110 protein-coding genes and 1 tRNA gene (2 of these 111 only partly in view) are annotated in these 114,410 nt (G+C 56.1%); 39 read left to right on the top strand and 72 right to left on the bottom strand.

Translation table 11 applies throughout. From position 1 onward, the window contains the following. The 7 genes from ACQY4Z_RS24185 to ACQY4Z_RS24155 all read right to left on the bottom strand — a co-directional run. Positions 1-389: the start of a glycosyltransferase family 4 protein gene (locus ACQY4Z_RS24185; RefSeq protein ID WP_428525518.1), read on the bottom strand. The gene continues 649 nt to the left of window position 1, outside the view; 389 of the gene's 1,038 nt are visible here — the first part of the coding sequence; its start codon is at positions 387-389; its stop codon lies off the left edge, out of view. After that, a complete protein-coding gene (locus tag ACQY4Z_RS24180; protein ID WP_428529670.1) occupies positions 386-1,189 on the bottom strand; it encodes a UDP-2,3-diacylglucosamine diphosphatase in 804 nt (267 codons plus the stop codon). The genes ACQY4Z_RS24185 and ACQY4Z_RS24180 overlap by 4 nt, the downstream gene beginning before the upstream one ends. A 208-nt stretch (positions 1,190-1,397) precedes the next feature. Further along, positions 1,398-2,051, bottom strand: a complete 654-nt coding sequence (locus tag ACQY4Z_RS24175) for a DUF2848 domain-containing protein (protein ID WP_428525517.1) — start codon at positions 2,049-2,051, stop codon at positions 1,398-1,400. An 8-nt stretch (positions 2,052-2,059) separates the two neighbouring features. Then, positions 2,060-3,340: a TRAP transporter large permease gene (locus tag ACQY4Z_RS24170; protein ID WP_306148763.1), complete on the bottom strand. Its 1,281-nt coding sequence runs from the start codon at positions 3,338-3,340 to the stop codon at positions 2,060-2,062. Continuing rightward, complete coding sequence (locus tag ACQY4Z_RS24165) at positions 3,337-3,870, bottom strand: TRAP transporter small permease subunit (protein WP_306148762.1); 534 nt, start codon at positions 3,868-3,870, stop codon at positions 3,337-3,339. The genes ACQY4Z_RS24170 and ACQY4Z_RS24165 overlap by 4 nt, the downstream gene beginning before the upstream one ends. Positions 3,871-3,880: 10 nt before the next feature. Continuing rightward, positions 3,881-4,927, bottom strand: coding sequence for a TRAP transporter substrate-binding protein (locus ACQY4Z_RS24160; RefSeq protein WP_428525515.1), 1,047 nt, complete (start codon positions 4,925-4,927; stop codon positions 3,881-3,883). Between the two features lie 28 nt (positions 4,928-4,955). Further along, on the bottom strand, positions 4,956-5,783 hold the full coding sequence (locus ACQY4Z_RS24155; protein WP_428525513.1) for a putative hydro-lyase: 828 nt from the start codon (positions 5,781-5,783) through the stop codon (positions 4,956-4,958). A 119-nt stretch (positions 5,784-5,902) separates the two neighbouring features. Here ACQY4Z_RS24155 and ACQY4Z_RS24150 point away from each other — a divergent pair, with 119 nt between their 5' ends. Next, complete coding sequence (locus tag ACQY4Z_RS24150; protein ID WP_428525511.1) at positions 5,903-6,784, top strand: LysR family transcriptional regulator; 882 nt, start codon at positions 5,903-5,905, stop codon at positions 6,782-6,784. Positions 6,785-6,849: 65 nt separating this feature from the next. Here the strand turns inward: ACQY4Z_RS24150 and ACQY4Z_RS24145 are convergent, their stop codons facing one another. From ACQY4Z_RS24145 to ACQY4Z_RS24130, 4 genes are all read right to left on the bottom strand, one after another. Further along, positions 6,850-7,611 (bottom strand): alpha/beta hydrolase family protein, encoded by a 762-nt coding sequence (locus ACQY4Z_RS24145; RefSeq protein ID WP_428525509.1) that lies wholly within the window; start codon positions 7,609-7,611, stop codon positions 6,850-6,852. A 93-nt stretch (positions 7,612-7,704) separates the two neighbouring features. Beyond that, entirely contained in the window at positions 7,705-8,574 is an 870-nt protein-coding gene (locus ACQY4Z_RS24140) for an alpha/beta fold hydrolase (RefSeq protein WP_428525507.1), read from the bottom strand. Between the two features lies 1 nt (position 8,575). After that, a complete protein-coding gene (locus ACQY4Z_RS24135; RefSeq protein WP_428525505.1) occupies positions 8,576-9,745 on the bottom strand; it encodes an MFS transporter in 1,170 nt (389 codons plus the stop codon). A 112-nt stretch (positions 9,746-9,857) separates the two neighbouring features. Then, positions 9,858-11,051 carry an acetyl-CoA C-acyltransferase gene (locus tag ACQY4Z_RS24130; RefSeq protein WP_428525503.1) on the bottom strand — a complete coding sequence of 398 codons (1,194 nt, stop codon included), beginning with the start codon at positions 11,049-11,051 and terminating at the stop codon, positions 9,858-9,860. 105 nt (positions 11,052-11,156) lie between these two features. Between ACQY4Z_RS24130 and ACQY4Z_RS24125 the strand changes: the two genes are divergently transcribed. Then, the gene (locus ACQY4Z_RS24125; RefSeq protein WP_428525502.1) at positions 11,157-11,717 is read left to right on the top strand and encodes a TetR/AcrR family transcriptional regulator; all 561 of its coding nucleotides are present in this window, start codon (positions 11,157-11,159) and stop codon (positions 11,715-11,717) included. 10 nt (positions 11,718-11,727) lie between these two features. On the opposite strand, the gene arfB is transcribed toward ACQY4Z_RS24125, so the two are convergent. Beyond that, entirely contained in the window at positions 11,728-12,189 is a 462-nt protein-coding gene (gene arfB, locus ACQY4Z_RS24120) for an alternative ribosome rescue aminoacyl-tRNA hydrolase ArfB (protein WP_428525500.1), read from the bottom strand. After that, positions 12,186-12,866, bottom strand: a complete 681-nt coding sequence (locus tag ACQY4Z_RS24115; protein WP_428525498.1) for a TetR family transcriptional regulator C-terminal domain-containing protein — start codon at positions 12,864-12,866, stop codon at positions 12,186-12,188. Before ACQY4Z_RS24115 ends, arfB begins: the two co-directional genes overlap by 4 nt. Before the next feature lie 493 nt (positions 12,867-13,359). On the opposite strand from ACQY4Z_RS24115, the gene ACQY4Z_RS24110 reads away from it, so the two are divergent. The 12 genes from ACQY4Z_RS24110 to ACQY4Z_RS24055 all read left to right on the top strand — a co-directional run bounded on the left by ACQY4Z_RS24110 (position 13,360) and on the right by ACQY4Z_RS24055 (position 24,771). Continuing rightward, entirely contained in the window at positions 13,360-14,703 is a 1,344-nt protein-coding gene (locus ACQY4Z_RS24110; RefSeq protein ID WP_428525496.1) for an aspartate aminotransferase family protein, read from the top strand. 13 nt (positions 14,704-14,716) lie between these two features. After that, complete coding sequence (locus ACQY4Z_RS24105) at positions 14,717-15,004, top strand: cupin domain-containing protein (RefSeq protein WP_409687624.1); 288 nt, start codon at positions 14,717-14,719, stop codon at positions 15,002-15,004. A gap of 13 nt (positions 15,005-15,017) precedes the next feature. After that, the gene (locus tag ACQY4Z_RS24100) at positions 15,018-16,274 is read left to right on the top strand and encodes a Zn-dependent hydrolase (RefSeq protein WP_428525494.1); all 1,257 of its coding nucleotides are present in this window, start codon (positions 15,018-15,020) and stop codon (positions 16,272-16,274) included. Next, positions 16,271-16,612 carry a hypothetical protein gene (locus tag ACQY4Z_RS24095; RefSeq protein WP_428525492.1) on the top strand — a complete coding sequence of 114 codons (342 nt, stop codon included), beginning with the start codon at positions 16,271-16,273 and terminating at the stop codon, positions 16,610-16,612. Before ACQY4Z_RS24100 ends, ACQY4Z_RS24095 begins: the two co-directional genes overlap by 4 nt. Before the next feature lie 151 nt (positions 16,613-16,763). After that, entirely contained in the window at positions 16,764-17,597 is an 834-nt protein-coding gene (locus tag ACQY4Z_RS24090) for an endo alpha-1,4 polygalactosaminidase (protein ID WP_428525490.1), read from the top strand. Positions 17,598-17,663: 66 nt separating this feature from the next. Next, on the top strand, positions 17,664-19,121 hold the full coding sequence (hydA, locus tag ACQY4Z_RS24085) for a dihydropyrimidinase (RefSeq protein ID WP_428525488.1): 1,458 nt from the start codon (positions 17,664-17,666) through the stop codon (positions 19,119-19,121). A 135-nt stretch (positions 19,122-19,256) separates the two neighbouring features. After that, positions 19,257-20,048, top strand: a complete 792-nt coding sequence (locus ACQY4Z_RS24080) for an ABC transporter ATP-binding protein (protein WP_428529668.1) — start codon at positions 19,257-19,259, stop codon at positions 20,046-20,048. A gap of 11 nt (positions 20,049-20,059) precedes the next feature. Further along, on the top strand, positions 20,060-20,983 hold the full coding sequence (locus ACQY4Z_RS24075; protein ID WP_428525486.1) for an ABC transporter permease: 924 nt from the start codon (positions 20,060-20,062) through the stop codon (positions 20,981-20,983). Next, entirely contained in the window at positions 20,980-22,125 is a 1,146-nt protein-coding gene (locus ACQY4Z_RS24070; protein ID WP_428525484.1) for an ABC transporter permease, read from the top strand. The genes ACQY4Z_RS24075 and ACQY4Z_RS24070 overlap by 4 nt, the downstream gene beginning before the upstream one ends. A 112-nt stretch (positions 22,126-22,237) precedes the next feature. After that, on the top strand, positions 22,238-23,017 hold the full coding sequence (locus tag ACQY4Z_RS24065) for an Fpg/Nei family DNA glycosylase (RefSeq protein ID WP_428525482.1): 780 nt from the start codon (positions 22,238-22,240) through the stop codon (positions 23,015-23,017). 65 nt (positions 23,018-23,082) lie between these two features. Then, entirely contained in the window at positions 23,083-23,919 is an 837-nt protein-coding gene (mazG, locus tag ACQY4Z_RS24060) for a nucleoside triphosphate pyrophosphohydrolase (protein ID WP_428525480.1), read from the top strand. A 108-nt stretch (positions 23,920-24,027) separates the two neighbouring features. After that, positions 24,028-24,771 carry a substrate-binding periplasmic protein gene (locus ACQY4Z_RS24055; RefSeq protein WP_428525478.1) on the top strand — a complete coding sequence of 248 codons (744 nt, stop codon included), beginning with the start codon at positions 24,028-24,030 and terminating at the stop codon, positions 24,769-24,771. 71 nt (positions 24,772-24,842) lie between these two features. Here ACQY4Z_RS24055 and ACQY4Z_RS24050 read toward each other — a convergent pair whose 3' ends face one another. The 10 genes from ACQY4Z_RS24050 to dusB all read right to left on the bottom strand — a co-directional run bounded on the left by ACQY4Z_RS24050 (position 24,843) and on the right by dusB (position 38,271). Further along, positions 24,843-26,282, bottom strand: a complete 1,440-nt coding sequence (locus ACQY4Z_RS24050; protein WP_428525476.1) for a ferric reductase-like transmembrane domain-containing protein — start codon at positions 26,280-26,282, stop codon at positions 24,843-24,845. A gap of 330 nt (positions 26,283-26,612) precedes the next feature. Further along, the gene (hflX, locus tag ACQY4Z_RS24045; RefSeq protein WP_428525474.1) at positions 26,613-27,938 is read right to left on the bottom strand and encodes a GTPase HflX; all 1,326 of its coding nucleotides are present in this window, start codon (positions 27,936-27,938) and stop codon (positions 26,613-26,615) included. A gap of 120 nt (positions 27,939-28,058) precedes the next feature. Then, positions 28,059-28,313, bottom strand: a complete 255-nt coding sequence (gene hfq / locus ACQY4Z_RS24040; protein WP_006934516.1) for an RNA chaperone Hfq — start codon at positions 28,311-28,313, stop codon at positions 28,059-28,061. 189 nt (positions 28,314-28,502) lie between these two features. Then, positions 28,503-29,366, bottom strand: a complete 864-nt coding sequence (locus tag ACQY4Z_RS24035) for a D-amino-acid transaminase (protein ID WP_409687653.1) — start codon at positions 29,364-29,366, stop codon at positions 28,503-28,505. 103 nt (positions 29,367-29,469) lie between these two features. After that, positions 29,470-30,846 (bottom strand): Trk system potassium transporter TrkA, encoded by a 1,377-nt coding sequence (gene trkA, locus ACQY4Z_RS24030; RefSeq protein ID WP_133947349.1) that lies wholly within the window; start codon positions 30,844-30,846, stop codon positions 29,470-29,472. A 52-nt stretch (positions 30,847-30,898) separates the two neighbouring features. Continuing rightward, the gene (locus ACQY4Z_RS24025) at positions 30,899-32,266 is read right to left on the bottom strand and encodes a sigma-54-dependent transcriptional regulator (RefSeq protein ID WP_209175564.1); all 1,368 of its coding nucleotides are present in this window, start codon (positions 32,264-32,266) and stop codon (positions 30,899-30,901) included. Continuing rightward, the gene (locus tag ACQY4Z_RS24020) at positions 32,256-34,523 is read right to left on the bottom strand and encodes a sensor histidine kinase NtrY-like (RefSeq protein ID WP_409687659.1); all 2,268 of its coding nucleotides are present in this window, start codon (positions 34,521-34,523) and stop codon (positions 32,256-32,258) included. The genes ACQY4Z_RS24025 and ACQY4Z_RS24020 overlap by 11 nt, the downstream gene beginning before the upstream one ends. Positions 34,524-34,677: 154 nt before the next feature. Continuing rightward, positions 34,678-36,117 carry a nitrogen regulation protein NR(I) gene (gene ntrC / locus ACQY4Z_RS24015; protein ID WP_209175558.1) on the bottom strand — a complete coding sequence of 480 codons (1,440 nt, stop codon included), beginning with the start codon at positions 36,115-36,117 and terminating at the stop codon, positions 34,678-34,680. A 13-nt stretch (positions 36,118-36,130) separates the two neighbouring features. Further along, a complete protein-coding gene (locus ACQY4Z_RS24010; protein ID WP_133947341.1) occupies positions 36,131-37,270 on the bottom strand; it encodes a two-component system sensor histidine kinase NtrB in 1,140 nt (379 codons plus the stop codon). After that, positions 37,267-38,271, bottom strand: coding sequence for a tRNA dihydrouridine synthase DusB (dusB, locus tag ACQY4Z_RS24005; protein ID WP_428529666.1), 1,005 nt, complete (start codon positions 38,269-38,271; stop codon positions 37,267-37,269). The genes ACQY4Z_RS24010 and dusB overlap by 4 nt, the downstream gene beginning before the upstream one ends. A gap of 167 nt (positions 38,272-38,438) precedes the next feature. On the opposite strand from dusB, the gene ACQY4Z_RS24000 reads away from it, so the two are divergent. From ACQY4Z_RS24000 to ACQY4Z_RS23980, 5 genes are all read left to right on the top strand, one after another. Beyond that, on the top strand, positions 38,439-39,689 hold the full coding sequence (locus tag ACQY4Z_RS24000; protein ID WP_428525469.1) for a bifunctional 2-C-methyl-D-erythritol 4-phosphate cytidylyltransferase/2-C-methyl-D-erythritol 2,4-cyclodiphosphate synthase: 1,251 nt from the start codon (positions 38,439-38,441) through the stop codon (positions 39,687-39,689). Between the two features lie 7 nt (positions 39,690-39,696). Beyond that, positions 39,697-40,206, top strand: a complete 510-nt coding sequence (locus ACQY4Z_RS23995) for a CinA family protein (protein WP_428525467.1) — start codon at positions 39,697-39,699, stop codon at positions 40,204-40,206. Positions 40,207-40,437: 231 nt separating this feature from the next. Next, positions 40,438-40,908 (top strand): hypothetical protein, encoded by a 471-nt coding sequence (locus ACQY4Z_RS23990; RefSeq protein ID WP_428525465.1) that lies wholly within the window; start codon positions 40,438-40,440, stop codon positions 40,906-40,908. Between the two features lie 157 nt (positions 40,909-41,065). Then, positions 41,066-41,539 carry a hypothetical protein gene (locus tag ACQY4Z_RS23985; RefSeq protein WP_428525463.1) on the top strand — a complete coding sequence of 158 codons (474 nt, stop codon included), beginning with the start codon at positions 41,066-41,068 and terminating at the stop codon, positions 41,537-41,539. Between the two features lie 96 nt (positions 41,540-41,635). Continuing rightward, positions 41,636-42,070, top strand: coding sequence for a hypothetical protein (locus tag ACQY4Z_RS23980; RefSeq protein WP_133947335.1), 435 nt, complete (start codon positions 41,636-41,638; stop codon positions 42,068-42,070). 26 nt (positions 42,071-42,096) lie between these two features. On the opposite strand, the gene ACQY4Z_RS23975 is transcribed toward ACQY4Z_RS23980, so the two are convergent. From ACQY4Z_RS23975 to ACQY4Z_RS23925, 11 genes are all read right to left on the bottom strand, one after another. After that, positions 42,097-42,549 (bottom strand): type II toxin-antitoxin system RatA family toxin, encoded by a 453-nt coding sequence (locus tag ACQY4Z_RS23975; protein ID WP_428525461.1) that lies wholly within the window; start codon positions 42,547-42,549, stop codon positions 42,097-42,099. Positions 42,550-42,595: 46 nt separating this feature from the next. After that, positions 42,596-43,570 (bottom strand): lipoyl synthase, encoded by a 975-nt coding sequence (lipA, locus tag ACQY4Z_RS23970; protein WP_428525459.1) that lies wholly within the window; start codon positions 43,568-43,570, stop codon positions 42,596-42,598. A gap of 56 nt (positions 43,571-43,626) precedes the next feature. Further along, positions 43,627-44,061: an acyl-CoA thioesterase gene (locus ACQY4Z_RS23965; RefSeq protein ID WP_428525457.1), complete on the bottom strand. Its 435-nt coding sequence runs from the start codon at positions 44,059-44,061 to the stop codon at positions 43,627-43,629. Beyond that, positions 44,058-44,411 carry a gamma-glutamylcyclotransferase family protein gene (locus ACQY4Z_RS23960; RefSeq protein WP_428525455.1) on the bottom strand — a complete coding sequence of 118 codons (354 nt, stop codon included), beginning with the start codon at positions 44,409-44,411 and terminating at the stop codon, positions 44,058-44,060. Before ACQY4Z_RS23960 ends, ACQY4Z_RS23965 begins: the two co-directional genes overlap by 4 nt. A 3-nt stretch (positions 44,412-44,414) precedes the next feature. Then, positions 44,415-44,654 (bottom strand): GlsB/YeaQ/YmgE family stress response membrane protein, encoded by a 240-nt coding sequence (locus ACQY4Z_RS23955; RefSeq protein WP_428525453.1) that lies wholly within the window; start codon positions 44,652-44,654, stop codon positions 44,415-44,417. A gap of 24 nt (positions 44,655-44,678) precedes the next feature. Beyond that, positions 44,679-44,927 (bottom strand): GlsB/YeaQ/YmgE family stress response membrane protein, encoded by a 249-nt coding sequence (locus ACQY4Z_RS23950; protein ID WP_428525451.1) that lies wholly within the window; start codon positions 44,925-44,927, stop codon positions 44,679-44,681. 399 nt (positions 44,928-45,326) lie between these two features. Beyond that, complete coding sequence (gene lpdA / locus ACQY4Z_RS23945) at positions 45,327-46,775, bottom strand: dihydrolipoyl dehydrogenase (protein ID WP_428525449.1); 1,449 nt, start codon at positions 46,773-46,775, stop codon at positions 45,327-45,329. 73 nt (positions 46,776-46,848) lie between these two features. Then, entirely contained in the window at positions 46,849-48,183 is a 1,335-nt protein-coding gene (locus ACQY4Z_RS23940; protein ID WP_428525447.1) for a pyruvate dehydrogenase complex dihydrolipoamide acetyltransferase, read from the bottom strand. A 16-nt stretch (positions 48,184-48,199) separates the two neighbouring features. Beyond that, positions 48,200-49,585: a pyruvate dehydrogenase complex E1 component subunit beta gene (locus ACQY4Z_RS23935; protein WP_428525445.1), complete on the bottom strand. Its 1,386-nt coding sequence runs from the start codon at positions 49,583-49,585 to the stop codon at positions 48,200-48,202. Positions 49,586-49,599: 14 nt separating this feature from the next. Continuing rightward, a complete protein-coding gene (gene pdhA / locus ACQY4Z_RS23930; protein ID WP_209175528.1) occupies positions 49,600-50,637 on the bottom strand; it encodes a pyruvate dehydrogenase (acetyl-transferring) E1 component subunit alpha in 1,038 nt (345 codons plus the stop codon). A 179-nt stretch (positions 50,638-50,816) separates the two neighbouring features. Then, the gene (locus ACQY4Z_RS23925; RefSeq protein WP_353621070.1) at positions 50,817-51,152 is read right to left on the bottom strand and encodes an FtsB family cell division protein; all 336 of its coding nucleotides are present in this window, start codon (positions 51,150-51,152) and stop codon (positions 50,817-50,819) included. A gap of 125 nt (positions 51,153-51,277) precedes the next feature. Between ACQY4Z_RS23925 and ACQY4Z_RS23920 the strand changes: the two genes are divergently transcribed. Continuing rightward, positions 51,278-51,934 carry a protein-L-isoaspartate(D-aspartate) O-methyltransferase gene (locus ACQY4Z_RS23920; protein ID WP_428525442.1) on the top strand — a complete coding sequence of 219 codons (657 nt, stop codon included), beginning with the start codon at positions 51,278-51,280 and terminating at the stop codon, positions 51,932-51,934. A gap of 25 nt (positions 51,935-51,959) precedes the next feature. Here ACQY4Z_RS23920 and ACQY4Z_RS23915 read toward each other — a convergent pair whose 3' ends face one another. From ACQY4Z_RS23915 to ACQY4Z_RS23905, 3 genes are all read right to left on the bottom strand, one after another. After that, a complete protein-coding gene (locus ACQY4Z_RS23915; RefSeq protein WP_428525440.1) occupies positions 51,960-52,490 on the bottom strand; it encodes a DUF2867 domain-containing protein in 531 nt (176 codons plus the stop codon). Positions 52,491-52,580: 90 nt separating this feature from the next. Further along, positions 52,581-56,066: a transcription-repair coupling factor gene (gene mfd / locus ACQY4Z_RS23910; protein ID WP_428525438.1), complete on the bottom strand. Its 3,486-nt coding sequence runs from the start codon at positions 56,064-56,066 to the stop codon at positions 52,581-52,583. Positions 56,067-56,085: 19 nt separating this feature from the next. Then, positions 56,086-56,403, bottom strand: coding sequence for a succinate dehydrogenase assembly factor 2 (locus ACQY4Z_RS23905; RefSeq protein ID WP_133947307.1), 318 nt, complete (start codon positions 56,401-56,403; stop codon positions 56,086-56,088). Positions 56,404-56,618: 215 nt separating this feature from the next. Here ACQY4Z_RS23905 and recG point away from each other — a divergent pair, with 215 nt between their 5' ends. Continuing rightward, a complete protein-coding gene (gene recG, locus ACQY4Z_RS23900; protein ID WP_428529664.1) occupies positions 56,619-58,721 on the top strand; it encodes an ATP-dependent DNA helicase RecG in 2,103 nt (700 codons plus the stop codon). On the opposite strand, the gene ACQY4Z_RS23895 is transcribed toward recG, so the two are convergent. Both ACQY4Z_RS23895 and ACQY4Z_RS23890 read right to left on the bottom strand, forming a co-directional pair. Then, positions 58,718-60,031 (bottom strand): MmgE/PrpD family protein, encoded by a 1,314-nt coding sequence (locus ACQY4Z_RS23895; RefSeq protein ID WP_428525436.1) that lies wholly within the window; start codon positions 60,029-60,031, stop codon positions 58,718-58,720. The two genes, recG and ACQY4Z_RS23895, sit on opposite strands and share 4 nt — an antisense overlap. A 119-nt stretch (positions 60,032-60,150) precedes the next feature. Continuing rightward, positions 60,151-60,888, bottom strand: a complete 738-nt coding sequence (locus ACQY4Z_RS23890; RefSeq protein WP_428525434.1) for a DUF502 domain-containing protein — start codon at positions 60,886-60,888, stop codon at positions 60,151-60,153. Positions 60,889-61,030: 142 nt separating this feature from the next. Here ACQY4Z_RS23890 and ACQY4Z_RS23885 point away from each other — a divergent pair, with 142 nt between their 5' ends. Then, entirely contained in the window at positions 61,031-61,423 is a 393-nt protein-coding gene (locus ACQY4Z_RS23885; protein ID WP_428525432.1) for a YbaN family protein, read from the top strand. Positions 61,424-61,449: 26 nt separating this feature from the next. Here ACQY4Z_RS23885 and ACQY4Z_RS23880 read toward each other — a convergent pair whose 3' ends face one another. From ACQY4Z_RS23880 to glmU, 3 genes are all read right to left on the bottom strand, one after another. Continuing rightward, positions 61,450-61,893 carry a GNAT family acetyltransferase gene (locus tag ACQY4Z_RS23880; RefSeq protein WP_428525430.1) on the bottom strand — a complete coding sequence of 148 codons (444 nt, stop codon included), beginning with the start codon at positions 61,891-61,893 and terminating at the stop codon, positions 61,450-61,452. After that, the gene (glmS, locus tag ACQY4Z_RS23875; RefSeq protein WP_428525428.1) at positions 61,890-63,716 is read right to left on the bottom strand and encodes a glutamine--fructose-6-phosphate transaminase (isomerizing); all 1,827 of its coding nucleotides are present in this window, start codon (positions 63,714-63,716) and stop codon (positions 61,890-61,892) included. The genes ACQY4Z_RS23880 and glmS overlap by 4 nt, the downstream gene beginning before the upstream one ends. Before the next feature lie 122 nt (positions 63,717-63,838). Next, positions 63,839-65,194, bottom strand: a complete 1,356-nt coding sequence (gene glmU, locus ACQY4Z_RS23870) for a bifunctional UDP-N-acetylglucosamine diphosphorylase/glucosamine-1-phosphate N-acetyltransferase GlmU (protein WP_428525426.1) — start codon at positions 65,192-65,194, stop codon at positions 63,839-63,841. 211 nt (positions 65,195-65,405) lie between these two features. On the opposite strand from glmU, the gene ACQY4Z_RS23865 reads away from it, so the two are divergent. After that, the gene (locus tag ACQY4Z_RS23865) at positions 65,406-66,572 is read left to right on the top strand and encodes a hypothetical protein (RefSeq protein WP_428525424.1); all 1,167 of its coding nucleotides are present in this window, start codon (positions 65,406-65,408) and stop codon (positions 66,570-66,572) included. Positions 66,573-66,628: 56 nt separating this feature from the next. Here ACQY4Z_RS23865 and ACQY4Z_RS23860 read toward each other — a convergent pair whose 3' ends face one another. The 3 genes from ACQY4Z_RS23860 to ACQY4Z_RS23850 form a co-directional block, all read right to left on the bottom strand. Then, positions 66,629-67,369, bottom strand: coding sequence for a cytochrome c biogenesis CcdA family protein (locus ACQY4Z_RS23860; RefSeq protein ID WP_428525422.1), 741 nt, complete (start codon positions 67,367-67,369; stop codon positions 66,629-66,631). Positions 67,370-67,511: 142 nt separating this feature from the next. After that, on the bottom strand, positions 67,512-68,552 hold the full coding sequence (locus ACQY4Z_RS23855) for a TAXI family TRAP transporter solute-binding subunit (RefSeq protein WP_428525420.1): 1,041 nt from the start codon (positions 68,550-68,552) through the stop codon (positions 67,512-67,514). A gap of 224 nt (positions 68,553-68,776) precedes the next feature. Continuing rightward, a complete protein-coding gene (locus tag ACQY4Z_RS23850) occupies positions 68,777-69,043 on the bottom strand; it encodes a hypothetical protein (protein ID WP_133947289.1) in 267 nt (88 codons plus the stop codon). A gap of 396 nt (positions 69,044-69,439) precedes the next feature. Between ACQY4Z_RS23850 and ACQY4Z_RS23845 the strand changes: the two genes are divergently transcribed. Next, positions 69,440-69,515 (top strand) — tRNA-Lys (locus tag ACQY4Z_RS23845). A gap of 350 nt (positions 69,516-69,865) precedes the next feature. On the opposite strand, the gene ACQY4Z_RS23840 is transcribed toward ACQY4Z_RS23845, so the two are convergent. The 6 genes from ACQY4Z_RS23840 to tpiA form a co-directional block, all read right to left on the bottom strand. Continuing rightward, entirely contained in the window at positions 69,866-73,033 is a 3,168-nt protein-coding gene (locus ACQY4Z_RS23840; protein WP_428525418.1) for an efflux RND transporter permease subunit, read from the bottom strand. Continuing rightward, the gene (locus ACQY4Z_RS23835) at positions 73,034-74,197 is read right to left on the bottom strand and encodes an efflux RND transporter periplasmic adaptor subunit (protein WP_409687736.1); all 1,164 of its coding nucleotides are present in this window, start codon (positions 74,195-74,197) and stop codon (positions 73,034-73,036) included. Positions 74,198-75,472: 1,275 nt separating this feature from the next. Next, positions 75,473-76,297: a VOC family protein gene (locus ACQY4Z_RS23830; RefSeq protein WP_428525415.1), complete on the bottom strand. Its 825-nt coding sequence runs from the start codon at positions 76,295-76,297 to the stop codon at positions 75,473-75,475. A gap of 30 nt (positions 76,298-76,327) precedes the next feature. Continuing rightward, positions 76,328-77,956 (bottom strand): CTP synthase, encoded by a 1,629-nt coding sequence (locus ACQY4Z_RS23825; protein WP_133947282.1) that lies wholly within the window; start codon positions 77,954-77,956, stop codon positions 76,328-76,330. 132 nt (positions 77,957-78,088) lie between these two features. Beyond that, entirely contained in the window at positions 78,089-78,481 is a 393-nt protein-coding gene (gene secG, locus ACQY4Z_RS23820; protein ID WP_428525413.1) for a preprotein translocase subunit SecG, read from the bottom strand. 111 nt (positions 78,482-78,592) lie between these two features. Beyond that, positions 78,593-79,351 carry a triose-phosphate isomerase gene (gene tpiA, locus ACQY4Z_RS23815; RefSeq protein WP_428525411.1) on the bottom strand — a complete coding sequence of 253 codons (759 nt, stop codon included), beginning with the start codon at positions 79,349-79,351 and terminating at the stop codon, positions 78,593-78,595. A 205-nt stretch (positions 79,352-79,556) separates the two neighbouring features. Here tpiA and ACQY4Z_RS23810 point away from each other — a divergent pair, with 205 nt between their 5' ends. The 5 genes from ACQY4Z_RS23810 to ACQY4Z_RS23790 are packed head-to-tail and all read left to right on the top strand — an operon-like array spanning position 79,557 to position 85,022. Next, a complete protein-coding gene (locus tag ACQY4Z_RS23810) occupies positions 79,557-81,476 on the top strand; it encodes a SurA N-terminal domain-containing protein (protein ID WP_428525409.1) in 1,920 nt (639 codons plus the stop codon). Position 81,477: 1 nt separating this feature from the next. Then, on the top strand, positions 81,478-82,491 hold the full coding sequence (gene trpD / locus ACQY4Z_RS23805; RefSeq protein ID WP_428525407.1) for an anthranilate phosphoribosyltransferase: 1,014 nt from the start codon (positions 81,478-81,480) through the stop codon (positions 82,489-82,491). Positions 82,492-82,494: 3 nt separating this feature from the next. Further along, entirely contained in the window at positions 82,495-83,307 is an 813-nt protein-coding gene (trpC, locus tag ACQY4Z_RS23800) for an indole-3-glycerol phosphate synthase TrpC (protein ID WP_428525405.1), read from the top strand. A gap of 51 nt (positions 83,308-83,358) precedes the next feature. Next, on the top strand, positions 83,359-83,817 hold the full coding sequence (moaC, locus tag ACQY4Z_RS23795) for a cyclic pyranopterin monophosphate synthase MoaC (RefSeq protein ID WP_050776115.1): 459 nt from the start codon (positions 83,359-83,361) through the stop codon (positions 83,815-83,817). After that, positions 83,817-85,022: a molybdopterin molybdotransferase MoeA gene (locus ACQY4Z_RS23790; protein WP_428525403.1), complete on the top strand. Its 1,206-nt coding sequence runs from the start codon at positions 83,817-83,819 to the stop codon at positions 85,020-85,022. The genes moaC and ACQY4Z_RS23790 overlap by 1 nt, the downstream gene beginning before the upstream one ends. 47 nt (positions 85,023-85,069) lie before the next feature. On the opposite strand, the gene ACQY4Z_RS23785 is transcribed toward ACQY4Z_RS23790, so the two are convergent. The 7 genes from ACQY4Z_RS23785 to ACQY4Z_RS23755 form a co-directional block, all read right to left on the bottom strand. Further along, the gene (locus ACQY4Z_RS23785; protein ID WP_428525401.1) at positions 85,070-87,307 is read right to left on the bottom strand and encodes a bifunctional diguanylate cyclase/phosphodiesterase; all 2,238 of its coding nucleotides are present in this window, start codon (positions 87,305-87,307) and stop codon (positions 85,070-85,072) included. Positions 87,308-87,314: 7 nt separating this feature from the next. After that, positions 87,315-88,874, bottom strand: a complete 1,560-nt coding sequence (locus ACQY4Z_RS23780) for a sensor histidine kinase (protein WP_428525399.1) — start codon at positions 88,872-88,874, stop codon at positions 87,315-87,317. Between the two features lie 663 nt (positions 88,875-89,537). Next, positions 89,538-90,323: a response regulator transcription factor gene (locus tag ACQY4Z_RS23775; protein WP_428525397.1), complete on the bottom strand. Its 786-nt coding sequence runs from the start codon at positions 90,321-90,323 to the stop codon at positions 89,538-89,540. A gap of 291 nt (positions 90,324-90,614) precedes the next feature. Continuing rightward, complete coding sequence (locus ACQY4Z_RS23770) at positions 90,615-91,961, bottom strand: FliI/YscN family ATPase (protein ID WP_428525395.1); 1,347 nt, start codon at positions 91,959-91,961, stop codon at positions 90,615-90,617. Then, positions 91,939-92,706, bottom strand: a complete 768-nt coding sequence (locus ACQY4Z_RS23765; protein WP_428525393.1) for a hypothetical protein — start codon at positions 92,704-92,706, stop codon at positions 91,939-91,941. The genes ACQY4Z_RS23770 and ACQY4Z_RS23765 overlap by 23 nt, the downstream gene beginning before the upstream one ends. Then, positions 92,703-93,434, bottom strand: coding sequence for a flagellar basal-body rod protein FlgF (gene flgF / locus ACQY4Z_RS23760; RefSeq protein ID WP_428525391.1), 732 nt, complete (start codon positions 93,432-93,434; stop codon positions 92,703-92,705). Before flgF ends, ACQY4Z_RS23765 begins: the two co-directional genes overlap by 4 nt. Before the next feature lie 3 nt (positions 93,435-93,437). Continuing rightward, positions 93,438-94,229, bottom strand: coding sequence for a DUF1217 domain-containing protein (locus ACQY4Z_RS23755; protein ID WP_428525389.1), 792 nt, complete (start codon positions 94,227-94,229; stop codon positions 93,438-93,440). Between the two features lie 169 nt (positions 94,230-94,398). On the opposite strand from ACQY4Z_RS23755, the gene motA reads away from it, so the two are divergent. The 7 genes from motA to ACQY4Z_RS23720 all read left to right on the top strand — a co-directional run bounded on the left by motA (position 94,399) and on the right by ACQY4Z_RS23720 (position 99,926). Then, the gene (gene motA / locus ACQY4Z_RS23750) at positions 94,399-95,292 is read left to right on the top strand and encodes a flagellar motor stator protein MotA (RefSeq protein ID WP_428525387.1); all 894 of its coding nucleotides are present in this window, start codon (positions 94,399-94,401) and stop codon (positions 95,290-95,292) included. 3 nt (positions 95,293-95,295) lie between these two features. Then, positions 95,296-96,255: a flagellar motor switch protein FliM gene (locus ACQY4Z_RS23745; protein ID WP_286189875.1), complete on the top strand. Its 960-nt coding sequence runs from the start codon at positions 95,296-95,298 to the stop codon at positions 96,253-96,255. After that, on the top strand, positions 96,236-96,799 hold the full coding sequence (locus ACQY4Z_RS23740; protein ID WP_209175439.1) for a hypothetical protein: 564 nt from the start codon (positions 96,236-96,238) through the stop codon (positions 96,797-96,799). Before ACQY4Z_RS23745 ends, ACQY4Z_RS23740 begins: the two co-directional genes overlap by 20 nt. A gap of 116 nt (positions 96,800-96,915) precedes the next feature. Next, entirely contained in the window at positions 96,916-97,191 is a 276-nt protein-coding gene (gene fliN / locus ACQY4Z_RS23735) for a flagellar motor switch protein FliN (RefSeq protein WP_208981091.1), read from the top strand. Between the two features lie 70 nt (positions 97,192-97,261). After that, positions 97,262-98,323: a flagellar motor switch protein FliG gene (locus tag ACQY4Z_RS23730; RefSeq protein ID WP_050775945.1), complete on the top strand. Its 1,062-nt coding sequence runs from the start codon at positions 97,262-97,264 to the stop codon at positions 98,321-98,323. Positions 98,324-98,378: 55 nt separating this feature from the next. Beyond that, entirely contained in the window at positions 98,379-99,455 is a 1,077-nt protein-coding gene (gene flhB / locus ACQY4Z_RS23725) for a flagellar biosynthesis protein FlhB (RefSeq protein ID WP_133947250.1), read from the top strand. A gap of 24 nt (positions 99,456-99,479) precedes the next feature. Then, positions 99,480-99,926 (top strand): hypothetical protein, encoded by a 447-nt coding sequence (locus tag ACQY4Z_RS23720; protein ID WP_420337556.1) that lies wholly within the window; start codon positions 99,480-99,482, stop codon positions 99,924-99,926. Between the two features lie 155 nt (positions 99,927-100,081). On the opposite strand, the gene ACQY4Z_RS23715 is transcribed toward ACQY4Z_RS23720, so the two are convergent. After that, complete coding sequence (locus ACQY4Z_RS23715; RefSeq protein WP_428525384.1) at positions 100,082-101,503, bottom strand: peptidoglycan DD-metalloendopeptidase family protein; 1,422 nt, start codon at positions 101,501-101,503, stop codon at positions 100,082-100,084. Between the two features lie 322 nt (positions 101,504-101,825). On the opposite strand from ACQY4Z_RS23715, the gene ACQY4Z_RS23710 reads away from it, so the two are divergent. Beyond that, positions 101,826-102,125 carry a hypothetical protein gene (locus ACQY4Z_RS23710; RefSeq protein ID WP_428525382.1) on the top strand — a complete coding sequence of 100 codons (300 nt, stop codon included), beginning with the start codon at positions 101,826-101,828 and terminating at the stop codon, positions 102,123-102,125. A 220-nt stretch (positions 102,126-102,345) separates the two neighbouring features. Here ACQY4Z_RS23710 and ACQY4Z_RS23705 read toward each other — a convergent pair whose 3' ends face one another. The 11 genes from ACQY4Z_RS23705 to nagZ form a co-directional block, all read right to left on the bottom strand. Further along, on the bottom strand, positions 102,346-102,876 hold the full coding sequence (locus ACQY4Z_RS23705; protein WP_428525380.1) for a hypothetical protein: 531 nt from the start codon (positions 102,874-102,876) through the stop codon (positions 102,346-102,348). After that, on the bottom strand, positions 102,837-103,529 hold the full coding sequence (locus tag ACQY4Z_RS23700; protein WP_420337552.1) for a protein-L-isoaspartate(D-aspartate) O-methyltransferase: 693 nt from the start codon (positions 103,527-103,529) through the stop codon (positions 102,837-102,839). Before ACQY4Z_RS23700 ends, ACQY4Z_RS23705 begins: the two co-directional genes overlap by 40 nt. 227 nt (positions 103,530-103,756) lie before the next feature. Then, positions 103,757-104,515, bottom strand: a complete 759-nt coding sequence (gene surE / locus ACQY4Z_RS23695) for a 5'/3'-nucleotidase SurE (protein ID WP_133947238.1) — start codon at positions 104,513-104,515, stop codon at positions 103,757-103,759. 48 nt (positions 104,516-104,563) lie between these two features. Then, complete coding sequence (gene serS, locus ACQY4Z_RS23690) at positions 104,564-105,844, bottom strand: serine--tRNA ligase (RefSeq protein WP_428525377.1); 1,281 nt, start codon at positions 105,842-105,844, stop codon at positions 104,564-104,566. Positions 105,845-105,912: 68 nt separating this feature from the next. After that, positions 105,913-106,713: a twin-arginine translocase subunit TatC gene (gene tatC, locus ACQY4Z_RS23685; protein WP_133947233.1), complete on the bottom strand. Its 801-nt coding sequence runs from the start codon at positions 106,711-106,713 to the stop codon at positions 105,913-105,915. Beyond that, positions 106,710-107,126, bottom strand: a complete 417-nt coding sequence (gene tatB, locus ACQY4Z_RS23680; protein ID WP_133947231.1) for a Sec-independent protein translocase protein TatB — start codon at positions 107,124-107,126, stop codon at positions 106,710-106,712. Before tatB ends, tatC begins: the two co-directional genes overlap by 4 nt. Positions 107,127-107,167: 41 nt before the next feature. Next, complete coding sequence (locus tag ACQY4Z_RS23675; RefSeq protein WP_428525374.1) at positions 107,168-107,392, bottom strand: twin-arginine translocase TatA/TatE family subunit; 225 nt, start codon at positions 107,390-107,392, stop codon at positions 107,168-107,170. A 144-nt stretch (positions 107,393-107,536) separates the two neighbouring features. After that, the gene (locus ACQY4Z_RS23670; RefSeq protein ID WP_209175422.1) at positions 107,537-108,652 is read right to left on the bottom strand and encodes an ABC transporter ATP-binding protein; all 1,116 of its coding nucleotides are present in this window, start codon (positions 108,650-108,652) and stop codon (positions 107,537-107,539) included. Continuing rightward, entirely contained in the window at positions 108,652-109,362 is a 711-nt protein-coding gene (gene scpB, locus ACQY4Z_RS23665; protein ID WP_209175418.1) for an SMC-Scp complex subunit ScpB, read from the bottom strand. Before scpB ends, ACQY4Z_RS23670 begins: the two co-directional genes overlap by 1 nt. Continuing rightward, the gene (locus tag ACQY4Z_RS23660) at positions 109,355-110,194 is read right to left on the bottom strand and encodes a segregation and condensation protein A (protein ID WP_209002205.1); all 840 of its coding nucleotides are present in this window, start codon (positions 110,192-110,194) and stop codon (positions 109,355-109,357) included. The genes scpB and ACQY4Z_RS23660 overlap by 8 nt, the downstream gene beginning before the upstream one ends. 11 nt (positions 110,195-110,205) lie before the next feature. Continuing rightward, entirely contained in the window at positions 110,206-111,225 is a 1,020-nt protein-coding gene (gene nagZ, locus ACQY4Z_RS23655) for a beta-N-acetylhexosaminidase (RefSeq protein WP_428525371.1), read from the bottom strand. 128 nt (positions 111,226-111,353) lie between these two features. Between nagZ and ACQY4Z_RS23650 the strand changes: the two genes are divergently transcribed. Further along, entirely contained in the window at positions 111,354-112,367 is a 1,014-nt protein-coding gene (locus tag ACQY4Z_RS23650) for an alpha/beta hydrolase (RefSeq protein WP_428525369.1), read from the top strand. Positions 112,368-112,371: 4 nt separating this feature from the next. On the opposite strand, the gene ACQY4Z_RS23645 is transcribed toward ACQY4Z_RS23650, so the two are convergent. Then, the gene (locus ACQY4Z_RS23645; protein ID WP_428525367.1) at positions 112,372-113,274 is read right to left on the bottom strand and encodes a DMT family transporter; all 903 of its coding nucleotides are present in this window, start codon (positions 113,272-113,274) and stop codon (positions 112,372-112,374) included. Positions 113,275-113,413: 139 nt separating this feature from the next. Here ACQY4Z_RS23645 and ACQY4Z_RS23640 point away from each other — a divergent pair, with 139 nt between their 5' ends. Beyond that, positions 113,414-114,331 (top strand): LysR family transcriptional regulator, encoded by a 918-nt coding sequence (locus ACQY4Z_RS23640; protein WP_428525365.1) that lies wholly within the window; start codon positions 113,414-113,416, stop codon positions 114,329-114,331. Positions 114,332-114,383: 52 nt separating this feature from the next. Here the strand turns inward: ACQY4Z_RS23640 and ACQY4Z_RS23635 are convergent, their stop codons facing one another. After that, positions 114,384-114,410 carry the 3' end of an SPOR domain-containing protein gene (locus ACQY4Z_RS23635; protein WP_428525363.1) on the bottom strand. The gene runs 2,118 nt beyond the window's last position, so only the last 27 of its 2,145 coding nucleotides appear in the window; its start codon lies off the right edge, out of view; the stop codon is at positions 114,384-114,386.

Raw genomic sequence — 114,410 nt, 5'->3', positions numbered from 1 at the left:
AACCGCCGGAACCAGGCATAGAACGGCGCTTTCGGCAAAGGCACGCGGGCTGCAACATACTCCGGAAACCGGGTGTGATAACTTGTTGTAAAAGAGCGCTTTTCCTTACGCGCGACCTTGGCTGCTAGCAAGCCCAACGGGCCTTCAGTTGCAATGTGAATGTGGTCGCAATCGAAGTCCTTGATGTGCTGACCAACCCTGCCCCTTGTGGTGAGCGCAAGCCGGATTTCCGGATAGGTTGGACACGGTATTGTGGTGAAGCCGTTCGGGGTGAGGTACTCAACGCGAATGCCGCGTTTTTCCAACTCTCGAGCCGTATATTCCAAGGTGCGAACGACGCCATTGACCTGCGGATGCCAGGCATCCGACACAAAAAGCAGTGATTTCATGCAGCGACGGTCCGCTCTCTTTCAAATTTTCCGGCCGGTTTGAAAGCCCTTTTGCCGTGTGAATTTCCAGCGTCAGGATGCGCGCCGCTGTCCCGCCAGCGAACGATCTCCAGAACACCGTCATGGGTTTCAACGATGGCCGTACAGCTTTCCACCCAGTCACCAGTATTCAGATAACGCGTGCCATTCATTTCCTGATCGGTCGCATGGTGAATATGACCGCAGATAACGCCGTCCAAACCACGATCCTTGATATCCTTGGTCACTTCACCCTCAAACGCGCTGATGACGTTGACGAACTGTTTGACATGTTGCTTGGCAAAAGCCCCGAGCGACCAATAGTTCAAGCCCAATTTCCGGCGGATATTGTTTACCCACGTGTTCGTCCACAGGGCGAATGCATAAAACTGGTCCCCAAGGAAGGCAAGCCACTTGGCCTTTTGCACAATGAGATCGTATTGATCTCCATGGAGTACAAGATACTTGCGGCCAGCCGCGGTCTCAAACTCTGCGGTTTCCGTAAACTCGACGCAGCCAAACCGTAGCGGCTGGGTGTCCTTCAAGAATTCGTCGTGATTTCCGGGCAAATAGATGATTTTTATGCCGGCCCTGCCCCGCGCCAGCAGTTCATCGATTACGGCTTGGTGGCTTTCCGGCCAGTATCTTTTGCGCTTCAACCGCCAGCCATCAATGATGTCGCCAACCAAGTAGATCGTATCGGCGTGGTGCAGCGCCAGAAAATCCAGCAGAACATCCGCCTGGCACCCGCGGGTCCCGAGGTGAATGTCAGACAAGAACAAGGTTCTTAAGTGCCTTATCCGGTTTTCGGTGTCTGCGGTATGCTTGCGAATGAGCCTGTCTCCCGGAAAGCGCGACGGCAAAGTATTTTCCGGAATACGAACCTGCGCAAGCCTTGGATGCATTGCAGCAACGTTTTACCGCATAGTTTTACAGCAACACTGCAGGCAGAGCGTCGGGAACAAAGTCACAGTCACAAGGAAACGCTGCTCAGGCGACCGCATCCAGTGCGAGTGTGTTGTAGCCCCAAGTGATCTCCCGGGAGGTTTTGGGATCAAACATGCGCATCTTGAAATCGGCTGCCGGGCGGACACCGCCAATTGCCGGTAACGTTCCGCAGAGCATGGCGGTTCCGTCCTGGAAGTTTGCACCGTCCATGAGATCCTTAAGCGGACGGATCGCGGCCAGTGTGCCGTCCTGATAGAGGGTCCACGCCCCCTCCTCCAGGATCCAGGATTGAAGAACAATCTCGTCCAGATGGTCTTGCACGCTGTCGAATAGCCAGAGTTCACCGGCGACCGGTTTGGCAGCGATCTGTTTTGAATGCGCCACAGAGTAGGTTTCAAGGGCCCGGTCTGTATGATCGGAGGCGAGGCCCAACCAGATACTGCCGTTCATTTCAATGAGAAAAGGCTCAGCCTCACCGGACGTGTCCTTGCCAACAACCTGGATTTTGGGGGATTGCGTGAGCAACTCCGGCGCGCATTGATAGTAGAGCGGTACGGTTGATGGCGCCGGAACACCGATCGCTTCAAGCTCAGCAATATGGTGATCAACGGCCGCTTTGTTCCGGCCGGTCCATCCGGCAACAATGAGCCGCTGGGGCGTGCTTTCCAGCACGCCTTCGCTTGTCGTGAACTTCATGAATTTCCTCAAAGTGTAGACGGAAGGAACAAGGCGATTTGCGGCATCAGGATTAACAGCCCGACCATGGCAAGCATCGCCAAAGCATAGGGAATGCAGCCGAGCATCACATCCGAGAACCTGCCGGTTTTTCGGGCGGCCTGCACCACATAGAGGTTGAGCCCGACCGGCGGCGTGATGAGCGCCATCTCCACCAGAATGATCATCAGGATGCCGAACCAGATCTTGTCGTAGCCAAGCTGGACGATAATGGGCACAACAATCGGAATGGTCGCGACCATCAGGGACAGGGTTTCAATGAAGAAGCCTAGAATGATGTACATCAGGATGATCACCAGAAGCGTCTCCAGTGGCCCGAGCCCCAATCCACCCAACAGGTTTTGCAAGGATCGGCTGACACCGGCCGCTGTCAGGGCGAAGTTCAGGACATAGGCACCGATGACGACGAGCATGATCATGGCCGATGTCTTGACGGCCCCGCGCAACGCTTCGGACAGCATTTCCCAATTGAGCGCCTTTTGCTGGGCGGCAATGAGTAGTGCAAGCGCCACCCCGACGGTCGCGGCTTCCGTTGGTGTCGCCCAACCGGCATAGATCGAGCCGATGATAGCGGCAAACAAACCAAGGATCGGTAGAAGATCGCCAAGCCCCGAGAGCTTGTCAGCCAAGGAACTGGGGCGTTTGGGACCGCCCAAGGACGGCTTGAAGATGCACAAGAGCACTGTGATCAGCATAAAGAGGCCGGCCAGCGCAAGCCCCGGAATAAGTCCGGCCAGAAACAGCTGCGGAATGGAGCTTTCCGTTAGAAAACCATAGACGATCAGGTTGATGGACGGTGGGATCATGATCCCGAGCGTGCCGCCAGCCGCGATGGCACCAGAAAAGAGCTTCTGATTGTATCCGAGCTCCTTGGCTTGCGGCATCGCGACCGTTGCAACGGTTGCCGCTGTCGCCACAGAGGATCCGGAGGTCGCTGAAAACATGGTCGACGTGGCAATGTTGGCGTGGATCAAACCGCCCGGCATCCAGGCAACCCATTTTTCCAGTGCAGAATAGGTCCGGCGCGCAACGCCGCTGCGAACCAGGATTTCGCCAAGAAGCACAAAAAGCGGGATGGCGATCAAAGTTGCGCTGTTTGAGGACGACCAGACCACCTGGCCCAGTCCACGCATCAGCGGAAACGGGCTGAAAAACGTATCAATGCCGAAAGCCAGCAGGAAGAGAACGATGCCGACCGGGATGGACAGCGCAAGCAGGCCAAGGAGCCCGAAAGACGTAAACGCAATCATGCTTCCCCCCGCGCACCGGCGATTTGATCGACGGACTTATAATCTGACGTTGCGAACCGGACTGCGACGGAGACAAGCAGGATGGTAGCGGACATCGCAAACCAGACCCAGCCAAGCCACCAAAGCGTCTGCGGGATCCAAAGCGGCGTTTCCAGCGGGGTGTTTGCCCGCGCGCCGGTAGAAAGCGTCTTTTCCAAAACGCCCCACCCGCGCCAGGCAACCACAATCGCCGTTCCGGCCAGACATGCCATGGAGATGACGTCGAAAACCGCACGTCCGAACGGGACAAGGCGTTGACGCAGCAGGTCGATGCGCACATGCGCCTGTTCCGTCAATGCATAACTGATGCCCCACGCAGTCGTGACAGCCATAACGTATCCGGAGATCTCGTCCACGCCTCCAAGGCCCGCCCCCAGCTTCCGGGTGATGATTTCGACGAGCGTGAAGGCCACACAGACCAGCAGCACAATGCCGACGCCCATCGCAACGCGGTCGTTTAATCGCCGCAAGAGGTGAACCAAGGAGGTCATGGAAAGATCCTTACTTCGCTTCTAGGGAAACGCCGGTGACTTTGCCGACGCTGTCACTCCAGCGCTGTGCCCAGTCTCCGCCGGCCCGCTCAGCCCAGTCCGGCAGCACTTCAGAAATCAGAACCGCTTTCGCCTTGGCCTGATCTTCGTCTGTGGCTTCAACCAGCACAAGGCCACGCGCATCGCCATACGGACACTCGCCGTTGCCGGTAAGGTAGGCGATGTCATTGTTCAGTGCATTTTGAGCAACTTCCCACGCGGGGGCTTCGAGGTTCTCTTTCACGCCTTTCTCAAGCGCTGCTTTTTGTGCATCGCTCAGGGTGTTCCATTTGTCGAGATTGATCGCGGTAACAACCGGATCCCATCCCCCAAGCGGGATCGGCAGAAGATGTGTGGAGACTTCCCACCAACCCGCATTGTAACCTGATCCGGCACCGGTAATGGCACAATCCACCACGCCGCGCTGCAGGGCACCCGGCACCTCACCAAATCCGATGTTGACGCCCTCTGCGCCAAGAGCTTCCAGGAACTTTGCAGTCATCCGGCCGGACGCACGCACTTTCTTGCCCTGAAGATCATCCAGGGAGTTGATTTCGGCGTTGCAGAAAACAACTTGAGGCGGGTACGGCGCAATACCGAGGACCTTGGCGTTAAAGACATCCTTGTAGATATCATCGACCATCGGTCGGGCCGCATCGACCGCCTTTTTTGCAGTGTCTGCGTCGGTTGCAATCATTGGAACATCAAGCGCTTCGAGCGCAACGCTGTCGGAAACCGCATAGTCTGCAACAGTCATGCCGACATCAAATACGCCTTGCGACATCATGCGATAGACATCGCCGCCGGAAATGCCCATCTGGTCATGTGTGGTCAATGAAGCGGACAGCTCGCCACCGGAAACTTCCCCCAACTTGTCGTTCCAGAAAGGGGCTTCAAACTGCTTATGAAGCGGCAGGCCGCTCCAGCTGCCGACAACAGCAAGTTCTTCGGCTTGTGCCGTCGTGCCCATGGAGAGCGCGATTGCGGAGACGGCGGATAAGATCGTGAGTTTTTTCATATCTCTAGTTCCTCTGGTGCGGTTGGTTTTAGTTGTCGTTGTAAGGGTAAAGCGGGGCTGTCTGCTCACTGACATCAGCAATCAGCATGGCTCCGGGAGCGTGAGTGATCGAAAGGGGCGGTTTTGCTGTCATGATGGTAACTTGCGGCGTTACTCCACAGGCCCAAAACACCGGCACTTCCCCATTCTCAATGGGAACCGGGTTACCCCAATCCGGGGCATCGATGGTCAAAATGCCGATCTCGGCAGGATCGCCAACATGCACCGGCGCGCCATGTGCCAATGGATACTTGCGGCAGATTTCATAGACTTCGTCGATCCGCTTTTTCGCAATGGGTCGCATGGAAACCACCATCCCGCCGCCAAACGGGCCACTTTGATGTGTCTCGATCGATGTCCGGTACATCGGGACGGTCCGGTCGAGATCGATATGGCGCATAGGTACACCGGCAAGCCTCAGGGCGTTCTCGAAGGTGAAGGAACATCCGATTGCAAAGGACACCAGGTCGTCCTGCCAGCAGGCGTTCAGATCGGACACTTGCTCGTCAAGTTTGCCGTGCCGGTAGATGTTGTAGCGGGCGGCATCTGTGCGGATATCAACTTCTGCGCCGAGCTCAACAATCACGGGTTCGCCTGGGTTTGAGACACCGGCAAGCGGGCAAGCCTTTGGGTTGAGCCGGCAGAACTCATGAAATGCATCTGCATATTCACCCGGGAGGATCGCAAGATTGCACTGGAGTTTTCCGTGTGCCAATCCGGCCGTGTGCCCCGAGTACCGGCCTGAGCGGATCGCGGCGCGAACCTGCCCCATGTCAGCACCGGCCAATTCAGAAAACTTTGTGAGATCTTGCTGCATCGGTTGCCCAATTCCTTGTTGGCAAAAGGCTGCAGCGGATACATTATCAAGTCAAATCGTGTTTTTTTGCAGAAAGTGATCCAAATTCCTGATCACATTAGCAGTTGGGTCACAATGTCATGACACTTGAACAGCTTAGAGCTTTTTTGGCGGTTGCGCGCATGGGCGGTGTTCGCAAGGCCGCCGAACAAATGAACATCTCACAGCCGGCCATTTCCGCCCGTATTTCCAGCCTGGAGGACTATCTCGGCACGCGCCTCTTCAGCCGCGAAACAACTGGGGTCTCGTTGACCGCAAAGGGCGTGGTTCTGCGGGACTATGCGGAGCAGATCATGGCAATCACGGAGCGCATCAAGGGCGATGTCATGTCCGATGACAGCATCAGCTCCCTGCTCCGCTTGGGCGTTGCAGAGACCATCGCCCAGACCTGGCTGCCGGATTTTCTTGCAGCGCTTCACACCACGTTTCAGCGTCTGAACATCGAGGTCACAGTCGATACATCGCTCAACCTTCGGGAGATGCTGCTCGATCGGGCGCTGGATCTAACCATCCTGATGGGACCAATATCAGAGTACAGCACCGACAACCTGCCGCTTCCGCCCTTTGATCTCGGCTGGTACAGGCCATTGGATCTAGAGGAGCCGGACCTCTCCCAAGTTCCGGTAATTACCTACAACCGCAGCTCCCGCCCCTACCGCGAACTCGTTCAAAAGCTGCGCGATCTTTATGGGATTTCGACGCAAGTTTTCCCGACAAACTCTCTGTCGACAGGGTTTGAAATGGTTGCGTCCGGGATCGGCGTCGGCATCCTGCCCAGTGTGCTGGGGCGCCGCTTGGTAGCCGAAGGCCGGATTGCGTCATTTGATCCCGGGTGGCAACCAAGCCCACTGGTGTTCACGGCCACCTATGTTGGAGAACCACGCAATGAGTTGATTGCAAGGGCGGCGAAAATTGCGCAAGAGATCAGCATCAGCCACGCAAAACAATTCGACGATGCGTAATGTTACTTCGGGTCAGGCCTAAATGACACCTCAGCCGTTCACTCTTCTCATGCTTGACGCCTGAGCTAGTGTTTCAGCTGTTTGGCGGAAAGAACCTCTTTGAGGAAAGGCTCTACAACGGTTTTTAGGGCTGTCGCAGGCAGACGGTGCCCGCACTCGAGCACCTTCAAGGCCACCTTCCCGCCCGAGTTTTCAAGCGCGAGCGAGAATGCTTCGGCTTGTTCGACAGGAGCCCGGTCATCATGGCGACCATGCAACAGCAGCATGTCAGTGTTGATTTTATCAGCATGAAACAAGGCGGACCGTTCGTGAAACACTTGAGCCGACTGCCCGGCCTCCGTCTCAATAGCTATTCGCAGTCCATCCGCACAGTCCATATGAAACGCATTCAGATCATACACGCCGCTTGAGAGGACCACCGCTCGCAAGCCGTCATACCGGGCAGCAACCATACCGGCTGCGACAGCGCCCCGACTGTGGCCGTATAGAACAACACGGCCGGAATCGATAGACGGTTGATTTTTCAACACGTTTAACGCCGCGATGATCGCGTCTTGGGTGTTGGGACCACAAAAGTCACATGGCCCATCAGAGGCCCCGAAACCGGGTTGAGACACGGCGGCTGCGGTGACGTTCATTGTAACGGCAAACGTGCTTAAGGTTCCCCGGTCTACGAGTTCGCGGGCGCCGGTGAGTTGACCTTCCTGGTTGCCATGCACGAACAATATCGCACCGGCCGGCTCTCCGCTTCCAATCGGATGCGCCTGAAACAGTTCCACCGCGGCGCCATCGCCGCGGTCGATGATATGATGATTTATGGTCGTCATGATGATCCCCAATCACCGCTTGGATCAGGATAAAAGCGTGGCGCACCATGTCAACAAACACGCTCGGCTAAGATCACCATAACGCTCGCTCTTCTAGATCGTTTCGCCAATCCAGCTCTTGAAGGCCGCGGTCAACCGGTCTGGGGCATCATGTTGAACGAAATGGCCGACACCGGACCAGGCTCGAATGATCAAACTGCCCTCCACGTACTCCCACAAACTGTTATGGCCCGCGGTCAGGACATAAGGATCTTCTGTCCCGTGGACGACGAGAACCGGCATTTTGATTGGTGGCGGCGTATCGGTGCGTGCGGTGTAAGGCTCGGCGGGAAAACACACCCGGTAATAGTTGAGCATGCCTGTGCGATTAGACTTCTCCATCGCTTCCATATGGCGGATACGGAACGCCGGATCATGGATCCAAGTGGAGAGCCGGTCAAAATCCAGTTTGGATTCAGAGCCCGGCTGCTGGAACACCCGCGCATATCCGCTTGCTTTTTGTTGATCCGGATTGTTGGCAAGTTCGCGTGCAATGGCCCAGGGATGCGGCAGGTTAACGATCCCGAGGCGCTGCACCCAGTCTGGAAACAGCATCGCCGTTTGCCAGGCGACAAAACCGCCCCAGTCATGACCGATGACGACAGCATCACTCTCACCGCAGGCGTCTATGACCGCGCAGACATCTGCAGCCAAGGTCTCTGGTGTGTAGGCAGATGGATCTTCCGGTTGATCGGAAAGATTGAAACCCCGAAGGTCCATTGCAACGGTGCGGTGGGTCTTTGACAAAGCATCCATCTGTTGCCACCAGGTGAGCCAGTGATCCGGAAACCCATGGATAAATACGACCAAGGGCCCCTCGCCTGCGCTGGCAAAATGGATTTTGGTGCCGTTATTGTCGGCAAAATGATGCCTGACCCGAGCCTCAAAGGCGGCCAACCTGGCTTCGTTGTTAACTGGAGACATTTTATCCTCTTGCTGTTTGAAAATTGTTTTTGATGAAGTGTCCGAGCCATACGGCGAACAGGCAGCCGGTCAACGCAATCGCGGTTCCTATAGCCGGAGCGGATGCTATTCCTGAGAGATCCAGTGCGACAGCGCCGAGCGCAATTCCAAGGCCCTGACCGAAGTAAACCATGGATGCATTCAACGCGAAAACAAAGGTCGCCGACGACCCGGCCAAGGCGGCAAGCCGGGCTTGAACAGTCGCCCCAATGGCAAATTGGGCTACAGGCCCAAGAACCACGCTCAAGAGAATAGTGCCCATCCCGATACTGCCGGCCTGTTCAAGTCCAAGCGATGGGACGACAACGGCCAGTGAAACAGCCAAGACCAAGAACAGGACTGCGAGCAACGATCGGTTTTGCCCCATCGCGTATTTCGCCCCGAGCCTGATCCCAGCAAGACTGCTCAGCCCGGCCATGACTTGAAGGACCGCAATCCCAGGTCCGGAAAACCCGGCCAGCGCGCGGATAATCGGTCCCAGCAGCCCCACCAGTGTGAACAAGGCCGTTGAGGCAATCAGCATGATCCCGAGGTGAGCCACGATGGCCGTCCCTACAGGCTCACGAGGCCCGGCGGTATTCTGCTCCATCGAAATTTTTGAGGGCACACTCATCAAAACCAGCGCGAAGGCGATGGCTGAGACAATACCCGTTGCAGCGAAACAGGCCTGCCATCCGATGGTATTCCCGAGGACGGACCCAAAAGGAATGCCGATAATCATGGCAAGCGGTATTCCGGCATAGACCTTGGCAACAGCCGCCGGTCTGCCGCTGTCGGTAGCGCCAGCTGAAGCAATCGCGGTTGCAAGCGGAAAGGCCAACGCGCCGACACCGCCAACCAAAACCCTTAAGAGCATCAGCGCGCCGTAGCCTGGGACCACAGCCGAAAGAAAATTGAAAGCCGTCATCAGCATCAAGACCGTCAGCAGGAGGGGCTTGCGGGGAAGAGATGATGTGAGTTTGGCAAGCACCGGACCGCAAATCGCGCAGGCGATTGCGAAACCGGACTGCAGCGCTGCAGCTTCGCCGACAGAGACACCTAGACTTGCAGCCATTGGCACCAAGGCGCCGGAGAACGCAAATGCACCCATGGTGAACGCAAAGGGGCACAACAAGAGAGCAAGGCTCATCATAAGAACTTATTCCTATTTTCTTCCCAAAGCTCGCCATGCTACCCGGCCGCAACAGACGGGGGTTTCTTCCGGCAAGTTTTGGAATAGGGATTTGAAAATTGAAGCGCTGCGATTACGGCAGTTGAATTGCAATCGCGGTTGCTTCACCGCCCCCAATACACAGGGACGCGATGCCTTTTTTGAGCCCGCGCGCCTTCAGGGCATGCAGCAGTGTGACCACGATACGGGCTCCGGTCGCTCCAATTGGGTGCCCGAGCGCACAAGCACCGCCGTTCACATTGAGTTTGCCGCGCGGGATCCCCAGTTCCTTGGCGGCTGCCATCGCGACGACGGCGAAGGCTTCATTGATTTCAAACAGATCCACGTCTTCAACCTTCCAGTCGATCTGTCTGATCAGTTTCTGAATTGCAGGAATTGGCGCTGTCGTGAACCATTCCGGTGCTTGGGCATGAGTCGCATGACCGACAACGTGGGCCAGAACCGGTAGTCCGCGCTCATGTGCAGTTTCGCTGCTGGAGAGCACCAATGCGGCCGCGCCATCTGCATTGGCGGACGAACTCGCTGCCGTGATAGTTCCGTTCTCCCCAAAGGCTGCCCGCAATTCCGGGATTTTGGCGGAGTTGATTTGCGGGGGACGCTCATCCTTTTCAACAAGGATGGTTCCCTTTCGCGTTTGGACCAGGACAGGCGTGATTTCCGATGCAAGGGTTCCATTGGCGACGGCAAATTGCGCCCGTTCCAACGTCTCCATGGCATAGCCATCCTGGTCAGACCGGCTGAACTGGAACTTTTCCGCGGTTGCCTCGCCAAAGGCTCCCATCGGCCTGCCGGTCTCATAGGCATCTTCAAGACCGTCCCGCATCATGTGATCAATGACTTCTGCCGACCCGGCCTTTCGCCCACCGCGCATCTCAGGAAGTAGAAACGGGGCCCGCGACATTGATTCCATGCCGCCGGCGACGACGACATCCGCTGATCCGGCCTTGAGAAGATCATGGCCAAGCATGACCGACTTCATGCCGGAACCGCAGACCTTGTTGATGATTGTGGCGCTGCAAGAATCAGGCAGACCGGCAGCACGCGCCGCCTGACGCGCGGGTGCTTGCCCGAGACCTGCGGGCAAGACGCATCCCATAAGCGCCTCGTCGACCAGATCACCTGAAACTCCCGCATCCTTAAGAACTGCTGATATCGCGGTTGCCCCAAGTTGCGGGGACGGCACAGACGCCAATGCCCCCATGAAGCCCCCCAACGGTGTTCTCCGTGCTGCGCTGATGACGATTGGGCTGTCTTGAGTAAGCGGCATGATCTGAACCTCTATCTGAATTTCGCGCATAGATTATGATCGTATTCTTTATTGTCAACAAAAAGATTATGACTATAATCAAAGTCAGTTGACGGAGATTTTCTGATGAGAGTGAGCCGCGAAGATGCGCGCGAAAACAGGGCACGGGTTGTCGAGACAGCCAGCCAATTGTTCCGCCAACACGGGTTCGATGGTATTGGCATTGCCGGCTTGATGAAGGCAGCAGGCCTCACAAATGGCGCGTTTTACAAACAATTCGCCAGCAAGGACGCCTTGATGGCCGAAGCCACCGCGCACGCCCTGACTGAAAACCTGGACCACTGGCGCCGAAGCATTGCCGAGGATACGTCAGGCTCTTCGAAAGATGCTGTTACGCGCTGGTATCTGTCCGAACCCCATGAAAACGCTCGCGGGACCGGTTGCGCCTATGCAGCTCTTGCCGGAGATGCGCCGAGGCAGACCAAGGAAGTCCGGGAAGCTTTTGACGCAGCCTTACGCGAAACGGCCGCCCTCGTTTCGGGGAAAGATGAAACCACACCCCTTTCCGATCAAGAAGATGCCTTGAGGTTCATCTCCCAAATAGTTGGCGCCCTCGTATTGGCACGGGCAACCGAAGATCCGGATCTCAAGGCAGCTCTGCTGAAGGCTGCCGGAAAAACAGAATAGTTACTAAAGTTTAGTCCTCGAAACCGGAAGATCGGCCCCGCAGTTTTTTGACCTGACCGCGCTGTTTCTTGGCATCGAGCCGTCTGCGCTTGGACCCAAGTGTTGGTTTGGTCGCTTTGCGGGGTTTGGGTTTTTCGGTTGCCCGTTTCAACAGATCAATCAACCGGGCCAGCGCATCTTCGCGGTTGCGCTCCCGGGTCCGGTGCCGGTCCGCCTGGAGAATGATTTCGCCATATTGCGTCAACCGGCTTCCGGCAATTTTCGCGGCTCGGGTTTTGACGTCATGCGGCAGCGTCTGGTTGGCCCACAGATTGAACCGCAACTGGACGGCCGTCGACACCTTGTTGACATTCTGACCGCCCGGACCCGAAGCTCGAATGAAATCCTCACTCAAATCATCCCGTGTGATGTAGAGACTTCCGGTGACCGGAATTCGGGACGACGGCGCCGGCTGGTCTTCATCCCCGCTCATGCGGTCTCGGGAGTTTCTTCAGGCAAACGCAGACCGATGCTTGCCAGGATCTGTTGTGTCACGGCCCGCTCGGTTTCCAGCTTGAAATCCTCATCGCTCAAATCGTGACCGGTCAGAGCCCGGATCTGCACGGCAAAATCCGCGTAATGCTGCGTGGTCGCCCAGATGGAAAAGATCAGATGCAACGGCTCGGTCTTGCTGATCTTGCCGTCCGCAATCCAGCTTTCGATCACCGCCACCTTTTCGGCAACCAGACGCCGGAGATCTGTTTCCAGGATCGGCAGGATTTGCGGCGCCCCTTGCATCACCTCATTGGCAAACAGACGTGAGGCTTCAGGGAAGTTGGCGGATATCTCAATCTTCTGGCGAATGTAGGCAGCGAGTTCCGTAGCAGGGTCGCCATCCCGATCAAGGGTTTTCAAAGGCGCCAGCCAGACATCAAGAATATGCGCAAGAGCAGCCGTGTAGATTGCTTCTTTCGACGAGAAATAATACAGGAGATTGGATTTCGACATTCCAGCTTCCGCTGCGATCCGCTCCACCGTTGCACCGGAAAACCCGTACCGGGAAAATTCCTTCAAGGCGGCGTCCAGAATCAGTGTCCTGTTTTTCTCCTGGATCCGGCTCATTCCACCGACCCTTGAACTCGCAGGCACTTGCCCACCGACATCAGCCATTTAGCTACCCCGCACTTGCCCCTTAGAGCGTATTCCCCACAGACAACCGATTTCCTTCAGAAACCAACATCCGCGCCGTCCCTGGCCATGAAAATGCACCAAAGACGGACATGATCACAAATTAGTCACACCGGCTGATTTTGCATCTTGACCATTTGGTCAAAAGCGCCATAGGCTAAATTGACCAGATGGTCAGAAGGCTAGACGATCCGGATCGGCGCCGCAATGGGGCAGACGGAACCGGGCGAGCCTCAAACATCAGGCAAGAACGGCCGGAATACGGCCTGGCCCAAATGGCCGACAGAGGATTTCGCACCAGGCAAAAGAGGCCAAAGCCCGTGCCAGGTGCACAAGGAACAGCCAGGGGGAGAGGACCCGGCATGTCAGTGAAATTCCTGCTTTGCGCGGGCAGCTGACCTATGTCTTACTCTCCTCCATAGAAAACAACCAACAGGCGGTTCGCGATACGCGTTAAGGACCGCAAGGAGGACGCATGTCGTCATCGGCATCAGCAGCATCGAGCCAGGCTGCAACCAACAATCTTGAAGCGTTCTGGATGCCCTACACGGCGAACCGCCAGTTCAAGCAGAACCCGCGGATGTTCGTCGGCGCGAAGGACATGCACTACACCACCTCCGATGGCCGGCAGGTTTTGGATGGGACAGCAGGTCTATGGTGCTGCAACGCGGGTCACGGCCGCCCGAAGATCGTGGAAGCGGTCCAGAATCAAGTCGCCGAGATGGACTACGCCCCGGCGTTCCAGATGGGCCATCCGAAGGCATTTGAGCTGGCGGCACGCCTCACCGCCATGATGCCCTCCCCGCTGGACCATGTGTTTTTCACGAACTCCGGGTCTGAGAGCGTCGACACGGCCCTGAAAATCGCACTTGGGTACCAGCGCTCCATCGGTCAGGGCACACGAACCCGGTTTATCGGCCGTGAACGCGGTTATCACGGCACCGGTTTCGGTGGGATTTCCGTTGGCGGCATCGTCGCGAACCGCAAGCAGTTCGGCAATATGCTGAACGGTGTCGACCATCTACCGCACACTCACGACCTCAGCCGGAATGCATTCTCCCGCGGGGAGCCGAAAAACGGTGCAGAATATGCCGAAGAGCTGATCCGTCTGGTCCAGTTGCATGATGCCTCCACAATCGCTGCCGTGATCGTGGAGCCCGTTGCCGGATCGACAGGCGTTCTGATCCCGCCGGTTGGATATCTGAAACGTCTGCGTGAAATTTGCGACCAGAACGGCATCCTCCTGATCTTTGACGAAGTGATCACCGGTTTCGGCCGCCTCGGAACGCCGTTTGCCGTCGACTACTTCGACGTCATTCCGGACATGGTGACCACCGCCAAGGGCATTACCAGCGGCGTGATCCCGATGGGTGCAGTGTTCTGCGCCAAGAAGATCTATGACGCGTTCATGGACGGACCCGACCATTTGATCGAACTCTTCCACGGTTATACCTATTCTGGTCATCCGATTGCCTGTGCCGCAGCTTTGGCGACCTTGGACACCTATGAAGAAGAAGGTCTTCTGACCCGGGCGGCGAGCCTGGCCCAATACTGGGAAGACGGATTGCACTCCCTCAAGGATTGTCCGCACGTCATCGACATCCGCAATCTTGGCCTGATCGGGGCGATTGAGCTGACACCGATCGACGGTGCGCCGACGAAACGGGCATTCTCCGCGTTCCTGAAAGCCTATGACGACGGCATTTTGATCCGCACCACCGGTGACATCATCGCGTTGTCGCCGCCGCTGATCATTTCCGAAGCTCAAATCGACGAGTTGTTCGGCAAATTGCGGACGGTTTTGAACGCGATCGACTAACGGAAAGCCAGTCATGACGAGACCAGCCGCCACCAGCGAAACCCTGATCGATGATGACCGTGTCCGCGTGACCCGGTTTGACTTCGAACCTGGCGCGGAGACCGGCTGGCATCGTCATGGCTTCGACTACGTCATTACGGCAGTCACTGACTGCCAGATGTTGCTGGAGGAGCCGGGTGGCACGAGCAGAACCGTAACGGTTGCAGCTGGCACGGCTTACCGGCGCTCTGAAGGCGTGGAACACAATGTAATCAACGGCGGAGACAATCCGATGTCCTTCGTCGAAGTGGAATTGAAATAGGAGACAGGGCACCATGGCAGCTCCGGGCGAAAACCTCAGGATCAACGCAGACCGGCTGTGGGACAGCCTGATGGAAATGGCCAAGATCGGTCCGGGCGTTGCTGGTGGCAACAACCGTCAAACCCTGACGGATGCGGACGCGGAAGGCCGGAAACTGTTCCAGAAATGGTGCGAAGACGCCGGTATGACCATGGGTGTCGACACCATGGGCAACATGTTCATGACCCGGCCGGGCACAGACCCGGACGCCCTGCCCGTCTATGTCGGGTCTCACCTCGACACCCAGCCGACCGGCGGCAAATACGACGGCGTTCTGGGTGTGCTTGGCGGCTTGGAAGTCGTGCGCACGATGAACGGTCTCGGCATCAAAACCAAACATCCGATCGTTGTGACCAACTGGACCAACGAGGAAGGCACGCGCTTTGCCCCGGCCATGCTGGCATCCGGCGTGTTTGCCGGGATCCACACCCTTGATGAAGCCTATGCCAAGGAAGATCATGAGGGTCTGAAGTTTGGCGATGAGCTGAAACGCATCGGCTGGGTGGGCGATGAAGAAGTTGGCGCCCGCAAAGACAAGATGCACGCCATGTTCGAGCTGCACATCGAACAAGGCCCGATCCTGGAAGCGGAAGGCAAGGACATCGGTGTTGTCACACACGGCCAGGGCCTCTCCTGGACACAGGTGACCATCACCGGCAAGGACAGCCATACCGGATCCACGCCTATGCCGATGCGCAAGAACGCCGGACTTGGTATGGCCCGGATCCTGGATCTGGTCGACGAGATTGCCTGGTCCCACAAGCCGCACGCCGTCGGCGCCGCCGGTCATATCGACGTTTATCCAAATTCCCGCAACGTGATCCCCGGCAAGGTGGTTTTCACCATCGACTTCCGTTCTCCGGATATCAACGTCATTGCGGCGATGGAAGAGGATATGAAGAAAGGCGCAAAGAAGATTTGCGACATGATGGGCCTTGACGTCGAGTTTGAAAAAGTCGGCGGCTTTGATCCGGTGACGTTTGACGAAAACTGCGTCACCGCCGTCCGCAATGCGGCTGAACGCCTCGGCTACACCCATCAAAACATCATCTCCGGCGCGGGTCACGATGCTTGCTGGATCAACAAGGTCGCGCCGACAGCGATGATCATGTGTCCCTGTGTCGACGGATTGTCCCATAACGAAGCCGAAGAGATCTCCAAGGATTGGGCGAAAGCCGGCACGGATGTTCTCTTCCATGCGGTCGTCGAAACAGCGGAGATCGTGGAGTGAAAAAAGGCCGCCTTATCATTCGGCTTGGAGTTGTTCTCATGCCGGTGATGTGGGTGTTAGCCTTATCATCGTTCCTCAATCTTCAAACTCTGTATCAAAACTATTCGAACTTAAGCAGGCAACATCAGGAGCTCCAAACCGCTCACTATCAAGCTAGAGGAAGTGTTCTAAAAAACTCAGATGAAACGCTTGCTGAATTGTTTGAATACAAATGCAGTGCGATCGAGGACATTGTGTTGGCAACAGAAACGCTAGTGTGGCTCGGAATCCTGCCGTTGTTTGTTGTCTGGTCTATCATTGCAATCAGATGGTCTCTTTATAGTCCAATGCAATCATAGACTTATGCCCGAAAAGACAAGTGGAAACACTGGTGTCAGAGAAGGAATAATTGGTCCCGGATCAAGCCCGGGACAGCACTGAGAATAAGTAACATGCCGTCCCGGCCTTGAGCCGGGACCTAAACCTTGAAACAAATTGCCAAGGAAACCAATGAAACACGCGGCCCCAAAAATCATGCAGATCGGAAAGGCGCTGAGAGCAGCGGCTATCACGATGGTGTGTGGATTTGGGATCTGCGCGAGTTACACGGGATCGGCATTCGCGACGGCGAAGTTCCATGTCGGGGATCGGTGGGATTGGCAGCTCAAAGGACCTGCCGATCTCGATCGGGATGTCGAAATGCTGACGCTTGATCCGCGGCTTGTCACCGCGGACCAACTGCAAGCGCTCCGCGCACAAGGGGTCGATACGGTCTGCCATGTCAACGCCGGAACAATTGCAGAGACAGACCCTGGGTTTTCTGACCTTCCACCCGCTGTCATTGGCAGCGCGCACAAGACCAAGCCGAACGAAAGTTATCTGGATGTACGCCGCCTTCAAATGGTTGTGCCGGTGATCACACAGCAGATCGTTGCCTGCAAAAACCAGGGGTTCACCGCCATAGAGCCGGATGGTCTCGACGCTTACGCACAAGACAGTGGCTTTCCGATAACCGCGACGGATACGGTGCGCTATGCCACGACACTGGCCCATGTGTCCCATGGTTTGGGGCTCAGGATTGCCCAAAAGAATATCCCGGAGCTCACGGAAGTCTTGCTGCCGCATTTCGATTTCGCCATCACGGAAAGCTGTTTTGAAACTGGCACATGCGAGCAGATCGCAGCTTATCCAAAGGCAAACAAACCGGCCTTCAATGCCGAATACACCGATGTCGACATTGATTTTGCCAAAGCTTGCGCAGAAGGCGCGCGGCTGAACATCAACATGATCCGCAAGGACCGGCCGGTGACCGCACCGGTGACCTTCTGCCAGGCAGAGTTTTGATCAAACAGACGAGACAGGCGGTCGGAACGTAAACTCGAGACAGCCGAGCTAAAAAGGGGAACGACAATGGCAAGCAAAGTGATCAAGGGCGGCACCGTCGTCACTGCGGACCTTTCCTATGAAGCGGACGTGAAAATCGAAGGCGGAAAAGTCGTCGAAATCGGTCCGAATCTGTCCGGCGATGAAACGCTGGATGCGACCGGCTGTTATGTGATGCCGGGCGGGATCGATCCGCACACGCACCTCGAAATGCCTTTCATGGGCACGTTCTCCTCCGACAACTTTGATTCCGGTACCCGTGCGGCGCTTTCAGGCGGCACAACAATGGTGGTGGACTTTGCCCTTCCCTCGCCCGGTCAAGGTCTCCTGGAAGCCATCCAGATGTGGGACAACAAGTCGACGATGGCCCACTGCGACTACTCCTTCCACATGGCCATCACCTGGTGGGGCGAGCAGGTCTTCAACGAGATGGAGACTGTTGTCCGCGAGAAAGGCATCAACACTTTCAAGCACTTCATGGCCTACAAAGGCGCCTTGATGGTGAACGATGACGAGATGTTCGCCTCCTTCCAGCGCTGTGCAGAACTTGGCGCCCTACCGCTGGTCCATGCGGAAAACGGCGACGTTGTCGCAACGCTGCAGCAAAAACTTCTGTCAGAAGGCAACAACGGTCCGGAAGCGCACGCCTATTCCCGCCCGCCGGAAGTCGAGGGCGAGGCAACAAACCGTGCCATCATGATCGCTGATATGGCCGGTGTCCCGGTCTACATCGTGCACACATCCTCGGAGCAGGCCCATGAAGCCATCCGCCGCGCCCGCCAAAACGGCATCAGGGCTTATGGCGAGCCGCTCATCCAGCACCTGACCCTTGATGACAGCGAATACAAGCATCCCGATTGGGACCATGCCGCCCGCCGGGTGATGTCGCCGCCGTTCCGCGACAAGAAACACCAGGACAGCTTGTGGGCGGGTCTGGCCTCAGGATCTCTCCAAGTTGTGGCAACCGACCACTGCGCCTTTACGACCGATCAGAAGCGCACCGGTATCGGCGATTTCACCCAGATCCCGAACGGCACCGGCGGCCTCGAAGACCGCATGCCGATGCTTTGGACCTACGGTGTCGGCACGGGCCGTTTGACACCGAACGAGTTCGTTGCTGTGACTTCAACCAATATTGCAAAGATCCTGAATATCTATCCGAAAAAAGGAGCAATTTTGGTTGGCGCGGACGCAGATATTGTTGTCTGGGATCCGGAAAAAGAGAAAACAATTTCCGCCTCCAGCCAACAGTCTGCCATCGATTACAACGTCTTTGAAGGCAAGCATGTCAAAGGCCTGCCGCGCTACACGTTGACCCGCGGACGCGTTGCGGTCGAAGACGGGACGGTCAACCCGCAGCAGGGCCATGGTGAATTCGTCAAACGCGAACCATTCCAGGCGGTCAACAAGGCGCTGTCCACCTGGAAGGAACTGACCGCACCACGCAAGGTCGAACGCACCGGCATACCGGCCAGCGGCGTCTGATTTGAAACAAGCTCAGACCGCGATCCATATATCGCGGCCTGAGCTCTTGCCGGGCATTGCCCCGCGACCGTCGCCTGTAGGAAAAAGAAGAAAATGCTGACTGCCGCTGAAATTGAAGATGGACTGGAAGACGCCATGAGCTCACAGGCGAACCGGGTGATCGATATCGACAATTTGTCGCTCACCTTTGAAACCAACGATGGCCCGGTCCATGCGCTGTCCGATATTGACCTGAAAATCGAGGAGGGTGACTTCGTCTCCTTCATCGGTCCATCCGGCTGCGGCAAGACCACCCTGCTGCGCGTGATTGCCGATCTTGAGCGGCCAACAGCTGGATCAATCACCGTGAACGGCGTCTCGCCGGAAGAGGCACGGCTCAATCGCGCCTATGGATATGTCTTTCAGGCGGCAGCCCTTTACCCCTGGCGGACGATTGCAAAAAACGTTGCCCTGCCCCTGGAGATCATGGGCCTTTCCCGCGAAGAACAGCAGAAGCGCATCCAAAAAAACATGGAGCTGGTGAACCTCGCCGGATTTGAAAAGAAATATCCATGGCAGCTCTCCGGCGGAATGCAGCAACGGGCATCCATTGCCCGTGCCTTGGCGGTGGAACCAGATCTCCTGCTGATGGACGAGCCGTTCGGTGCGCTCGATGAAATTGTGCGCGATCACCTCAACGAGCAGCTGCTGCAACTTTGGGCGAAAACCAACAAGACCGTCGTTTTTGTCACCCACTCCATTCCGGAAGCTGTGTTCCTGTCGACAAAGATTGTCGTCCTCTGTCCGCGGCCCGGCCGGATCTATGACGTCATCGAAAGCGACTTGCCGCGCGACCGTAATCTCGACATTCGCGAGACGCCTGAGTTTTTGAAGATCGCCCACCGTGTTCGCGAAGGCCTGAAGGCCGGTCACTCCTATGAAGACTGAGGGAGCAGCTAATGTCTGACACAGCCCTCACCGCGCCGCCCAACACAAACCCATTTGCCGGTCTCATGTCCGGCACGCTCGGACCGGTCCTGGTGGTCGTGCTCGCGATCTTTGCAATCTGGTACATCGCAGCTGTTGCCTTGAACACACCGTTCCAGCAGGACATGTATAAGCGGGCCAATCAGACCGATGTGCCAATGAGCCAGATGGTAAGAGATACGTTGGCCCAGGAGCGCCCCGTTCTGCCGGCACCGCATCAGGTTATCGCAGAAATCTGGAACACAACGGTCGAAAAGAAGATCACGTCCAAGCGGTCTCTCATCTACCATTCCGGCATTACGTTGTCGTCGACCCTTCTCGGGTTTCTGATCGGGACATTGCTCGGCATCCTCCTCGCAGTCGGGATCGTGCACAGCCGCGTTCTCGACAAGTCTCTGATGCCCTGGGTGATTTCCTCGCAAACCATTCCGATCCTCGCGATCGCGCCAATGATCATCGTGGTTTTGAATGCGGTCGGCATCTCCGGATTGCTGCCGAAGGCGATGATTTCGACCTACCTGTCCTTCTTTCCGGTGACCGTCGGCATGGTGAAAGGCCTGCGTTCTCCGGAAGTCATTCATATGGATCTGATGCACACCTATTCCGCAACGCGCCTTCAAGCGTTTTGGAAACTGCGCTTGCCTTACGCGGTTCCCTACCTCTTCACATCCATGAAGATCGGCATGGCAGCCTCGCTGGTGGGCGCGATCGTTGGGGAGTTGCCAACCGGAGCCGTTGCCGGACTTGGCGCACGCCTTCTCGCGGGCTCGTACTATGGGCAAACCATTCAGATCTGGTCCGCACTTTTGATGGCCGCTTTCCTGGCCGGAAGCTTGGTAGCCCTGATTGGCGTCCTTGAAAAACTCACTTTGAAGCGCATGGGGATGGCGAGATGAGTGCACAAACTGTCTCAAGACGCCGGATCGACATGCCGGCCCTGCTCGCCTGGTTTGTCGTTGCCATGGTTCTTGTCGGGCTGTTCAGCACCGCCTTCAAACCGGATATCGGCATTCTGGAAGCACCGCAGCTTGCCTTGTGCCTCGTGCTTCTGGCGATCCTTGGCGTTCGGTATGAGCTTGCCTTCATGCGCAACTGGATTGGCGACTTGGCCCTCGGCATTGTCGCGGCCCTTGCTGCTTCGCTTTTAATCAGCGCGGCGGGCCGCCACGAAGGGGACGCCGCACTCGGGTTCTGGGCGCTGACAGCAGCGACCTGGGCAGCCTTCTGGTTGTTCGTGGAACGATTGGCGACCTGGAAGAGCCGGTCGCTGCTCACCACCCGGATTGTGAACCTCGCCATTCCGGCCATTTTCGGCATCACGCTGTTGGTCTTGTGGGAACTGATCGTCACCGGCGCTGGTGTTCCCAAGGTCTTGCTGCCAGCGCCGTCCGAGATCTGGCTGCGGATGACGACGTCTGTCCCCACACTTTGGGCCGATTTTCAGCAAACCTTCTTGAAGGCGGTTCTTGTCGGCTACGCGCTTGGATGCGGTGCCGGTTTCCTGATCGCGATCCTGGTCGACCGGGTTCCATTCCTGCGTCGCGGTCTTTTGCCAATCGGCAATCTGGTTTCCGCGCTGCCGATCATCGGTGTCGCGCCGATCATGGTGATGTGGTTCGGCTTCGACTGGCCGTCCAAGGCGGCCGTCGTGATCATCATGACCTTCTTCCCGATGCTGGTGAATACGGTCTCTGGTCTCGCCGCATCTGATTCCATGCAACGGGATCTGATGCGGACCTACGCCTCCAACTACTGGCAGACCTTGTTCAAGCTGCGTTTGCCCATGGCCATGCCGTTCATTTTCAACGCGCTCAAGATCAACTCCACGCTCGCCCTGATCGGCGCCATCGTGGCGGAGTTCTTCGGCACCCCGATTGTTGGCATGGGCTTCCGGATTTCCACGGAAGTCGGGCGTATGAATGTTGATATGGTCTGGGCAGAGATTGCTGTCGCAGCGTTGGCCGGCTCTTTGTTTTATGGCCTGGTTGCGCTTCTGGAGCGCGCGGTAACCTTCTGGCATCCGTCAATCCGCGGGTAACGCGTCTTGAAGGTGACCTTAGGACTGGTCTGATCGGAAACGCGCACTATGGTTTGGAGGACTTCAACTTGAAGCCCTTCATCCGCCCCGCATTTCCAAGAGCCGTTCGCCAATGCCAGAAGGCCATACGATCCATCGTGCCGCCCGTGACCACCGGAAAATCCTCAAAAATCGCTATTTAGCCATTTCTTCGCCGCAAGGGCGGTTCGAAGATGGTGCCGCCTGGCTCAACGGACGCCTTTGCGAAGATGTCGAGGCCTACGGCAAACACCTGATCTACCGTTTTGAAGGAGAAACCTTTCTCCACGTCCATCTCGGACTGTTCGGCCGTATCCGAAAAAGGAAACTGCCTGAACCCGAACCGCGGGGCGCTGTCCGTATCCGGATGATTGGCGACACTCATCTCATCGATATCAACGGACCAACGGCGTGTGAGATCCTCGATCCGGATGATCTGGCCATATTGACATCGCGGATTGGCCCCGACATTCTTCGCGCAGATGCAGATCCTGAGCGGGTTTACACCCGGATCTCAAAGAGCCGGTCACCCATAGGCAAGCTCCTGATGAACCAATCCGTTCTGGCCGGTATCGGCAACATCTACCGCAGTGAAATTTTGTGGCGCCAAGGCATTCATCCTGACCGGCCTGGAAAAGACCTCTCAAAAGATGACTTTGAGCGCCTCTGGGCCGATGCCGTGCATTTGCTCGAGATCGGCGTCAAACGCAACGCGATCATAACTGTCGATGAGGCTGCCCCCGGTCGGGGCCGGTATCGCGAGCGGGTCAATATCTTTGGCAAACAGAGTTGCCCCACCTGTGCGGGCGACATCACGCAGGTCGTAATCGACACACGCAAGGCATACTTCTGCGCAACTTGTCAGGCGGATTGAAACTCACCTTGGAACCTGCCAAGAGTGGCATCTTCGTGCGCAACAATTATCTGCCAAGGCCTCCAATGAAACCCAGCCGAGACATCGCCCGCCTTATCGAAATCATGGCTGCCCTGCGCACGCCCGGAACCGGGTGCCCCTGGGATCTGGAACAGAACTTCGCGACGATTGCGCCCTACACTCTGGAAGAAGCGTATGAGGTGGCTGATGCGATCGCGAAAGACGACATGCTTGAGCTCCGAGAAGAACTTGGCGATCTCCTCTTGCAGGTGGTCTACCACGCGCGCATGGCGGAGGAAGAGGATCATTTTTCGTTTCCCGATGTGGTGGAGGGCATCACCAAAAAGATGATCCGTCGGCATCCGCATGTCTTTGGCGATGAAACCGGTGAAAAGCCCGAACTCGTCAAGGGAATTTGGGAGCGCATCAAAGCGGAAGAACGGGCTGAAAAACGCGCTGAACGGGAAGCTCTGGGACTTGCCGAGCCGAACAAGGGATTTCTTGACGACGTGCCAACGGCCTTCCCTGCACTGCAGGAGGCGGACAAGCTCCAGCGCCGGGCATCCAAGGTCGGTTTCGACTGGAACGATGCCCGGCTCGTTCTGGACAAAATCCGGGAAGAGACCCATGAGCTGGACGAGGAACTCACCAAATCTGATCCTGACAAGGACCGGATCACCGACGAGTTGGGGGACACGCTTTTTGCCCTGGCAAACCTCGCCCGGCACCTCGATATCGACCCGGAAGAAGCCCTGCGCCGGACCAACCGGAAATTCCGCCGAAGGTTTGCAGCAATCGAGGACGTTGCAGAGGTAAATGGAACCACACTGGAAGCGATGAGCCTCGAAGAAATGGAAACGGCTTGGCAAGCTGCAAAGAAACAGGACCCAGCTGCAACCTGATCCTGTTTTGAGACTCGCAAAAACTAACCATACGCGTTTTGCCAAGGTTTACTTCGGGTCAGAATCTCTCACACTTCTGCAAAACACGATCGGAAGCACCAGACTTTCATGGCCCTCATCAAAGCTTTTGCGCTGTTTGCGATGGCGACCCTCACAGCTGCGTTTTCAGCACATGCTGAGACTTGGCGCATTTCAGCATTGGATTGGCCGCCCTATTCAAGCCCGCAAGAAAAGAATGGTGGCAGCGCTGTTGCCGTTCTCCGCGCGTCTTTGGCTAAGATCGGTGTGACCCTCGAAATCGATTACATGTCGTTCCCCCGTGCCAAGGCGCTTGCAAAAAGCGGCCAGTACATCGGCTATTTTCCGGCCTGGCCAGAAGAAATCATCGAAGGTTTCAGAGGCTCCCGGCCCATCATGATGTCTCAGGTTGGAGTTGTTCATCGTCAGGACAGCAAGGTTACTTGGCGCAACACGCACGATCTCTTTGAAAACTATCCGGTCGGGTATGTCCGGAGCTTTGTCTACCCGATTGAAATTCAAGAAGAGGTCGAACACCACGCCACCACGGCGACGGGCGTGGACACTGAACAAGATCTTGTTCGTATGCTTGCAGCCGGTCGGATAGAGGTCGCCGTGACCGATCCATCAGTCATGCTCCGCATCAGTGAAAAAATGGGTATCACCGGGCTGGTTGCCAACAAATACATTTTGTTTCGCAAACCGTTGGTGGTGGCCTTTTCCGGGGAATGGGAAAACGTCTCTCGTAGAGCTCGCCTCAATGCTATTTTGCCTCAATTCAGCCGGAACCAGCTCACTTGTTGCGCCTATCATCCCCCGGCCAAACAGAACTAGACACTATGTGCCTGCCCAAATGAATTGGCGCTAGTCCTCCAAGAACCAGCGCCAATTCCTGTCTTTGATCATCAACGCGCCACGGGCGACGGTATCGCTCCTGGTTCAGGCGCCAGTTGAGGTCTCCGCTGTGGCCATGCGGGTTGCATTCCGGCTGGTGCCCCGATGGTTTTCGGACCAATCGGATGAGCGTCCTCCGAGGGTGGACGCTGTTGAATGGTCCGTTTCGGTCCAAGACCCAAGGCCTGCCGCCACGTGCGGATTGGGTTTCGGAAATCAAAAACCTCCGTGTGCATCGGCAGTTGTCCTCCGGCCGTACGATAAGACTTGCAAGCAATCGTCAGAAGAGGATCCGGCCCGCAGGCGAAAAGCTCTGAAGACTGCCAGCCGGGCGGCAAATGGGCATCGAAGGTCTCCATGTTGAACCGGGCACCTTCCGCATCGCCGAGAAAATGCACTACCAGTTGAGGCAACCGTTTGGCCATTGCCGCCAGATAATTGAGATCGACCGCATGGTTCATGGACCTGTAGATATAAAACAAGTCAATGCGCGGCCCGTGGTCAGGTGACATTGCACCAAGAGCTGCCAGAAACGGGGTAATCCCTGCTCCTCCCGCGACCCAAATCTGCCTGTAGATCCGTTTCGGATCGGTTTGTGGGGCAAAGTCGCCAGCGATCCTGTTCAACAGCACCTCGTCGCCAACCTTGAGCTGCGTTTGCAGCTTCTTTGTATAATCTCCACGGTCGAAGATGACGAAACGCATGCCGTTCTGACTTGGCGCCGATGCAATTGTGAACGGGTGCGGTTCCCGAAGGCCTCGTTTGGCGCAGGAGAGGCTCGCATGTTGGCCCGGACACCATGCGACCGGCCCCCGGCCATCTCGCGGTTCAAGCCGGATATCGATGCTGTCATGGTTGTGCTTCAAAGCACTTACCTGCATTCGGCGAGGCCGGTGCAAATGGTGCGCGATGACACGCGCCATCGCAACAATGCCAACCACAGACAAGACCGCCAGCACCCACCAATGCACACTGAAATCTTCGACAGGGATGGCCGATAGGAAGACGTGAGCGACCGTGACGAGGTAAATTGGGCCCATTGCATAATGGGTCCAACGCCAGACATGATAGGGAATCGCCGGGATGAGCCCGTACAACACCAGGATCATGAGATAAATCCCCGCAAACGTCCCGGCGCGGGTACCAAACTCTTCCCAGCCGGGCACGATGCTTTCTCCGCGCGGTTCCGCCAGAATCCAATGAGCAAGGGTCATGATCCATGCCCAATGGGCAAAGATCCTGTGCACTTGGTAAGATCGCCCGGGACCACCCAGAAGTCCATCAACGATCCTTATCCGAGCGGCCAGCACCATACACACTGTCATGGTCACATATGCACCAACTCCAAAGGTAGCTGGTATCAGGTTTTCAGCTGGAACACCGCTGAGAAGTGCGCTGTAAACGACAGCAATAAAAAGAAGAAATCCGACATGCGGATAGATTAGTCGCATTTTATGCTCCCACCATGAATAGCATTGTTATGCCTGTCTAAGCTTCAGGTGGTTTCCCCAAATTCCCGTGCCGCATGTCTGAGTGCGTTGAACCGCTCTCAAATATGCCCCCAACTCGAAAAAACAGAGTGCCGGCGATCCGTTTTGGACCAGTTTTATTGTTCCAAGACTGATAGTTAGCGAAATGGCCGGAATTTCGGCGGCACTGAGACCGGAAACAGGAAATACGGCGGCAGGAACGCAATCACCGGTCATCAAACCAGGACGTGTACCGTCCCGGTCAATTAAAAAATGAACCCGTCAATTCGAAAGGTTGGCGCTGTTCCGGTATCAAAAGCCCGAAGGGCGTGTATCGGTCCGTTCTTCAGATGGATCAAACGCAAACTTGCCGAAGAGATCCCGGAACGGCCCACGTTGCTTGTCCGAGACCCGGACTTCCGCGGTCACGTATTCCTCGCCGTCGGAACGCTCGAGGACCTCAGCCATCTGGTAAAGCTTTGCAATCAATGCGCCTTCTGCGACTGGTAAACGGACCGACAGGATATCGTCATGCCGCGCCATGAAACTGTCAACGCGGGCACTCAGATGATCAATGCCCTCACCGGTCACAGCAGACAGGGCGACGGGCCCTTCACCTTGTTCTTCTAAGAGGAGTTTCGCCCGGTAGTCCTTGTCGAGGAGATCGATCTTGTTCCAGACCTCAATGATCGGTGCGCCAGTCAGCGCATCGACACCAAGTTCTTCCAAGGTCTTTTGAACGTCTTCGGCTTGCGCGTCCGTGTCAGGGTGCGAAATATCACGCACGTGGAGGATCAAATCTGCTTCCAACACCTCTTCAAGGGTCGCGCGGAAAGCGGCCACCAGATGCGTTGGCAGATCCGAAATGAACCCAACGGTATCTGACAGGATAATCTCGCGACCGTGCGGCAGCGTGATCTTGCGCAGCGTTGGATCCAGCGTTGCAAACAGAAGATCCTTGGCAAACACCTCTGACTCAGTCAGATGATTGAACAGCGTCGACTTTCCGGCGTTCGTGTAACCCACCAGGGCGACGACCGGTTGCGGGATCTTCTTCCGTTTCTTTCGGTGCAGTTCCCGGGTTCGGCGTACACTTTCAAGCTGCTTTTGCAACGCAATGATCCGTTCCTGGATCTGACGGCGGTCGGCCTCGATTTGGGTTTCCCCTGGGCCGCCCATGAACCCGGCGCCGCCCCTTTGCCGTTCAAGGTGCGTCCAGGACCGGACCAACCGGCTTTTCTGCCAGGTCAGATGCGCCAGATCGACTTGAAGCTTGCCTTCTTTGGTACGTGCGCGGTCGCCGAAGATCTCCAGAATCAAACCCGTCCTGTCGATCACCTTGGTCTTCAGGCGGCGTTCCAGGTTTCTTTGCTGAACCGGAGACAACGGGTGATCGATCACAACCAGATCCAGATCCTCGCTGGCAACAATGCCGGCAAGTTCAGCAACCTTACCTTCGCCGAAGAGCGTCGCTGGCTTGGGATTGTTTATCCGCACCACGCCAGAATGAACGATATCAAGGTTGATGGCCGCGCTGAGGCCAATCGCTTCGTCAAGCCGGGCTTCCGGGCTCCGGTTGGATCTGAGGTCTGCCTGGGAGTTTTCAGAACGAAGTTGGATGACCGGTTCTAGGATCATCGCACGAAAGCGCTGGGGCAGACGATCTACCCCAGTGTCTTTTTGTCTAAGAGATTTCTGACCCGGTTCTTCTGAACCATTGGATTTCGAAAAGTCGTCTTCGCGAGACTTCGGTTTCAATCAGCTTGCCTTTTCCGCGTTTTCCTCAGCCTGATCGAACAATTGAACAGGTCCGTTTGGCATAATTGTGGAAATGGCATGTTTGTAAACCAGCTGCGAATGACCGTCGCGGCGCAGCAGAACGCAGAAATTGTCAAACCACGTCACAACTCCCTGCAGCTTGACCCCGTTGATCAAGAAGATTGTGAGCGGTGTTTTTTGTTTGCGAACGTGATTGAGGAATGTGTCTTGTAGGTTTTGTGCGCGCTCAGCCATGTGTTCTTTTATCCTATTTGGTCCGAATGCGGCCAGGCACCCGGTTTTCTCCTGGCTGACTGTTCCAAGCACAAATCCTCTCAGATTATGGTGTACCCAGCCTGCCCGCTTTTTTATTGCCCATCTATCAGTGGGTCATCTGCCCTGACCCTCAAGTATCCCCAGCCCAGCATCATAGAGGGCTACGATTCACACCACCTTCAAATCAGTAGCAGTATGGAACAGTTCGCGCAATCGGGTTGCAACCGATCCGGGATGCCCATTCCCGATTACCTTGTCATCAATTCGTACAACAGGCATTGCGATATTTGTCGCAGCGGTAACAAACGCTTCCTTGGCATCATAGGCCTCTTCGAGGCTGAAAGGCCGTTCTTCGAAAGACAACCCTTCGCGCTCAACGAGGTCCAAAATCGCTGTGCGTGTGATCCCACGCAAGATACCGCTCTCCGCCGGCCGCGTGATCAGCTTGCCATCTTTTGTGACAATCCAGGCATTGGTTGAGCCGCCTTCGGTCACATTGCCGTCCGCGTCCACATACCAGGCCTCTTTGCCACCCTTTTCCTTCGCGCTCTGTTTGGCGAGAACATTCGGCAGCAGGGCAACAGTCTTGATATCCACCCGCGGCCAACGGTTTTCCGGGTAACTGAATACCGCAATCCCGGCCTCGGCTTGCGCGTTCACCGCAGCCGGGTTGGAAGAGCGTGCCGTCACAACAATTGAAGGCGCGACATTTGCCGGCGGGAAAAAATGGTCACGTTTTGAAACGCCGCGTGTCACCTGGATGTACACAAGCCCGTTGCGCACCTTGTTCCGGCGCACCACCTGGCGCAGCACAAATTCGACTGCCGGCCGGCTCATAGGCCAATCAATAGACAACTCGCTCAAGGACCGACCGAGACGGTCCAGATGGCGCGGCATGTCAACGATCTGGTTGTTCCAAACCTCGCAAACCTCATAGACGCCATCTGCAAACTGGTAACCGCGATCCTCAATATGGACTGCAGCTTCCGAATGCTGGACATATTGACCATTCACATAGGCAATACGGCTCATGAATTCTCCTGATCCCGGCAGGTTCTTTTTGAACCAATTGGTATTGCTACTGTTTTGACCGTTTGGTCAGACAAATGCAAGATCAGAAAAACGTCATACTGACTTAAAAGAAATCAAGACTGACGCGGAACATCTGCTCGACCTGCCGGACCCTGCTGGCAACTGCAAAGATTACGATCCTGTCTTTCGCCTGGATTTGCAGATCTCCATTCGGCGTCAGAACCTCGCCATCCCGGAACACCGCTCCGATCCGGATCCCGGACGGCAAGTCGATCATGCGCAACGGCCGCCCGACCAATGGCGACGTGTCGAGCGCTTCTGCCTCAACAATTTCGGCAGCGCCGTTTTGCAATGTGTGGACACCCCGGATCCGGCCGCGGCGCACATGTTGGAGGATCTTGGAAATCGTGACGGCGCGTGGATTGATGAAGGCATCAATTCCAAGCGCGTTGGTGAACGCCGGATAACTCGGGTTGTTCAAGAGCGACAAGGACCGTTTACAGCCAAGTTTTTTGGCCATAACGGACGACAGAATATTGACCTCATCTTCATTCGTGAGAGCAACCATCGTGTCCGCATCACCGGCATCGGCTTCGTTCAAAATTGTCAGATCCAGCGCACTGCCATGCAAAATGACCGATCGCTTGAGATCGTCCGCAACTGAAATGGCACGTTCACGGGATGCTTCGATCAGCTTGATCTTTGTACCGGCCTGACGCTGTTCCAAGGCCTTTGCAACATAAAGGCCGATATTGCCGCCGCCTGCAATCACAACCTTGCCGGCTTCCGGCTCTTCATGCCCGAAAATGCTAAGTGTGCGGCGTACCTGATCCCGTTTCGCGACAACATAAGCAAGATCGCCTGTGTAGATGGAATCGCTGCTTTTCGGCACGAACAGTTTGTTATTCCGGTACAGCCCAACAACAACCGCCCCGAGATCCGGGAACAGTTCTGTCAGCTGATGAAGCGGCGTATCGACGACCGGGCAGTCGTCTTCACACATGATCCCGACCACAACGACATTATCATCGGCAAAACGGACGGTTTCCACGGCACCAGGAAGGGCCAAGCGCCGAAGCACCATTTCACCGACTTCGATTTCAGGTGAAATGATCACGTCAATCGGCATGTTTTCGCGGGAAAACAGATTGCGCCAACGGCCCTGAAGATAGGATTGCGCGCGGATACGCGCGACCTTTGTCGGCACATTGAAGAGGGAATGGGCCACCTGACACGCGACCATGTTCACCTCGTCATACAAGGTCACGGCAACGATCATATCGGCTTCTTCCGCTCCGGCCTGGGCCAGAACATCCGGATGGGCACCGTGTCCGACAAAACCGCGAACATCCAGCTGATCGCCAATCGCATCGATCAGTTTGGGCGAGGAATCAATAACGGAAACATCGTTCTGTTCCGCAGCTAGCCGTTCGGCGATCCCGTAGCCGACCTGTCCGGCGCCACAAATCACGATTTTCATGGAAACCCCTTCCCGGCTCTTGCTATTTGGCTCTCACAGGCACGCTGGCGCGTTAGGTCATTCCCAAGGTCTTCAGCTTGCGGTGCAGCGCTGACCGTTCCATACCGACAAATTCCGCCGTGCGCGAGATGTTGCCGTCAAATCTCTTGATTTGCGCCTGAAGATATTCGCGTTCAAAGATTTCCCGCGCTTCGCGTAAAGGAACAGACATCAGGTGTTCCCCCGTACCGGAAGACGGAAGGCTCGGAAGCGTTTCGCCGATTTCGGCCGGGAGAAGGTCCGCGGTAATGGTGCTGTCCGGCTCGCCCCGACTCAGGATCAGCAGACGCTCGACATTGTTCCGCAGCTGGCGGACGTTTCCGGGCCAATCGTGTGTTTGAAGGACTGCCATGGCATCGTCGCCAATCGGGCGCAGCGGAATACCTGATGCGGCTGAAATTTGCTCCATGAAATGGCGGACTAGCACCGGGATGTCTTCCCGGCGCTCGGCGAGCCCCGGCACGCGGAGAGGCACCACGCTCAGGCGGTGATAGAGATCTTGCCGGAACAAGCCCGTCGCAATGTGTTCTTCCAGATTCTTTGAGGTCGACGACAGGATACGGATGTCGACCTGAACCTTGCCGGTTCCGCCAACACGCGAAAAACTCTGCTCCACTAACACTCTGAGGATCTTGCCCTGGGTTTCCGCCGGCATGTCGGCAACTTCGTCGAGGTACAGCGTCCCGCCATGGGCCTCTTCCAAAGCACCAATTTTGCGCAGGTTGCCGCTTTCATCCTCGATCCCGAAAAGCTCCTCTTCCATTCGGGACGGTGTGATGGTGGCCGCGTTCAAGACAACAAACGGACTTTTCGCACGCGGTGAAAGATCATGGATCATCCGCGCTGCACGTTCTTTGCCGGACCCCGATGGCCCGGAAATCAGAATTCGGCTGTTCGTTCCTGCAATTTTTTCGATAGTTTGGCGGAGACCGTTGGCAGCTGAAGAATCGCCAACAATGTCGCTGGTCTCCCCGCTTCTTTGGCGCAAGTCGCGCACTTCGCGGCGAAGACTGGAGGCTTCCAAGGCCCTTTCAACAATGTGTACTAACCGATCAGCTTTGAATGGCTTTTCGATGTAGTCGTAGGCTCCACGTTTAATTGCGGAAACAGCCGTTTCGATGTTGCCGTGACCGGAAATGATCACAACGGGCATATCCGGATCGGTTTCCTTGAACTGATCCAAAAGCGCCAGGCCGTCCAGCCGGCTTCCCATCAACCAGATATCCAGAATGACTAGCGAAGGCTTTCGCTCTTTCACGGCGGCAATCGCGCTGTCTGAGTCATGCGCCGTGCGGGTGCCGTATCCGTCATCGTCCAGAATACCGGCAATCATCTCACGGATATCGGTTTCGTCGTCTACAACCAGAATGTCATGCGCCATGGGCAGTCACTGCTTCTTCTTCGGTTTGGTCTGTTTCAAGGGCTTCAGACGGCTTCATGGAGAGCGTCAACCGGACAAGCGTTCCGGTGTCGCCTGGATTGGCCTTCGGCGCATCAAGCAATTCAATGCCCCCTCCATGGTCTTCAAGAATCTTGCGCACGATGGCAAGTCCCAGTCCTGTCCCCTTCTCACGTGTCGTCATGTACGGCTCCAAGAGCCGCGATCGATTTTCTTCCGGCAGGCCGATGCCGTTGTCGACCACATCAACAATTACCCGCTGCGGATCGTCTTCTGGATCACATTTGACGTGAACGGAGACCGATCCCTTGGGCAAATCGTCACCCGTCCGGGCCGCAACGGCTTCTGTGGCGTTCTTGATAACATTTGTGAAAGCCTGTCCGACCAGCCGCTCGTCATACGTCGCCAAAACAGGGCTCTCAGGCAAGTCGGCGGTTACGGATATGTCCGGGTTCGCCACGGACTGCATGAAGGCAGCATTTCGAACAGATTCCCGCAAATCGCTCGTGGTTTTTTTCGGTTTGCGCATACGCGCAAAGGAGGAGAATTCATCGACCATCTGCCCGATGTCGCCGACCTGGCGCACGATTGTATCAATGCACTGGTCAAAGACTTCGCGGTCCTCTTCGATCCGTTTGCCATAACGCCGCCGGATCCGCTCGGCAGACAACTGGATCGGTGTCAAAGGATTCTTGATCTCATGCGCAATCCGGCGGGCAACATCCGCCCAGGCCGAGTTGCGTTGCGCGGACACAAGGTCGGTAATGTCGTCCAGCGTCACAACAAAGCCGTGTTCCCGGCGGGTTGATTGCTCGCTCGTCGTGCGCACATTGATTGTCCGCAGTCGTCCCCCGCGCGTGATTTCAATCTGGGTTTCTGGCATCTTGTCGCCTTGCAAGGCCAGAACATCTGAAAGGTAGTCCGTCAACTCCGGCAAGACGTCCGGTAACGGCTTGTTCAGGATACGAATTTCTTCAACTTGCAGGAGCTCTTCGGCGGACCGGTTGACCAGGATGATCGATCCCTCATCGTCCACCCCGATAACGCCGGTCGAAACCCCAGAGAGGACAGCTTCGTTGAAGCGTCGCCTCCGATCTATCTGCTCGTTTGCCGCAAGAAGCGCATCCCTTTGACCGACCAACTGACCGGTCATTTTGTTGAAGCTCTGCCCGAGATTGGCTAGGTCGCCGCCGGCTTTTTCTGTTGGGACGGTGACAGACAGGTTCCCGCTCGCCACTTCATCTGCAGCTGAAATGAGACTACGGATCGGTGAGACCAGCTGATTTGCGAACCCGAAGCCGATCCATATCGCGGAAAGCAGCAGAACCAGAGCAACACCAAGATAGACCAGCGCAAAGGCGACCTGTACGCCGAACCGGCTGTTTTCCATTTGCTGGTATTGAAGTGCGCCGCTTTCGGCAAGGCCCATGTACTCCACGACACGCGGATCAAGACGGCGTACCGCATAAAGAACAAAGCCATCGTAGGCGGAGAGGTTCATCACGCCGCCGACAAGGTTCGAAATCCCCGGCGCGATTAGAATTGGGTCACCGGATTGTGCCTTGAAAATGCTATCTGCCGGCGGCAGTGGGATATCGGCGTTGGGATCCAGAACAACCCTAGTCACCACGTCGCCTTCGCGGTTGATGATGTAGGCCGCCAGAATGCCGCGCAAGGAGACCTGAGTTCGGAAGAACTGATCAAACCGGGTCGGTTCGAAATCATAAACCGGCTTGGCCCGGTCCAGATCGGTCCGCATTGCAATGAGATCGCCCCGCAGAACCCTTGCGTGCTCCTGCAAATAGGCCTGCGCCACCGTCAAGGCGTTGTCGATGATGGTGCGTGTTCGGTCCTCGAACCAACGGTCGAGCCCGCGATCAAGCGTCACCGCCGCCAGAATGGCCATCAGGATCGCTGGAACGGCTGCAACGACACTGAACAACGCCACCACTCGTACGTGAAGACGGGCGGCCGCCCGGCCACGGCGGCGGGCCTGAAGCAGTTTGATGATTTCATAGCCGATGAGCGCCAAAAGGATCACGGCCCAAAGGCCGTTGATCGCCATGGCCGTGACGATGACGTCGCGTGTCGGGTCGAGAGACGTCAGACCCATCAGGATGAAAAATGTGACCCCGATGGAAATGAGCGCCAGGATCATGACTGCAAGACCGGCGCGCCGCCAGAACTTACTGGCGCTGCCGGATTGCGCTACGGGATGTTGCGCGGATTCCAGTATCATTAGGCCCCTGGTATTTGCCTGCAAAAATTCGGCGCAGAATAACACGATCTGCGAATGCGGCAGACTTACCACACAATGTTGCGAAATTGCGACAAGGCAAAATCGTCCACCGACAAATTCAAGTGACAGAGTGACGCTGAATACTGTTCCAGCGTCACCGTGTGGAGCGCATAACCTGTATATCCAAATCCCGGATTTTCTTGCGCAATGTGTTGCGGTTCACGCCCAAAAGCTCTGCCGCCTTGATCTGGTTTCCTCGCGTTGCAGCAAGAGCCGCGCTGATCAGAGGGTACTCCACCTCCCGTAAAATGCGATGGTAGAGACCAGGGGGTGGCAGCGCGTCGCCGAACGTTTCGAAATATCCGGACAAGTACTTTTCAACGGAACCGCCAAGATCAACGGTTTCGGACGTCTCATCTTCGAGCGGATTCGTGGACGGTTGGCTCAGCTCATGATCAAGCATTGCCTCGCCGATGACATCCTGCGGATAGAGCGCCGCTAACCTGCGCACAAGGTTTTCCAGTTCCCGCACGTTGCCCGGCCAACGGTACCGGCGCATGAGGTTCATCGCGCTCTGATCGACCTGCTTGGCCGGAAGCCCCTCTTTTTCCGCCATGGAAAAGAAGTGCCGCACAAGGTCCGGAATATCCTCAACCCGTTCGCGCAGCGGTGGGAGCCGGATCGGTACAACGTTCAGCCGGAAATACAGATCTTCGCGGAATAGTCCCTGATTGATGAGATGCCGTAAATCCTTATTGGTGGCCGCAACGATACGAACATCGGTTTTGATCGGCGTCCGACCACCGACAGTGGTGTATTCGCCTTGCTGCAGAACACGGAGAAGCCGGGTCTGCGCCTCCATGGGCATATCACCGATCTCATCCAGAAAAAGCGTTCCGCCATCTGCCTGCTCGAACCGGCCGGAGCTTCTGTTTTGTGCGCCCGTGAACGCGCCTTTCTCATGCCCGAACAGCTCGGCCTCGATCAGATCCCGCGGGATGGCCGCCATGTTGATCGCGACAAAGGGGCCGTTGCGCCGTTTGCCATAGTCATGCAGCGCCCGCGCCACCAACTCCTTGCCCGTTCCAGATTCGCCATTGATCATGACTGTCAAATCAGTCTGCATCAGACGAGCCAGAACGCGGTAAATCTCCTGCATTGCCGGCGAACGGCCGACAAGCGGCATTCCCTCACCGCTTTCCTCAAGGTCGGCCACAGGACGTTTCTTTGGCTCTTCCAGCGCACGCTGGACGATCCCGGTCAGTTCTTTCAGGTCAAACGGTTTGGGCAGATACTCATAGGCGCCCTTTTCCGATGCCTTGATTGCGGTCATGAACGTGTTTTGCGCACTCATAACCAAAACGGGCAGTTCCGGGCGCATCTTCTTGATGCGCGGCAATACATCAAAGATGTTCTCATCCGGCATCACCACATCGGTAATCACCAGATCTCCGTCGCCGGCTGAAACCCAGCGCCAGAGTGTGGATGCATTCGACGTCAAACGCACCGTATATCCAGCCCGCGACAGGGCCTGGTTAAGCACGGTGCGGATGGCGGCATCATCATCGGCAACCAAAATCGTGCCAGTCGGCATGGTCAGTCAGCCCTTATACTGCTCCGGCCCCAGGCCCGGAATCGGTGGTTGAATACGCTGGCATCAAAATCCGGAAGACGGTTTTTCCGCGCTGGCTGTCACACTCGATGACACCGCCATGATCGCCGATGATCTTGGCAACGAGCGCGAGACCCAGTCCGGAACCGTTTGTTTTTGTTGTGATGAATGGCTCAAACAGATGCGGCAGCAAATCTTCAGGAACGCCCGGACCGTTGTCCTGGACGCAAAACTCGAGCGGCAGGCTAACCTTGTCTTCCGTACCGGGTACGGACAGGCGGACACCGGGCCGGAACGCGGTCGAAATCCGGATTTCACCATCCGGATCGTCGCCAATCGCCTCACTGGCATTCTTGATCAAGTTCAGGAACACCTGAATCAACTGATCCTTGTTGGCATAGACCGGCGGCAACGACGGGTCATAATTCTCAATGATCCTGTTGTCCCGGGCAAAGCCGCTGTCGGACAAACGCTTCACATGATCCAGGACGACGTGGATGTTGACGGGGTCGCGCTCGATCGGCCGCTCATCGGAAAACACTTCCATCCGGTCGACCAGTTTCACGATCCGGTCGGTTTCATCCGTGATCAACCGGGTTAATGCCCGGTCTTCATCGGGAGCTGATTGTTCGAGCAACTGGGCAGCGCCGCGAATCCCGGACAATGGGTTCTTGATCTCATGCGCAAGCATGGCGGCCAAGCCTGTCACCGTGCGCGCTGCGCCACGCGACGTCAGTTGACGGTCGATTTTTTCCGCCATGGTGCGCTCTTGAAACATCAGCACCACGGCACCGGGCCGGTTCGCGACCGGTGCTGCATTGATGTCGACAATCTTCGGCGCGCCGATGCGCGGCGACCCGATATCGACCTTGTACTCGTTAACAGCGGCACCGCGCTCGCGAACCTGATCAATCAAAGTCAGCAGCGGACTTCCGAACGGAATGAACTCATTGATTGGATGCCGGCGCAGCACGGAGATGCTGGACCGCATGAAAAACTCCGCCGCCATATTGGCCGATTCAATCACCCCATCCGGGGCAACAAGCAGGACCGGGTGTGGGAGTGCATCGAGGATGGTTGGACCATCGCTGGCCAGAGCTTCGGTACGTCCCTTTGGAGTATCTCGATCCGTCACGCTGCCGTCCGTGTATTGCAGGAAGAAAACCAATCGGACGCAATCCGGACGACCTCATCCGATTGGTTCGATGTCATGATTGTCTTTTTGAGCGCAGCTGGCATATCCAATCCGCCCTGTTCAATGGACGTATCGAGGTACCAGCCGAGGTGTTTTCGTGCGATCCGCACGCCTGGCAAAACGCCGTAAAGGCCCAGAATTGCCTCGTAATGCTCAATCACCAGTTCGCCAAGCGCATTGCCTTGGGGTGCTGACAGGATTTCGCCCGTTTCCAGATAGTGTCCGACGAGACCCGGCAGCCACGGCCGGCCATATGCCCCGCGCCCGATCATGACCGCATCGGCACCAGATGCCGCCAACATCGCGTCAGCGCTTTCAATACCCGTGCAATCCCCATTGGCGATCAGCGGTACCGATATTTCAGATTTGACGGCCGAAATCGCGTCCCAGTCCGCCGTGCCTTTGTAAAACTGACAGCGTGTCCGGCCATGCACCGTGATCAGTTGCACACCGGCAGCTTCCGCCCGCCGCGCAAGCTCAGGTGCATTGATCGTGGTGTCGTCCCAACCAAGACGCATCTTGAGCGTCACTGGGACATCAACGGCTTCAACTGTTGCTTCAATCAAGGTCAAGGCATGATCGAGATCGCGCATCAAGGCCGAACCGGAGTAACCAGAGGTCACCTTTTTTGCGGGACATCCCATGTTGATATCGATGATATCGGCGCCCAGACCTGCTATGACTTTGGCCGCCTCGCCCATCCAGCGCGCTTCCCGGCCGGCCAGTTGAACGACATGCAGACCCCCATCCTGCGCTTCAGCGCGCATCTGGGTTTCCGCATCACCTTTGACGAAGGATTCGCTGGCAACCATTTCGCTGACCACCATGCCGGCGCCGAACCGGGACGCCAGACGGCGAAACGGCAGATCGCTCACGCCGGACATCGGCGCCAAGACTGCGCGATTTTTCAGGGAGTGGGGGCCGATCTTGATAGACTTCATGCCAGGTAGCGACGCGCTTTCACAAATGCTCATTGTCTGTGCATTTCTCATTCTGCCTATATACTAGACATTTCACAGATGGCAACAAGGGATAAATTGCGGTCAGGCCATTGATTTGGTTAAAGACGATCTCGTGACGAGGCAACTGCCCTTTGGAGATCCAACCCATGCCGAAAACCGCCGCTCTTGTTGTCGCCGCCGGACGCGGCAGCCGAATGGCGCAAGACGGCAGCACCACTCCGAAGCAATACCGGCAAATCGCCGACGCTCCGATCCTCTCCCATACATTGAAAGCACTCGGGAATCATCCCGCAATCTCAACTATTCTTACGGTGATCCACGCAGACGACGGCGATGCGTATACCAATGCCGTGGAGTCCCTGCCACAGAAAGTATCCTCAAAGCTCTTGTCGGCGGTGGTTGGCGGAAAAACACGGCAGAAGTCGGTCTTGAACGGTTTGAAAGCATTGGAAAAAGCCGACCCGGATTTTGTCCTTATACATGATGCAGCTCGCCCCTTCCTGAGCGCCGACGTATTGGACGGCGTCATCGAAGCATTAGAAGAAGGCCAAGACGGCGTTCTTCCCGCAGTTCCCGTCGTTGACACCTTAAAACGCCAGCCACAAGGTGCTAACAAGTTGGAAACGGTCGACCGCAGCGATCTTCATGCGGCACAAACGCCGCAGGGTTTCCCTTTCGCCAAGATCCTTTCTGCGCATCAGGCCGCGGCAGCTGCTGGTCACGATGACTTTACCGATGATACCAGTCTTGCAGAATGGGCTGGCCTTGTGATCGCACTGAGCAATGGTGATCCGGCGAACTTCAAGATAACAACGCCGGCCGACCTAAGCCGGGCACAAACTCTAGCAAAGACGTGGACCATGACTGCCTCAACTTATCAAAAACCGTCTCTGGCTAGCCTTCAAGATGTCCGGACCGGCATCGGATATGATGTTCATGCATTTGAGGCCGGAACAGAGGTCGTTCTTGGCGGCGTGGCCATACCTCATACCCAATCCTTAAAAGGCCACTCGGATGCGGACGTGGTTCTGCATGCGATTACAGACGCCACCCTTGGAGCGATTGGCGACGGTGATATTGGTCAGCATTTTCCGCCCAGCGACCCAAAGTGGAAAGGCGCTGACTCGGACCAGTTTCAGATCGACGCAGTCCGACGTGTCAAAGACCTTGGCGGCCGGATCGCCCATATAGACGTCACCATCGTCTGCGAGGCTCCAAAGATCGGACCGCATCGCGAAACAATCCGGGAATCCATCGCTACTATCTGCGACATTCCGAGCTCTCGGGTATCCGTAAAGGCGACAACATCGGAAAAACTCGGGTTTACGGGCCGGAAAGAAGGTATCGCAGCGCTTGCCAGCGTCACAGTCCGCTTGCCACTGACCGAAGATGAGTGAGATCAACATGTCAGGCAAAAATCCTGCAAACCTCTCAGATCTCGGCACCCTCGCAGCGTCCGTAATAGACGCCATGAAGGCCCGGAACATGATGGTGGCAACAGCAGAGTCGTGCACCGGCGGGCTCATTGTCGGGAGCTTGACCGATATTGCGGGCTCATCAGCCGTCGTGGATCGCGGGTTTGTGACCTATTCCAACGAAGCCAAAACGGAGATGCTCAGTGTACCGGCACAACTGATTGCGAAGGTCGGCGCTGTTAGCAAAGACGTCGCCATAGCCATGGCCGAAGGTGCGCTCGCCAAGTCCAAAGCCGACATCGCAGTGTCCGTCACAGGAATTGCCGGACCGGGTGGAGGCAGCGACGAAAAACCAGTCGGCACCGTTCATATTGCTGTTGCAGTGAAGAACAAACCGACGCGGCATTTGCATTGCTGGTTTGCCGACAATGGCAGGACCTCGATCCGACTAGAAACGGTCCAGACCGCCCTCACCGCTCTGCTAGACGCTCTGGACTAGCTGCTCAGTCGAAATTTTTTACCTCGCAATGAGTAGCTGTTTAATCGCTGTCGAAAGCACATTACCAAGCGTCCTGCTGGCGTGATTAGGGCCAATTGTGCAATGCAAATAAAACACCTATAAAACCGTCCGCCGCTTGGTAACCGGTGGTTTACACTGGCCAAGAAAGGCGTTTTACGACCAGGCCCGGCAAATGTAGGTTGCAGTCGTTGCAAACAAAACATTCGTGCCATGACGCTCAGAAACGCCCTTCTCGCGGCGATCACATTGTTGGTTCCAGTCAGTGCTCAGGCAGGTGGAATTCCCCAGCCTGGCGACTTCTATTTTATATCCCGGGATCAACAAGGCACGTTCGTTGGAAGCCACAAACTCTACCTGGAATACTCCCGAGGCTTGAAACAAGTCAGCTACTGCAATCGCGATTATTATGTTCGCAGTCACTCCGTCGCATGGACTCAGTTTGAGACCGAACTCGGCCGGACTGTTCAGATCGAGTACAATTTTGGCCGTGGATGGCGTCCGATCTGTCAGCGCCCGCAGGATCAGGTTGCCCTTGCTGATCTTGGCATCGACATGCAGCCGAGAGAATTCCTGCAGCAATCACAAAGTGACGACAAACCTGTCAGCCGCTTGAGCGCGATTAGCGGCATCTTTAACAAGAGTAAGACTGACAGCCGATACAAAAGCTACCATACGCGCTGATTTACATTCTGGCCGCGCCCCATGCCGCAGAGTTTATTTCATTAAAACTTTAGACAATTTCGAACCCCTTCAGAAATTTGTTCTTGAAGGATTTCGGTTATTCAAGACGTTGAGCAGCTTTGCTTTCGCGAAATGAGTTCGCGAATAAGGACCGGATATGATGATCCAGAAGACAGTAATGGCCGCCGCGCTGGCGCTCGCGTGTACCGCACCGACCCAGACCTATGCTGACCAACTTGAACCGGGCGATACCTACATCATTTCCCGGGACGGTCATCGCATTTTCCGCGGATCTCACCAGATCTACAAACGCATGTCTGAAGGACTTGTTGAGGTCACCTATTGTCAGCGCTCTTATTGGGTAAGGCACGCAACTGTGGCATGGACCCAACTCGAAGTGGACCGCGGTTACGAGCTCCGCGTTGAGTACAATCGCGGCAAGGGCTGGCGGCCCATTTGCGCCAATCCGGAAGAACAAGTGACGCTTGCCGACCTCGGGATCCATGACGACCCAAGGCTGATCATTCAAGAAGACGGCCCTCTGGTGAATCCAATAAGCCGCTTCGCTGCAATCAGCAAATCGTTTGGTTCAGATGAAAAAGCAAAGGGCTCTTACCACGCAGCAAAATGAGCTGAAAAAGCATGGTAAGGCTCGCGCAAGACAATTGCCGTAAAAAAGGATTGTGACTTAAAGACGAGAACCGAAAGCTGTACAGGACATTTGCCGATGACACGCGCTCAATGCATAGCAATCCTGACGTTTTTGCCAGCGATCACTCTGGCCGGGTCCAGTTTTGCGCAAAGCGACTACTATATTCGGTCACAATATCCGGATGGCACATTCACCGGCTCTCACGAAATTCTGACACGGCCGAAAGAAGGCTACTACCAGGCGCAGTATTGTGATCGCATGTTCTGGGTCAGCACGACCACCGTCGTTTGGACCGAGGAAGAAGTTGCCGCCGGTCGAACACTGATCCTGGAAGAAAATTTTGGTGAAGAACGCAACGTGTTATGCAGCGACAATACGGCCTTCGCCAGCCTTTACGACCTTGGCCTGGAGAAGCGGGAAATCGAAGCCCTTCGGGAGCCGGAAGGATCCTTCCAGACGCGGGCAAGCCGCATTCATACGATCCGCGACGCATTCAAGCAGTTCAAATAAATCAGCAATAGAGACCGGACTGACGCCTAGCCGCCGTAGACCTGATCTGCGCGGGTTTCGAAGGCGTTTGAAAACTTCCGGAACGCCTTATCGAACATGGCCCCCATCAACGATCCGAGCGCTCGGCTGCGAAACTCGTAATTGATGTAAAACCCGACCGTGCTCCGGCCATCGTCCACATCCTTGAACGTCCACTTGTTCTCAAGATGCTTGAACGGGCCGTCCAGATACTCGACCAAGATCGTCTTGCTCTCCGGCTGAAGTTCCACCCGGCTGGTGAATGTTTCTTTGAACATCTTATAGGCAACGGTCATGTCGGCGACCAGCACGGTGCGCCCGTCCGGCAATTCCTTCCGGCCACGCACATGAAGGTCCTGGCAGAGCGGCACGAATTTCGGATACTGCTCGACATCGGCCACGAGGCGAAACATGTCGTCCGCCTTGTGATTGACCTTATGCGAAGATGAGAAACTGGGCATGGGTTAGTGTGGTCCTATCGCCTTGCCAAATCCTTTAAGCGGGCCATTAGTGGCCGAGTTTTGTCTTGCGGGCCGCGCGCAGATCGGCGAAATCCTCGCCCGCGTGGTGTGAGGACCGTGTCAGTGGGCTTGCAGAGACCTTCAGGAACCCCTTGGCATACGCGATCCGCTCATAGCCCTTGAATTCTTCCGGCGTCACGAAGGACATCACCGGATGGTGCTTCTTCGATGGCTGCAGGTACTGACCGATCGTCAGGAAATCGACATCCGCCGCGCGAAGGTCGTCCATCAACTGGAGGACTTCGTTCCGCTCTTCACCCAAACCAACCATGATCCCGGACTTTGTGAACATTTCCGGATCCAGTTCCTTCACCTTTTGGAGAAGCCGGATGGAATGGAAGTACCGGGCTCCTGGGCGGACTTTCAGATACTTCGACGGCACGGTCTCCAGATTGTGGTTGAACACATCCGGGCGCGCTTCAACAACGATTTCCATGGCGCCATCCTTGCGCAGGAAATCCGGTGTCAGAACCTCAACGGTTGTTGTTGGAGACGTCTTCCTGATCGCCTGAATGACATCCGCGAAATGCTGTGCGCCGCCGTCGTCCAGATCATCGCGGTCAACGGAGGTGATTACAACGTGCTCCAGCCCCATCGTAGCGACCGCGTCCGCAACACCCTGCGGCTCTTTCGGATCGACCGGTCCCGGCATGCCTGTGCGCACATTGCAAAACGCGCAAGCGCGGGTGCAGGTGTCGCCCAAGATCATGAACGACGCGTGCTTCTTGGACCAGCACTCGCCAATATTGGGGCAGCCGGCCTCTTCACACACAGTTACAAGGTTGTTCTGCCGGACTGTGTTGTGCGTCTCTTTATATACGGGAGATGTCGGCGCTTTAACGCGGATCCATTTCGGCTTCCGCTGGACAGGGTTGTCGGGTCGGTGAGCCTTTTCCGGGTGGCGCGGGCGCGCTTCGGATGGGTCTTTCGGGCGATTGAGCGTGTCGACGATCGTAACCATGGGCCTTAAGTGTCGTTCTTTCCGTTAAAGATCAAGCCACAAAACTGTCATGCCTGCTAGCAAGTTGACGCAGGGCTGGCCAGCGTATTGAGACGGTCCTTCGCGCGGTCTGTCAGCGGATGGGACCGGCGGCTTTCATTGTTCATCTGGACGATGACGGTGACAGCTTGTGCAACCGCCTTCCCGTCCTGGAAAATTTTCTGATGCAGCTTGAAGGAAGACCTGCCGACATCCTGCACAACAGTTCCGATTTGCACGTCCCCCGGCCAGTTCACCTCAGCCAGGAAATCCAGCTCCAACCTTGCGATGACAAAGGATGCTCCGGTGTCCGCCAACGCCTCGCCGTAGATGACTTCCGTCCGCCCGGTTTCCAGAAAGGTCGCAAAGACCGCGTTGTTCACGTGGCCTTGGCGATCGGTGTCTGCGTAACGCAGCTTGTCCGATGCGGTCATCGGAAAATCAGATATGCGGGCGAAAGCTTCGGTCTTCATTCTTCTGTCTCAGTTGCAATCACGTAGATCGATGCCGGGACATGCCCCTGCGCCGTCTCAACATCGACTTGAACGCGTTGATACCCGGCTCCCTCGAACGCGTCTAGCCGGTCCCAGTGGTCTATCAGGTCTATCGAGACCAAAAGATGCACTTCGATGGTGTCGCCGTTTGGGTCGAGAACAAGGCCGGGGTACCCGAGGTCAGCGCCCCACCCGGCCTCTATCAAACGTCCCCGGATCACCCCTGTGGTCCAGGTTCCCTCAACGTTTTCGACATGATGATGGTTTACCCGGCCTGGCGCGAGCGTACCATATGTGGCGAGGCGATGGTCTGCCGCGAGCCGCACCATGGTTTATTTGAACACCTTCTTCCAGACGAACAGAAATAGGATCGCGCCGATCACGGCGATGATCAACCGATCAAGCACGCCACCGGTGACGTTCAGATTTAAAATGGACGCCAATTCACCACCGATCAGCGCCCCGACCAGGCCGACAATCAGGTTGCCCAGAAAGCCGCCCCGGCTGTTCAACACCCGGTGCGCAACAGCGCCCGCAATCAGGCCAATGATGATTGTTATAATCAAACCCATCGCGGGCACTCCTTTTTCAGGAAATCAGGCGATCAAACGCGCAAGCAGCACGATCACAACAGCGCCGATGGCCGCGACAACAATCTCATTCACATACGCATTGCCAAGATCAATGTTGATGCCAACGAGCTTGAACAAAAAGCCCCCGACAAAAGCACCGATCAAACCGGTGATCAGATACCGGATCAATCCGCCGCCGCCGACTATCACGCTCGCCAGCCAACCGGCGATAATCCCGATCGCGACCCAAATCAAAATTGCTTTTACATCCATATCAAACGGCTCCTCGACCAAATTATCTCTTAGGATGCTGTTTTACATCCGCTTACCAAAAAGCGTCGCACTCAATGCCTGTGAGGGAAAGATATCTTTTTGAACCAAACCATTAATGTGCCTACTGCGGCTACAAAAAACGCCATAAAAAAGGAACTCAGAAACTGGAAACGGCCTTCATCTGGGCCAAACCCGGCGAAATAGAATGGCGAAAATACAATTATGAATAGGCCGCAGAAGACCATTGCATAAATCTTGGCCCAACTTGATCTTGCTTTCGCTTTTGTTGATTTGGTCATTATTCGGCAGACCTAGCGTAGTCGGTCAATTAATATCCTCCCGAGCGGCAACAATAACGTTTTTCGCCGCCCGGTCTCGGACATAAATGAACAACTCCGATCAGGCGTTCAACACGCGGCCATAAGCATCGAGCACACTTTCCTTCATCATCTCCGACAAGGTCGGATGCGGGAAGATGGTGTGCATCAGGTCTTCTTCGGTTGTCTCCAGGTTCATCGCAACAACAAAGCCCTGGATGAGTTCGGTCACTTCCGCGCCAACCATATGCGCGCCAAGCAGCTCACCAGACTTCTTGTCAAAGATCACCTTGATCATGCCGGTGTCTTCGCCAAGAGCAATGGCCTTGCCGTTGGCGTTGAACTGATACCGCCCTATGCGGATATCGCGGCCCTGCTCTTTCGCCTTAGCTTCGGTCAAGCCGACTGAGGCAACCTGCGGATTGCAGTAAGTACAGCCCGGGATCTTGCCCTTGTCCATCGGATGAACGTTCGGCAGGCCTGCGATCTTTTCGATGCAGACGACGCCCTCATGCTCCGCCTTATGCGCAAGCATCGGCGGACCGGCGACGTCACCGATAGCGTAAAGGCCCGGAACATTGGTCTTGCCATAGCCGTCGATGACGATGCATCCGCGATCAGTTTTGACACCGACCGTTTCAAGACCAAGGTTCTCGATGTTGCCCTGTACACCAACTGCGGAAATCAGGCGGTCTGCTGTGATTTGCTGAACCTTGCCGTCCTTTGTTTCCACATGCGCAGTGATGCTGTCGGCCGCTTTGTCGACCTTGGACACCTTGGCTTCAGTGATGATCTTCATGCCGCGCTTTTCCAGCATCTTGCGGGCAAACTTGGAGATCTCGTCGTCCTCGACCGGCATGACATTCGGCATCAATTCGACAACGGTTACATCCACACCCATGGAAAGGTAGAAGGACGCGAACTCGATCCCGATGGCGCCGGATCCCATGACGACCATGGACTTCGGCATTTTTTCGGGCTTCATCGCCTCAAAGTATGTCCAGATCAGCTTGCCATCCGGCTCAATCCCGGGCAAAGCGCGCGGACGGGCGCCGGTGGCAACGATGATGTGCTTGGCCGTGTAGGTCCCCTCACCTTTCACGCCTTTGGGCACCGGATGTTGCGGCTGAACTGCCGGCTTGGACGGCTTGCCAACGTTGATCTCACCCGGCTTGGTGAGTTTGGCCTCCCCCCAAATCACATCGATCTTGTTCTTTTTCATCAGGAAGCCGATGCCGCCGTTGAGGCGCGCAGACACGCCGCGAGAACGCGCGACCACGTCTTTAACGTCCGCCGTCATCTTGCCTTCCAGCTTCAGGCCGAAGCTCTTTGCATGATTGGCATGGTCCATCATTTCCGCAGAGCGCAGCAGCGCCTTGGTCGGAATACAACCCCAGTTGAGGCAGATGCCGCCGAGGTGTTCACGCTCGACGATCGCAGTTTTCAGCCCGAGCTGTGCGGCCCGGATCGCGGTCACATAACCACCCGGCCCGGAGCCGATGATGATCACGTCATAATTGGTATCAGCCATGGTGTTTTCCCCGGCGAAAAGTAGAAACCTTGAAAAAAGCGCGGCAGAGACGCCGCGCTTTTGAGAGCCTGTCTTAGACGAGCATGCACATCGGGTTTTCAATGTAGCCCTTGAAGGCTGCAAGCAACTCGGCACCGAGCGCCCCGTCCACACATCGGTGGTCGGTGGACAGCGTCACGGTCATCACGGTTGCGATGGCTAATGCGCCATCCTTGACGACTGGACGCTGTTCCCCGGCGCCAACAGCCAGGATCGTGGCATGCGGTGGATTGACAACCGCCGAGAAGTCCTTGACGCCCATCATGCCCATGTTGGACACGGCCGTCGTGCCGCCTTGATATTCCTGCGGCAGCAGCTTCTTGGACTTTGCGCGGGCACCCATGTCCTTCATCTCGTTGGAGATGACCGACAGCGGCTTTTCTTCCGCCCGGCGGACGATCGGTGTGATCAGGCCCCCCGGGATGGATACGGCCACACCCACATCAGCGTGCTTGTGCTTGACCATGTTGTCATCGGTCCAGGACACGTTAGCGTCCGGAACATCCCGCAGGGCAAGGGCCAGGGCCTTGATGGTCATGTCGTTGACAGACAATTTATAGGCAGGCTTACCGTCCTTGTCGGTTGCAGCTGCCCCATTCAGCTGGGACCGCAGGGCCAGAAGCGCATCCAGCTGACAGTCCACCGACACATAGAAATGCGGGATGGTCTGCTTGGATTCGGTCAGGCGCTTGGCAATGGTCTTGCGCATGCCGTCGTGCGGAACGAGTTCGTAGGAGCCTTCTTCGAAGAGCTTCAGAACCTGATCCGAAGACGGACCTGCTGCCGGTGTGGCAGCAGCTGCTTTTGGAGCTTCTGCGGCTGCCGGCGCAGCTGCAGCCTTGCCGGTACCAGCTGCAACAGCTGCTTCAATGTCCTTCTTGACAATCCGGCCATGCGGGCCGGAACCCGACAGCGCCTTCAGATCGAGCCCGTTAAGCTGCGCCAGACGGCGGGCCAGCGGAGACGCGAAGATGCGCGTGCCGTCATTTGCAACCGGAGCCGGTCCGGCGGGTGCGGCCGGCGTCTCAGCCGGAGCGGCGGCAGCAGCTTCAGCTGGCACTGCAGCTTCAGCAGGGGCAGACGCCTGTGCTGCTGCCGGGGCTGCACTGATCGCGCTGGCGTCTTCGCCGTCTTCCAGAAGGACGGCGATCAGGTCATTGACCTTCACGCCTTCTGTTCCGGCCTCAACCACGATCTTGCCGACCGTACCTTCGTCCACGGCTTCCACTTCCATGGTCGCCTTGTCAGTTTCGATTTCAGCGATGACGTCGCCCGCTGAAACCGTGTCGCCTTCCTTGACCAGCCACTTGGCCAGGTTGCCCTCTTCCATCGTGGGAGAGAGAGCCGGCATGGTGATGTTAATTGGCATGTCCGATTCCCCCGCCTTAGGCCGTGTAGGTTACGGCTTTGACCGCGTCGATGACTTCGGCAACGCTCGGAAGCGCCAGCTTTTCCAGATTTGCCGCATAGGGCATCGGAACGTCCTTGCCGGTGACCCGCAGGATCGGCGCATCGAGGTAATCGAAGGCTTTTTCCTGAACCTGGAACGCAATCTCGGAAGACACAGAGCACATCGGGAAGGCTTCCTCGACAGTGACAACCCGTCCGGTCTTGCGAACGGAGGCGAGAACCGTGTCGATGTCGAGCGGGCGGATGGTGCGGAGGTTGATCACCTCTGCAGATATGCCCATCCCGGCCAACTCGTCAGCCGCCTGCATGGCGTAGGTCATGCCAATGCCCCAGGATACCAGGGTCACATCCGTGCCGCCGCGCTCGATTTTTGCCTTGCCGATCGGCAGGACGAAGTCGTCCATATCCGGGATATCGAACGAGTGACCGTAAAGGATCTCGTTTTCCAGGAAGATGACCGGGTTCGGATCACGGATCGCCGCTTTCAGCAGGCCCTTGGCGTCCGCTGCCGAATACGGCTGGATCACTTTCAGACCTGGCACATGCGCATACCACGAAGCGTAGTCCTGAGAGTGCTGCGCACCAACGCGGGCGGCAGCCCCGTTCGGCCCACGGAACACCATCGGCGCACCCATCTGTCCACCGGACATGTAGAGCGTCTTGGCGGCAGAGTTGATGATCTGGTCAATCGCCTGCATGGCGAAGTTGAAGGTCATGAACTCTACAATCGGCTTGAGGCCTGCCATCGCCGCGCCGACACCCAAACCAGCAAAGCCGTGTTCGGTGATCGGGGTATCGATGACGCGTTTTGCACCAAACTCGTCCAGGAGGCCTTGCGTAATCTTGTAAGCGCCCTGGTACTCGGCAACTTCCTCACCCATGACGAAGACATCGCCATCCCGGCGCATTTCTTCCGCCATCGCATCGCGCAACGCTTCGCGCACCGTTGAGGATTTCATAGCGGTTCCAGCCGGGACTTCCGGGTCTTCGACAGGTTCGGCGGCAACGGGCGCAGCAGGAACAGGTGCGGCAGGCGCCGGAGAAGCAGCTGCGGGTTCAGCTGCCGGTGCTGCAGCTGCCGGTGCAGACGCAGCCGCATCGGCGGCGCTGGCATCTTCACCCTCGCCAAGCAGGATCGCGATCTTTTCGTTCACCTTTACGTTGTCGGTGCCTTCGGCAACCAGGATCTTGCCAAGTGTGCCCTCATCCACGGCTTCCACTTCCATGGTTGCCTTGTCGGTCTCGATTTCGGCGATCACATCGCCTGCGGAAACTGTATCGCCCTCGGCCTTCAGCCACTTGGCGAGTTTCCCCTCTTCCATTGTCGGCGAAAGCGCCGGCATCAAAATGTCAATCGGCATAATGTCCCCCGGCCTTAAAGCAAAATGTCGGTGTAGAGTTCAGACGCGTCCGGCTCCGGATCGGTCTGTGCAAATTCGGCAGCTTCCGCGACGCGCGCACGGATATCCTTGTCGATCGCCTTGAGATCGTCTTCGGTAGCCCACTTGTTGTCGAGCAGACGCTTGCGGACCTGTTCGATCGGATCGTGCTCGGTCCGCATCTTTTGAACTTCATCCTTCGACCGGTATTTCGCCGGATCGGACATGGAGTGCCCGCGGTACCGGTAAGTCACCATTTCAAGGATGTACGGGCCTTTGCCGTCACGGCACCATTCAAGCGCCTTTTTGGACGCGGCCATCACGGCGCGCACATCCATTCCGTCGACTTTTTCGCCCGGAATGTTGAAGGACGCGCCGCGCTGCGAGAGGTCTGTCATGGAGGATGAGCGCTCAACGCTGGTGCCCATGCCGTATTTGTTGTTCTCAATCACATAGATGACCGGCAGCTTCCAGAGCTCGGCCATGTTGAAGCTCTCGTAAACCTGCCCCTGGTTGGAGGCACCGTCGCCGAAGAAGGTCATGCAGACATTGCCGTTTTCCCGGTATTTGTTGGCAAAGCCAAGGCCGGTTCCAAGGGACACCTGCGCGCCGACGATCCCATGACCGCCATAGAAATGCTTTTCCTTGGAGAACATATGCATGGAGCCGCCCTTGCCTTTCGACAAGCCGCCGCGGCGTCCGGTAAGTTCGGCCATAACGCCTTTCGGGTCGAGGTCCATCGCCAACATGTGACCGTGATCCCGGTAAGCGGTGATCATCTGGTCACCGTCGATCTTGGCCATCTGCATACCGACAACAACTGCTTCCTGGCCGATGTACAAGTGACAGAAACCACCGATGAGACCCATGCCATAAAGCTGACCGGCCTTTTCTTCAAAACGGCGGATCAGAAGCATTTCGCGGTAGGCGTGAAGTTCCTCTTCCTTGGTGAACTCGGCGATCGCAGGTTCGGCCTTTTTGGCGGAACTGCGGGTCCGGCTGGTGCCGGCGCTGGTCTTCTTCGCTGCTGCCATTTCCCTCAACTCGGTGTGACGTTTCCCCTAAGACAGGTTACAGAAACGTATCCCGGATGAAAGGGCAATCCAACATGGCAATCTCGCAATGCGATGAGGTGCTATATCTATGATTTATCGAAACTATTTTTTACATAACCAAATATTGGTTAAGTTGCAGAATTCAACTGAATTTTGGTTTATTGCGCCACAGCCTGCGGTTTCAGCACGACCAGCTCGTCAGGATGCACCAGATTGAGATAGAGCCGGGCCCGCTCATCCAGCATATCCGGATCGAGGCTCTCCGGGCGCAGCAAACTGACCCGGGCTGCAAGTTCCTGGCGCTCGGCGACAAGAAGCTGCAATTCGCCCTCAAGTTCGGCCACCTGACGCTCGATCATGGCACGGCCGACCACACCCAATTCCCCGTTCATGGCATGAAAGCCGAAATAGCCAAGCGCCGCAATAGCAAGCGCTGGGGTGATGAGACGGCGCAGAAAGGATTGTTTTCGCTGACGTGTGGCTGCTCGGGGCACTCTTGGGACCTTGAACGCTAAAACTGGTGGCCTCTTCGTTCGGCTACTATGGCGATTCAGACTTAATAGAGTCTTGATGCAGTTCTTAAACTTGCAACCATCCTCGGTTCCTGAAGAATAGAACTATGAGAGACGATCACGAAGAACGCGCAACTATGGTGGGTCGGCAAATTCGTTCGCGCGGCATATCTGATGCAGCGGTCCTAGCGGCTATGTCAAAAGTCCCGCGCCACCTGTTCGTGCCGTTTGAAAGCCGGAATCGCGCCTATGAGGATCGCCCGCTTCCAATCGGATTTGGGCAGACGATTTCTCAGCCCTATGTCGTTGCACTGATGTGTGAAGCCTTGAAAATCGAACCGGGATCCCGCGTTCTCGATATAGGAACTGGCTCGGGATACGCAGCCGCCGTCATGGCAGAGATGGGCGCGAAGGTCGTTGGTATCGAACGCAAGTCTGAGCTTGCGGAGTTTGCAAAGACCAATCTGATCCGCGCAGGGTATCCGACAGTCGAAATCCATTGCGGCGACGGCACCCTTGGATATCCGCAAGACACCCCATACGACGCCATCATGGTCGCAGCCGCCAGCCCGGCCCTGCCCGGCACACTCCAGAAACAGCTTACGATCGGGGGCCGTCTGGTGAACCCAATCGGTCCGTCCCGCCACCATCAACACCTGTTGCGGATCACGCGGCAGTCCGAGACGGATTTCTCATCCGAAACACTGGGCGAAGTCACTTTCGTGCCGCTGATCGGCGAAGAAGGTTGGGAGGGAATCTCGTAGAGCATCAGCGATAAATCACCTGCGGTCAGTGCACCAACGGCCGATCCAACGCGTTGTCAATGCTCTGTTTCACGAGCATCTTGTGCGCCGGCAGGATAGCCGCGAGATAGGCATAGCCGAAGAGATTGTGCCGCTTGCAGCATGTTGAAACGAAAACCTTTGGGTCTGGTTTCACCTGCCTAAAGACTGAAAGTCGGAAATCCTGATGCCAGTCGTCCTCGCCAAGAAGAATTTCGTTCTCCCGCACTTCATAGACTTTGAAGAACGCGATCCGATCTCCCGGCCCGACCTCACTGAGCGGTTTCGGCGGTGCTTCGCTCGCCAAATCGTCTGTAGACTTGAGATTTACCGTTTTCGCAAGCCGATCACGAAGCTTCAACAAACCCTGCGCCCAGGGCATATCGATCGTGGTCATGTGCTTCGCAAGAACCCGGATATCGCAGTCGATAAGATCCGGGCGTCCGGTCAAATCCCCGCTATAGACATCCATGAAGTCTTTTGAGGCGTGATAGGCGTTAAGGTGACTGTCCAAAGGAAGACTGGCGGCGGCACTCATCTGACGAACTCCGCATAAAGTTTTTGAGGCCGCGACCTTATCAGATCTGCGGCAAAACTCCGCGGACATAGTGCCGCAATGTCCACGTCCTCAAGCCGCCGCCAGTCGCGCTAGCTTTGTCAGGATCGTGGCTGTGCCCTTCAAACGTTTGTCGGTGTTTTCCCAATCTCGTGTCAGAACCACTTTCTGGTCCGGCCGGATCTTGGCGAGAACACCCTGCTCCGCGATGTAGGACACAAGGCCTGCCGGGTTCGCGAACTCGCTGTTGCGGAAGGACACAACGACGCCTTTCGGCCCAGCATCCACCTTCTCGACATTTGCCTTGCGGCACAGTCCCTTGATGTAAACGATCTTGAGGAGATGCTGGACCTCTTCCGGCATCGGGCCAAAGCGGTCGATCAGTTCGGCGCCGAAGGCGTCGATTTCCTGTGCTTCGGTGACATCTCCAAGCCGCCGGTAAAGCTGCAGGCGCAGCTGCAAATCGCCGACGTAGTCTTCCGGGATCAGGACGGGCGTGCCGATGTTGATCTGCGGCGACCATTGCTCCTCGCCGAAATCCGCGCCGCCGTCCTTCAGCTTGGCAACCGCTTCTTCCAGCATTTGCTGATAGAGCTCGAAGCCGACCTCCTTGATATGCCCGGACTGTTCGTCGCCCAAAAGATTGCCCGCGCCGCGAATGTCGAGATCATGACTTGCCAGCTGGAACCCGGCACCAAGCGTTTCCAGGGATTGCAGGACTTTCAGGCGCCGTTCGGCGGTGGGTGTGAGCGTCTTGTTCGCCGGAACGGTGAAGAGCGCATAGGCACGTGTTTTCGACCGGCCTACGCGTCCTCGTAGCTGATAAAGCTGGGCAAGCCCGAACATGTCGGCGCGGTGCACGATCAGCGTGTTTGCAGTCGGAATGTCAAGACCGGATTCCACGATCGTCGTCGAAAGCAAAACGTTATATTTGCCCTCATAAAAGGCGTTCATGACGTCTTCCAACTCGCCCGGCGGCATCTGCCCGTGCGCAACGGCAACTTTCAGCTCCGGGACGGCCTCTTCCAGGAAGTCCTTGCGTTCGGCAATGTCCGACAGGCGCGGACAGACATAAAAGCTCTGGCCGCCCCGGTAATGTTCCCGCAGCAAGGCTTCACGGACCACCAGCGGGTCGAACGGAGAGACGAAAGTCCGCACCGCCAACCGGTCGACCGGCGGTGTCGCGATCAGCGACAGTTCGCGGACGCCGGTCAATGCCAGCTGCAGTGTTCTCGGGATCGGCGTCGCGGACAGGGTCAGAACGTGGATGTCCGACTTCAGCTCCTTCAGCCGTTCCTTGTGCTTCACCCCGAAGTGCTGCTCTTCATCGATGATCAGCAGTCCAAGATCACGGAACTGGATGGATTTTCCAAGCAGTGCATGGGTGCCGACAACGATGTCGACGGATCCATCGGCGATGCCCTTCTTGGTCTGGGTCAGCTGTTTGGTGGGCACAAGGCGCGAGGCATGGGCGACATTGATCGGCAATCCATGAAAGCGCTCGGAGAATGTCTTGAAGTGCTGACGGGCCAGCAGTGTGGTTGGCACCACGACAGCAACCTGCCGGCCGGACATGGCAGCAAGGAACGCGGCACGCAGCGCCACTTCCGTCTTGCCGAACCCGACATCGCCGCACACCAGCCGATCCATCGGCCGCCCGGACGCCAGATCCTCAAAGACAGAATCAATGGCGTTCAGCTGATCGTCCGTTTCCTCGTAGGGGAATTTTGTGGCGAACTCGTCATAGACGCCTTCCGGTGTTTCCACCACGGGTGCCGTCTTGAGCGCCCGCTCCGCCGCTGTCTTGATCAACCCGTCGGCAATCTCCAGGATCCGTTTTTTGAGCTTGGCCTTGCGCGCCTGCCAGGCCCCACCGCCGAGTTTGTCGAGCTGCGCTTCCTGGTCTTCCGATCCATAGCGAGACAAGAGCTCAATGTTTTCAACCGGCAGATAGAGCTTGTCTCCGCCTGCATATTGCAATTCCAGGCAGTCGTGCGGCGCGCCGATGGCCTCAACGGTCTTCAGGCCGATGAAGCGTCCAATGCCGTGCTCCACATGAACCACGAGATCACCTTCCGACAATCCGGTCGCTTCGGTGATGACATTTGCGCCCTTGGACTTGCGGCGAGACTTGCGCACAAGTCGGTCACCCAGAATGTCCTGCTCTCCGATAAATGCGATATCGGAGAGTTCGAACCCGTGCTCGATGCCCAGAACACACAGTGCAGAGGTTTTGGCTGGAAGCTGTTCCGTTTCGTCCAGCGTCTCGACATTTTGTACCGCGCCGAGACCATGATCACCGAGGATCTGACCGAGACGGTCCCGAGACCCGTCCGACCAGCAGGCGATGACAGTGCGCTTGCCATTTTTTTGAAGCTCCCGGACATGGGTCGTCAGAGCGTCAAAAATATTGACGTCACCGGCCGTCCGTTCTGCCGCAAAACTGCGTCCCTGGCGGCCGCCCAGTTCGATGACGGTCTTGCCGCTGCCCGGCGGCGGCGTGAACGGATCGAGCGTTGCCGTCGCCCTGTCCGCAAGCGACGCCGTCCATTCGTCCTTGGTGAAATACAGCTTTTCCGGTGGCACGGGCATGTAAGGCACTGTGCCGGCACCCGATCCCATCTCGCGGGCTTCTTCACGGGCCTTGTAGTGCTCGGCAACCTGATCCAGCCGCTCACGCACGGCATCCACGCTGCTGGCATCCAGCACAACCGGCGTATCGCCAATGAAATCAAACAGCGTTTCCAGCTTGTCATGAAACAACGGTAACCAGTGTTCCATGCCCGCATAACGGCGCCCGTCGCTGATCGACTGGTAAAGCACATCGTCGCGGCTCGCCGCGCCAAAACTTGCCAGATAGGAGCGGCGGAACCGGGAGATGCTTTCCTCAGACAGCACCACCTCGCTCATCGGGACGAGATCGAGGCGTTTCAGCTGTTTGGAGGTCCGCTGGGTTTCCGGATTGAAAGAGCGGATCGATTCCAGCGTGTCACCGAAGAAATCAAGCCGGACAGGTTCTTCTTCACCGGGCGCAAAAAGATCGACAATACCGCCGCGCACCGCGTATTCACCGGTTTCGCGCACCGTCGGCGTGCGGGAGAACCCGTTCATTTCCAGCCATTTGGAGATCGCGGCCATATCGACCTGATTGCCCGGCGCCATGGACAAGGTCTGCTCGGCCATGAACGCCCGTTCCGGGATCCGCTGGACGGCAGCATTCAAGGTGGTAACCAGGAGAACTTTGCGCCCCGCCTCGATTCCGCGCGCGAGCTGGCCAAGCGCCAGAAGACGGCGAGCACTGATCGCCGGATTGGGTGAAACACGGTCATAGGGCAGACAGTCCCAGGCCGGCAGCTGAATGATCTCGGCTGCTGGATCAAAGTACCCGAGCGCCTCGCTGATCATCGCCATGCGCGTTGCGTCCCGGGCGACAAACACCAGCGCCAGCCCCTGGGCGGGTGTTTCTGCAAGCAAGCGCGCGAGCGCATAGCTTTCCGCACCATCGGGCACGCCAGCCAATGTCACATTGGCCTGGTCCTTCAACAGGCTGTCGAACACGAAAACCGTCCTTTTATTCTTATTTTACAAAGCCGGCCGGTCCAGCGGCTTCATGATAGGCAATGATCCGGCGGTAGAGCGGGCCGTCCCATTCTGCCGGCAACGGTTTGCGGCCCGTCATCCAGGCGTAAAGATCCTGATCGTGCGCGGTCAGAAGATGCTCCAGCTCACGCAGTTCGTCTTCATTGAGTTCATCAATCTTGGCGTTCGCAAACCCGCCGAGCAGCAGATCCATTTCCTTCATGCCCCGGTGCCAGCAACGAAACAGGATCTTCTTGCGCCGCGCATCCCGGCTGCCGGTTTCATTGTCATTGGTCGCACTCGGATGATCGGACATGGAGAACCTTCGGATCTGGAACCAGAAGAAAAGACAGACGCATGGCCTATCACCTTACCGGATCGAATGAAAACTGGCGACTATATAGCGCCCAACTTGCGGGATGTCAGCGGCCAAGTTCACAGAATGTTCCAATTGTTGCACTGAAGCCAAACTTCATGGCAGAACAGGTCCCGCCCGCTTCGCCGCCGTCTGACAAAGGTATACCACCTTCCATGCGTCCCCCGGTCCTTGATCCGCTGTTTGCTCCCGTCTCCACGCTGCCCGGGATCGGTCCGAAGATTGCCAAACTGGTCGCGGGACTGGTCGGCGGTCAGCCGGACCGGGAAGCGACGGTTGCCGATCTGTTGTTTCACATTCCGCACAGCCTGATCGACCGGCGGCATAAACCGGGAATCGCCTATTCGGAAAACGGCGACATTGTCACGCTGGATGTCACCATCGGGCGGCATTCTGCTCCGCCGCGGCATTCCAAGGCGCCTTACCGCATTTCCGCCTATGACGAGTCAGGCCAGATCACTTTCGTCTTTTTCCATTCCCGTCAGGACTGGCTTCTAAAAACCTTTCCGGAAGGCGAACGCCGGATCGTTTCCGGCAAGGTGGAGTGGTTCAATGACCGGCCTCAGATGGTGCATCCGGATTACTCGGTCTCTCCGGAGGAAGCCGATCAAATGCCGCCGATCGAGCCGATCTATCCGCTAACCGCTGGCCTTGCCTCCAAGACGCTGCAAAAAGCCATGAAAGCGGCGTGCGAAAAAATCCCGCATTTGCCGGAGTGGCTGAATGAGCCGTATCTCCACCAAACCGGATGGCCGGATTTCGCCGAAGCGCTAAAGACCCTGCATGCCCCGAAAGAACGGCAGGATGTCGAGCCGCAATCCCCATACATGCAGCGGGTCGCCTATGACGAACTGCTCGCCAGTCAGCTCGCGCTTGCGCTGGTGCGGGCCAACATGCGCACGCTCGGGGGGATTGAACGCAAACCGGACGGCAGATTGCAGGCGGCCGTCATCAACGCCCTGCCCTTTGAGCTGACCGACAGCCAGAAAGAGGCGATCAAGGACATCAACGCGGATCTCGCCCAACCCACCCGCATGCTCCGACTTTTACAGGGCGATGTTGGAGCCGGTAAAACTGTTGTTGCGCTGGCAACCTTGGCCCAAGTGGTCCAGACCGGCGCTCAGGGCGGCCTGATGGCCCCGACAGAAATCCTGGCCCGTCAGCATTTTGCGTCCATGGCCCCGATTTGCGAGAAGGCCGGCATCCGGCTGGCGCTCATGACCGGAAAGGACACGCAAAAGGAACGCCGCCTGCTTCAGGAAAAGCTGGATGCGGGCGAGATCGATCTTGTTGTCGGCACCCACGCGCTGTTCCAGGGATCGGTGACATTCAAGGACCTTGGCATGGTGGTGGTGGACGAGCAGCACCGGTTCGGTGTGCACCAGCGTCTGGCGCTCTCGTCCAAGGGGCGCGGCGTCGATGTGCTGGTGATGACAGCCACACCGATCCCCCGCACGCTTGTTCTGACCTGTTTCGGCGACATGGATGTCTCCAAACTCCTTGGCAAGCCCGCCGGGCGAAAGCCGATCAAGACTGTATCCGTATCGCTGGACCGCCTTGATGAAATCATAGGCCGCGTGGGCGCTGCGACCCGGGAGGGCCAAAAGGTCTATTGGGTTTGTCCACTCGTTGAAGAGTCTGAAAAAGTCGATCTGGCAGCCGTGGAAGACCGGCACCGGGTCTTGGAACATGCGCTTGGCCAACGGGTCTCTCTGGTGCACGGGCGAATGAGCGCGGACGAAAAAGACGCGGCGATGGACGATTTCAAGTCCGGCCGCACGCGGGTTCTCGTTGCAACCACCGTGATCGAGGTTGGCGTCGATGTTCCCGATGCCACGATCATCGTCATCGAACATGCCGAACGGTTTGGTCTCGCCCAGCTTCACCAGCTGCGCGGCCGGGTCGGTCGCGGCGACAAGCCGTCCTCTTGTGTGCTGCTTTACAAGGGCCCGCTTGGGGAAACAGCAGGTGCGCGCCTTAACATCATGCGCGAGACCAACGATGGCTTCCTGATAGCGGAAGAGGACCTGCGTCTGCGTGGCGGCGGGGAAATCCTCGGCACACGTCAGTCCGGGACACCGGGGTTCCGGATTGCCCGGGCGGATGAACATGCCGATTTGATGGAAGTCGCCCGTGACGATGCGCGGCTCATTCTTGAAACGGATCCTGACCTGAAATCAAAACGCGGCGAGGCGCTGCGCTGCCTGCTCTATCTCTTCGGCCGCGATGCCGCGATCCAATTACTGCGGGCGGGTTAACCAGAGACAAGTCTTCCTATCTCACGCGCATTCATCTGGTCCATCTGGTCCAGAATTGACCAGATGTCAGCGCCTTCTTGACCGAGGCAAGCCTGCGCCTTGGAACGTAATTTGCCTTCCAGGGTTTCCATTGGCAGCGGCGCTGCAAGATCAAAGGACGCTTCCCGGGTCGCGCCGTTTTTAAACGTCAGAATGCCCTCAACCTGCAAGTCAGTCAGGGTATCGTCGCCAATCACCGTCACTTTCTCTGCAAATGCTGCCAGGGCCAGATCCAGCGCCAATGCATCTGTGTACGTGTCCGGTGCGCCGGTCGCATCGCCGCGCAAGGTCATGCCGGCGAGCCAAGCATAGCTGAACTTGACCTCAAGCCCCGTGCGCGGCTGCTTGATGTCACAAACCTTCAGCCACCGCGGATTGGTTCTCAATACAAATTCAGTAACATCGTCAAAGGTTACGCCAGTTTCCTTTGCCAACAACACCGCCTCGATCATGGCATGCAATCCATGACAACAGGCATGAAGTTTGTATTTGTTGTCCGCAAACAACAGCTTTCCGCCCGCAAGGCCGTCCCAGTCCGCAGTTTCCAGCGGCAACCCCGCGTGATGCGTTTCCGCAAATCCTTGCGGTCCCATCAAGCCGTCGGCGCAAGATGTCATATCAAGGCGCGCAAGCTGGGCGCATTCAATGCCGTTGGAGGCAGCGATCCCGGCATTGTAGGGCTTGCCCATCGTGCCGAACTGTGACTTCAGGCCAGACGCCCGCGTCGCACACAGGCCGAGCGCCGCCCGCATTTGCTCTTGCGTTAGTCCGTATAAACGGCCAGCTGCGACCGTAGCTCCAAATGCGCCTGCGGTTGCTGTTTGATGGAAGCCGAGATTGTAGTGCGCGGCACCAAGGACCGTTCCTATGCGGATCGCAGCTTCCGCACCAACCACAAACGCTGCCAGAAAGTCCGATGCGTTGGCACCAATGTCCTCTGCTGCGGCAAGCGCCACAGGATAAATGCCGACCGACAGGTGCCCGATATGGGCAAAATGGGTGTCGTCATAATCCAGCGCATGACTGACAGCACCATTGATGAGAGCGGCCATTCTTGGCGGCATCTTGGGACCGCCAAATGTTGAGGCAGTTTGAACGCCCCCTTCGCTAACTCCAAACGCGCGGAGTTTTTGCGCCACCGGTTCTTCCACCCCGGCCCTGCCGCAGACCAGCCAGTCGAGCAACGAGAACTGGGCCAGCCTGAGAGCCGATGCAGGCAAATCGGCAGAAGACTGTGCAGAAAAGGCAATCAGATCATCAACAAAGGGCATAGATAACTGTCCGGGAGGAACACAAGACGGGTGTTCACCGTAGCCGAACGGCATACCTCTTGGAAAGCTTTCGTGGTGTTTGCGGTGTCTGTCCCAGCCCTGCTTCAGAAGCTGGTTTGCTAGACTTTCTCAACCTTTTTCAAACGTTCTGCCTGTTTCGGGTCAACAACCAGATCTTCGACATATTCGGGATACTCCGGGCTGACGAGACCTGCGGAGATCACCAATTTGGCCGCATCTTCGACGCTCATGTTCAACTCAATGACATCTTCTTTGGGAACAAAAAGCAAAAAACCGGATGTCGGGTTTGGCGTTGTGGGCAGGAAAACAGAGACGGTATCTGCCATGTTCTTCAGCTGTGAGGAGACTTCGCCCTTGGTGTCTGTGGAGATGAACACAATCGCCCACAGTCCTTTCCGTGGATATTCAATTAGGGCAGCCTTGTTGAAACTCGTCCCACGCTGATCAAGTACTGTCTGAAAGATTTGCTTTAAACCACTGTAAATATTACGAACAAGTGGCATTCTATCGACGAGGCGCTCGCCGAAAGAGATCAAACTGCGGCCCAGGAAATTGGCCGCTAGGAACCCCACGATCGTCAGAACGACCACCGCAACGATCAGACCGAAACCAGGTATCGAGAACGGCAGATAGGTCTCCGGATTGTAGACCCGCGGGACAAAGGGTTTGACCCAGCTGTCGACCCACTTGATGAACGTCCAGGTCAGCCACAACGTGATGCCGATCGGGCCGGTGATCACGAGACCTGTCAGAAAATAGTTCCGGACACGCGTTGCGGCATTAGGGCGGTGGGCTACCAAATGCTCATCATCTGCATTATGTTTGTGCTTGCTCATGAGCGGAACCTGAACATCGTTTGTGAGTTTCCATTTTGCATCCAGCCACCAGCTAGATAAGTATCTTTATCGCAGCGCGGTATCCTGCGCTTGAATTAATTTTCGGCTTTGACCGCAGTTTCTGCCGGAATCGGAGGCACGATTGCACCGCACCACGTTCATCATACTCGGACTGGCTTGCGTCGCGGTGGGCATCGTTGGGGCATTCTTACCGATTCTGCCCAGTACGATTTTCTTCATTCTGGCAGCCGCTTGTTTTGCAAGATCCTCCCCCCGGCTGGAAAAAAAGATCCTCGATCATCCCGTCTTCGGACCGCCGGTCATTTCCTGGCGCGAACACGGCGCCATCCCCTTGAATGCCAAGCTCTATGCCATAGCCGGAATGTGCTTTGGGTACGCTCTGTTTTATTGGGGCATTGCACCGCAGTTCTGGCTGGCTGCTGTTGTCGCGGTGGGTATGATCGGATGCGCGATCTATGTTGTGTCCCGTCCGTCTGGCCCCACTCCCAAGGACCAGGGCGCGGACACGATGTAACGCTCATCGCGAGCCATCGGCGGCCATCAGTCGTCCGGGATCAGACGTTTTCCGAAGGCTGCCGACGTTTCAAGCGCATAATCCATGTCCCCATAGAACCTGTGCACGGCGTCATTGTCTTTACGTACGAACAAATTGATCTTAGGGCAGCCAAGGCCGGTCAGATAGTCCTCGCACTGCTGCATGAGTTTGCGTCCATATCCGCCGCCTTGGTGCGCCGGATCGACACTCAAATAATAAACCGCGCCACGATGGCCATCGTAACCGGTCATCACCGAGCCAATGACTGTCTGGTCATTGATCAACACAAACAAACGGCTGGCGTCCACACTGAGACACCGATCAATGTCCTTGTCGGGGTCATTCCAAGCGCGCACCAGACCGCATTTTTTCCAAAGCGCGATGACATCCTGGCGGTGCTGTTCTTTAAATAGAACGATGTCTGACTTATCCGCATCCGGCATGGTCATTCGACCGTGACCGACTTGGCAAGGTTGCGCGGCTGATCGACATCAGTGCCCATAAAAACGGCCGTATGATACGCAATCATCTGAACCGGCAGTGCGTAGATGATCGGTGCAACGATATCCGACATTTCCGGTAGAATAACCGTGTCCTGCGCAGCGTTTCCGCTTTCTGCGGCACCCTTTTCATCGGTAATGAGAATAATACGGCCACCACGGGCGGCGACTTCCTGCATATTCGAGACGGTCTTCTCAAAAATCCGGTCATAGGGCGCGATAACGAAAACCGGAATGTTCTCGTCTATCAACGCGATGGGACCGTGCTTCAGTTCACCAGCCGCATACCCTTCCGCATGAATGTAGGAGAGTTCCTTCAGCTTCAGCGCCCCCTCGAGCGCGAGCGGGAAGCTGGTTGACCGGCCGAGATAAAGCGCGTTCGTCGCCTGGGACAGCGGTTGCGACAGTTTTTCAATCGCCTGTTCGCTGGCAAGCGCCTTGAGCGCAAGGCTTGGAACTTCGGTGAGTTCCGCCACAAGCCTTTTCTCGTCTTCTGCGGACAACACACCGCGTTCCCGTCCGGCCTGCAGGGCAAGTGCGGCCAAAACAGCCAGCTGACAGGTAAAGGCTTTGGTCGAGGCAACACCGATTTCAGGGCCGGCAATCGTCTGGAACACGACATCTGCTTCGCGGGCGATTGTGCTTTCCGGCACATTGACCACAGCGCCGATGGCAGCCCCCTGCTCCTTGCAATACCGCAGCGAGGCGAGCGTATCGGCTGTCTCTCCGGATTGGGAAATGAACAGCGCACTGTCCTTGTCGCTCATCGGCGTTTCACGGTAGCGGAACTCGCTCGCAATATCGATGTCGACCGGCAGCCTTGCGTATTTCTCAAACCAGTATTTGGAAACAAGACCGGCAAGATACGCCGTGCCGCAGGCGGAAATGACCAGACGGGACAGGTCCTTGAATTTCATCTTGTCGGCGCCCGCCACCTTGGCAGACTGCGCGCCGTAATCCAGATACCGGGACAGGGTATGACCGAGCACTTCCGGCTGCTCATGAATTTCCTTGGCCATGAAGTGCTTGTAATTACCCTTGTCCATCAGCGCAGCGGTGACAGATGAGCGCGCCTCTGGCCGTGACACGGGTAGATTGGCGGCATCAAAAATCTCGCAGGACGTTCGGGTCAGGACAGCCCAGTCCCCTTCATCCAGATAAGTAATCCGGTCGGTAAACGGCGACAGGGCAATTGCGTCAGACCCGAGGAACATTTCACCGTCGCCATGACCAACAGCGAGCGGTGATCCCTTGCGGGCCCCAATCAGAAGATCGTCTTCACCGGCAAACAGAATGGCGAGTGCGAATGCACCATTGAGACGGGGAAGGACAGCGGCAACCGCGTCCTTCGGCGAAACGCCCTTTGCGATCTCAAAATTCAAAAGATGCGCAACAACTTCCGTGTCGGTCTCCGTGTCAAGGACCGCCCCGGCCGCGGTGATCTCATCGCGCAAGTCGAGATAATTTTCGATGATGCCGTTATGGACAACCGCAACGCTGCCTGCCTGATGCGGATGGGCGTTGCCGACCGTCGGAGCCCCATGCGTCGCCCAACGCGTATGACCAATACCACTGGAGCCTTCCAGCGGTGTCTTTTCAAGCGCGGCTTCAAGGTTACGCAGCTTTCCTTCCGCACGGCGGCGCTGAAGTTCACCGCCAACGAGCGTTGCAACGCCGGCAGAATCATAACCGCGGTATTCCAGCCTCTTGAGCGAATCCACAAGCCTCGGCGCCGCTGCAACCCCGCCCAAAATGCCAACAATCCCGCACATGCAGTTATGTTCCTCACATTACCCAAACCAAATCGTCCGCCCCGGTTTAGACGAGGCGGCGTGGCAAATTGAAATCAAAGCTTATTTCAGAAAGTGACAGTCCCGGTTGGAATGGCAGCTTGTCAGGATTTCTGATCCTTCGCCTTTTTCAGCTTGTCCCGGAGAACCTTTGCCATCCCGTCCTTGGATTGCTGGCGGGTCCGTCCGAAGGCCATTGCGTCAGCGCCAACGTCCTTTGTAATGACGCTACCCGCCGCAACAAATGCGCCATCGCCAAGCGTCACTGGCGCAACAAGGGTAGAGTTCGAACCAACAAACGAGCCTACCCCAATCTCGGTCCGGTGCTTCAAGAAGCCATCGTAATTGCAGGTGATCGTCCCTGCCCCGATGTTGGTTGCCGCGCCTATGCTTGCATCACCGACATAGCTGAGATGATTGGCTTTGGCCCCGTCTCCAAATTTTGCGTTCTTGGCTTCGACGAAGTTGCCCACTCGCACATCTTTTCCAAGGACCGTTCCAGGGCGCAAACGCGCGTAAGGTCCAACAACGGCACCGCTTCCGACATCGGCCCCTTCCAAATGACTGAACGCCCGGATTTGTGCTCCGGATCGGACTGTCACTCCGGGTCCGAAAACAACGTTCTGCTCAACGATGACGTCCGGTTCAATGATCGTGTCGTGGGATAAGAATACCGTTTCGGGCGCAAGAAGCGTAACACCGCTTTCCAGAACTTCGGCGCGCTTTCGTGCCTGAAAATCAGCCTCACAGGCGGCAAGCTGGGACCGTGTATTGATGCCTTGGGTTTCCGCTTCCGTCCCGGCAACAGCGACGACCTTCAAACCTCTGGCATTGGCGACTTCAACCGCATCGGTCAGGTAGAATTCGCCCTTTGCATTGTCGTTGCCAATCGTGCGCATCAATTCGAGTGCGTGGCGTCCGGAGAACCCCATAATGCCGGAGTTACAGAAGGTAATCTTCCGCTCTTCCTCGCTGGCATCCTTTTCTTCCCGGATAGCCAAAAGCCGCCCGTCATTCATGAGCATACGGCCGTACCCAAACGGGTTCTCGGCTTCAAATCCGACCACAACCAGGTCTGCACCTTCAGAAAGCGATTGGCGGACGTTGTTGATTGTTTCCGACGTGACGAGCGGAGCATCTCCAAGAAGCACCAAAACATCGTCGGCGGCTTCCTCCAAGGCAGTGGAAGCGGCAAGTGCCGCATGGGCAGTACCAAGGCGATCCGTCTGCACAAAACACCGCGCTTCGGGTGCCAGGTTGCCAACGAGTTTTTCAAGTTCCGGCATGTCGGGACCTGTCACAACAGACAGTCGGCTCGAGCCGGTTTGGCTGAGGACCTTCAGAACATGGCCGACAATAGGCAAGCCACCCACCGGATGCATGACCTTTGGCAAGTCTGATTTCATGCGGGTCCCAAGCCCGGCAGCCAGCACCACGGAATGGCAGCTTCGCAATGTCATAAACGCCTCAATTCACTTAACTTGGGCGGCGCGCCCAGTCACTTTGGCCCCTATATGCCCCGATCCACAGAACATTGAAAGATCTGAACGGCCTACAGTGCATATTACCGTTTCATTAACCATATTCAGCGCCAAATGAACTACCTTTCGAAGGATTCGAAGCGAGAATCGGGGAACAGGACAGTTGCAGGCGGCCAGGGCCAAAAAACCGATGCGGGAAAACATCCGCGACACCTTCACGCCATCGCGTGTCGGTGTGCTGTCTTGGGCTTTCGCCGCGATTGTGATGGGTTCCATTGGCATGGCGTCCTACAAATTCGGATCATCCACATCGGGCTTTTCGCCAGCTGGAACACGGGTCGCAAGTTTGCCGTTGCCGCCAGCAGGAGACGTCGGATCCACGGCATCCATCCGGTCCTACACGAGCCCGAACGCTGTTGAAGTGCTTCATATGCCTGCGCAATCAGCATCTCCAGAACCACCGACGTTGGATCAGAGCCAGATTTCGGTATTGCAGGATCAGATAGCCCGCTTGCGCCGCCGACTGAGCACGATGAGTGAGCAGAATGACGGCTATTCCCGCCGCATTGCTGCACTTGAATCGGAACTGTCGCGGCCAGTAGCCGCGATCCCTGCGCAAGAAACCCATACCTCTTCGACAACGGCATCCTTCATGAAGGACCCTGCTGTTCCTGATCTTGCGGATGCGTCCGACATCAAACGTCCGATGGCTCCTCTGCCAAAACCGCATGCGACGAAGAATACTCAAACCGCTGCGCTTGAAGCCCCGGCATCTGCAGATCAGCAAAATGAACGGCGTCCACCTTCCCGGCGCATTGCCATTAACTCCGGGCAAGCAACACCCGCCTTCGAGCCTCCGTTCACCTCACAGGCCCCGGTGAAAATCGTTCAACTCCCTTCGGCAGAGACAACTCCAATAACGACGGGATCCATTCCACAGGCAGACACCCTGTTGCCTCAAGAAGACTTCGACAGCACTCCATCAGGAACAAGTTTGCGGCCCAAGATTATCGAACCATCCGACGGTGTCGGCACTCTGCGTGGCGGCGGCTCAAGCACACTCAAGCGGAGTGATTTCGGCGCAATCGTTGGCCATTATGCCTCGCTTGCAGAAGCTGCCAATGCCTGGTCGAAGTTTCGGGAGCAGAATGAAGAACGCATGCAGGATCTGCGGCCCCTCATAAAGGAACGGTCCGCTGAAGGAGGTGTTTCACTCTTGGTTGGACCGTTTGGAAATGCCGCTGATGCTGCGGCGGCATGTTACTATCTACTTGACGTGACCAATGTCTGTCAGCCAGCGCTCTACACTGGAGCTCCGATGGTCTCTGCGGCCGACTTCCCGCAACAGACCTTTTAAAACTGCTCCAAAACGGCTCGTTAAGAACTTCTCCAATTCCAACCCATGAACGGCGTTTATCCGATGTATTGGAACGCCGGGAACGTCTCCAAAAGCCAGTACGAAAACACGGCCATCTGCCCGGTCAGGAACATGATCCCTGTCAGGACGAGGACGCCACCCATGGCCTTCTCAACAGTGCCCATGTGCTTGCGGAAGCGTTTCATGAAGCGCAGGAAGGGTTTGGCAAACAACGCAGCGATCAGAAACGGAATTCCGAGGCCCATGGCATAGGCTGTCAGAAGAACCGTTCCCTGCAGTACCGTATCTTTGGCCCCAGCCACAAACAGGATTGCGGCCAGAATGGGCCCAACGCAGGGTGTCCAACCAAATCCGAACGCAAGTCCAATGACATAGGCGCCTATCGGGCCTGCGGGTTTCTGGTCCACATGCACGCGAGCCTCTTTGTAAAGAAGACCGATCTTGAACACGCCAAGGAAGTGCAAACCCATCACGATGATGGCTGCCCCGGCGATATATCCAAGATAATCCAGATACATACGTATGAATTGACCAAGGAAACTTGCGGTAGCGCCGAGGAGAACGAAGACCGTCGAGAAGCCGAGCACAAAAACCAGTGCGCTGAAGAAAACACGCCGCGAGGCGGCCTCATCCGTGTCGTCTTCACCCGTCAACTGATCCAGTGAGACCCCGGCGAGATATCCGAGATAAGGCGGCACAAGCGGCAGAACGCATGGAGACACGAAAGATAGGACCCCGGCAAGGAGGGCGCCGATGATGGTGACGTCTTGGATCATTCCAGAAAATATTCCCTGTGGGCCGAAGCGGTCTTAATGCAATGTGTGTCTTTTATCCGGGCAAAGCTGCCGACACAAACACGCCCTGGTCACCATTTGGCGAGCGGTTATGTTAAACGCTTGCTCTTTGGGTACAGACGTTTCAGGGCAAATAGCCTTGATCTTGATAAAATTGCACTGCGCCAAGATGTAGCGGTGCTTCCGTTTTCGCTTCAAAAAGTTGGGCTCCATCCAGATCTGTGAGAGCTGGATGGACCGTTCTGAATCGCTCAATGTCCGACAACAGAGATTTTAGGACGGTTGAAACAGCATGAGCAGGCATTTGCTCGACAGTGACGAGCAATGCGCGCGTCCCGATGGTTTCAATCGCATTGTGCTCTCCATAAGCTCCTGAAGGGATCTCGGCGGCGCGATAATAGGCAGCATCAGCCACCATCTTCTCTGAGATGCCAGCACCGATCTCAATAAACCGAACCGGGCACACCTCTTGTGTTTCTTCAATGACGCCCGCTGGATGACCAATCACAACAAAATACGCGTCGATTTCGCCGGAGCACAGCGCTTCACCCAGCCCGGAGAGATCTTCTTGGGTAATCGCTGCGCGATCTTCCTCCGACCAGGGAAGGTGTTGCGATAACTGACCCCAGGTCGCGGCAGAACCAGAGCCCGCCGGACCGATGTTGATGCGCTGTCCTTTCAGGTCAGAGATGTCCATGAAACCCGAATCTGCTCGCACGACGATGGCTGCCATTTCGGTATGCAGTCCGGCAACGACCCTCAGATCCGCCATGGGCCCAAATTCAGCAAATACGGACGTTCCCAAATAAGCATGGTGTTGCCAGTCGGCCTGAACGATCGCGAAATCAACATCGCGATTCCGAAGTTGTTTGAGGCTCCCAACCGATCCGCGGCCAGCTTCAGCAGCACACCGCACGCCGTGTTCAGACCGGCTTTCGTTGACGGCCCGGCAGATCGCAGTGCCCGCCGGATGGTAGACACCGGTCACTCCGCCTGTGGCCAATGTAAGAAACACTTGGTCCTTTGCAGCGGCCGGTGCGGTCAAAGCAATACAGCAAATACTTGCAGCGGCGATGAGATAGCGGTTGCTCGGGATTTGCGCGATCACGGCCATGACCTTCTTGCCTAATGCACACGCACGCGCCAGTGTCTGATACCGTAGCACACTTCACCTCTTCCAAATGCTGATGCTGTGACTGCACCCATACCAAAGAGATGAAGCCGCGGCCAGATAAGGCAACAGCCGTTCGACACCGGGGTTATATTTCCCGGCCATGTTTGTCGTGTGAGCCGCGTCCCGGCTGCAAATGGAACCGCAAAACGCGACGTTATATTTTTGCTTGGTGAAGAATTGAGCCCGCTAAAACCTGGGCCCCTGCGTGCACCGCCTCAGTTGATGCGCCCGCCGTCGATCACTGCAAATATCTGGCCCTTCAGAGAATCTTCAGATTCGCCATTTCGAAGCCCCTCACGCCACTGATCAATAATCAAACGTAAGCTGAGCGTTTCCCGGTCATTTGGTAGATCTTTTACAAAGGCTGCAAAAAAACTGTCCAGACGCTCCCGATCGAGCGCTCCTTGATCAATCAATGCATGAATCAACGTCATTGTCGCCGCAATATGGCCTTTAACGAAATCAAACTCGATCGAGCTCATCTGCGTCTCATTATTATTTGTGTACATGTAGCCTCTCAATGTTGACATCAAGCTACAGCACTAAAGAACACGCCGCTAGATGACAGTTTTCGCAGTAGAAAAGAAAATATTTTCATAAATATGAATCAAATGAAGTCGTGATTATGTAATCATCGAAACACAGAACAGCGTATGTTCACCATCAATACCGATATACTTTACAAGCCTATCTGATACCTTTCCCTAATCAGTTTTGACGTGGAATGATCATTCTACCCACACCCCTCCCCGCATTTTTTACAGTCCTGTAGAAAAAATCAAAATTGCCTCTTGCATTGTGTCCGGTGACGGCATAAACACAGCGCCACCGACGAGATGCGGCGCAAACGCGGCACCATAAAACGTCGGTTTTGGTGAGAGCCGATAGCTCAGCTGGTAGAGCAACTGACTTTTAATCAGTAGGTCCAGGGTTCGAACCCCTGTCGGCTCACCAAATTTCTTCAAAGATAAATATCAGATCCCCCTAGAAGTGCAAACCGAGGTTTCGCAACCTTCTGCGCTGATGCATTGAGGCGGGTCAAATACGGACGTCAGTCTTCTCGGGGTCCCGCAACAAAATTTCCCTTCGCTGCATTTTGATACAGACTGCGATGCGCTCCAGAATCGCTATCAGCCGGTTCCACCAAAGAGATGATTCTGGCTTTCCCAAAGACAACACACAGGTATCAGTATTTGATCCCGACCGATGTCGATAAGGTGCAAGCGGCGCGCACCAATGCCAAAACAAAAAAGGCTCCGAAACGCTCCGGAGCCTTTTGTTTTTTTAACTGTGTGATGCGCAGTTTACGCCGGCTGAGCCCCTGTCTCACCGCCCTCAGACGGAGCCTGCGGCGGCTTGGCCCCAAACCAGCCTTTGACCGTTTCGCGCATGCTCTGGAGGCTTGCATAAAGAACCGGAATGAGCATGACGCCGATTGTGGTTGCGAAGAACATCCCGCCAAAGACGGCAAAGCCGATGGCTTTCTGACTGGCCGCGCCTGCGCTCGATGCGGTCATCAATGGAACGACCCCGAGAAGGAACGACAAAGCCGTCATCATAACGGCGCGGAACCGCAAATGCGCCGCCTCAATGGCCGCGTCCTTGATCGACATGCCGCTTTCACGTTGTTCGATCGCGAACTCAACGATCAGGATCGCATTCTTCGCCCCAAGACCGATCAACATGATCATACCAATCTGGGTATAGAGGTTCACATCCCCACCGGTCACGGCCACGGCCACCAACGCACCAAGAAGCGCGAATGTCACCGACATCAGGATCGCCACGGGCATCGTCCAACTCTCATACTGAGCCACCAGGAAGAGATAGGTGAAAATGACCGAGAGTAAGAGAATGAACATCACGATCGAGCCAGAGCCTTGCTGCTGCAGCGCCGTGCCCGTCCATTCATAAGCATACCCCGGAGGCATCGCTTCCACCGCCGCTTGCTCAACGGCATTTATCACGACACCCGTCGAAGCGCCGGGCGCTGGATCGGCCATAAGGGCCGCGGAGCGGAACATATTGTAGCGGGTCAGGATCTGCGGCCCGAGCACATTTTCCGTTGTCACCAAACTGCGCAAAGGCACCATGGTTCCGTCGGCTGAGCGGACATAGAGATTGCCAATGTCATCCACACGGTCGCGGAACTGTCCCTCCGCCTGGATCATGACCTTGTAGACGCGGCCGAAAATGTTGAAGTCGTTGATATAGAACGAGCCAAGATAGGCCTGAAGCGTTGTAAACACATCCGACACGTTCACCTGAAGCGTTTTGGCCTTCTCACGATCAAGATCGACAAAGACCTGCGGAACGTTTGCACGGAAGGTTGAGTAAGCCCGTGCAATCGCCGGGTTCTGGTTGGCCGAATAGACCATCGAGCCGACGGCGGATGCCAGATCCTGCGGACTACCGCCCGCGGTCTGTTGCAGCATCGCCTGAACACCGCCGGTGGTTCCAAGTCCCGGAATCGGCGGCGGGTTAAATGCGATGATGTTTGCGCCGGGAATTGTTGAGAATTCCGCCCAGAACTTGCCCAAAATCGAATTAATATCGAGACCTGGTTCCTGGCGCTCATCCCACCCGGTCATCGTCGCAATAACAAGAGCGGAATTCGAGGAGGTGGCCCCGTTGAGGATTGAGTATCCGTTCACGAGGACGATGTTCTCAACGCCAGGCGTCTTGGTCGCCAAATCCACGACTTGCTGGGTGACACCCTCTGTCCGTCCAAGTGCTGCGCCATCCGGCAGCTGAACATCGACCATCAGGTAGCCCTGATCTTCGAGCGGCAAGAAGCCCTGCGGCAAGGTACTGCCGAGCGTCATGATCATGGCCACCGCACCTGCGACCACCACGAGCGACAGGACAGCAACACGCACCAAACGGCGCACAATCGCTGTGTACCCATCCCGGATCGACATGATCCCGCGGTCAAAGATGCCCATGATTCCCTTAGGCGGACCGGACCGTGCCTTCAGGATCAGGCCACAAAGCGCCGGTGACAGGGTCAATGCGTTGATCGAGGATATGATCACCGAAACGGAGATGGTGACCGCGAACTGCGAATAGAGCTGTCCGGTAATCCCGGGCATAAAAATAGTCGGCACGAACACTGCAAGCAGAACAAGCGTGGTTGCAACAACCGGTCCGGTGATCTGCAACATCGCTTTGGCGGTAGCTTCCTTCGGTCCAAGCCCCTCATCGGCAATGATGCGTTCTACGTTCTCAACGACGACGATCGCGTCATCCACCACGATCCCGATCGCCAGAACGAGTGCGAACAAGGAGATTGTGTTCAGCGACATTCCGAGCGCCAGAAGAACACCAAATGTTCCGATGAGAGAGACCGGGATGGCTACGGTCGGGATGATCGTCGCCCGCCAATTCCCCAAGAAGATAAACACAACCGACACAACCAGCAGGAAGGTCAGGAACAGGGTAGAAATCACGTCGTTCAAAGACTGCTGCACGAAATCCGTGGTGTCGAACGGCACGCCATATTCAACATCCTCCGGGAAGTTTTCCGAGAGCGACTCAAGACGTGCTTTCACAGCATCTGCAACGGCGAGTGCATTCGCGCCCGGTGCCTGGTAAATCGCCAGAACCGTCGATGGCTGACCATTGAACTGACCGCTTGCATTGTAGAACTGTGCGCCGCGCTCCACGCGGGCCACATCCCCGATCGTCACGACCGCGCCATCGGAACCGGTCCGCAGCACGATTTGTTCGAATTGCTCGGCTTCCGCCAAACGGCCTTCCGCCTTGATCGTGTACTGGAACTGCTGCCCCGCCGGCACGGGCGGCGCCCCGATCTGGCCCGCTGCCACCTGAATGTTCTGATCACGAACCGCGTTGATGAAATCTGTCGGTGTCATGCCAAGGCTGGCAAGCCGATCCGGATCCAGCCAGATGCGCATCGCATAGGCAAAATCCGTCATCACATCCGCGCGGCCGACACCCTGCACGCGCGCAAGCGAATCCTTCATGTAAATCGAAGCGTAGTTCGACAGAAACAGCTCGTCATAGGTGCCATTCGGGGAATAAAGCGTGACAACCAGCAGCATGTTCGTGCTTGCCTTTTGCACTGTGACCCCGTTTTGCGTCACTTCAGATGGCAATTGGCTGGTCGCCTGGCTGACCCGGTTCTGCACGTTGACCGTTGCGATATCCGGGTCTGTTCCGACGGCAAAGGTGACATTAAGTGAATAATTGCCGCTGTCGTTGCTGGTTGACTGCATGTAGATCATGTCGTCAACGCCGTTCACCTGCGCCTCAATCGGCGCGGCAACCGTTTCTTCCAAAACCTCGGCGTTCGCGCCGGTATAGGTGGCAGCAACATTCACCACCGGAGGGGTAATATTTGGAAACTGCTCAACCGGCAGAGACACATATCCCAACAAGCCGGCGAGCGTAATCACAATGGAAATGACCAGCGCGAACTTCGGCCGGTAGATAAAAAAGCGTGAAAACATTTAGCTGCTCTCCGCCGGCTGTGAGGCAAGAACCGGATCGACCTCAACGCCCGGGCGGACTTTCTGCAGCCCTTCGACAATCACTTCGGCGCCCTCATCGAGGCCCTTTTTAACAACGAAGTTCGTGTCGACCTGCTGACCCAGATCCAGATAGACCTGCTTCACGGTCTTGTCGTCGGCGACCTGAAGCGCAAAATCGCCCTGCTGATCCCGCTGGATTGCAGATTGCGGCACCACAAGGGCTGTTTCTGTTTCGGGAGCCTCAAGAATGACGGTGACATAGGTCCCAGCCAGCAGGCGGATGTCTTCGTTGGCAAACTGGCCGCGGAAAGCGATCGTCCCGGTGGTTGGGTCGACTGCATTGTCGATATAAACGATTTTGCCAACTTCCTCATATTGCTGACCGTTCGGCAGGATCAGCTTGATATCAGGAGACTTGCTCGCATCAATGTCAGACGGATTGATGCCGTGGTTCTTTACAGCATTGAGATACTCAGACTCGCTCACGGAGAAATTCACGTAGACCGGTGCAAGTCGAATGAGCTTGGCAAGCGGCTGGGTGTTGGGTCCAACCACTTCGCCCACACTGTAGGTCGTCTTGCCCATCTGGCCGGGGAATGGCGCAGAGACATCCGTATAGCTAAGGTTTAGCTCGGCTTGTTTCTGAGCGGATTCAGCGGCCTCAACCAAGGCTTCGGCTTGCTCTTTCTGAGCCAGTGTCGCTTCGTAAGCAGCTTCAGAAACATGACCCTTTTCAAAAAGATCCTTGTCGCGCTTTTCGTCAGCTGCCTTCAGCGCCGCATCAGCCTTGGCGCTGGCGACATCTGCCTTGGCCTTCAACAAAGATGCCTCGTACTGGGCCTTTTCAATCGTGAAAAGCTGATCGCCCTTTTTGACGACCGACCCATCCGGCACAGCCTTGTTTTCCAGGAACCCACTGACCCGGGCAACCAGGTCAACCTGATCGACAGCGGCGACCTGACCCACAAAGCGCGCACTCTGTCGAATGTCGGTTTTTTCGATCTTCGCAACAGTCACTGCCGGAGGCGGTGGTGCTTCAGCCTGCTGATTTGCGCTGTTATCAGAACATCCTGCGAGGACAGCAGCAGCTAATAACGGTGCAGCGGCGAAACGGGTTTTGAGGCTAAAACGCTCAAAAAACATAAGGGTAGGCTCCCACGTGATGGCCAATCCGGCCAGACCAGTGATTTGCCTTTCACTATAAAAGGAGTTCCCGTTTCAACAAGCGATTATTCAACTTTCACAGTGCGCAAGGTCCGGAAGCCGCTGGGGTATTTTCAACGAACTACCCGGGCGAAGACCTGAGTATCTGCAGAATTGTTGTAATAAAGAGGCCGATCGAATGAGCCGGCAAAGGAATTTCTCAGCTTACGCCAACGCATACGAAAGCGCCTATACTGGGAATACTTCACGCATGATGTTCGGCTCAGCGGCCACCACCGCGGCCGACTCGCCGAGGCGGCGGCTCAATATATTTGCCGCCGACATATGTACCGGGTTCGCCAGGCGTTGCGCCAGTTCCACCGCCCGTTGTCGGGGAACATCCAACCAATACCGCGCCGATCAGAAGCGTCGGGGCAAGAACACGGAGTGACCTTTTGGACTGATTAGCATTCATGAGACAACGTCCATCCAAATCATCCGGCAAGAGGCGCAAATCACATCACTCAACTTGAGCTTGGGCCGGTAGCTATAATTTGAAGTCAATCGAGCGTGTATTCAAGGGGCACAGCGGACCAACCCGCATAGATCAGCGCCCGCCGCCCATCCCGCTACCGACAAATCGAGGCGGCGGGGCATTGTATTTTCCATTCGTGAAAGTCCCGACTTCTCCTGTCGAGCTTTGACCACTGTTTGTGGTTGGAGAACATCCGGCCAAGACAGCACCGGTTAAAAGCATCGGAACCAGAAATCGGGATGCATATTTAAGTTTTTCAGGTCTCATCAGATACCATCCGTTCAATTAATCTGACAGATGCAACAGTCACGCCTAAACAAAGCTGCCACAGAGTGGATCTCTATCAGGTAACCGTTACAAGTTTCGGCACGGAAAATAGACCGATAAGTGCGTGTTATCGCCCACCACCGGATTGTCCGCGTCCGACTTGCCGTGGCGGCGGCTCAACATACGTTCCATTAGAAAAGCCACTGGGGCTTCCGCCAGTATTGGCGGTCGGCGAGCAGCCAGCCAACACAATCGCCGAAACTGCGGCAATGGCAGTCTTTGACGCCAAAGCCTCAAACCGCATCTTGATCATGACAAACACACGCTCCGAGATCCAAATCGCGAGTCGAAAACGATCGCGTTCTTAATCGGATATATTGCGACTTAGAGTTTCAACAAGGGCTGTCGCGAAGACGTGACTGGTGCTGGTGAGTGTTATCCCTGCGTGGCAGAGGCAGTCCAAGAAGTGAAAATCAGCCAGTCGGGCTTAAGATAAGCGTCAGGCCAAACAAATCATTTGCAGGCACAACTTGCCGCGTTTTCAAACCTTTGCAGCCGACCTCGAGCGCTGCGATTTGCGGAAGGTCGCCTGACACCGCATCGGCGGCCTTATCCCCGATCAAGGACCTGTAGGCGCGCGGATTAAGAACCACGACCTGACCACGTGCTGTTTCAAGTTCAAGGCCAAGGCTGGTTGCCCGCATCTCCCGCTGGCCAGTGAAGCCACCCAGGAACTCGTGATGATCAGACGGATCTTTTGCCAACATGTAAACCGCTTTGACGGTCTGAGCGCCATTGGCATGGTTTTGCAGCGCTGGCTGCCAGAAGTTTTCCGGAAAACGGTTGTGGCAGGTGAAGTAACCGATCTCAGGGCTCTCAGGATCTCCAACGATTGTCAGATCAAACCCCACTTGCGCCGTCGTTCCATCCGGCCGGTTCGCCACCCGTTCAAATGAAAACGGGTCATACAGCTGTAAACCGGCCCGTTCGAAGTCGGACCGATCTGTTTTGGGATCCGCGCTGTCGAGGACCAGCATGCTGGCCCCTTCCCGCTTTTTCAAGAATTCCCGGTTAAAGCCGCCAAAAGAAAACGTTGATCCATCGGTTTCCGTAATCAGGCTGTCGTCGGCGATGGAGAGAATTTCAAGGAAAAACCCGTCCACCTGAATGAGCCGGTTGGCAGTTCCCCAGGAATGGCGGTTTTCCGGTGATGTCGTAAACCCGAGGGGCTCGAAAGCCGCAGCAGCGGCCCCAAGGTCATGAACGGGCATTACGACATGATCCAGGCCGCGCACCATTACTTCAACTCCATTTCCTGAAATGCGACCTTAAACCAAACGGCTTTGTCGCAGCGCTGCACCGACAAAGGATGCAAAGAGCGGATGTGGTTCAAACGGACGTGATTTCAGTTCCGGATGGTACTGAACGCCGATGAACCAAGGATGGTCCTCAATCTCCACCGTTTCCGGCAGAACGCCGTCCGGAGATGTGCCGGCAAAGATCAGCCCGCAGTTTTCAAGGCGATCCCGGTAATCGATGTTCACTTCATAGCGGTGACGGTGACGCTCGGAAATCGACGTAGAGCCATAAACCTCGGCAATTTTGGAGCCAGGCTTCAGGGCCGCAGGATAGGCACCGAGACGCATCGTGCCGCCGAGATCACCATCCTCAACCCGCATTTCCTTGGCGTTGCCTTTGGTCCATTCCGTCATCAGACCGACAACAGGTTCGCTGGTTGGGCCGAACTCTGTGGAGCTCGCCTCTTTGATACCGGCAAGATTTCGGGCCGCTTCAACGACCGCCATCTGCATGCCGAAGCAAATCCCGAAATACGGAATATCTCGGGTCCGCGCATAATGTGCAGCTGCTATTTTGCCTTCCGCGCCACGCTCGCCAAAACCGCCGGGAACCAGAATACCGTGGACACCTTCAAGGTATGGGCTCGGATCTTCCTTCTCGAATGTTTCCGATTCGATCCATTCCAGATTGACCTTGACCCGGTTAGCTATGCCGCCATGAACCAGGGCCTCGATCATGGATTTATAGGCGTCCTTTAGAACGGTGTATTTGCCGACGATGGCAATTTTAACTTCGCCCTCAGGGTTGGCAACAGCCTCGGAAATGCCCTTCCAACGGTCGAGCACCGGCGCTGGGGCCCCTTTGATGCCAAATGCCGCAAGGACTTCGTCGTCGAGGCCTTCCTTGTGATAGGCAATCGGTACGTCATAAATGGATTTGACGTCATAAGCTGGAATGACCGCAGTCTCACGGACATTACAGAACAAGGACAGCTTGCGGCGTTCGTTTTCCGGAATTGGACGGTCACAACGCACCATGAGAATGTCCGGCTGAATACCGATTGAGCGCAATTCTTTTACAGAGTGCTGTGTCGGCTTGGTCTTCATCTCCCCAGCTGCCGGAATATACGGCATGAGGGTCAAATGAACATAGACCGCATCGCCCCGCGGCAGATCATTGCCGAGCTGACGGATTGCTTCAAAGAACGGCAAGCCTTCAATGTCGCCAACCGTACCACCGATTTCCACGAGCACGAAGTCGTAGTCCTCGTTGCCACTGAGGACGAAATTCTTGATCGCATCGGTGACATGCGGAATCACCTGCACCGTACCGCCCAGATAGTCACCACGGCGTTCCTTGGCGATGATGTCCTGATAGATGCGTCCGGTTGTGATGTTATCCTGCTGGTTGGCAGGACGTCCGGTGAACCGCTCATAGTGGCCGAGATCAAGGTCCGTCTCGGCCCCGTCGTCGGTGACATAGCATTCGCCATGCTGATACGGGCTCATCGTGCCCGGATCCACGTTCAAATACGGATCGAGCTTACGAAGCCGAACCTTGTAGCCTCGGGACTGGAGCAGAGAGCCCAGTGCAGCCGAAGCAAGACCTTTTCCTAGCGAGGAAACCACGCCGCCGGTGATGAAAATGTATCGCGCCATGGAGCAATACCATATCCTTTCGAAAGGCCATTTGACCATTCGGGAGTTACGTTCTTAACACATAAAAATGCCCTGCGATTTGGGCCGCAGGGCATATGTTAGGCGAATAGGCCGGGTTCCGGCGCCGCTCTGTTACTGAGCAGCTGGAACCTGTGGCCCGGAGGGTTGGCTCTGTTGTCTGAGCGAATCAAGAATTCCGCCGCCACCGGCACCGGAGTCGGTATCAGCACCTGGCGCAGCAGGCGCACCGCTTGTTGCAGCTGGTGCGGCATCAAGGATGGATGCCGGGCTGTCTTCGTTAGAGGCTATCAGGCTTAGCGTTAGAGACGTTGCGAAGAACGCAACAGCAAGAATGGCCGTCGCCCGTGTCAACACGTTGGCTGTTCCGCGGCTGGACATCAATCCGCCGCCTCCACCGCCGCCGCCGCCCATGCCGAGCGCACCGCCTTCAGAACGCTGCAAAAGGACTACAAGCACCAAGGCCAGAACGACCATAAGGTGGATCACGATGACTACGGTTTCCATCGGCTTCCGTTCAGTTCAGAAATACAAGATTGGCGGCCTTCTACACCACAAGAAGGCCGCTTACCACCCATGAATTGATGCTTCTTGTTCAAAGCGTCAAGGTTTGGTGGCTTATTGATAAGCGGCAAGGATCCCCAGGAAATCGTCTGCTTTGAGGCTCGCACCGCCAACGAGCGCCCCGTCGACGTTTTCCACAGCCATCAGTTCTGCTGCATTACCGGGTTTCACCGACCCGCCATAGAGCAAACGCATGGCACTGCCCTCGGCGCCAAACCTTTTGGCAAGATCGACCCGCATGGCCTCATGCATTTCTGCAACATCACCCGCTGTCGGGGTCAATCCAGTTCCGATTGCCCACACAGGCTCGTATGCAATGACTGTGTTTTGCGCAGTTGCGCCATCCGGTACTGAGTCCCCCAACTGACGCTCAACGACTGCAACAGCGTCGCCGGTTTTCCGTTCCGCCTCGGTTTCGCCAACGCAGATGACGGCAACAAGACCAGCTGACCAGGCCGCTTGAGCCTTGGCGTTCACATCTGCATCCGTCTCGCCATGATCAGTGCGGCGCTCAGAGTGTCCGACGATAACGGCCTTTGCACCTGCATCAGCGATCATACCGGCAGATATGTCACCGGTATGCGCACCGGACGCCGCCGCGTGGCAGTCTTGTGCGCCGATGGCCATAACGTTGCCGGTCACTTTTTCGGAAAACGATGCGATCAAGGTCGCCGGAGGACAAATCATCACATCCACGCGATCAGCCAAATCTTCCGAAATTCCAGCCAGCATCTTGTGAAGCTCTGCCTGGCCGGCCTTCAGGCCGTTCATTTTCCAGTTTCCGGCCACCATCGGCTTGATCGGCGTGCTCATTCATGTCTCCTGCAGATCCGCATTTTGCGCCTATAGACCAGATGCAAAGCCGCCATGCAATGGGTCAGCGAAATGTCATGAAGATGTTTGTTCTTGCCGCCTTGCTCGTTTATGAAGGCCTCATTATGATCCGCCCGCTCCGCTAGCGAGCCGGACCACGGCGCCCGACAGGCGCCCGCATGAGACGAAAGAAACGGGAGACGTCATGCTTGACTCATTGCGCAAGGGCGCAGGTACCTGGATTGCAAAACTGTTCATCGCCCTGCTGATCTTCAGCTTCGCGATCTGGGGTGTGACAGATTTCCTCCAGGGCTACGGCCAAAACACGGTCGCCAAAGTCGGCGAAAAGGAAGTCTCCCTTCTGGAATTTGACCGCATGTACCGCCAGGACCTGAACCGGCTTGGTCAACAGTTCGGACGTCCGTTGACGCCGCAGGAGGGTGCATCGCTCGGTATTCCGCAGCAAGCGCTGGCCCGCCTCATTGGCCAGGCCGCGATGAGCAATGCCGCGCAGGAGCTGAAAGTTGGAATCTCCGACGATCGCCTGGGCGCTATCATCCAGTCGGATCCGGCGTTCCAGGGTGCTTCCGGGCGGTATGACCGCAGCCGCCTTCAGCAGGTGCTGAACGCCAATGACTACCGGGAAGATGAATATGTGATCTTGCGCCGTCAGGAAGCAGAGCGCAGCCAATTGATCGAAGGCCTGATCGGGGGCATGAGCGCGCCGCAAGCCTACCTTGCAGCATTTGACGCCTTCCAGAAGGAGACACGCTCGGTCGAGTATGTTGCCATCGCTGCAGAGCAAATCGGCGACATCGAAGACCCCGCAGAAGATGCCCTTGTCACCTACTATGATGGCAAGAAGGCGGACTTCCGGGCACCCGAATACCGCGAAATCAAGTATGTCGAACTGGTTCCGTCCGCGCTTGCGCGTCCTGAGGACATCAATGACGCGGATACCCGGTCAGAATATGATCGCCGGATTTCCGACTTTGCCGAACCAGAGCGCCGCCGTGTGCGCCAACTGTCGTTTAACTCCGATGAAGATGCACAGGCCGCAGCAGAGGCACTGGCCAGCGGCAAAACGTTCGCAGACCTGATGGCAGACCGCAATCTGACCAACAATGATGTCACGCTCGGCGTAATGTCCCGTGCGGACTTCCTCGACGATGCGATCGGGGACGCAGCCTTCGCGCTTTCCGCGGGCGAAACCAGTGATGTCATTGATGGCCGTTTTTCCGACGTCATCGTGAACGTGGAAGAGATCATTCCGGCAAACACGACACCTTTTGCGGATGTGCGTGACGAAATTGTTGAAGAGCTCGCCCTGGAACAGGCAGAACGCGAAATCCTCGACCTCCTGGATGAGATCGAAGACGCACGTGCAGGCGGTGCGCTTCTTGACGAAATCGGCGAACGCTTCTCCTTGGCTGTCAAAAGCACCGGCTCTTTCGACCGCGAGGGCAAGACCACAATTGAAACCGATGCCATTCTGCCGGATGCGGAAGGCCTGATTGCGGGCGCGTTCGACAGCGACATCGGCATTGAAAACGACGTCCTTCAGATCGGTAATCGCGGATACCTCTGGTACGACGTGACCAGCGTCACTCCAGAACGGGATCGTGACCTCGACGAAGTTCGGGATCAGGTTATTGCTGCCTGGAAATCGGATCAGCTGAACGAACGCCTCAGCCAAAAGGCAACAGATCTGTTGGCGAAAGCCGAGAGCGGCACCAGCTTGGGCGACCTTGCCGCTGCCGAGGGCGTATCAGTTCAAACCGCAGAAGGTATTACCCGCAGCGTTCCGACCGGCGACCTTGGCCGCGATGCCCTTACCGCGATTTTCGAAGGGCCGGCTGGCTCTGTTGCGACAGCCGAAACGGCCGACGGCAACGGCCGGGTTGTTCTGAAAGTCACCGGTTCTGAGATCCCAGAGTTTAACCCTGAGACGTCCGAGGTCACAGCGCTGGAAGGACAGCTCTCCCAACAGGTTCAAAATTCCTTGCTGGATTTGTTTGTTGCGGAACAGGAAACCCGGGCAGGTGTTGACATCAACAGCGCTGCTGTAGCCCAGGTCATCGGCTTGAACCCGGATGGAACGGCTCACAGCGGCAGCGGAATGTAAAATGCAGAGCTTCAAGGACTACATTGCCAAGGTCGCGGACGGGCATGCCCTGACCTTTGAAGAGGCCCGGAGCGCGTTCGACATAATTTTGAGCGGTTCGGCGACGCCGTCGCAGCTCGGAGGCTTCCTGATGGCCTTGCGGGTGCGCGGTGAAACCGTTGCTGAAGTGACCGGCGCTGTTGCGACAATGCGCGAGAAGATGCTGCCAGTCGATGCACCGGCAGATGCGATAGATATTGTTGGCACCGGTGGTGACAATTCCGGCAGCTACAACATCTCGACCTGCACGGCGCTGGTTGTTGCCGGTTGCGGCGTTCCCGTCGCGAAACATGGCAACCGCTCGCTGTCATCCAAGTCGGGCGCGTCAGAAGCACTGGTCGAGCTCGGTGTGGATATTGATGTAACGCCGGAGGTTATCTCGGACTGTATTTCCAAGGCAGGCATCGGCTTCATGTTCGCCCCGCTTCATCACGCCGCCATGAAAAATGTCGGCCCGACGCGGATGGAACTGGGTACGCGGACGATTTTCAATCTTTTAGGCCCCCTGTCCTGCCCGGCCGGCGTGAAACGCCAGATGACCGGCGTCTTCGACCGCAAATGGGTCGAGCCAGTCGCCCAGGCCTTGAAGGAACTTGGAACAGAAAAAGCCTGGATCGTTCATGGATCCGACGGCATGGATGAGATCACCACCACCGGTCCGACATTCGTCAGCGAATTGTCCGGCGGGGAGATCCGCTCGTTCGAAGTCACGCCTGCGGACGCCGGTTTGCCAAAGGCAAAACTTGCGGATCTGAAAGGCGGTACGCCAGCGCAAAACGCGAAGGCCCTGCGCGAAGTCCTCGCTGGTGCAAAGAACGCATATCGGGATGTCGTGCTCTTCAACGCAGCTGCATCTTTGATCGTTGCGGACAAGGTCACCGACCTTAAGGAAGGCGTTGCAATGGCCGCCCAGTCTATTGATTCAGGGTCTGCTGCCAGCACATTGAACGAACTCGTCGCAGTCTCGAACGGATAAGACATGGCCGACATACTTCAAAAAATAGAAGCCTATAAGCGCGATGAGATCGCAGCTGCCAAGGCAGCAGTTTCTCTCGACGATCTAAAAGCGCATATTCAGGATGTAAGTGCGCCGCGCGGTTTTCAAAAAGCCCTTGAAGCCAAACATGCTGCCGGCCACTATGCTCTGATTGCCGAGATCAAAAAGGCAAGCCCCTCCAAGGGGCTAATTCGCGAGGATTTCTATCCGCCACTGCTTGCGAAAGCATATGAGGCCGGAGGCGCTGCATGCCTATCCGTTCTGACCGACACGCCGTCATTCCAGGGAAAGCCAGAGTTCCTGACCGCAGCTCGCGATGCCGTAAGTCTGCCTGCCCTGCGCAAGGATTTTCTCTACGATACCTACCAGGTCTACGAAGCCCGGGCTTGGGGTGGTGACTGCATCCTGATCATTCTTGCTGCGATCGATGACGACACGGCGAAGGCGCTCGAAGACACGGCGTTTGAGCTCGGCATGGACGTCCTTTTGGAAGTTCACAACGCGGAAGAACTGGAACGCGCGCTCAAGCTGTCGTCTCCTTTGATGGGCATCAACAATCGAAACCTGAAGACATTCGAGACCAAACTGGAAACTAGCGAAGAACTGGCGCCGATGATCCCTGATGACCGGATCATCGTCGGGGAATCTGGACTGTTCACGCCAGCTGATCTTTCGCGGATGAACAAGGTAGGCATTTCCACCTTCCTCATCGGTGAGAGCTTGATGCGTCAAGACGACGTCGCCTCAGCCACGAAGTCTCTTCTTGCCAAAGAAACACTGTCAAAGGCAGGCTGACACGTGGCTGAACCGACCCTCACACATTTGGATGCCGCGGGTGCGGCCAACATGGTCGATGTCTCCGAAAAGGAAACAACACACCGGATCGCCGTTGCGCGCGGACACATCACCATGCGCGCTGAAACCCTGGAACTCATCCGTTCCGGGAACGCCAAAAAAGGCGATGTGATCGGAACTGCCCGGATTGCGGGCATCCTGGCTGCCAAAAAAACCCATGAGCTTATCCCGCTCTGTCACCCGCTGATGCTGTCCAAGGTGAACGTCGACATTGAGCCGGATGATAGTCTCCCCGGCCTTGTTGTTACGGCGACCACAAAAGTGAGCGGCCAAACCGGGGTGGAAATGGAAGCGCTGACAGCGTGTTCGCTGACTTGCCTTACCATCTATGACATGGCCAAGGCCGTCGATCGCGGCATGGTCATAGGAGATATTCGGCTTGTTGAGAAGGCTGGCGGAAAATCCGGGCACTGGACGTTGGAAAAGGACGGCAGCGAGGGCGGCACCTGATGAGCCTGATGCCGGTTTCGGAGGCCCTTGATAAGCTCTTGAAAGGCGTTGCTCCTCTGGAGGCGGAGACTGTACCGCTGGAGGCAGCCAATGGCCGGTTCCTCGCACGGCCCCTCGCCTCAACGCGAACACAGCCGCCATTTGCGGCATCCGCTATGGATGGCTATGCGATCCGGCACTCCGATTTGACATCCGAGCTAACAGAACTCGACGTCATCGGCGAAGCTCCGGCAGGTCATGGATATTCCGGACAGGTTGGTCCGGGACAAGCGGTTCGGATCTTTACTGGCGCCCCGGTTCCCGAAGGTGCCGACACCATCTTGATCCAGGAAAACGCCGAACGTTGCGATGATCGGATCAAGGTTCTGGAAAACCCCGCAAAAGGCGCGTTCGTTCGCGCGGCCGGGCTGGATTTTTCAGAAGGCGACATCCTCCTAAATCCACCGTTGAAACTCGACTATCGACATTTGGCTCTTGCCGCTGCGATGAACCATGCGGTCTTACCCGTCGTGAAGCGGCCCAAGGTTGCCATCCTCGCGACGGGCGACGAACTTGTCCGGCCAGGCGGCAGACCCGGCCCTGACCAAATCATTGCGTCCAATCATGCCGGCATTGCGGCGATGGTTGAGGACTGCGGCGGGGAACCGCTCGACCTAGGCATTTCAGCCGATGAACCAAAGGAACTTGCGGCTTGCGTTAAGCGGGCCATTACAGAAGAGGCCGACATTCTTGTAACCCTTGGCGGCGCGTCCGTCGGTGATCACGATCTTGTACAGGATGTTCTTGGCAATGAGGGGATGGACCTGTCGTTCTGGCGGATCGCGATGCGCCCCGGAAAGCCTCTGATGGCGGGCCGCCTCGGGAAAACAAAGGTTCTCGGGCTTCCTGGAAACCCGGTCTCCAGTCTCGTGTGCGGTCTTTTGTTCCTGAAACCGCTCATCGCAGCAATGCTGGGCGCGCCGAATGGATCGGCATCTCCCAAAGAAGCAATTTTAGCCGAGGCAATCGGGGAAAACGACCGGCGGCAGGACTATGTGCGTGCAATGCTCCGTGAAGACGCCGAGGGCCAGTTGACCGCAGCGCCCTTCCCGAAGCAGGACAGTTCAATGCTGGCGTTACTGGCCAAATCAGGTGGATTGATCGTGCGCCCGCCATTCGCTCCGGCAGAACCGGCAGGTGCAAAAGTGCCGGTTCTTGTTCTCTGACACAACAGAAAAGCGGGATCGTGCAGTCCCGGGCGTTACAATCGGCCTCAGCCAAACGCTACGCCCGGTTCGATGGCCTTGTTGATAAAGTCCGTGAGCTCCGCAGCGCTGAGGGGCTTGGAGTAGAGATAGCCCTGCAGGTAGCTGCAGTTCAGGTCCTGCATGATTTGCCGTTGCGCAACGGTCTCAACTCCCTCAGCAGTCACGCTCAGATCAAGCGCCTTTGCAACAGCCAGAAGCGACTTCACAACGGCAAGCGCATCCGGGTCCTGATCCATGTGCATGATGAAGCTGCGGTCAATTTTGATGCCGTCCACCGGAAGCTTACGCAGGTAGCTCAGGGACGAGTAACCAGTTCCAAAGTCATCGATCACAACAGTTGCTCCGCGTTTGCGAAGCCACGTCAAAAGATCAAGGGTGACCTGGTCATTGCTGAGGAACAAACCTTCCGTGACCTCAAACACCAACCGGTTCAAAGACAATTCAGCGTTGGTCGCCGCGTCCTCAATATCCTTGTAGATCCGGCTGGCATGGACCTGACGGGGCGACAGGTTCACGTTCAAACGAACCTGATCGGAGAGACCCTCAAAGCTGCTGAACTCCGAGAAAGACGTCCGGAACATCCAGGCACCGATTTCGGTGATCAACCCACTGGTTTCCGCAGCTTCGATCATGCTGGCCGTATTCAGGAATGCACCACCCGGCGTACGGAACCGCATCAACGCCTCAAAGGACGCTATGCTCTCGTCCTTTGCCGACATGATCGGTTGATAGTGAGCCGAAAACTCAGTTTGTTCCTGACCACCGGTCAACAAAGATGCCAAACGAAGCCGCTCAAAAGCCGCTTCCTGCATCAACGGGTTGAACAACGCATAACTGCTGTTCGCATTCTGCCGCACGTCGTTGAGTGCAATGGATGCCTGACGCGCTATGTTTTCAGCCGTATCGGATGGGTCGGCGGACAACGCAAATCCCAAGCGCGGACGCAGTGTCAATTGCGTGTCGTCGAGCCGGATGGGTTCCTGGAAAGCCTCTTCAACACGGGCAACGACATCTTGAACATCATCTTCGCTGCTGCCCTTCAAGAGAATAAGAAACTCGTCCCGTTCTTTGCGCGCGATCGACAGCGCGTCCGGGAAAGTCCGTGACAAGCGATGTCCGGTTTTTCTCAAAACACCCGAGGCCTTCTCGTCACCAATCCCGTCGACAATAACCCTGAACCGCTGAATGTCGGCATGCACCACCATCAATTTCGATGCGGTGAGCGTATTTCTGTAGAAGGCTTCGAGGAATCCTGAAAAGGTCGACAGACCCGTCATCCGGTCGACATAGGCGAGATTCCGGATGTGCTCCAAAAGCCCGGTTTTTTCATAACCGAGGGCGGCATTGGAAACAAAGAGCTGAACCACCTCGGACCCGACCAAATCCTCAAGCTCCTGGTAGGTCGTGCCGAGATAAAGCGCGCCGGACATCCCGTTGCGGGTGACCAATGGCAACGCGATGCCGTCAGCATTGTCGCACATCTCCTGCGTCTCAATACATTGAGAAACGGCCTGCCGGATATCACTGCTGCTTATTACATCGAGGGGCAAATCGACCTTGTCTTCATGGATGCCGCGGGCTGACAGCACACGCACGCCAACCTTGTCCGTACCGGCGTATTCCGGAAGGGTTTCATACCCGCACAAAAGGCAATCGATCGGTTTACCGATCAAAGCGGTGAACTGTTCCAGCACCGCGGATGCGAATTCACTGAGCGCGTTCTGCTGGACAATTTCCGCAAAATGCGTGTTCAACTCCTTCAGCTTCTTGCGGTTGGTCTCTATCGACATCACCAGCTTGTAACCGCGCAGGGCGGTAACGATCGCTGTAATCAACTTGGTGCGCGACAGCTCCGCCTTTTCGGCATAGCCGTCGATGTCGAATTTCATGATCACATCAGCTTGCGGCGCATAGCCCGGCTGGCCGGTTCTCAGGATCAAACGTGTAAAGCGATTGCCCAGATCCTTGCGGATCCAACTGACAAGGCCGAGCCCCGCGGTATCGCTTTCCATGACGACGTCTACGAGCGCAACCGGAATATCGTCATGTTCTTGAAGGATCTGCTTGGCTTCATGAGCCGACAATGCATGCAACAACTGGAACGGACGGTTTTCGAAACGGCATCCCGAGACCGCGATACGCGTCACTTCATGCACGTCCGGATCGTCGTCAACAATCAGGACTTTCCAGGGCTTTTCAAGCTCCTCGCTAGTCTTAGGCTCAGAAGGTGCTAGAAAATCCATCACCATGTCAATGCACCTTCGTCGTTGTTGTTATGTGTGCCTTTTTCTTCTCTGGCTCTGTCACCGGGATCTCAACGGTGAACTCAGTCCCATGCCCAACCTTCGATGACACAGAGATTGTGCCACTCAAGGCCTCAGTTGCAAGTTGATAGCAAATTGCCATGCCGAGCCCGGATCCTCCTTTGCCGAATTTTGTCGTAAAAAAGGGTTCGAAGACTTTTTTCAAATTTTTGTCCGGAATCCCGACACCGTCGTCGCGGCACTTGAACACAATTGTACTGCCCGTCGCCCCGGGACCGCCCGAGCTTCGATTTTCAACACGTGACGACAATCGGATCGTTCCGTGTTCCCGACCTTCATAGGCATGTTTCACAGCGTTTTCGACAAAATTGGAGACGAGCTGACTAACAGCCCCTGGATAACTGTCAATAATCTGATCTCCATCGAGATCAAGTTCCAGTTTATACGGTGTTTTTTGAAGTGTTGGCTGCAGCGTTGCGATTGTTTCACGGATGATGTGATCAAAATTGAACGCACGTTTCTTTTCGCTCTGCCGGTCAACAGCCACCTGACGGAAATTGCCGACCAACTCCCGGGCTCGGGCGAGTGTTTTTTCAATGATCGTTGCGGTTTCGGAAATCCGCGCCACTTCATTTTCCAGCGCTTCCTTGCTCAGCGTCTGGCGCTCAAGCTCGTCATCCAGATGCACCGCAGAATCTTTTATAGTTGTCGCGGCCATCAATGCATTACCCAACGGCGTATTCAATTCGTGCGAAACACCGGCAACCAGCGACCCAAGCGCTGCAAGATTGTCAGCCTGAATAAGCTCTTCTTGCACCAACTTGAGCTGCTCGGTGCGATGCGTCACAAGCTCCTCAAGATTGGTCTGGTATTCTTGAATTTTTTGCAAATCCAAATGCCGCCGTTGCACCATAGACTGGAGGCTCGACGCCAGAATCCCAATCTCATCCGCTCGCCCGGGCATGAGCGCCTCAGTCGGCGGATCTTCAATCAAACGCGGCGTAGACAGATATGCGACGATCTCGGACAGAGGTAGACCAATCAGCCTGTGAAAGATGCTTCGGATGACGAACGCAAGAACCAGAAGATACGCAATGATTGCAGTTACGATCAAACCAACAGTCGAAACGATTTCATAGGAGATCGAATTCCGGTCAATCATAATGAAGACCTGACCAATCATGTCCTTGTGAAGAATGGTGCTTGGAGAGTTCAGGGTGTAGCTGAGCGCCGATTGGCGGCGTTCATCTACTGGCGGATCCCCAAAATTGCCCGTATCGGGTGTTTCGACCCAGACCTTCTCAACGACCTCAAGGCTCTCAAGCCCACGAATCAATTGCAGTGTTGCATCCGCATTCACAGTCCAGATCGCGCGTTCAAAAGGCCGTTTCGTTGCCTGAAAAAATGCCTCCGTGACCCGAATGGCCCGGGCGTGCGAAGCATCCCAAGTGATTTTGGTTAAGATTGCGATAAAAATTACGCCGAGAACTGCAAACAGACCAAGGGTGTAAACAATAAACGTCCGAGACAGGCTATTCCGACCCATCTCAGATGCCGCAAAAGGCAAAGATGTACTGGCGCTCGAACTCAAATCACTGCCCCCTCGGCCGGAGCTTTAAAAACGAGCATCCGCACACCCCTAAAGCGCCGCTATTCGGACTCAGGCCACCGGACGGAAGATTTCGCCCTGGGAACCGATACGCACTTAACAAACAACTGGCCCAGTTCATTCTAACTCCAACAACGTCAGACCGGCTACTGGAAAAAGATTTGACAAGTTTCTAAGTCCAACTCGTTTGATCAGATTGATCTAGTTTTCTAAATTTTTCTTAAAAGACAATTGTAACTAACGCCTATATTAGCGCCACTCAGACCTTATTATGCGGTTTTTTTTCTTAGCTATTGACGCTCGGGCTTCGGAGAAGGATCAAGAGCAAAGATGAACCGGCGGTTGACGCAGACGGGACAGAAAGCCGCCGGAAATCAGCATCAACACAGATCACGATAAAAGAACAAAGAGAAAAGAGGCACACCCCGCCCAAAATAGGAGCCTGGAACGATATACGATCGGGCTAACCTCGTATTACTCTGCGCCGGCTACACTGATATAACAGCTACAGCCGGAACCCGGTTGCGGCTCCGGCCGGACCAGATCGCCCTAATTATTTTTTGGGGGCATAGCAGGACAATCGGATGAATCTGATGCCAGTCAGCCGGCATTCTCGACAGCAAGAACCAAGTCACGTTTCTTGACAACCGCACGAACTGGATGACGCACCGTTTTAGGAGCTGATTTTTCATTGACGAGACGTTTCGGAGACGTTGTGTCTTTCAACATGTAACCGATATACCGGGTGGATTCGATGGCATCAAAACCAAGCTGGCGTTTCAGTTTTTTGCGCAGCTTGGAGATATGGCTCTCGACCACACACTCGTCCACGCCTTCGTTCATGACACCATAAACCGCATTAAAGATCTGCGTTTTGGTGACCCTGCGGCCTTTGTTTTTGACAAGATACTCAAGGATGCGGCGCTCACGGCGTGGCAATTCCATGACCTGCCCGCCAACAGTCGGGTCACGACCATCAAAAAATACCTCAATTGCACCCGCCTCCGAGGACGTGTCACGTGCCATGGCGCGACGGCGAAACACACCGAACCGGGCAATGATTTCGCGAACATGAACTGGTTTTTTCAACACCTCGTCGAATCCAGCTGAGAAAAGATCAAGGGTCCCTTGTAAGCTTGCCGTGTCTTCAAGGGCAACGATCTGCGCTTCCGGGCAACGGCTTCTGATCTGCGTTACAAAACCAGCCCTCTCAGTGCACTCGCCGATCAAGATTGCATCAACAGAAGCCAGATCTTGTGAGCACCCTGTTTCCAGCCAATCAGGCAATTCACTCGGCAACAATTCGAGGGAAGCATACCCCTCTCTCTCAAAGGCAGCGGCATAGCCGCTCGTGACGATCTCTCTGTCGTCAACGATGATAAACATGATTTAGCCCCCAAATTTTTTCGATGTAGTATGGGTAAAATTACCACATCGCGACGTCAACAATTCTTCCATCGCGAGAGTTGTATTTGGAGGTTTTTGGTAACACCATAACTTATCGACAGATGCAAAACTAAATAAAACGGCAGAGATATTGAGATAAAAATAATAAGTAATTTTATTAAAATGCGTTTCTACAAATTATTGCAGATGAATTAATCGAAGATATATATAAAAAACGCCGCTAAATAAAGCGACGCCTCGTAACTTTTACATGATTTCATCGAAAATGGTTTACGCGTCCGCAGCCAAGGCTTGAGCCAACTCGGCAAAAGGATCTCCCGGCACCGGTTGCTGGGCACCCTGCCGCATCGCTTCGTAGATCTTGGGGACGAGGCGGCACGCTTTCTCCAAATGCTCATCACCAGTGATTTGAAACCCACCCATCATCCGAAGATCTTTTGTATCTTCATAATGAGAAATCAGCCCTTTGATCCGGTGGATCAATTCTTGCTGATCTTCTGTCCACGCGCGGGACGCAAGACGCGATGTTGATTTCAGAATCTCCACCGGCGGATATCTTCCTGCTTCCGCGGTTTTTCGATCCAGAACAATATGGCCGTCAAGCAAACCCCGGATGGCGTCGGACACAGGATCATTGTGGTCGTCCCCGTCTACAAGGACTGAAAAAATGCCAGTTATTGACCCTTCGCCGGTCGCACCTGGTCCAGCGCGTTCAATCAGCCGGGCAAGATCTGCAAAAACACTTGGCGGATACCCGCGGGCGACAGGAGGCTCACCAGCGGCAAGGGCGACATCGCGGGCTGCATGAGCAAAACGTGTCGCAGAATCCAAAATCAGCAGCACTTTATGCCCTTGAGCCCTGAAGTATTCGGCAACACTCATGGCTGTTTTCGGAGCGAGGCGGCGCTGCATTGCGCTTTCATCACCGGTGGAGGCAACAACGACGGAATTGGCAATCGTTTCACCAAGAATGTCGTCAATAAACTCCCGGACTTCACGGCCGCGCTCACCGACAAGACCGACCACGACGGTGTCGAACTCTCCAAACCCGGCGAGCATCCCGAGCAACGTGGATTTCCCTACGCCTGAACCAGCGAAGACACCGATCCTCTGCCCGACACATAACGGCGTAAAGAGATCAATGACACGAACACCTGTTCGCACGCCTTCCGTGATCTTTTCTCGGTTCATTGCCGGAGGTGGCGCCCTGTCTAGAAGAAAAGCCTCGACGCCGTGACGCAATTGCCCCTGCCCGTCGATCGGCTCTCCAAGGGCATTGATGATGCGCCCGCGCCAGCTAAGGTCCGGATGAATTGCCAAACCTCCCATCAGCGAGGCAACGCTGCCAATTCCAATGTCCGATACCCGTTCAAGAGGTTTGACAACAACATCCTTTTGTTCAAGCCGGATAATCTCGCCCTGACGAACACCGGACCGGCCTTCAAATTGAATCAGATCACCCAAACAAACCACGCGTGACAATCCGGACACCCGGATCGCTTCAGCGGAGACCTGCGTAACCTGACCGCTCAGTTTGACGCGGCCAATTTCTGTATCAAGAGCAGCCAAGGAGGCCGTGATTTGATCCAGGCTGTTAAGATGCTGAGAGCTTGGCATGACGCTCCTGTAGGGCTTTCAAGACATCCAGGGAAAGGTGGTTGGATTCGTGCTCTGCGAGCCTGCCCAAATCGTCGCTACTTGGTACAACCGTCTTGGTATCGGACTGATCGGCTCCCGGTGCGTCACCTGTTGATATCCTACCAGGCTCAGGTACGCGTTCTGTGGAATCGTTATTGCTCGGCTTTGGCGCAGGAACTGCGTCCTCTGATAACTCACCGAATTGCAGCAGATTAAACGGCGTTCCAGGTGTTCGCTCACCGGCACTTGCAACTGTTTCTCCGAGGATTGGGGACGACGCGGATATCATCGGTGCGCCTTCGCTATCAAACCCATCCCCATTAGGTGTTTCGGGTGCGGTGATTGTCCGCGGTGTCTCAACCGACGCAACTTCAGGATCCAACGTGTCCTGTGCAGTGCTGCTTGTTCCAGGTGTTGTCATCGCATCATAGGCCATCATGAGACCGATGCCGACCGGACCACCCAATGCGGCTCCATAAAGTGTGCGGCCGGCGTGACGCGCGTCCTCGGAAATCTGATCGTTCGTCACAGCGCGGTAAACGTTAGAAACACCTGGGATGTGCTGCAGCGGATTGATCACATCAACAAAATCAGAAAACCCGAATCCCGCCTTTGTCGGTGCTTTTGCGTCCGTTGCTTTTTGTGATGCCTCGACAGTCTTCAGTAGCACATGCCGTGGGGATGGATCTTCAGAAGGAGAGCTTATGCCAACCACCGCACTCATGATGTTTTGCCCAATTCGCGGATGGCCGTCTTTTGGCTTTCACTGCCCATGTCGATCATTTTGGTGGCGCTTTCGAACGCGCGGGAGATCAAGATCATCTTGGTCATCTCGCGGATGGGATTTATGTTCGCCCCTTCCACATAGCCTTGCCGGATCCCATGCTGGTCGAACACCTGAACCGGAATGACTGCCCGGTCCGGTAAAACTGCAGAATTCTCCTTTCGGGTCAGTTTGGCATCATTCGGGATTAGAAAGAGACCAATCTGGCCAACGATGTCTTCATCGCCTTGAATGACGTCCCCGTTTTGCGTGACGAGCGGTGTTCCTCCGTCCGGATTGAGCTGGATCGGTTGCCCGCCGGCACCAACGATCACCTGCCCGGTCACAGTCCTCAAGGTTCCGTCATCAGCGATGTTGAGCCGGCCATCTCGAGTATAGGAGAGTCCACCATTTGCATCACGAATGGCGAACCAGCCCTCTCCTTCAATCGCAAGATCCAGAGGATTGTCCGTTTTGGTCAGGCTGCCATTCTGACGAGAGATGTAGTTCTCGCCACCACTTGAAAAGCTAACTTTATCGGGGCCAGCTTTTGATACCATTTCAGCGAAATTGATCTCATCAGCGCGGTAGCCCGCAGTGTTCATATTCGCAACGTTCCGGGAGACTGTTTCCAGCCGGTTGGAAAGAGCGACTTGAGCGGACAACGCGACATATAAAGCTGACTGCATGGCTCAGCTGCCTCCAAGTTTGAAATTCTGGATGCTGGACAAGAGCCCTTCCCCAAATGGCACAACTCCAGGACCAGCACCAAAAACAGCCAGTGTCGGCGATGAAACCGCCTGGGGACCATTCTTGACGTCATAGAGTGCCGAAAAACGGTCGAGGAATTCGGCCAGATGTTCTGGATCGCTGCTCAGTTTCTCGTAGTCCAGATGCTTGTCGAAATAGGCCGCCTGCTTGTCGATGTCCGTCATTGCAAAAGAATCTGGCAGCCCCAAAGCTGTATAGACTGTTTCTGCAAGCGCACGGTCGGCAAGAATGTTGTAGGCATTTTGGATCGTGGATGCTTGCCTCTCAAAATAGAGAGCCAGACGGACCCCGTTGTTCTGTTCGCCTTGCCGGATTTCAAGTGTTTGCCGGTGAAACTTGTCGACAATACCTTCTTGGGTTCGTCTAAAGGCGGTCGTCGCCTCACCGTGACTTGCGAAGTTAAATGTTTCTGCGAACTTCTGGTATCTCTGATCCGTCAGCTGATTGGCAAATGAATCGCGTTTCGAAATACCCTCTTCCAGAACCTTCCGCATGAACGCTTTTGCGTAAATCATGTCTTCCAGGCCCATGGCCGTCATGGCGTAGCGGTAGATCCTGTCATTCGATAGGAACTCATCAATCGATTTTATGTCGCTGATGTTCTCGCGATAGTACTCGGTCTGGCGTTCCACCATAGGATCTGATGCGACGGTTTGGATGGAGCGGTCCATATTGTTCCGAACCAGCTGTACCTGCGTAATCGTATTGATCATGTCCGCGCCCTTTAAGCGGTAAGTGTCTTGAAAACACATTCGCGCCCGGAGCTTACGCCAAGCTGACTGGGCCACACCGGTGCAAACGGCCGTTCGGTCAGCTTCGGACAAGTCTCGTCCCCTAGCTTTTCACCAACACAGTAAAACCTCACCCGATAGGAGCTGTTAGGTGACTATTATTATCGGCCTGATAATCGGCGCGGCATCCCTGATTGGCGGTTTTGCCGCCATGGGCGGAAAGGTCCTCGTTCTTTGGCAACCTTGGGAATTGGTGATCATTCTTGGGGTCGCAATTGGCGCTTTCATAGTTGCCAACCCAATGAAAGTCATTCTCGGCACGACCGTCGCTGTATCGGATGCTTTGCGGAATGCGGTCCCGTCCAAACGTGATTACCTGGATGTACTCGCTCTGCTTTACGGCCTGATGCGGGAGTTGCGCGCGAAGGGCCGCAATGCTGTCGAACCGCATATCGAAGACCCAAGCACATCAGCAATTTTCCAGAAGTATCCGTCGGTCCTGCGCGACGCCAACATGACAACGTTCATCTGTGACTACTTCCGCCTGATCATCGTCGGCAATGCCCGTGCTCATGAAATCGAAGCGCTGGTCGATGAGGAAATCCAAACCATCCACCGGGATCAGATGAAGCCGTATCATGCAATGAGCAGCGTGGCCGACGCCCTTCCGGCGATCGGGATCATTGCTGCGGTCCTTGGCGTGATCAAGGCCATGGGTGCGATCGACCAGTCGCCTCAGTTGCTCGGTAGCCTGATCGGCGCCGCCCTTGTGGGAACGTTCATCGGGATCCTGTTCTCCTACTCCTTGTTTGGCCCGCTGGCCGCAAAAATCAAATCGGTCCGCGAAACACGGCTGCGCAACTACATCGTGGTCAAGCAAACCCTGCTGGCCTTCATGAACGGCGCTGACCCGCAAATCGCGCTGGAGCATGGCCGTAAGACCATCTCCGGATACGACCGGCCAACCATCGACGAAGTCGAGAATGAAACCATGAGAGCCGGCGGCGCAGAAACCAGCACGGCCGACCTCCAGGGAGCCGCATAAACCATGCTCGATGCAGCAACAGACACGCAATCTGCCTCCAACTCAGAACGGGCGATGATCACGGACCGCCTGCTGGACGCTGCGGGGATCTCCGTAGACCGCCTGCCGATGCTGCCAGTGGTTTTCGACCGCATGGCGCGGGTGATGGCAGATGTAATGCGCCAAAAATCACCCTCGCCGTCGTACATCTCGGTCAGTTATGTGGAGAACAACCGGATTGGCGATGTTTTGGATGAGTTTGAATCCAATGCGCTTGTTGCGGTTCTCTACTCTCCGGAATGGGATGCCCGCGTGCTGGTCGGCTTCGACCGGGATTTCATCTTCACCCTGGTGGATGTGCTGTTCGGCGCCGACGGAACCGAACCTCCCATTGATGAGGAGCGACCCTTTTCAAATATCGAAACGCGCATTGCCCGGACGATATTTGAAGTTGCTGCGAAGTCTTTGGCCGAGTCTTTCGCGCCGATTGCAGAAACAACTTTGAAAATCGAGCGGATCGAAAGCCGCATGGATTTTGCGGTCGTCGGCCGGCGTAACAACCCTGCGGTCGTTGGACGCCTGCTCCAGCAGGCCATCGGCCGCGGTGGCGAAGTCTTCGTCGTACTGCCGCACGCGACACTCAATCCGCTGCGCCAGGCCCTGTCCCAAGTGTTGTCCGGCGAAATGTCCGGCCGCGACAAACAATGGACGCAGCACTTCCACAACGAAATCCAGCGGACGGAAGTCAAGCTGGAAGCGATCCTGGAAGAACGCGAGATGCACCTCGGCGAGTTGTCAAACCTGAAGGTCGGCCAAGTGATTGAGCTTCAGGCAACTGCGCGCTCGCCCGTGACGCTGGCCTGCAATGACCAACCGATATTCACCTGCCAGCTTGGACAGCTGGACGGATCCTACACCCTGCAGATTGAAGAACTCATCCACGAGGAAGAAAAGGATCTTTTCGATGATCTCCGCAATCGTTGACGGCGTGCTGCTTCTGGCATTGGTCGTGACCACAATCCGAATGGTGCAAATGCACAAGGATCTGCGCCGTTTGGGGTCCTACCACGAAGATTACCAGCGCATTTTCGACCAGACTGCGCTCGCGCTGGACGGGATTGAAGTCTCCATTCAGGAGATCAACGTCAAAGGCGCTCAGATTCTCAATGCGCTGGGCAATCGCATGGATGATGCCCGGGAGCTGATTGCTGAAATCGATGCGCTCACCCGCGAGGCAAAACGTCAGCAGTCGGTTCTGAAAGCAGAACTCAAGGAACTCTCGAGCTCTCATGCTCTCATGCAGAAGGCAAACCGCTTTACGCCTGTCCGTGAAGACCTTGATCTGTTCAATGATGAAACTGCGGCGCAGCCAACCCCTGTTTCAGCCGTGGCAAGCTCCCCACAAGATGGACCGGTTATTCACCGCGGAACCAGCGGTCCCAAGGCTCCGACCCGTGTGCACAAAATCGATAACACGCTCGGAAGCCCCTTCCGCTCAGTCTCTATGAACCAAAAGGATACGTTCTAATGTCCGACACGATCGTTGAAAACGTTGATGTAGAAACCGGTGCAACCATCAAAACGGCCGATGCGGCGAATTTCGCCAGGGTTGAAGCACCAGACAAGAAATATGCCGGCGAGACCATGGGCGATGATCGCAACCTCGATACGATCCTCGGCATTCCTGTCAATATTCAGGTTGTTCTGGGCTCTGCAACCATGCTGGTCTCCAATCTTCTCAAGTTGGGCCGCGGCGCTGTTATCCCTCTCAACCACCGTGTTGGTGAGCCGATCGACATTGTTGTGAATGGCCGTGTCATCGCCCGCGGTGAAGTGGTTGTTGTGGAAGACGACAACTCCCGTTTCGGTGTCTCGCTAACAGAGATCATCAGCTCACAAACAAGCCCGCTGGAAATCTAAACCACCCAGCCGGACGCCAGATTTCCCAAACCCTTTGATTGCCCATGCTCCTTTTGAGGAACACGCGAGAATGACAAGCCAAGCCAAAGCTGCCCCGGCTCCTGCCGCCGTCCCCAAGCCACCGGCGCCACCGATCCGGCGTTTGAATGGGGTGCAGCGTGTCGCCGCCCTGCTTCTATCGCTTGGACGGACCAGCTCCCAAAAACTGCTGCGCCATTTTGATCAGGAAGAGATCAGAATGATCACAGTTAGCGCGGCCCAGTTGGGAACGGTCGCTTCTGCGGAACTGGACAAGCTTGCCGAAGAGTTCATCGATCAGTTCTCCAACGGCACCACCTTGTTCGGCTCTGCCAACGAAGTGGAAAAGATGCTGGAAGGCGTTCTGCCGGACGAACAGCTGGCGGACATCATGTCGGATGTCCATGGCAATTCAAACCGCTCGATCTGGGACCGGCTAACGACTGTTTCGGAAACCGTGTTTGCCAATTACCTGCTGAAAGAGCACCCGCAAACGGCGGCCTTGATCCTGACGAAAATCAAGCCAAGCGCAGCCGCAAAGGTTCTCGGCCACATCCGGGCCGACATGCGCAATCAACTGGTGCGGCGGATGTTGTCGATCAAGGCGGTGGTCCCGGAAATCATGCGCGACGTGGAAAAAACGATGCATGAGGACTTCATGCTCAATCTGTCCGGAACACTCGAAGCGGACTCCCATGCGCGCATGGCTGACATCTTGAACAAGATGGAGCGGGATCACATGGAAGATGCGCTGGAAAACCTGAACGAGATCAGGCCGAAAACGGCAGAACTCCTGAAGGGTCTCCTGTTCACCTTCGACGACATCAGCAACCTCAATGCACGTACTCGGATGGCGATCTTCGATCAGATCCCAGCAGACCGGATTGTCCTGGCATTGAAGGGAACATCAGCTGAATTCCGCGAAGTGGTCCTCTCGTCCATGACATCCCGTGCCCGTAGGATTGCCGAACACGAACTGGCAGCTGGCGAGCCGGCAGCGCAGCGCGACGTTCTGGAGGCCCGCAGCTCGATCACCAACCTTGCACTGGAAATGGCAGGACGCGGCGAAATCGAGCTTAATCCGAAACAGGATGAAGGGGCTTACTTTGCATAAGGACCACTTGTTCCGGCCGTACGGCGGTCTGCGTTTCTAAGGAGACTGCAGAGCGATGTCGGAAGAAGCGGATAAGGACTCAAAAACAGAGGAACCGACCGAGAAAAAGATCCAGGACGCAATTGAGAAGGGCAATACGCCGGTCTCCAAGGAAGCTCCTGTTCTTGCAATGTTGATCGGTGCCTTGTTGATCGGCGGTTTCGCAATAACATCTGGGGTGCGCCAGCTTGTTTCAGACATGGCGCACCTCCTGGACGTATCGGGAGGATTGGACCTTGGTAACAGCGCAGACGCACTCATGCTGTCCCACAGCCTGTCCATCAAGGTTGGGCTGTTCCTTGCGCCGATCATCGCAATTTTGTCGGCGTCCGGCCTTGCATCCGCTTTCCTTCAGAACAAACCAAGCATCGTTCCAAACCGGATCAAACCGGAACTCAGCAAGCTATCACTCAAAAAGGGCTGGTCGCGGATTTTTGGTGCCCAGGGCTTTGTCGAATTCCTCAAAGCTGTTTTCAAATTCAGCACGGTCAGCGCAATCGTGTATGCTCAGTTCCGCACTCATGAAGCGGATCTGATCAACGCCATGTTCACCGATCCAAGTGCCCTCCCCGAAATGATACTGCAGATATCTCTGCGGCTGATCTCCGGTGTCTGCATTGTCACAATCCTTCTCGTGACCGTCGATATCCTCTGGTCGCGTTCTCACTGGCGCAAGAACCTGCGGATGACCAAGCAGGAAGTCAAAGACGAGCACAAACAGATGGAGGGCGACCCCATCGTCAAGGCCAGGCAGAGATCGCTTGCTCGCGACCGCGCCCGTAACCGCATGATGTCGGCGGTTCCCCAGGCAACCCTGGTGGTCGCGAACCCGACTCACTTTGCGGTCGCTTTGCGGTATGACGGTGAGAAAAACCCGGCGCCGGTCGTTGTGGCGAAGGGACAGGACCTGATAGCGTTGAAAATCAGGGAAATCGCCGAGACCAATGACATCCCGGTGATCGAGGACCGGCAGCTGGCGCGCTCACTTTACGCCGCGACAGAAGTGGAGCGGATGATACCACCTGAATTCTATCGCGCTGTTGCTGAAATTATCTGTTTCGTTTATTCACGCAAATCCAAGACCGCTGTATAAAACAATGAATAATGGAGGGTTTGGATGAGTAAGCTGCGTGAGGCTGCCGCAATGGAACCTGAAGCGGATGATAAATCCCGCAAGCGCCAGGCGGCAATTGCCGAGGCCTTGACCGGTTTCATTGAAGACTTGAAGCTCGTCGACGTTCTGGATTTTGCCGCTTACATCCGGCTCGAACAGCACGCCAACATCGCCGACCTTGTGAAGACCTCTGCCGAACTGTTCTTCAAAGAAGATACGCTGCGGTATTCCATGGGCGGACAGGCTGAACTCGATTGGGATAGCCTGCCACGAATAAAGCTGGACCTGGAATTCCTGAACAAAGGTGTCTGGATCTATTTCACCGTTATCCTGGCCTCGCCCGACAATTCGGTAACAGTGTCTTACGTGGAAATCCCCGACTCTGGCGGCGATCCGGACAAGGAAGCCGAATTGATGCTCGAAGCATTGAAAGATGCCCGGCTCAAATAGGTTTGCGTGTCTTGGTGCGTGGTCCTTGTGTATCCTGAAGCAAGGGTGCATCCCTAAAAACCAGAAATGGCCGCTCAATACAGAGCGACCAATTCATTTGCCAGACAGCTTTGGGAACGATTTCGAAGTTGCCCTAACCTCCGGGCAGCGCCAGCTTAGCGCCGTGGAAGGTATTTCAGCGGATCGACCGGCTTGTTGCCTTGGCGCAATTCAAAATGCACTTGTGGCTGATTGACCGAGCCTGTGGCACCGGCGAGCGCGACAGGATCTCCGCGGCGCACCGTATCACCGCGTTTGACATTCAAGACGCTGTTGTGAGCATAGGCGGAAACCCAACCTTCGTCGTGGCGGACGAGCACAAGATTGCCATACCCTTTCAGCTCATTCCCGGCATAGATAACCGTCCCATCCCCGGCCGCTTTGACCGGAGTTCCCTCAGGAACCGCCAAATTCACGCCTTCATTGCGTCCACCACCCGGTTTTGCGCCGAAATCGGAAATGATACGGCCACGAACTGGCCAACGGAACTTGGCAACAGGTTCATCGGCTTGCGGCTGAATGCTCGCAACCTCGATTGGTTTTTCAGGTGCAGCCTCCGTCTTGACCGGTGAATCTGCCGCAGAATCTGGAGCTGCGATTGGGGTCGTTTCAACCTGAATGGAATCGTCAGAACGGTTTGTTGAGACAATCCTGTCCGGTTGACGCTTGGGAGATGGAACACTTGAGCCACCACCTGCCACGGTCTGCGGGACAGATGCAGTCACGATCGGTGCGCTCACCCCTTGAGGTTTGCTCTTTGGTAAAGCGCTGATCGGGACAACAGGAGTTGCGACAATGGCAGGTGTTGATTGAGTCACCTGCGCGAAAGTTGGTTGCGCATACGGCTTTCGGTCCGGACGCGGGGCCGCTCGCGACACGTTTGGTATAGAACCGGTAACGACATTTTCGGTCCGCGAAACAGTTGGCAGTTGCACGGCTCTCGTCTCACCGTCGGTGGTGCTCGTAGAACCGTTCCGGTCTGAATAAACATAAGTCGGGATGATCAGAGACTGCCCCGCCTGCACACTGGACCGGCTCTGAAGACCGTTGACGGATGCGACAGCCTGAATGGGCACGCCATAGCGGCGGGAGATCGACGCGAGCGTATCGCCCTGCCGTGCTTTGATCTGGGTGCCGCCAGCTGCGGTCCAGCCTTTCCAGTCCTTGCCAGCAGCAAGTGTCTCCGGCGCAGGTACCGATGGGACTTGAGCCGAGGAAATGGACGGTGCAATGGGAGCACTGACGACAGCTGGGGACGTTACAGATGCGGGCTGACGCGGGATCGAACCTGTCGAGATAGGAGCAGACGTGTTTTGCGGCAAGCCAGCCGTCGTTCCACCGGTGCCGTTGATAATGTCCTGATAGGACGGCTGCACGGGGGCAGCTCCGGTCAGGATCTCTTTCTGATTAGCGGTGCTGGCGGTGTAAATGTCGTTGGGTCCGAACCGCTCGGTGGCCGAGGAACACCCTGCAAGAGCTGCTGCTCCAAGAGTAACCGTTGCGACTTTACCCAGTAAATCCTGGCGGAGGAAACGCATCCGCTTTTTCATCGACTCAACCCAAACTGCTTTACATGGCTGCTGTGGTTAAGATTAGAAAGCAGTAAGGTTTATAAAGACTAAAGAAGAGGCCTCGAATTCCAGCCAATCTGAAAAACCTGCACGCCGCTAATGGCCTGCAACACCCGCAATTCTGCCGATTCTCAATTCAACTCAGGGCAATTGCATAAGGTAAACGCACATCGGACCTTCGGGCCTGAATCCTCCGGGCAACCGGCTGGATCATCCGACTCAGTTCCCTCGCATTCGCCGATAATCGAGATTACTGCGCCCTGCAGTGAGATAACGGAATCGGTGTCAGATGAAACGTCCCGTCGTCGGGCGCTCTTTGAAGAACGCGACCCCCGGCGTCGCACTGATTGAAATCGAGATCGGTCCCGCCTGTCAGTACGAGTTTGTCATCGGACCGGCCCTCCAGGAAGAAACGCCCGCCGTCACACTCAATTCGGCAAAGGAGCCGGTTGCCATCCGGATCGCAGATCGCGTCCGTTTGCCACCCTTCGTTCTGCCCTTTCATCCAGACATCCAGCTTCACGACCAGCCTTGGTGTATCCGGATAGGGCTGGAACGGGCTGTCCATGCCCAGGAGCTCTTGCTTTGACGGAAAGTGGCTAACTGCTATGTCGACAGTGTTTTGCGCAGGATGATCTTTTTGGTGCTGCAGACTGTAAGTTCGCCCATAGCAATTCGGAAAACTCATGAAATAGTCTTCGAGCGGCAATTCATCCGCCAACGGCGACCCCATTCCACAAACCAAGGCAGAAACAAGGACCAAGTGTCTTTTCAACTGCAACAGCATCTTGTGCTCCTCCTATTTCGCCTTAGCAGGAATGGGCTGGCTCCAGTCCGGTATCCAGAAACCGAAAATCCAATCGCTGACCGCTGTTTCCTTCCACCACAACATTGAGCCCGGTGTTGTCATTGACCCACCGTCCAGAAATTGATCCGGCGACCGCGTCGCAACTTGACCCGAGATAAACGATTTCCTTTGCCGCCAGAATATTTCCAGTAAAGCCGTCTCCGCCCGTGAACTCGAAACGGTACTTATCGATCAGGGACGTGAGGACATAACCGTTGGGATTGGATTGAATTGAATACAACAGACCGTCACCACCAATGGCGATGAATTCAACACCTGCTGCATATGAGGGCAATTGTTTTTCGACCCAGTCTTCTGCAAGAGAAGGACTTACAAGGCCCAGAAAACATGTAATCAAAATAGAAAAACGCTGACACACCATACCATCCCCCAAATACGGTTTCATTCGTATCATGACGCAACGGCAGCAACAACATGCGCCATAACGGGGTTCTAAAGATGTTGAGCAACACCAGGCATCAGGGAAACCCATCGGACTTCCGCCACTGTCTTGCTTGCGCCGATGCTCTCGGCTTTGGTGATCCGCACGAGCGATTGGGCTTTTCCCGGCGGGCCCAATGGAGCGATCAAAATGCCATCCGGTCTAAGCTGCGCGATCAAAGTATCGGGTATTTCCGAGACTGCCCCGTTCAGAACAATCCGGTCAAAGGGGGCTTTCTTCTCAAGACCCGAGAGCCCATCCCTGTGTTCCAGCGATACGTTTGTCTGTTTCAAGGCCGCTAGGCGTTGATCCGCCAGCTTGAGAAGGGTCTGATATCGGTCAAGACTGTAAACATGCCGGACAAGCTGTGAGAGGATTGCAGTCTGGTACCCGGACCCCGTGCCGACCTCCAAAACCGTTTGATCTGACTGCAAGTCGAGAAGCTGGAGCGCAAACGCAACCTCGCTTGGCGCGGTCATGGTCTGCCCGCACTCCATTGGAAGTGCGGTGTCTTCGTAAGCCAGATTGTGATAGCGGGCCGCAAGAAAAAGCCGTCGTGGCAGACGTTCAATGGCAGACAGAATGTTCACGGAGGCTATGCCGCGCTGACGCAAGCCAAGCACCAGGGCCGCACGCGCCTCCGCTTCATCCGGCAAGTTCGATTGCGTTGCCCGGTCGTCATCACCGGGAACGAATGCGGCCATTCACGCGTTCTCCATTACCCGCCCCCGGGAGACCAGTTTGCCGCCAGACATCCCTGGCAGCCTGCAGATGGGTCAACCATGAGAGATTCTCACCGTCACCCTGTCCTCATACTGACCGACCCGAGCGCAAAGACACAATGGCCGTTCCGGTGTGGCGCCCTGTTTTCCCGGTTAAAGAACGTCTTGGGCACTCATCACAAAAGGAGACGTCGCAGCAAAAAAGGAAATCAGCCAAGACTGTCCGCCAATCGACCGACGAGATCATGCGCCGTCAGATCGATCCGCAGCGGGGTCACGGAGACATAACCATCGGCAACGGCGTGAAGATCAGAGTTATCCAGAACAGATTTGCCACGGTCCTGGAATTTCAGCCAGTAGTAAGGATTGCCGCGACCATCCGTCCGCTCATCAATGGACAGGCCGCTTTGTTCATGATGCCCCTGCACCGTGACCTTCACGCCCTTAACCGCATCGGCGGGCCCAACCGGGAAATTGACATTCAAGAGGGAGTATGGCGGCAGGTCGAAGGTCATCAGTTTCTTGAAGAGTTCCGGCGCATGCGCCTCCGCGACACCGTAATCCGGCTCTGACTTCGGATTCCAGCTGTAGGCCTGGGAAACCGCGATCGAGCGGATGCCGAGGATTGCAGCTTCCATCGCCCCTGCCACTGTCCCTGAATAGGTGACGTCTTCTGCAAGGTTCTGCCCGCGGTTTATCCCAGACAACACCAGGTCCGGCAGACCCGGAAGCACCTTACGGCAGCCCATGATCACGCAATCGGTCGGAGTGCCTTTCACAGCGAAATGCCGGTCGTCGATCTGGCGGAGGCGAAGCGGATCTCCAAGGGTCAGTGAATGCGCCACGCCACTTTGATCCGTCTCCGGCGCGATCACCCACACATCGTCGGAGAGTGTCTTTGCGATCCGCTCAAGAGCGTAAAGCCCGGAAGAGTGAATGCCGTCGTCATTGGTGATCAAAATGCGCATGAAAAATCCGTTCTTGGCCAAAAGGTAGGGGTTTAGGGCCTGATGCCCTTAACCGATTTTTTCCAAACCGCCCATATAGGGCCGCAGGACGTCCGGCACAGTGATTGAGCCGTCCGCGTTTTGATAATTTTCAAGAACAGCGATCAACGCACGCCCGACCGCGATCCCGGATCCATTCAGCGTGTGGACATGCACAGGCTGCTTGGAATCGGCAGGACGGAAGCGCGCATTCATGCGCCGGGCCTGAAAATCACCACAAACGGAACAAGACGAAATTTCACGGAACGTGTCCTGCCCCGGCAACCAGACTTCGATGTCATAAGTCTTGCGGGCCCCGAAGCCCATATCGCCAGTACACAGCGTCATTACCCGGTAATGGAGGCCGAGTTTCTGAAGGATCATCTCGGCGCAACCAAGCATCCGCTCCAATTCATTGAGCGACTCTTCCGGTGTTGTGACAGACACCAGCTCGCATTTCTGGAACTGATGCTGACGCAACATGCCCCGGGTATCCCGGCCCGCAGAACCAGCTTCAGACCGGAAACAATAGGTCAAAGCGGTAACACGCAGCGGCAGTTGATCCTCGGACATGATCTCTCCGGCCACCAGATTGGTCAGCGGGACTTCAGCGGTCGGGATCAGGTAGTGATCAGTTGTGGTCTTGAAGAGATCTTCTTCAAATTTTGGCAACTGGCCGGTGCCATAGAGCGGATCGCTGTGAACCAACAGCGGTGGCGAGACTTCCGTGTAGCCGTTTTCCTGCGTGTGCATATCGATCATGAACTGACCGAGCGCCCGCTCCAGCCGCGCTATCTGGCCTTTCAGAATGACAAAACGCGAGCCGGACAACTTGGCAGCGGTGGAGAAGTCCATCCCACCAAGCTCTTCACCAAGTTCGTAATGCTCCTTCGGCGCTTCATTGAAGGTGAACGCCGGTTTGTCGCCATGGGTCCGATAAAGCACATTGTCCGCTTCATCCGCGCCTTCCGGGACATCATCGTGCGGAAGGTTCGGAATGACGGCCATCGCCTCTTCCAGAGCTGCGATCAGCTTGCGTTCTTCTTCCTCACCGGACTGGATGAAGGCCTTGATCTGAGCGACTTCGTCGATCAGCTCTTGAGCTCGGGCTTCATCTCCGGAGCCTTTGGCCTTGCCGATTTCTTTGGAGGCCGCGTTGCGCCGTTCCTGGGCTTCCTGCAGCTTGGTGATGTGGGAGCGACGGGAATCGTCCAAGGCAATCAAATTGGCAGCAGAAGGCTCATAGCCCCGCTTTGCCAAAGCCTTGTCAAAGGCATCTGCGTTTTCCCGGATCCATTTGATATCAAACATCTTCGCTTCCCGAACGGCGGTCTTTGTCTAAGGACTGGCCGCCGCGGGACGAAGACTAAGCTTTAGATTTATGCCGCAGCATCCTCAGCTTCACGCTCGGCCTCACGTTCCGCGCGCTTTTTCTCCACCATCCGGACGGACAGAATGGAGACTTCGTAGAGAAGCAACGTTGGCAGCGCAAGACCGATCTGCGAGATCGGGTCCGGTGGTGTCAAAATAGCCGCAGCCGCAAAGGCACCAACGATCGCGTATTTGCGTTTCTGCTTGAGACCTTCAGCCGTCACCATGCCTGCGCGGCCCAAAAGCGTCAGGATCACCGGCAACTGGAATACGAGACCGAAAGCGAAAATCAGGATCATGATCAGACCGAGATATTCACTTACCTTTGCGAGGTGTTCGATCGCCACCTGGCCCGACCCGCCGGTTTGCTCCATCGACAGGAAGAAGCCCATCGCCATCGGCATGACAAGGAAATAAACCAGACACGCACCAATTAGGAACAAAATAGGTGTGGCAACCAGGAACGGCAGGAAAGCGCCACGCTCATGTTTGTAAAGACCCGGTGCCACAAACATGTAGACCTGGCTGGCAATCACCGGGAACGCCAGAAACAAGGCACCGAAAAGCGCAAGTTTCAGTTGCGTGAAGAACCACTCCTGCGGGGCCGTGAAGATCATCTTCACGTGCTCCGGGTCCGGCGCGGCACGCAGGTACGGCACAGTCAGGATGTTGTAGATGTCGGTGGCGAAATAGAAGCAGATCACGAACATCGCCAGGATGGCCGCGATGGACCACATCAACCGCTGGCGCAGTTCGATCAAATGCTCGATCAAGGGCGCCTTTGAGGCGTCGATATCTTCCTGGCTCATGCCTTGGCTTCTTCCGTCACCGGCGCTTCCTCCGGCGCAGCGGGTTTCGCCGCCGAGGCTGCCGGCGTTTCAGCCGGTTTGCTCTCAGGCTTCGGGTCTGTATCCGCTTTTGCCGCTGGTTTTGCCGGAGGGGTCTTCTTGGCCGCATCCTCTTCTATCGACTTCTTCAAGTCGCCAAGTGGATTGAAGTTTGCGGCTTCCTCGACCTGTTTCTTCATGTCGGCGATATCGGCCTGCTGCTCTGCTTCGCGCAGGGCTTCATTGAACGTCGACTGAAACTCACGCGACATCCGGCGCATCTTGCCCATTGTCTGGCCAAGGGTGCGCAACATACGCGGCAAGTCTTTCGGCCCTACGACGATGATCGCGATACAGGCGATCACCAAGAGCTCCGTCCAACCAATATCGAACATAGGTACTTTCGCCCCTTAAGGAGACGCGACGCAGATGAAGATCAGCTCGCTTTGGTCTGATCTTCCGCCTTGGCGGACTTCACGGTCTCACCGCTCTCATGATCGATGGTCTTGGGAGCATCGGCGGTATCGTCTTCAGCCATTCCCTTTTTGAAGCTTTTGATTCCCTTGGCGACATCGCCCATCAACTCGGAAATCTTGCCACGTCCGAACAGCAAAACCACCACGACTGCGATGATCAAAATCTGCCAGATACTAATACCCATACGCCAAACTCCTGATAACCGGCTTCCTCGCCCTTGGAGCCCTTGTACAAAACTGGCTCCTTGCCTGCAACAATACATGCCGGAATGTTTCTGTACTCCTAGACAGAAGGATAAGCCGGAGAATTATTCTTCCCTGATTTGGGGTCACGACCGCGGAAAGACAAGGACATCCTTGGGATCAGTGGTCACGCCTACGTCCATGCCCTGCTCCCATTCGCACCCGGCCCGCACGCGCGCCTGCAAAGGTTGGTCGAGACCTTCAACTATAATTGTCAGCAAATCGACTTCTCCGACGAATCGTTTTGACTGGATTCGCCCCCTCACGCCGCACAAGCCGGCCTTGCCAAGAAGAATGCCCTGCGGACGAATGCAGACATCGGCAGATCCCTGGTTCATCCCGGTCGAGGCAACAATACCGAGCGGTGTCTCAACACCGGACGACGTCACCCTGCCTTCGATTTGATTGAGTTCGGAAAAGAACCGGGCGGCGAACAAGTCGGCCGGGTTATTATAGAGCTCGGCCGCGGTCCCGTGCTGAACGAGTTCCCCGCGCCGCATCAACGCGATCTGGTCCCCCATGCGCATGGCCTCTTCCGGATCGTGGGTCACAATGATGCAGGTGGCGCGTGTCTCGCGGATCACCGCCAGCGTTTCATCACGTACGCTGTCGCGCAGGCGTTTATCGAGACCTGAAAACGGTTCATCCATCAAAAGGATGCCCGGTCGCGGCACCAAGGCCCGGGCAAGCGCAACACGCTGCTGCTCACCGCCCGACAAGGCATGCGGGTAGTCTTCGGCGTAATCGGCCAGGCCCACCCGGCGCAAGGCCGTCAATGCGGCCGCACTCGCCGCTTCCTTGCCGAGCTTCTTGATGCCGAACACCACGTTGTCCAGGATCGTCATATGCGGAAAAAGAGCATAGTCCTGAAACATCAGACCGATACCGCGCCGTTCTGGCGGGACAAATGTCTGCGGCCCGGCGATTTCCTTGCCGTTGATCAGGACCCGGCCCGCGCTTTGCCGTTCTATCCCGGCTGCAATGCGCATCAACGTCGTCTTGCCACAGCCGGAATGGCCGAGCAGGCACAAGATTTCACCCGGCGCAATCGAGAGGCTCAGGTTCCGGACAGACGGCACACCCTCATAGTCATGAGAAATATTCTCGAAGACCAGGCCTGCGGCTATCGTGGCGCTGGCTGACCCGCGCGCGCCCCACGTTTTCGGACCGCCATTCCAATTGGATTCGTTGGATTTGAACATCAGCTACCGGCAGTCTCATCCGTTTCTTCATCGAACAATGTGCCGTCCTCTAAAGGATCTTCGTCTTCGGTCAAGGCAGCATCGTCACTTGGTGTTGGCACCAGGAAGGACGCCGGGATCGCGCTATCAAGCAACCCTGCCCCTTTCAACTCTTCCAGCCCTGGCAGATCCTTGACGTTTTCCAGACCGAAATGGATCAGAAACTGCTCGGTTGTTCCGTAAGTGACCGGACGTCCCGGGGTTCGCCTGCGGCCGCGCATCCGGATCCAGGTTGTTTCCAAAAGGACATCCAGCGTTCCCTTTGATGTCGATACGCCGCGAATTTCTTCAATTTCGGCCCGCGTTACCGGTTGGTGATACGCGATGATGGCCAGGGTCTCAAGCGCTGCGCGCGACAGTTTGCGTTGTTCCTCAACGTTCCGGTGCATCAAATAGCTGAGATCTTCCGCTGTCCGGAAACACCACTTGCCCGCAAGCCGAACCACATTGACACCGCGCGGCGCATACATTTCCTGCAGCGCTTCGAGCAACCCGAGCACATCGGTTCCCTCCGGCAAACGGAGTGTCAGCTCTTCAAGCGACAATGGTTCGGACGAGGCAAACAAAAGTGCTTCCACCATCCGGAGGCCGCTAAGATCCTCAGAGGCCTTTTGGGGTGCTGCGCCCAAATCCGCACCGCCCTCCAAATGAAGCTGTTCCAGCTCAGACATCTTGGTCCGGTTCCTGTTCTAGGGCGCGAATGTAGACCGGTGAAAACGGCTCTCCCTGGCGGATTTCGACCTGTCCCTCTCTAACCATTTCAAGGCTGGCGGAAAAGCTGCTTGCCACGACCGTCGCCCAATCCTTGTTGTCATAAAGGTAATCGCGAAGGTAGGCATTCAAAGGGGTCCATTCACTGACCCGGCCGACGAGCTTGGTCAGCAGCTCCCGCGCCTCCTGGAGTGACCAGACTGTTCTGCGTAAAACCCGGACAGATGTAACAGACTGACGCTGGCGCTGCGTGGCGTAGGCCGACAGGAGGTCGTAGACAGAGGCATCCCAGATGCTTTTGTGGACGACGGACATGGTCTCAGGTTCACCCCGAAAAAACACATCGCGCCCTGCCCGGCTGCGGGCCAGCAGTTTTTCAGAAACCTCCCGCATGGCCTCAAGTCGGCGCAACCGAAAGGCAAGCGCTGCGGCCAATTCCTCACCTGTGGGCTCGTCCTCGTCCTTTTGTTCGGGAAGCAAAAGACGGGATTTCAAATAGGCCAGCCAGGCGGCCATCACCAAATAGTCCGCGGCGAGTTCAAGACGCATCCGGCGGGCCTCGGTCACAAACTCCAGATACTGCTCAACCAAGGCCAGGATCGAGATCTTGGCGAGATCCACCTTTTGCGTGCGCGCAAGACCGAGAAGCAGATCAAGCGGCCCCTCAAAACCGTCGACATCCACAACCAGCTGCGGATCGGACGTCGCCCGTTCCTCGCTCGTATGCACCGCGCTCAGAAGGTCAAATGACTTGTCTGGCGCGGATGCGGGTTGTGTGTCCTGCTCCGCCATTTGGTGTCCCGTTACACTCCCGCCCAGCCGGTCAGGGATTGAAACTCTGCCCAGGCCTTGTCTGCATCAAAACCTTTCTCCAACGGTTTATATCCAGCCAAAGCCGTGTTGCAGCGCTCCAGCGAACGCCCAGCAAGGATCGGCGCGACATCCGCAACGGCCTGCATTTCTGTCATATCGCCATTGCAGTGGAGCACGACATCGCATCCGGCATCCCAGATTTTTTTGGACCGGCTCGACACATCACCGCCGAGCGCTTTCATGGAGATGTCATCGCTCATAAGACAGCCATCGAAGCCAATTTCATCACGGATAATCCCTTTTATGACCGCACTGCTCTGCGTTCCCGGATTTTCTGCGTCTATGCTCTCATAAAGCAAGTGTGCGGTCATACCCAGGGAGATATCTGAAAGTGCCTTGAATGGCGGGAAATCCACAGCTTCCAGTGCCTTTGTGTCATCCGTGACCCGTGGCAGTTCAAGATGACTGTCCACCTTGGCGCGGCCATGCCCCGGAATATGTTTGATGACAGGAAGAACACCCCCGGCGATCGCGCCGTTGATCATCTCGCGTCCGAGGATAGCAACAGTCTCCGGATCATCTGAAAGCGCGCGATCTCCGATCGCATCGACGGTGTCAGGAAACCGCACATCAAGGCACGGCAAACAGTCGATTGTAATTCCGACCTCGGATAGATCTGCAGCAATCAGCTGCGCGCCCAGGAACGCCGCCCGTTTTCCAGCGGCCTCATCCGTCTTGTAGAGATCTCCGAAAAGCTTGGGTGCTGGATATTTGCGCCAATGCGGCGGCCGTAGCCGTTGCACCCGGCCGCCTTCCTGATCGACAAGCACCGGCGCATCTGCCCGGCCGACAGCATCTCGAAAAGTCCGGGTCAATTCGCGAACCTGATCCGGACTCTCGACATTCCGGGCAAACAGGATCAGTCCCCAGGGATTATGCCCTTTGAAAAACGCTTGTTCAGCAGCGGAGAGAATTGTGCCGGCGCAGCCGGAAATAAAGGCTTTGATCATGATCATCGCTTACCGGCACCACCCCTGCCCGTCAAGAAAGGTCCGGTTCCCCGGCAAGCGCACTTGCGCTCAGGATGCGAACTTGCAATCTAAATCTACGAATCCTCTTTCAAATGGAGTTGCTTTCCATGCGCGCGCGCCATGACATTCCGGCAGGCACTTTGCACCGGATTTCCGTCACATCTGAAATCCTGACCCAAAACCGGCTTGGCGACCCGGCAACGCGCGAAATGGTCGTTTATGTCCCACATGGACATGACGGCACTGGGCTGCCGCTTCTGGTGGATATCGTTGGCTATACGTCCGGCGGCCCGGCGCATGCGAACTGGAAGAATTTTGGCGAAAACGTTCCGGAGCGCTTGGATCGGCTGATCCATGATGGCGCACTCCCCCCGGTTGTTGTCGCCTTCCCGGACTGTTTCACGCGTCTTGGCGGCAACCAGTATATCGACAGCACAGCCATGGGACCTTGGGCAACGTGGCTCACCACGGACATGCTCCAAGCTGTCGAAGGCCAATTCGGCTGCGGCGGAAACGGCAAACGCGGATTGTTCGGAAAATCATCCGGCGGTTACGGCGCCATTGTTCACGCCATGAAACACGCTGACGTCTGGTCCGCAGCGGCTTGTCACTCAGGAGATATGGCGTTTGAACTCTGTTACTTGCCGGAAATGCCAAGTGCGCTGCGGGCAATCCAGAAACATGGGTCAATTGAGGCCTTTGTGCGCTGGTTTGAAGCCGGACCAAAGTATCCCGGCGGCGCGTTGCATGACCTAATGACCTTCGCAATGGCAGCCACCTACGATCCAGATCCGTCGCCGGACACCTTCTGCGGGATTCGCTTACCGGTTGACCTTGAGACCTGCGAAATCATTGAAGACCGCTGGAATGCCTGGCTGTCCTGGGATCCTGTGCAAATGGTCGAGGCACATACAGATGCCTTGAAATCCATGAAGGGGCTCTGGATCGATTGCGGATACATCGACCAATACAATCTGGTCTATGGCGCACGCCGTTTGAAACAGAAGCTTGAGGCCGCCGGTGTTGACCACGTTTACGAGGAGTTCAACGACACCCACTCGTCGATTGACTACCGGATGGACGAGAGCCTGCCGTTTCTTGCAAATGCGCTTCTGAAGTAGGCACCTACCGGCCCAGGCGGAGGGTCAAGACCGCGCCCCCGGCCAGGATCAGAAGCGCGCCAACGAGGGCTTCAGGTCCCGGCACTTCGCCCCAAACGGCATAACCAAACAGGGCCGAGAGCACCACCGTGGCGTAAAAAGCGGGGGCAAGTGTTGCTGCGCCAGCACGTCGGTAGGCTGAAATGTTGAAAGACTGGCCGACAATTGCGAGCGGACCAAGCCAGGCGAACGCAAGCAGATCGCTCACCGCAATGCCGTCTCTGGCGATCAGCCAAATCACCGGCACGGCTAAAAACAACGCTGCAAACACGTTCACATAGGCCAGGATCGTTACTGTATCTTCGCGCTGGGCGATGTAGCGCATGATCAAGCTTTCCGCGGCCATGAAGAGCGCACTTGCAATCGCCGCAATGGCCCCAACGAGCGCCATCTCCGAATTCTGAGCCATACTGTCGGCCGATTGAACGACGAGATAGGCACCGAGCATGCTCAACGCTCCGGCGATCCAATGTTTGCCGGTCACCAGCTCTTTCAGGATCAACCCGGCCAGGGCAATCGCGAAGATGCCTTTTGTCAATCCAATTGCGGTCGCATCCGCAAGCGGCATCACGGACGCTGCATAGACCGCACAGGCCAAGCCTCCTACACCGCACACCGCTCGCATCAAGTGGAGTTTCCATAAGGGACTTAACTGCTTGTGGAGCTGAACGTTTTTCACGCTGGCAACAAACAAGATGGTTGCGGCCCCGCCGGCAAACCGAAGCCAAACGAGTGCAACGATTGGCAACACACCGCCTGCCAGTTTCCCGGCCGCGAAAATCGGTGTGAAGGCTGACATTCCCAGCAGCGCCAGAAACAGTGCCGCTGGGATATTCTCGCGCTGGCCGATAGCGGCAGATGGTGTCACGGCGAAGGCTCCAGATCTTGAATGTGATGATTGGGAACTAGCACTCAAAGGTTCGTCGAAACAGATGCCAGTTCCTCATGCGCCCCATGCAAATACGCATATCATTGCTCTTACCTAAGCGAATACGTATACTACGTTCATGAATTGGGATGATCTAAAACTCGTAGACGCTGCGGCTCGCGCACGGTCTTTATCAGGCGCAGCCAAGGCATTGGATATCAGTCAACCGCAGCTCAGCCGGCGCTTGAAAGCATTCGAAGACCGCGTCGGAGCGCGGCTGTTTGACAGAACACCCTCTGGTCTCAAACCCACAGAAGCGGGGCAAAGGCTCATTCCACTTGCCGCAGATATGCGTCAACGTGCGGATGCAGCGGCGCGCATCATGCCAGATCTGGCCGGTGCTTCGCTCAGGGTCGTTCGCGTTGCCGTCGATGAGGTGCGCGCCCGTGTCCTGACAGACATGTATCCTCTTCTGGATGAACGGCTAAAAGACATTGAGCTTGAGCTGATCTCCAGCCACAGCCATGTCGATCATCAAAGCCGCAGCATCGAATTGCAGATCAGAAACTGCCTCCCCGAGACCGATACGCTGATTGCCCGGAAAATCGGCGATCTCGCTTACGGCGTTTATGCCAGCAAATCCTACGCGGCGGCCCGCCCATCTGTTTTTGAAGAAGCCCGGTACTCAGCGTGCAGTTGGCTTGGATTTACGCCGGACGACCTCTGGTATCCGGCCCATAATCGCTGGCTCGCAGAACGCCTGCCCGCGCCACCCAGGCTGCGCACCAACACCATGACCACTATGATGAACATGATTGCGAGCGGATCCGGCCTCGGATTGATTCCGGTCTTCATGGGTGACCGGCATCCAGACCTCGTACGGGTCATGGAACCCTTGCCGGAACTCACAAATCCGGAGCACATCATCGTTCACCGCGATGTCCGGCGTGAACCTGCCGTCCGTCTGGCGATCGACGCTATTTCGGATGTTTACCGGCACATGGCCCCGCACCTTCTCGGTTTGCAGAGCCAAGTCAAAATGACAGCCGCCGAATAAAAAATGGCCGGAAAACCCGGCCATGTTAATTGTTGTATTGGTGCGCCCGGGTCTATTGCCTGCGGACAAAACAGTCGCC

The sequence above is a fragment of the Roseibium sp. genome (assembly GCF_965276855.1).
Classification (GTDB): Bacteria; Pseudomonadota; Alphaproteobacteria; order Rhizobiales; family Stappiaceae; genus Roseibium.
Note: the sequence above shows the minus strand (reverse complement) of the source record. Positions and strands in the feature narration are given on the sequence as shown.

Coding starts and splice junctions, on each gene's coding strand:
- moaC (WP_050776115.1), top strand. CDS start 83,359: ATGGTCGATGTCTCCGAAAAGGAAACAACACACCGGATCGCCGTTGCG.
- ACQY4Z_RS23955 (WP_428525453.1), bottom strand. CDS start 44,654: ATGGGTTTGATTATAACAATCATCATTGGCCTGATTGCGGGCGCTGTT.
- ACQY4Z_RS23980 (WP_133947335.1), top strand. CDS start 41,636: ATGACACGCGCTCAATGCATAGCAATCCTGACGTTTTTGCCAGCGATC.
- ACQY4Z_RS23650 (WP_428525369.1), top strand. CDS start 111,354: ATGCGCGCGCGCCATGACATTCCGGCAGGCACTTTGCACCGGATTTCC.
- ACQY4Z_RS23700 (WP_420337552.1), bottom strand. CDS start 103,529: ATGGCCGCATTCGTTCCCGGTGATGACGACCGGGCAACGCAATCGAAC.
- lipA (WP_428525459.1), bottom strand. CDS start 43,570: ATGGTTACGATCGTCGACACGCTCAATCGCCCGAAAGACCCATCCGAA.
- ACQY4Z_RS23640 (WP_428525365.1), top strand. CDS start 113,414: ATGAATTGGGATGATCTAAAACTCGTAGACGCTGCGGCTCGCGCACGG.
- ACQY4Z_RS23835 (WP_409687736.1), bottom strand. CDS start 74,197: ATGTTTTTTGAGCGTTTTAGCCTCAAAACCCGTTTCGCCGCTGCACCG.
- ACQY4Z_RS23745 (WP_286189875.1), top strand. CDS start 95,296: ATGCTCGATGCAGCAACAGACACGCAATCTGCCTCCAACTCAGAACGG.
- ACQY4Z_RS24050 (WP_428525476.1), bottom strand. CDS start 26,282: ATGCGACTAATCTATCCGCATGTCGGATTTCTTCTTTTTATTGCTGTC.
- ACQY4Z_RS24135 (WP_428525505.1), bottom strand. CDS start 9,745: ATGATGAGCCTTGCTCTCTTGTTGTGCCCCTTTGCGTTCACCATGGGT.
- ACQY4Z_RS23715 (WP_428525384.1), bottom strand. CDS start 101,503: ATGCGTTTCCTCCGCCAGGATTTACTGGGTAAAGTCGCAACGGTTACT.
- ACQY4Z_RS24145 (WP_428525509.1), bottom strand. CDS start 7,611: ATGACGACCATAAATCATCATATCATCGACCGCGGCGATGGCGCCGCG.
- trpC (WP_428525405.1), top strand. CDS start 82,495: ATGGCCGACATACTTCAAAAAATAGAAGCCTATAAGCGCGATGAGATC.
- ACQY4Z_RS23730 (WP_050775945.1), top strand. CDS start 97,262: ATGACAAGCCAAGCCAAAGCTGCCCCGGCTCCTGCCGCCGTCCCCAAG.
- glmS (WP_428525428.1), bottom strand. CDS start 63,716: ATGTGCGGGATTGTTGGCATTTTGGGCGGGGTTGCAGCGGCGCCGAGG.
- glmU (WP_428525426.1), bottom strand. CDS start 65,194: ATGACATTGCGAAGCTGCCATTCCGTGGTGCTGGCTGCCGGGCTTGGG.
- ACQY4Z_RS23995 (WP_428525467.1), top strand. CDS start 39,697: ATGTCAGGCAAAAATCCTGCAAACCTCTCAGATCTCGGCACCCTCGCA.
- tatB (WP_133947231.1), bottom strand. CDS start 107,126: ATGTTCGATATTGGTTGGACGGAGCTCTTGGTGATCGCCTGTATCGCG.
- ACQY4Z_RS23850 (WP_133947289.1), bottom strand. CDS start 69,043: ATGAGCTCGATCGAGTTTGATTTCGTTAAAGGCCATATTGCGGCGACA.
- ACQY4Z_RS24090 (WP_428525490.1), top strand. CDS start 16,764: ATGAAACACGCGGCCCCAAAAATCATGCAGATCGGAAAGGCGCTGAGA.
- ACQY4Z_RS24110 (WP_428525496.1), top strand. CDS start 13,360: ATGTCGTCATCGGCATCAGCAGCATCGAGCCAGGCTGCAACCAACAAT.
- ACQY4Z_RS23950 (WP_428525451.1), bottom strand. CDS start 44,927: ATGGATGTAAAAGCAATTTTGATTTGGGTCGCGATCGGGATTATCGCC.
- ACQY4Z_RS24140 (WP_428525507.1), bottom strand. CDS start 8,574: ATGTCTCCAGTTAACAACGAAGCCAGGTTGGCCGCCTTTGAGGCTCGG.
- ntrC (WP_209175558.1), bottom strand. CDS start 36,117: ATGCCGACTGGCACGATTTTGGTTGCCGATGATGATGCCGCCATCCGC.
- ACQY4Z_RS24000 (WP_428525469.1), top strand. CDS start 38,439: ATGCCGAAAACCGCCGCTCTTGTTGTCGCCGCCGGACGCGGCAGCCGA.
- ACQY4Z_RS24020 (WP_409687659.1), bottom strand. CDS start 34,523: ATGATACTGGAATCCGCGCAACATCCCGTAGCGCAATCCGGCAGCGCC.
- tpiA (WP_428525411.1), bottom strand. CDS start 79,351: ATGAGCACGCCGATCAAGCCGATGGTGGCCGGAAACTGGAAAATGAAC.
- hfq (WP_006934516.1), bottom strand. CDS start 28,313: ATGGCTGAGCGCGCACAAAACCTACAAGACACATTCCTCAATCACGTT.
- ACQY4Z_RS23890 (WP_428525434.1), bottom strand. CDS start 60,888: ATGAGCAAGCACAAACATAATGCAGATGATGAGCATTTGGTAGCCCAC.
- ACQY4Z_RS24035 (WP_409687653.1), bottom strand. CDS start 29,366: ATGAGCCGTATTGCCTATGTGAATGGTCAATATGTCCAGCATTCGGAA.
- ACQY4Z_RS23765 (WP_428525393.1), bottom strand. CDS start 92,706: ATGAGTGCGGTGGTTGGCATAAGCTCTCCTTCTGAAGATCCATCCCCA.
- ACQY4Z_RS23895 (WP_428525436.1), bottom strand. CDS start 60,031: ATGCCCTTTGTTGATGATCTGATTGCCTTTTCTGCACAGTCTTCTGCC.
- ACQY4Z_RS23710 (WP_428525382.1), top strand. CDS start 101,826: ATGAAACGTCCCGTCGTCGGGCGCTCTTTGAAGAACGCGACCCCCGGC.
- ACQY4Z_RS24130 (WP_428525503.1), bottom strand. CDS start 11,051: ATGCCGCTTACTCAAGACAGCCCAATCGTCATCAGCGCAGCACGGAGA.
- ACQY4Z_RS23720 (WP_420337556.1), top strand. CDS start 99,480: ATGAGTAAGCTGCGTGAGGCTGCCGCAATGGAACCTGAAGCGGATGAT.
- ACQY4Z_RS23865 (WP_428525424.1), top strand. CDS start 65,406: ATGCGGGAAAACATCCGCGACACCTTCACGCCATCGCGTGTCGGTGTG.
- ACQY4Z_RS23740 (WP_209175439.1), top strand. CDS start 96,236: ATGATCTCCGCAATCGTTGACGGCGTGCTGCTTCTGGCATTGGTCGTG.
- ACQY4Z_RS23990 (WP_428525465.1), top strand. CDS start 40,438: ATGACGCTCAGAAACGCCCTTCTCGCGGCGATCACATTGTTGGTTCCA.
- ACQY4Z_RS24175 (WP_428525517.1), bottom strand. CDS start 2,051: ATGAAGTTCACGACAAGCGAAGGCGTGCTGGAAAGCACGCCCCAGCGG.
- ACQY4Z_RS24080 (WP_428529668.1), top strand. CDS start 19,257: ATGAGCTCACAGGCGAACCGGGTGATCGATATCGACAATTTGTCGCTC.
- ACQY4Z_RS23785 (WP_428525401.1), bottom strand. CDS start 87,307: ATGGATTTTCTAGCACCTTCTGAGCCTAAGACTAGCGAGGAGCTTGAA.
- ACQY4Z_RS23825 (WP_133947282.1), bottom strand. CDS start 77,956: ATGGCGCGATACATTTTCATCACCGGCGGCGTGGTTTCCTCGCTAGGA.
- ACQY4Z_RS23780 (WP_428525399.1), bottom strand. CDS start 88,874: ATGGGTCGGAATAGCCTGTCTCGGACGTTTATTGTTTACACCCTTGGT.
- ACQY4Z_RS23840 (WP_428525418.1), bottom strand. CDS start 73,033: ATGTTTTCACGCTTTTTTATCTACCGGCCGAAGTTCGCGCTGGTCATT.
- dusB (WP_428529666.1), bottom strand. CDS start 38,271: ATGAAGTCTATCAAGATCGGCCCCCACTCCCTGAAAAATCGCGCAGTC.
- ACQY4Z_RS24165 (WP_306148762.1), bottom strand. CDS start 3,870: ATGACCTCCTTGGTTCACCTCTTGCGGCGATTAAACGACCGCGTTGCG.
- ACQY4Z_RS23960 (WP_428525455.1), bottom strand. CDS start 44,411: ATGGTGCGGCTCGCGGCAGACCATCGCCTCGCCACATATGGTACGCTC.
- ACQY4Z_RS23985 (WP_428525463.1), top strand. CDS start 41,066: ATGATGATCCAGAAGACAGTAATGGCCGCCGCGCTGGCGCTCGCGTGT.
- ACQY4Z_RS24070 (WP_428525484.1), top strand. CDS start 20,980: ATGAGTGCACAAACTGTCTCAAGACGCCGGATCGACATGCCGGCCCTG.
- ACQY4Z_RS24170 (WP_306148763.1), bottom strand. CDS start 3,340: ATGATTGCGTTTACGTCTTTCGGGCTCCTTGGCCTGCTTGCGCTGTCC.
- ACQY4Z_RS24155 (WP_428525513.1), bottom strand. CDS start 5,783: ATGCAGCAAGATCTCACAAAGTTTTCTGAATTGGCCGGTGCTGACATG.
- mazG (WP_428525480.1), top strand. CDS start 23,083: ATGAAACCCAGCCGAGACATCGCCCGCCTTATCGAAATCATGGCTGCC.
- ACQY4Z_RS23775 (WP_428525397.1), bottom strand. CDS start 90,323: ATGTTTATCATCGTTGACGACAGAGAGATCGTCACGAGCGGCTATGCC.
- ACQY4Z_RS24115 (WP_428525498.1), bottom strand. CDS start 12,866: ATGGCTGATGTCGGTGGGCAAGTGCCTGCGAGTTCAAGGGTCGGTGGA.
- ACQY4Z_RS23660 (WP_209002205.1), bottom strand. CDS start 110,194: ATGGCGGAGCAGGACACACAACCCGCATCCGCGCCAGACAAGTCATTT.
- ACQY4Z_RS23810 (WP_428525409.1), top strand. CDS start 79,557: ATGCTTGACTCATTGCGCAAGGGCGCAGGTACCTGGATTGCAAAACTG.
- serS (WP_428525377.1), bottom strand. CDS start 105,844: ATGTTTGATATCAAATGGATCCGGGAAAACGCAGATGCCTTTGACAAG.
- hflX (WP_428525474.1), bottom strand. CDS start 27,938: ATGATCCTAGAACCGGTCATCCAACTTCGTTCTGAAAACTCCCAGGCA.
- ACQY4Z_RS24150 (WP_428525511.1), top strand. CDS start 5,903: ATGACACTTGAACAGCTTAGAGCTTTTTTGGCGGTTGCGCGCATGGGC.
- trkA (WP_133947349.1), bottom strand. CDS start 30,846: ATGAAAATCGTGATTTGTGGCGCCGGACAGGTCGGCTACGGGATCGCC.
- flgF (WP_428525391.1), bottom strand. CDS start 93,434: ATGCAGTCAGCTTTATATGTCGCGTTGTCCGCTCAAGTCGCTCTTTCC.
- ACQY4Z_RS23790 (WP_428525403.1), top strand. CDS start 83,817: ATGAGCCTGATGCCGGTTTCGGAGGCCCTTGATAAGCTCTTGAAAGGC.
- ACQY4Z_RS24125 (WP_428525502.1), top strand. CDS start 11,157: ATGAGAGTGAGCCGCGAAGATGCGCGCGAAAACAGGGCACGGGTTGTC.
- ACQY4Z_RS23935 (WP_428525445.1), bottom strand. CDS start 49,585: ATGCCGATTGACATTTTGATGCCGGCGCTTTCGCCGACAATGGAAGAG.
- secG (WP_428525413.1), bottom strand. CDS start 78,481: ATGGAAACCGTAGTCATCGTGATCCACCTTATGGTCGTTCTGGCCTTG.
- ACQY4Z_RS23940 (WP_428525447.1), bottom strand. CDS start 48,183: ATGCCAATTAACATCACCATGCCGGCTCTCTCTCCCACGATGGAAGAG.
- ACQY4Z_RS23965 (WP_428525457.1), bottom strand. CDS start 44,061: ATGAAGACCGAAGCTTTCGCCCGCATATCTGATTTTCCGATGACCGCA.
- scpB (WP_209175418.1), bottom strand. CDS start 109,362: ATGTCTGAGCTGGAACAGCTTCATTTGGAGGGCGGTGCGGATTTGGGC.
- ACQY4Z_RS24055 (WP_428525478.1), top strand. CDS start 24,028: ATGGCCCTCATCAAAGCTTTTGCGCTGTTTGCGATGGCGACCCTCACA.
- recG (WP_428529664.1), top strand. CDS start 56,619: ATGCGTCCCCCGGTCCTTGATCCGCTGTTTGCTCCCGTCTCCACGCTG.
- nagZ (WP_428525371.1), bottom strand. CDS start 111,225: ATGATCAAAGCCTTTATTTCCGGCTGCGCCGGCACAATTCTCTCCGCT.
- ACQY4Z_RS23830 (WP_428525415.1), bottom strand. CDS start 76,297: ATGGTGCGCGGCCTGGATCATGTCGTAATGCCCGTTCATGACCTTGGG.
- ACQY4Z_RS23675 (WP_428525374.1), bottom strand. CDS start 107,392: ATGGGTATTAGTATCTGGCAGATTTTGATCATCGCAGTCGTGGTGGTT.
- ACQY4Z_RS23670 (WP_209175422.1), bottom strand. CDS start 108,652: ATGTTCAAATCCAACGAATCCAATTGGAATGGCGGTCCGAAAACGTGG.
- ACQY4Z_RS23770 (WP_428525395.1), bottom strand. CDS start 91,961: ATGCCAAGCTCTCAGCATCTTAACAGCCTGGATCAAATCACGGCCTCC.
- ACQY4Z_RS24075 (WP_428525486.1), top strand. CDS start 20,060: ATGTCTGACACAGCCCTCACCGCGCCGCCCAACACAAACCCATTTGCC.
- ACQY4Z_RS24160 (WP_428525515.1), bottom strand. CDS start 4,927: ATGAAAAAACTCACGATCTTATCCGCCGTCTCCGCAATCGCGCTCTCC.
- tatC (WP_133947233.1), bottom strand. CDS start 106,713: ATGAGCCAGGAAGATATCGACGCCTCAAAGGCGCCCTTGATCGAGCAT.
- ACQY4Z_RS23915 (WP_428525440.1), bottom strand. CDS start 52,490: ATGAGTGCCGCCGCCAGTCTTCCTTTGGACAGTCACCTTAACGCCTAT.
- hydA (WP_428525488.1), top strand. CDS start 17,664: ATGGCAAGCAAAGTGATCAAGGGCGGCACCGTCGTCACTGCGGACCTT.
- ACQY4Z_RS24025 (WP_209175564.1), bottom strand. CDS start 32,266: ATGGCGCATGACATTCTGGTTGTAGACGACGAAACCGATATCCGTGAG.
- flhB (WP_133947250.1), top strand. CDS start 98,379: ATGTCGGAAGAAGCGGATAAGGACTCAAAAACAGAGGAACCGACCGAG.
- trpD (WP_428525407.1), top strand. CDS start 81,478: ATGCAGAGCTTCAAGGACTACATTGCCAAGGTCGCGGACGGGCATGCC.
- pdhA (WP_209175528.1), bottom strand. CDS start 50,637: ATGGCAGCAGCGAAGAAGACCAGCGCCGGCACCAGCCGGACCCGCAGT.
- ACQY4Z_RS24105 (WP_409687624.1), top strand. CDS start 14,717: ATGACGAGACCAGCCGCCACCAGCGAAACCCTGATCGATGATGACCGT.
- ACQY4Z_RS23755 (WP_428525389.1), bottom strand. CDS start 94,229: ATGATCAATACGATTACGCAGGTACAGCTGGTTCGGAACAATATGGAC.
- ACQY4Z_RS23880 (WP_428525430.1), bottom strand. CDS start 61,893: ATGACCATGCCGGATGCGGATAAGTCAGACATCGTTCTATTTAAAGAA.
- fliN (WP_208981091.1), top strand. CDS start 96,916: ATGGGCGATGATCGCAACCTCGATACGATCCTCGGCATTCCTGTCAAT.
- ACQY4Z_RS24100 (WP_428525494.1), top strand. CDS start 15,018: ATGGCAGCTCCGGGCGAAAACCTCAGGATCAACGCAGACCGGCTGTGG.
- ACQY4Z_RS23920 (WP_428525442.1), top strand. CDS start 51,278: ATGAGAGACGATCACGAAGAACGCGCAACTATGGTGGGTCGGCAAATT.
- lpdA (WP_428525449.1), bottom strand. CDS start 46,775: ATGGCTGATACCAATTATGACGTGATCATCATCGGCTCCGGGCCGGGT.
- arfB (WP_428525500.1), bottom strand. CDS start 12,189: ATGAGCGGGGATGAAGACCAGCCGGCGCCGTCGTCCCGAATTCCGGTC.
- ACQY4Z_RS23905 (WP_133947307.1), bottom strand. CDS start 56,403: ATGTCCGATCATCCGAGTGCGACCAATGACAATGAAACCGGCAGCCGG.
- ACQY4Z_RS23705 (WP_428525380.1), bottom strand. CDS start 102,876: ATGGGTTTCCCTGATGCCTGGTGTTGCTCAACATCTTTAGAACCCCGT.
- ACQY4Z_RS23975 (WP_428525461.1), bottom strand. CDS start 42,549: ATGCCCAGTTTCTCATCTTCGCATAAGGTCAATCACAAGGCGGACGAC.
- ACQY4Z_RS23860 (WP_428525422.1), bottom strand. CDS start 67,369: ATGATCCAAGACGTCACCATCATCGGCGCCCTCCTTGCCGGGGTCCTA.
- surE (WP_133947238.1), bottom strand. CDS start 104,515: ATGCGCATTTTGATCACCAATGACGACGGCATTCACTCTTCCGGGCTT.
- ACQY4Z_RS24065 (WP_428525482.1), top strand. CDS start 22,238: ATGCCAGAAGGCCATACGATCCATCGTGCCGCCCGTGACCACCGGAAA.